110 protein-coding genes, 9 tRNA genes, 7 rRNA genes, 8 pseudogenes and 2 other annotated features (2 of these 136 running past the window's edge) are annotated in these 115343 nt (G+C 47.4%); of the genes and pseudogenes, 14 read left to right on the top strand and 120 right to left on the bottom strand.

The window, feature by feature from the left end:
• The 3 genes from HUG20_RS01185 to HUG20_RS01180 form a co-directional block, all read right to left on the bottom strand.
• Positions 1-3184, bottom strand: partial view of an efflux RND transporter permease subunit gene (locus HUG20_RS01185; RefSeq protein ID WP_200087094.1) — the 5' portion only. The gene continues 95 nt to the left of window position 1, outside the view; only the first 3184 of its 3279 coding nucleotides appear in the window; the start codon lies at positions 3182-3184; its stop codon lies beyond the left edge, outside the window.
• A 65-nt stretch (positions 3185-3249) separates the two neighbouring features.
• A complete protein-coding gene (locus HUG20_RS19305; RefSeq protein ID WP_281392436.1) occupies positions 3250-3381 on the bottom strand; it encodes a hypothetical protein in 132 nt (43 codons plus the stop codon).
• Positions 3382-3528: 147 nt separating this feature from the next.
• Positions 3529-3978: a MarR family winged helix-turn-helix transcriptional regulator gene (locus tag HUG20_RS01180; RefSeq protein WP_200087092.1), complete on the bottom strand. Its 450-nt coding sequence runs from the start codon at positions 3976-3978 to the stop codon at positions 3529-3531.
• A 262-nt stretch (positions 3979-4240) separates the two neighbouring features.
• Here HUG20_RS01180 and HUG20_RS01175 point away from each other — a divergent pair, with 262 nt between their 5' ends.
• From HUG20_RS01175 to HUG20_RS01150, 6 genes are read left to right on the top strand one after another with little or no spacing between them, the layout of a single operon-like run.
• Positions 4241-4702, top strand: a complete 462-nt coding sequence (locus HUG20_RS01175) for a MarR family winged helix-turn-helix transcriptional regulator (protein ID WP_200087084.1) — start codon at positions 4241-4243, stop codon at positions 4700-4702.
• Between the two features lie 3 nt (positions 4703-4705).
• Positions 4706-4939 carry a hypothetical protein gene (locus HUG20_RS01170; protein ID WP_200090600.1) on the top strand — a complete coding sequence of 78 codons (234 nt, stop codon included), beginning with the start codon at positions 4706-4708 and terminating at the stop codon, positions 4937-4939.
• Positions 4902-5015, top strand: coding sequence for a hypothetical protein (locus HUG20_RS19860; RefSeq protein ID WP_200087078.1), 114 nt, complete (start codon positions 4902-4904; stop codon positions 5013-5015). The genes HUG20_RS01170 and HUG20_RS19860 overlap by 38 nt, the downstream gene beginning before the upstream one ends.
• A 37-nt stretch (positions 5016-5052) precedes the next feature.
• The gene (locus tag HUG20_RS01160; RefSeq protein ID WP_200087076.1) at positions 5053-5208 is read left to right on the top strand and encodes a hypothetical protein; all 156 of its coding nucleotides are present in this window, start codon (positions 5053-5055) and stop codon (positions 5206-5208) included.
• A gap of 32 nt (positions 5209-5240) precedes the next feature.
• Positions 5241-5648: a transcriptional regulator Spx gene (gene spx / locus HUG20_RS01155; protein WP_200087074.1), complete on the top strand. Its 408-nt coding sequence runs from the start codon at positions 5241-5243 to the stop codon at positions 5646-5648.
• 44 nt (positions 5649-5692) lie between these two features.
• Complete coding sequence (locus HUG20_RS01150; RefSeq protein WP_200087072.1) at positions 5693-6403, top strand: MOSC domain-containing protein; 711 nt, start codon at positions 5693-5695, stop codon at positions 6401-6403.
• Between the two features lie 147 nt (positions 6404-6550).
• Here the strand turns inward: HUG20_RS01150 and HUG20_RS01145 are convergent, their stop codons facing one another.
• The 5 genes from HUG20_RS01145 to kynU all read right to left on the bottom strand — a co-directional run bounded on the left by HUG20_RS01145 (position 6551) and on the right by kynU (position 11729).
• A complete protein-coding gene (locus HUG20_RS01145; RefSeq protein ID WP_200087069.1) occupies positions 6551-7468 on the bottom strand; it encodes a hypothetical protein in 918 nt (305 codons plus the stop codon).
• The gene (locus HUG20_RS01140; RefSeq protein WP_200087067.1) at positions 7425-8873 is read right to left on the bottom strand and encodes an MDR family MFS transporter; all 1449 of its coding nucleotides are present in this window, start codon (positions 8871-8873) and stop codon (positions 7425-7427) included. Before HUG20_RS01140 ends, HUG20_RS01145 begins: the two co-directional genes overlap by 44 nt.
• A gap of 97 nt (positions 8874-8970) precedes the next feature.
• Complete coding sequence (gene kynA, locus HUG20_RS01135) at positions 8971-9801, bottom strand: tryptophan 2,3-dioxygenase (protein WP_200090334.1); 831 nt, start codon at positions 9799-9801, stop codon at positions 8971-8973.
• Complete coding sequence (gene kynB / locus HUG20_RS01130; RefSeq protein ID WP_246476484.1) at positions 9782-10456, bottom strand: arylformamidase; 675 nt, start codon at positions 10454-10456, stop codon at positions 9782-9784. Before kynB ends, kynA begins: the two co-directional genes overlap by 20 nt.
• A 1-nt stretch (position 10457) precedes the next feature.
• Positions 10458-11729 carry a kynureninase gene (gene kynU, locus HUG20_RS01125; RefSeq protein WP_200087057.1) on the bottom strand — a complete coding sequence of 424 codons (1272 nt, stop codon included), beginning with the start codon at positions 11727-11729 and terminating at the stop codon, positions 10458-10460.
• Between the two features lie 110 nt (positions 11730-11839).
• Here kynU and HUG20_RS01120 point away from each other — a divergent pair, with 110 nt between their 5' ends.
• Together HUG20_RS01120 and HUG20_RS01115 are read left to right on the top strand one after the other, a co-directional pair.
• Entirely contained in the window at positions 11840-11989 is a 150-nt protein-coding gene (locus HUG20_RS01120; RefSeq protein ID WP_200087055.1) for a hypothetical protein, read from the top strand.
• 376 nt (positions 11990-12365) lie between these two features.
• Positions 12366-12887, top strand: coding sequence for a hypothetical protein (locus tag HUG20_RS01115; protein WP_200087053.1), 522 nt, complete (start codon positions 12366-12368; stop codon positions 12885-12887).
• 211 nt (positions 12888-13098) lie between these two features.
• Here the strand turns inward: HUG20_RS01115 and HUG20_RS01110 are convergent, their stop codons facing one another.
• Together HUG20_RS01110 and eutB are read right to left on the bottom strand one after the other, a co-directional pair.
• Positions 13099-13938 (bottom strand): YihY/virulence factor BrkB family protein, encoded by an 840-nt coding sequence (locus HUG20_RS01110; RefSeq protein WP_246476483.1) that lies wholly within the window; start codon positions 13936-13938, stop codon positions 13099-13101.
• A 379-nt stretch (positions 13939-14317) separates the two neighbouring features.
• A pseudogene (gene eutB, locus HUG20_RS01105) lies at positions 14318-15276 on the bottom strand (hydroxyectoine utilization dehydratase EutB).
• A gap of 104 nt (positions 15277-15380) precedes the next feature.
• On the opposite strand from eutB, the gene HUG20_RS01100 reads away from it, so the two are divergent.
• Entirely contained in the window at positions 15381-16331 is a 951-nt protein-coding gene (locus HUG20_RS01100) for a cyclodeaminase (protein ID WP_200087051.1), read from the top strand.
• Here HUG20_RS01100 and HUG20_RS01095 read toward each other — a convergent pair.
• Entirely contained in the window at positions 16328-16717 is a 390-nt protein-coding gene (locus HUG20_RS01095) for a hypothetical protein (RefSeq protein WP_200087049.1), read from the bottom strand. The two genes, HUG20_RS01100 and HUG20_RS01095, sit on opposite strands and share 4 nt — an antisense overlap.
• 151 nt (positions 16718-16868) lie before the next feature.
• Between HUG20_RS01095 and HUG20_RS01090 the strand changes: the two genes are divergently transcribed.
• Positions 16869-17795 carry a sugar kinase gene (locus HUG20_RS01090; protein WP_246476482.1) on the top strand — a complete coding sequence of 309 codons (927 nt, stop codon included), beginning with the start codon at positions 16869-16871 and terminating at the stop codon, positions 17793-17795.
• A gap of 60 nt (positions 17796-17855) precedes the next feature.
• A pseudogene (locus HUG20_RS19855) lies at positions 17856-18487 on the top strand (bifunctional 4-hydroxy-2-oxoglutarate aldolase/2-dehydro-3-deoxy-phosphogluconate aldolase).
• 484 nt (positions 18488-18971) lie between these two features.
• Here HUG20_RS19855 and HUG20_RS01080 read toward each other — a convergent pair.
• From HUG20_RS01080 to HUG20_RS01070, 3 genes and pseudogenes are all read right to left on the bottom strand, one after another.
• A complete protein-coding gene (locus tag HUG20_RS01080) occupies positions 18972-19874 on the bottom strand; it encodes a nuclease-related domain-containing protein (RefSeq protein WP_200087047.1) in 903 nt (300 codons plus the stop codon).
• A 75-nt stretch (positions 19875-19949) separates the two neighbouring features.
• A pseudogene (locus HUG20_RS01075) lies at positions 19950-21028 on the bottom strand (NADH:flavin oxidoreductase/NADH oxidase).
• A 67-nt stretch (positions 21029-21095) separates the two neighbouring features.
• Positions 21096-21914 carry an SPL family radical SAM protein gene (locus HUG20_RS01070; RefSeq protein WP_200087045.1) on the bottom strand — a complete coding sequence of 273 codons (819 nt, stop codon included), beginning with the start codon at positions 21912-21914 and terminating at the stop codon, positions 21096-21098.
• Positions 21915-22102: 188 nt separating this feature from the next.
• Here HUG20_RS01070 and HUG20_RS01065 point away from each other — a divergent pair, with 188 nt between their 5' ends.
• Positions 22103-23002 carry a DNA-3-methyladenine glycosylase family protein gene (locus tag HUG20_RS01065; protein ID WP_200087037.1) on the top strand — a complete coding sequence of 300 codons (900 nt, stop codon included), beginning with the start codon at positions 22103-22105 and terminating at the stop codon, positions 23000-23002.
• Between the two features lie 51 nt (positions 23003-23053).
• Here HUG20_RS01065 and HUG20_RS01060 read toward each other — a convergent pair.
• The 7 genes and pseudogenes from HUG20_RS01060 to HUG20_RS01030 form a co-directional block, all read right to left on the bottom strand.
• Positions 23054-23997, bottom strand: a pseudogene (locus HUG20_RS01060) (manganese-dependent inorganic pyrophosphatase).
• Positions 23998-24152: 155 nt separating this feature from the next.
• Positions 24153-25445: a methyl-accepting chemotaxis protein gene (locus HUG20_RS01055; protein WP_200087035.1), complete on the bottom strand. Its 1293-nt coding sequence runs from the start codon at positions 25443-25445 to the stop codon at positions 24153-24155.
• Positions 25446-25583: 138 nt separating this feature from the next.
• Complete coding sequence (locus HUG20_RS01050) at positions 25584-27374, bottom strand: alpha/beta hydrolase family protein (RefSeq protein ID WP_200087033.1); 1791 nt, start codon at positions 27372-27374, stop codon at positions 25584-25586.
• 619 nt (positions 27375-27993) lie between these two features.
• A 5S ribosomal RNA gene (gene rrf, locus HUG20_RS01045) occupies positions 27994-28110 on the bottom strand.
• 68 nt (positions 28111-28178) lie between these two features.
• Positions 28179-31099 (bottom strand): 23S ribosomal RNA (locus HUG20_RS01040).
• Between the two features lie 187 nt (positions 31100-31286).
• Positions 31287-32846: ribosomal RNA gene (locus HUG20_RS01035) — 16S ribosomal RNA — on the bottom strand.
• The 16S, 23S and 5S rRNA genes sit together here, the layout of an rRNA operon.
• A gap of 269 nt (positions 32847-33115) precedes the next feature.
• Positions 33116-33328 carry a hypothetical protein gene (locus tag HUG20_RS01030; RefSeq protein WP_200087031.1) on the bottom strand — a complete coding sequence of 71 codons (213 nt, stop codon included), beginning with the start codon at positions 33326-33328 and terminating at the stop codon, positions 33116-33118.
• A 105-nt stretch (positions 33329-33433) separates the two neighbouring features.
• Between HUG20_RS01030 and HUG20_RS01025 the strand changes: the two genes are divergently transcribed.
• Complete coding sequence (locus HUG20_RS01025) at positions 33434-34189, top strand: polysaccharide deacetylase family protein (protein ID WP_200087029.1); 756 nt, start codon at positions 33434-33436, stop codon at positions 34187-34189.
• A gap of 87 nt (positions 34190-34276) precedes the next feature.
• Here HUG20_RS01025 and HUG20_RS01020 read toward each other — a convergent pair whose 3' ends face one another.
• The gene (locus tag HUG20_RS01020; protein ID WP_200087021.1) at positions 34277-34870 is read right to left on the bottom strand and encodes a KinB-signaling pathway activation protein; all 594 of its coding nucleotides are present in this window, start codon (positions 34868-34870) and stop codon (positions 34277-34279) included.
• 258 nt (positions 34871-35128) lie between these two features.
• On the opposite strand from HUG20_RS01020, the gene gerD reads away from it, so the two are divergent.
• Complete coding sequence (gerD, locus tag HUG20_RS01015; protein ID WP_200087019.1) at positions 35129-35761, top strand: spore germination lipoprotein GerD; 633 nt, start codon at positions 35129-35131, stop codon at positions 35759-35761.
• Positions 35762-37007: 1246 nt separating this feature from the next.
• Here the strand turns inward: gerD and HUG20_RS01010 are convergent.
• The 98 genes and pseudogenes from HUG20_RS01010 to ftsH all read right to left on the bottom strand — a co-directional run.
• Complete coding sequence (locus tag HUG20_RS01010; RefSeq protein WP_200087017.1) at positions 37008-38087, bottom strand: Mrp/NBP35 family ATP-binding protein; 1080 nt, start codon at positions 38085-38087, stop codon at positions 37008-37010.
• A gap of 89 nt (positions 38088-38176) precedes the next feature.
• Entirely contained in the window at positions 38177-38878 is a 702-nt protein-coding gene (gene cwlD, locus HUG20_RS01005) for an N-acetylmuramoyl-L-alanine amidase CwlD (RefSeq protein WP_200087015.1), read from the bottom strand.
• A 64-nt stretch (positions 38879-38942) separates the two neighbouring features.
• Positions 38943-39374: a DUF2521 family protein gene (locus HUG20_RS01000; protein WP_200087013.1), complete on the bottom strand. Its 432-nt coding sequence runs from the start codon at positions 39372-39374 to the stop codon at positions 38943-38945.
• 67 nt (positions 39375-39441) lie between these two features.
• Positions 39442-39588, bottom strand: coding sequence for a hypothetical protein (locus tag HUG20_RS00995; protein WP_200087011.1), 147 nt, complete (start codon positions 39586-39588; stop codon positions 39442-39444).
• 237 nt (positions 39589-39825) lie between these two features.
• Positions 39826-40218 carry a 30S ribosomal protein S9 gene (rpsI, locus tag HUG20_RS00990; RefSeq protein WP_200087010.1) on the bottom strand — a complete coding sequence of 131 codons (393 nt, stop codon included), beginning with the start codon at positions 40216-40218 and terminating at the stop codon, positions 39826-39828.
• A gap of 18 nt (positions 40219-40236) precedes the next feature.
• Complete coding sequence (rplM, locus tag HUG20_RS00985; protein WP_200087008.1) at positions 40237-40674, bottom strand: 50S ribosomal protein L13; 438 nt, start codon at positions 40672-40674, stop codon at positions 40237-40239.
• A gap of 162 nt (positions 40675-40836) precedes the next feature.
• Entirely contained in the window at positions 40837-41586 is a 750-nt protein-coding gene (truA, locus tag HUG20_RS00980) for a tRNA pseudouridine(38-40) synthase TruA (RefSeq protein WP_200087006.1), read from the bottom strand.
• A 15-nt stretch (positions 41587-41601) separates the two neighbouring features.
• Positions 41602-42402, bottom strand: a complete 801-nt coding sequence (locus HUG20_RS00975; protein WP_200087004.1) for an energy-coupling factor transporter transmembrane component T family protein — start codon at positions 42400-42402, stop codon at positions 41602-41604.
• Between the two features lie 2 nt (positions 42403-42404).
• Positions 42405-43277: an energy-coupling factor transporter ATPase gene (locus tag HUG20_RS00970; RefSeq protein ID WP_200087002.1), complete on the bottom strand. Its 873-nt coding sequence runs from the start codon at positions 43275-43277 to the stop codon at positions 42405-42407.
• Positions 43253-44089 carry an energy-coupling factor transporter ATPase gene (locus HUG20_RS00965; RefSeq protein ID WP_200087000.1) on the bottom strand — a complete coding sequence of 279 codons (837 nt, stop codon included), beginning with the start codon at positions 44087-44089 and terminating at the stop codon, positions 43253-43255. Before HUG20_RS00965 ends, HUG20_RS00970 begins: the two co-directional genes overlap by 25 nt.
• A gap of 301 nt (positions 44090-44390) precedes the next feature.
• The gene (gene rplQ / locus HUG20_RS00960) at positions 44391-44747 is read right to left on the bottom strand and encodes a 50S ribosomal protein L17 (RefSeq protein WP_200086998.1); all 357 of its coding nucleotides are present in this window, start codon (positions 44745-44747) and stop codon (positions 44391-44393) included.
• Between the two features lie 38 nt (positions 44748-44785).
• The gene (locus HUG20_RS00955) at positions 44786-45730 is read right to left on the bottom strand and encodes a DNA-directed RNA polymerase subunit alpha (protein ID WP_200086996.1); all 945 of its coding nucleotides are present in this window, start codon (positions 45728-45730) and stop codon (positions 44786-44788) included.
• A 152-nt stretch (positions 45731-45882) separates the two neighbouring features.
• Positions 45883-46275 carry a 30S ribosomal protein S11 gene (gene rpsK / locus HUG20_RS00950; protein WP_200086994.1) on the bottom strand — a complete coding sequence of 131 codons (393 nt, stop codon included), beginning with the start codon at positions 46273-46275 and terminating at the stop codon, positions 45883-45885.
• Positions 46276-46288: 13 nt separating this feature from the next.
• Entirely contained in the window at positions 46289-46654 is a 366-nt protein-coding gene (gene rpsM / locus HUG20_RS00945; protein ID WP_200086985.1) for a 30S ribosomal protein S13, read from the bottom strand.
• A gap of 21 nt (positions 46655-46675) precedes the next feature.
• On the bottom strand, positions 46676-46789 hold the full coding sequence (gene rpmJ, locus HUG20_RS00940) for a 50S ribosomal protein L36 (protein WP_200086976.1): 114 nt from the start codon (positions 46787-46789) through the stop codon (positions 46676-46678).
• Positions 46790-46857: 68 nt separating this feature from the next.
• Complete coding sequence (gene infA, locus HUG20_RS00935) at positions 46858-47076, bottom strand: translation initiation factor IF-1 (RefSeq protein ID WP_114373692.1); 219 nt, start codon at positions 47074-47076, stop codon at positions 46858-46860.
• Between the two features lie 90 nt (positions 47077-47166).
• Positions 47167-47913, bottom strand: a complete 747-nt coding sequence (gene map / locus HUG20_RS00930; RefSeq protein ID WP_200086974.1) for a type I methionyl aminopeptidase — start codon at positions 47911-47913, stop codon at positions 47167-47169.
• On the bottom strand, positions 47910-48566 hold the full coding sequence (locus tag HUG20_RS00925; RefSeq protein WP_200086972.1) for an adenylate kinase: 657 nt from the start codon (positions 48564-48566) through the stop codon (positions 47910-47912). Before HUG20_RS00925 ends, map begins: the two co-directional genes overlap by 4 nt.
• A gap of 43 nt (positions 48567-48609) precedes the next feature.
• Positions 48610-49904, bottom strand: a pseudogene (gene secY, locus HUG20_RS00920) (preprotein translocase subunit SecY).
• A complete protein-coding gene (gene rplO / locus HUG20_RS00915; RefSeq protein WP_200086970.1) occupies positions 49904-50344 on the bottom strand; it encodes a 50S ribosomal protein L15 in 441 nt (146 codons plus the stop codon). Before rplO ends, secY begins: the two are co-directional and overlap by 1 nt.
• Positions 50345-50375: 31 nt before the next feature.
• A complete protein-coding gene (gene rpmD, locus HUG20_RS00910; RefSeq protein WP_200086968.1) occupies positions 50376-50564 on the bottom strand; it encodes a 50S ribosomal protein L30 in 189 nt (62 codons plus the stop codon).
• 12 nt (positions 50565-50576) lie between these two features.
• Positions 50577-51073: pseudogene (gene rpsE / locus HUG20_RS00905) on the bottom strand (30S ribosomal protein S5).
• A 21-nt stretch (positions 51074-51094) separates the two neighbouring features.
• The gene (gene rplR / locus HUG20_RS00900; RefSeq protein ID WP_200086966.1) at positions 51095-51457 is read right to left on the bottom strand and encodes a 50S ribosomal protein L18; all 363 of its coding nucleotides are present in this window, start codon (positions 51455-51457) and stop codon (positions 51095-51097) included.
• A 50-nt stretch (positions 51458-51507) separates the two neighbouring features.
• Entirely contained in the window at positions 51508-52044 is a 537-nt protein-coding gene (rplF, locus tag HUG20_RS00895; protein WP_200086964.1) for a 50S ribosomal protein L6, read from the bottom strand.
• Positions 52045-52071: 27 nt separating this feature from the next.
• Entirely contained in the window at positions 52072-52470 is a 399-nt protein-coding gene (rpsH, locus tag HUG20_RS00890; RefSeq protein ID WP_200086962.1) for a 30S ribosomal protein S8, read from the bottom strand.
• A gap of 30 nt (positions 52471-52500) precedes the next feature.
• Positions 52501-52686 (bottom strand): type Z 30S ribosomal protein S14, encoded by a 186-nt coding sequence (locus HUG20_RS00885; RefSeq protein ID WP_200086959.1) that lies wholly within the window; start codon positions 52684-52686, stop codon positions 52501-52503.
• 27 nt (positions 52687-52713) lie between these two features.
• Entirely contained in the window at positions 52714-53253 is a 540-nt protein-coding gene (gene rplE, locus HUG20_RS00880; RefSeq protein ID WP_200086952.1) for a 50S ribosomal protein L5, read from the bottom strand.
• Positions 53254-53283: 30 nt separating this feature from the next.
• Entirely contained in the window at positions 53284-53592 is a 309-nt protein-coding gene (gene rplX, locus HUG20_RS00875; protein WP_200090332.1) for a 50S ribosomal protein L24, read from the bottom strand.
• Between the two features lie 56 nt (positions 53593-53648).
• Positions 53649-54017, bottom strand: a complete 369-nt coding sequence (gene rplN, locus HUG20_RS00870) for a 50S ribosomal protein L14 (protein WP_200086943.1) — start codon at positions 54015-54017, stop codon at positions 53649-53651.
• A 30-nt stretch (positions 54018-54047) separates the two neighbouring features.
• Positions 54048-54311: a 30S ribosomal protein S17 gene (gene rpsQ / locus HUG20_RS00865; RefSeq protein WP_200086941.1), complete on the bottom strand. Its 264-nt coding sequence runs from the start codon at positions 54309-54311 to the stop codon at positions 54048-54050.
• 18 nt (positions 54312-54329) lie between these two features.
• Positions 54330-54533 carry a 50S ribosomal protein L29 gene (gene rpmC, locus HUG20_RS00860; protein WP_200086940.1) on the bottom strand — a complete coding sequence of 68 codons (204 nt, stop codon included), beginning with the start codon at positions 54531-54533 and terminating at the stop codon, positions 54330-54332.
• On the bottom strand, positions 54523-54957 hold the full coding sequence (rplP, locus tag HUG20_RS00855) for a 50S ribosomal protein L16 (protein ID WP_200086938.1): 435 nt from the start codon (positions 54955-54957) through the stop codon (positions 54523-54525). The genes rpmC and rplP overlap by 11 nt, the downstream gene beginning before the upstream one ends.
• Before the next feature lie 2 nt (positions 54958-54959).
• Complete coding sequence (gene rpsC, locus HUG20_RS00850) at positions 54960-55619, bottom strand: 30S ribosomal protein S3 (RefSeq protein ID WP_200086936.1); 660 nt, start codon at positions 55617-55619, stop codon at positions 54960-54962.
• 3 nt (positions 55620-55622) lie between these two features.
• Positions 55623-55964, bottom strand: a complete 342-nt coding sequence (gene rplV, locus HUG20_RS00845; RefSeq protein ID WP_200086934.1) for a 50S ribosomal protein L22 — start codon at positions 55962-55964, stop codon at positions 55623-55625.
• A 21-nt stretch (positions 55965-55985) separates the two neighbouring features.
• Positions 55986-56264: a 30S ribosomal protein S19 gene (gene rpsS, locus HUG20_RS00840; protein WP_200086927.1), complete on the bottom strand. Its 279-nt coding sequence runs from the start codon at positions 56262-56264 to the stop codon at positions 55986-55988.
• A gap of 90 nt (positions 56265-56354) precedes the next feature.
• Positions 56355-57197 (bottom strand): 50S ribosomal protein L2, encoded by an 843-nt coding sequence (gene rplB / locus HUG20_RS00835; protein ID WP_200086925.1) that lies wholly within the window; start codon positions 57195-57197, stop codon positions 56355-56357.
• Positions 57198-57223: 26 nt separating this feature from the next.
• Positions 57224-57511, bottom strand: a complete 288-nt coding sequence (rplW, locus tag HUG20_RS00830) for a 50S ribosomal protein L23 (RefSeq protein WP_200086923.1) — start codon at positions 57509-57511, stop codon at positions 57224-57226.
• Positions 57511-58134, bottom strand: a complete 624-nt coding sequence (rplD, locus tag HUG20_RS00825) for a 50S ribosomal protein L4 (protein ID WP_200086921.1) — start codon at positions 58132-58134, stop codon at positions 57511-57513. The genes rplW and rplD overlap by 1 nt, the downstream gene beginning before the upstream one ends.
• Positions 58135-58158: 24 nt before the next feature.
• Positions 58159-58782, bottom strand: a complete 624-nt coding sequence (rplC, locus tag HUG20_RS00820) for a 50S ribosomal protein L3 (protein ID WP_200086919.1) — start codon at positions 58780-58782, stop codon at positions 58159-58161.
• A gap of 30 nt (positions 58783-58812) precedes the next feature.
• Positions 58813-59121: a 30S ribosomal protein S10 gene (gene rpsJ / locus HUG20_RS00815; RefSeq protein WP_200086917.1), complete on the bottom strand. Its 309-nt coding sequence runs from the start codon at positions 59119-59121 to the stop codon at positions 58813-58815.
• 312 nt (positions 59122-59433) lie between these two features.
• Positions 59434-59775, bottom strand: coding sequence for a PTS lactose/cellobiose transporter subunit IIA (locus HUG20_RS00810; protein WP_200090331.1), 342 nt, complete (start codon positions 59773-59775; stop codon positions 59434-59436).
• Positions 59776-59791: 16 nt separating this feature from the next.
• The gene (locus HUG20_RS00805; protein WP_200086915.1) at positions 59792-61096 is read right to left on the bottom strand and encodes a PTS sugar transporter subunit IIC; all 1305 of its coding nucleotides are present in this window, start codon (positions 61094-61096) and stop codon (positions 59792-59794) included.
• 15 nt (positions 61097-61111) lie between these two features.
• On the bottom strand, positions 61112-61432 hold the full coding sequence (locus tag HUG20_RS00800; protein ID WP_200086913.1) for a PTS sugar transporter subunit IIB: 321 nt from the start codon (positions 61430-61432) through the stop codon (positions 61112-61114).
• Positions 61413-61679, bottom strand: coding sequence for a hypothetical protein (locus HUG20_RS00795; protein ID WP_200086911.1), 267 nt, complete (start codon positions 61677-61679; stop codon positions 61413-61415). The genes HUG20_RS00800 and HUG20_RS00795 overlap by 20 nt, the downstream gene beginning before the upstream one ends.
• 389 nt (positions 61680-62068) lie before the next feature.
• On the bottom strand, positions 62069-64723 hold the full coding sequence (locus HUG20_RS00790; protein ID WP_200086909.1) for a sigma 54-interacting transcriptional regulator: 2655 nt from the start codon (positions 64721-64723) through the stop codon (positions 62069-62071).
• Between the two features lie 240 nt (positions 64724-64963).
• Positions 64964-66154: an elongation factor Tu gene (tuf, locus tag HUG20_RS00785; protein ID WP_200086907.1), complete on the bottom strand. Its 1191-nt coding sequence runs from the start codon at positions 66152-66154 to the stop codon at positions 64964-64966.
• Positions 66155-66245: 91 nt separating this feature from the next.
• Positions 66246-68323: pseudogene (gene fusA / locus HUG20_RS00780) on the bottom strand (elongation factor G).
• A gap of 57 nt (positions 68324-68380) precedes the next feature.
• Positions 68381-68851 carry a 30S ribosomal protein S7 gene (rpsG, locus tag HUG20_RS00775; protein ID WP_200086905.1) on the bottom strand — a complete coding sequence of 157 codons (471 nt, stop codon included), beginning with the start codon at positions 68849-68851 and terminating at the stop codon, positions 68381-68383.
• Between the two features lie 30 nt (positions 68852-68881).
• A complete protein-coding gene (gene rpsL, locus HUG20_RS00770; RefSeq protein ID WP_200086897.1) occupies positions 68882-69295 on the bottom strand; it encodes a 30S ribosomal protein S12 in 414 nt (137 codons plus the stop codon).
• 417 nt (positions 69296-69712) lie between these two features.
• Positions 69713-73330 carry a DNA-directed RNA polymerase subunit beta' gene (gene rpoC, locus HUG20_RS00765; protein WP_200086895.1) on the bottom strand — a complete coding sequence of 1206 codons (3618 nt, stop codon included), beginning with the start codon at positions 73328-73330 and terminating at the stop codon, positions 69713-69715.
• A gap of 256 nt (positions 73331-73586) precedes the next feature.
• Entirely contained in the window at positions 73587-77129 is a 3543-nt protein-coding gene (rpoB, locus tag HUG20_RS00760; RefSeq protein ID WP_200086893.1) for a DNA-directed RNA polymerase subunit beta, read from the bottom strand.
• Positions 77130-77511: 382 nt separating this feature from the next.
• Positions 77512-78110 (bottom strand): annotated as a pseudogene (locus HUG20_RS00755) (class I SAM-dependent methyltransferase).
• Positions 78111-78183: 73 nt separating this feature from the next.
• Positions 78184-78552: a 50S ribosomal protein L7/L12 gene (rplL, locus tag HUG20_RS00750; protein ID WP_200086891.1), complete on the bottom strand. Its 369-nt coding sequence runs from the start codon at positions 78550-78552 to the stop codon at positions 78184-78186.
• A 27-nt stretch (positions 78553-78579) separates the two neighbouring features.
• A complete protein-coding gene (gene rplJ, locus HUG20_RS00745) occupies positions 78580-79086 on the bottom strand; it encodes a 50S ribosomal protein L10 (protein ID WP_200086889.1) in 507 nt (168 codons plus the stop codon).
• A 143-nt stretch (positions 79087-79229) separates the two neighbouring features.
• Positions 79230-79398, bottom strand: a sequence feature (ribosomal protein L10 leader region).
• Between the two features lie 35 nt (positions 79399-79433).
• Positions 79434-80132 (bottom strand): 50S ribosomal protein L1, encoded by a 699-nt coding sequence (gene rplA, locus HUG20_RS00740; protein ID WP_200086887.1) that lies wholly within the window; start codon positions 80130-80132, stop codon positions 79434-79436.
• Between the two features lie 87 nt (positions 80133-80219).
• Complete coding sequence (gene rplK, locus HUG20_RS00735) at positions 80220-80645, bottom strand: 50S ribosomal protein L11 (RefSeq protein ID WP_200086885.1); 426 nt, start codon at positions 80643-80645, stop codon at positions 80220-80222.
• A 154-nt stretch (positions 80646-80799) separates the two neighbouring features.
• On the bottom strand, positions 80800-81333 hold the full coding sequence (nusG, locus tag HUG20_RS00730; RefSeq protein ID WP_200090330.1) for a transcription termination/antitermination protein NusG: 534 nt from the start codon (positions 81331-81333) through the stop codon (positions 80800-80802).
• A gap of 66 nt (positions 81334-81399) precedes the next feature.
• Positions 81400-81678, bottom strand: coding sequence for a preprotein translocase subunit SecE (gene secE, locus HUG20_RS00725; RefSeq protein WP_425504083.1), 279 nt, complete (start codon positions 81676-81678; stop codon positions 81400-81402).
• A gap of 295 nt (positions 81679-81973) precedes the next feature.
• Positions 81974-82630, bottom strand: a complete 657-nt coding sequence (sigH, locus tag HUG20_RS00720; protein WP_200086881.1) for an RNA polymerase sporulation sigma factor SigH — start codon at positions 82628-82630, stop codon at positions 81974-81976.
• A gap of 148 nt (positions 82631-82778) precedes the next feature.
• Positions 82779-83294 (bottom strand): NYN domain-containing protein, encoded by a 516-nt coding sequence (locus tag HUG20_RS00715; protein ID WP_200086879.1) that lies wholly within the window; start codon positions 83292-83294, stop codon positions 82779-82781.
• Positions 83291-84046, bottom strand: coding sequence for a 23S rRNA (guanosine(2251)-2'-O)-methyltransferase RlmB (gene rlmB / locus HUG20_RS00710; RefSeq protein ID WP_200086877.1), 756 nt, complete (start codon positions 84044-84046; stop codon positions 83291-83293). Before rlmB ends, HUG20_RS00715 begins: the two co-directional genes overlap by 4 nt.
• On the bottom strand, positions 84033-84446 hold the full coding sequence (locus HUG20_RS00705) for a Mini-ribonuclease 3 (RefSeq protein ID WP_200086875.1): 414 nt from the start codon (positions 84444-84446) through the stop codon (positions 84033-84035). The genes rlmB and HUG20_RS00705 overlap by 14 nt, the downstream gene beginning before the upstream one ends.
• Entirely contained in the window at positions 84443-85849 is a 1407-nt protein-coding gene (gene cysS / locus HUG20_RS00700; protein WP_200086874.1) for a cysteine--tRNA ligase, read from the bottom strand. The genes HUG20_RS00705 and cysS overlap by 4 nt, the downstream gene beginning before the upstream one ends.
• 7 nt (positions 85850-85856) lie before the next feature.
• Positions 85857-86507, bottom strand: a complete 651-nt coding sequence (gene cysE / locus HUG20_RS00695; protein ID WP_200086871.1) for a serine O-acetyltransferase — start codon at positions 86505-86507, stop codon at positions 85857-85859.
• A 61-nt stretch (positions 86508-86568) separates the two neighbouring features.
• Positions 86569-86779 (bottom strand) — a binding site (T-box leader).
• Positions 86780-86885: 106 nt separating this feature from the next.
• Positions 86886-88361, bottom strand: a complete 1476-nt coding sequence (gene gltX / locus HUG20_RS00690) for a glutamate--tRNA ligase (RefSeq protein WP_200086869.1) — start codon at positions 88359-88361, stop codon at positions 86886-86888.
• 73 nt (positions 88362-88434) lie between these two features.
• Positions 88435-88908: a 2-C-methyl-D-erythritol 2,4-cyclodiphosphate synthase gene (ispF, locus tag HUG20_RS00685; RefSeq protein WP_200086867.1), complete on the bottom strand. Its 474-nt coding sequence runs from the start codon at positions 88906-88908 to the stop codon at positions 88435-88437.
• Positions 88886-89602 carry a 2-C-methyl-D-erythritol 4-phosphate cytidylyltransferase gene (ispD, locus tag HUG20_RS00680; RefSeq protein WP_200086865.1) on the bottom strand — a complete coding sequence of 239 codons (717 nt, stop codon included), beginning with the start codon at positions 89600-89602 and terminating at the stop codon, positions 88886-88888. The genes ispF and ispD overlap by 23 nt, the downstream gene beginning before the upstream one ends.
• Before the next feature lie 390 nt (positions 89603-89992).
• Positions 89993-91111 (bottom strand): PIN/TRAM domain-containing protein, encoded by a 1119-nt coding sequence (locus tag HUG20_RS00675; protein WP_200090329.1) that lies wholly within the window; start codon positions 91109-91111, stop codon positions 89993-89995.
• A gap of 151 nt (positions 91112-91262) precedes the next feature.
• The gene (disA, locus tag HUG20_RS00670; RefSeq protein ID WP_200086863.1) at positions 91263-92336 is read right to left on the bottom strand and encodes a DNA integrity scanning diadenylate cyclase DisA; all 1074 of its coding nucleotides are present in this window, start codon (positions 92334-92336) and stop codon (positions 91263-91265) included.
• Positions 92337-92354: 18 nt separating this feature from the next.
• On the bottom strand, positions 92355-93740 hold the full coding sequence (gene radA / locus HUG20_RS00665) for a DNA repair protein RadA (protein WP_200086860.1): 1386 nt from the start codon (positions 93738-93740) through the stop codon (positions 92355-92357).
• 90 nt (positions 93741-93830) lie between these two features.
• A complete protein-coding gene (locus HUG20_RS00660) occupies positions 93831-96287 on the bottom strand; it encodes an ATP-dependent Clp protease ATP-binding subunit (protein WP_211199997.1) in 2457 nt (818 codons plus the stop codon).
• A complete protein-coding gene (mcsB, locus tag HUG20_RS00655) occupies positions 96284-97372 on the bottom strand; it encodes a protein-arginine kinase McsB (protein WP_200086858.1) in 1089 nt (362 codons plus the stop codon). Before mcsB ends, HUG20_RS00660 begins: the two co-directional genes overlap by 4 nt.
• Complete coding sequence (gene mcsA, locus HUG20_RS00650) at positions 97372-97914, bottom strand: protein-arginine kinase activator protein McsA (protein WP_200086856.1); 543 nt, start codon at positions 97912-97914, stop codon at positions 97372-97374. The genes mcsB and mcsA overlap by 1 nt, the downstream gene beginning before the upstream one ends.
• Positions 97915-97934: 20 nt before the next feature.
• Positions 97935-98405: a CtsR family transcriptional regulator gene (locus HUG20_RS00645; protein WP_200086854.1), complete on the bottom strand. Its 471-nt coding sequence runs from the start codon at positions 98403-98405 to the stop codon at positions 97935-97937.
• A gap of 276 nt (positions 98406-98681) precedes the next feature.
• Positions 98682-98757: transfer RNA gene (locus HUG20_RS00640), tRNA-Ala, on the bottom strand.
• 16 nt (positions 98758-98773) lie between these two features.
• A tRNA-Ile gene (locus tag HUG20_RS00635) sits at positions 98774-98850 on the bottom strand.
• 111 nt (positions 98851-98961) lie between these two features.
• Positions 98962-100521: ribosomal RNA gene (locus HUG20_RS00630) — 16S ribosomal RNA — on the bottom strand.
• A gap of 96 nt (positions 100522-100617) precedes the next feature.
• Positions 100618-100693: transfer RNA gene (locus tag HUG20_RS00625), tRNA-Ala, on the bottom strand.
• A 14-nt stretch (positions 100694-100707) separates the two neighbouring features.
• A tRNA-Pro gene (locus tag HUG20_RS00620) sits at positions 100708-100784 on the bottom strand.
• A 10-nt stretch (positions 100785-100794) separates the two neighbouring features.
• Positions 100795-100871: transfer RNA gene (locus HUG20_RS00615), tRNA-Arg, on the bottom strand.
• A gap of 3 nt (positions 100872-100874) precedes the next feature.
• A tRNA-Gly gene (locus HUG20_RS00610) sits at positions 100875-100949 on the bottom strand.
• A 5-nt stretch (positions 100950-100954) separates the two neighbouring features.
• Positions 100955-101030, bottom strand: a tRNA-Lys gene (locus tag HUG20_RS00605).
• Between the two features lie 16 nt (positions 101031-101046).
• Positions 101047-101122 (bottom strand) — tRNA-Thr (locus HUG20_RS00600).
• A gap of 4 nt (positions 101123-101126) precedes the next feature.
• Positions 101127-101202: transfer RNA gene (locus HUG20_RS00595), tRNA-Val, on the bottom strand.
• 9 nt (positions 101203-101211) lie between these two features.
• Positions 101212-101328: ribosomal RNA gene (gene rrf, locus HUG20_RS00590) — 5S ribosomal RNA — on the bottom strand.
• Between the two features lie 68 nt (positions 101329-101396).
• A 23S ribosomal RNA gene (locus HUG20_RS00585) occupies positions 101397-104317 on the bottom strand.
• A gap of 187 nt (positions 104318-104504) precedes the next feature.
• Positions 104505-106064 (bottom strand): 16S ribosomal RNA (locus tag HUG20_RS00580).
• Between the two features lie 360 nt (positions 106065-106424).
• Complete coding sequence (lysS, locus tag HUG20_RS00575; RefSeq protein WP_200086852.1) at positions 106425-107921, bottom strand: lysine--tRNA ligase; 1497 nt, start codon at positions 107919-107921, stop codon at positions 106425-106427.
• Positions 107922-108226: 305 nt separating this feature from the next.
• On the bottom strand, positions 108227-109216 hold the full coding sequence (gene dusB, locus HUG20_RS00570) for a tRNA dihydrouridine synthase DusB (RefSeq protein WP_200086850.1): 990 nt from the start codon (positions 109214-109216) through the stop codon (positions 108227-108229).
• Positions 109217-109221: 5 nt separating this feature from the next.
• The gene (locus tag HUG20_RS00565) at positions 109222-109449 is read right to left on the bottom strand and encodes a helix-turn-helix domain-containing protein (protein WP_200086848.1); all 228 of its coding nucleotides are present in this window, start codon (positions 109447-109449) and stop codon (positions 109222-109224) included.
• Complete coding sequence (gene folK / locus HUG20_RS00560; RefSeq protein ID WP_200086846.1) at positions 109401-109934, bottom strand: 2-amino-4-hydroxy-6-hydroxymethyldihydropteridine diphosphokinase; 534 nt, start codon at positions 109932-109934, stop codon at positions 109401-109403. The genes HUG20_RS00565 and folK overlap by 49 nt, the downstream gene beginning before the upstream one ends.
• On the bottom strand, positions 109931-110293 hold the full coding sequence (gene folB / locus HUG20_RS00555; RefSeq protein WP_200086844.1) for a dihydroneopterin aldolase: 363 nt from the start codon (positions 110291-110293) through the stop codon (positions 109931-109933). Before folB ends, folK begins: the two co-directional genes overlap by 4 nt.
• On the bottom strand, positions 110286-111134 hold the full coding sequence (folP, locus tag HUG20_RS00550; protein ID WP_200090327.1) for a dihydropteroate synthase: 849 nt from the start codon (positions 111132-111134) through the stop codon (positions 110286-110288). Before folP ends, folB begins: the two co-directional genes overlap by 8 nt.
• Positions 111135-111455: 321 nt before the next feature.
• Positions 111456-112046, bottom strand: coding sequence for an anthranilate synthase component II (locus tag HUG20_RS00545; protein WP_200086842.1), 591 nt, complete (start codon positions 112044-112046; stop codon positions 111456-111458).
• A gap of 230 nt (positions 112047-112276) precedes the next feature.
• Positions 112277-113206: a cysteine synthase A gene (gene cysK / locus HUG20_RS00540; RefSeq protein ID WP_200086840.1), complete on the bottom strand. Its 930-nt coding sequence runs from the start codon at positions 113204-113206 to the stop codon at positions 112277-112279.
• A 115-nt stretch (positions 113207-113321) separates the two neighbouring features.
• Positions 113322-114221, bottom strand: coding sequence for an Hsp33 family molecular chaperone HslO (gene hslO / locus HUG20_RS00535; protein ID WP_200086838.1), 900 nt, complete (start codon positions 114219-114221; stop codon positions 113322-113324).
• Between the two features lie 76 nt (positions 114222-114297).
• Positions 114298-115062 (bottom strand): type III pantothenate kinase, encoded by a 765-nt coding sequence (locus HUG20_RS00530; RefSeq protein WP_200086836.1) that lies wholly within the window; start codon positions 115060-115062, stop codon positions 114298-114300.
• Positions 115063-115228: 166 nt separating this feature from the next.
• Positions 115229-115343: the final stretch of an ATP-dependent zinc metalloprotease FtsH gene (ftsH, locus tag HUG20_RS00525; protein ID WP_200086834.1), read on the bottom strand. Its footprint extends 1958 nt past the window's final position; the window shows 115 of its 2073 coding nt (coding positions 1959-2073); the start codon falls outside the window, past its right edge; it ends in the stop codon at positions 115229-115231.

Raw genomic sequence — 115343 nt, 5'->3', positions numbered from 1 at the left:
CTTTCGATGATTCGGTAACGTCTTCTCCTTGTTCTTTTCCGTCTTCGCCTGTTTCTTCTATCTCGTTCCCATCCCCCTTTGGAGGTAAATCTCTTGCGTAGACAACGTCTCCTTCAGGTGTCATATACTTCTTGTTCATGCTTCGAATATCAGGATCCACAAAGCTGTAGATAACCGGGATGACAAAGAGCGTTAAGAAGGTACTGCTGATTAAACCGCCGATCACAACAATCGCCATGGGTTGTTGAATTTCCGCACCTTCACCGATACCGAGAGAAAGCGGTACAACCCCTAAAATCGTCGTAATGGCCGTGATTAATATCGGACGGACCCGATCTTGAACGGCCGTCACTATTGCATCATATGCCCTCATGCCCTGCGCTTTTTTCTGATTGGCATAATCGACGAGCACGATGGCATTGTTAATGACAATTCCGGTAAGGACAAGAATCCCTATCATGGCGACGATGCTGACGGGGGTTTGTGTAACCGTCAATGCCAGCATAACGCCAATGACAAAGAACGGAACCGTAAACATGATCACAAATGGGTACTTAAAGGACTCGAATTGGGCCACCATGACAAGGTATATAAAGATGATCCCGAGTACAAAGGCAAGTACCATGCTGCCTATCGCATCATCCAGCATTTCCTGATCTCCGCCAACAACGTACTCGGCTTCGTCATCCAGCTCATAATCTGCCACAACGTCCTCGACAAGCGGGGTTATATCCCCTAGATTATATCCACTTCCATAGACAACATCAAATTCAACCGAAGGAATCATATCGGCACGTTCGATGGTCGCAGGCTCTTCATCTTCTTCAATATCAGCCACATCTGATAAGGAGATGTTGTCGCCATCTTCATTTTGAATCGTGAGCGATTCAAAATTCTCCACGCTTTCCGTTAGTTCGTCCTCGGCTCGAACATTGACTTCGTACAGGTCGTTCCCATTCGATTGGATGGTCGTTGCTGTTACGCCCGTGGTTTGCTCATTGACGCTCTCGGCAATTTGAGCCGGAACAAGGCCTTCTTCTCTGGCATCATCTTCATCAATGAGCACCTGCAGTTCCGGGGCTGTCTCTTCCAAACTGGTATCTACCTGATTAATCCCGGATTCATCTTCCAATTCATCTACCAAGTCATCTGCTGTTTCCTCCAGGCGTTCACGATCAGGATCGTTGACTGAGAAGACAAAAGTATTTGGATCTCCCATCGCTGCCTGAGACATCACACTAACGTCTATTTCGGCATCTGTATCAATATTATCAAGATCACTTTCAACCATTTCCGAGAATTCCATTGTATCCATATTTCGATCGTTCACCGGCACCAAATTAATCATGACCTCGGCAATATGGCTTTCTTCACTTAAGCCTTCATCCATGGCACTGGATCCGATCGTGCTCAAGTAATTATCAATCTCGGGATGATCGTCAATTTCTTCTTCGATTTCGGCAACAGTTTCTTCCGTTTGTTCCAGTTGTGTCCCAAAGTCATGTTCAACTTCAACCATAAATGAGCCTTCATCGGCATCAGGCATAAATTCCATCCCGGCGGTTGTAAGCCCCAATATTCCAATGGCAAACAGAATCAATGTGATCGTAACGACAACGAATCGTCGTCTAAGCGCCCATTTCGTCCCCTTCTCCACAAAGTTGACGAGACGGGATGTTCTTTGTCGCTCTTCTTCTGTGTTTTCCGATGGCATGCTTAATACTCGACTGGCAATCATCGGTACGACGGTAAGCGCAACACCCAATGAAGCCAATAGGCTAAACGAAACAGCTATAGCCAAAGGTGCAAATAAGTCTCCGACCATTCCCGTTATAAACACAACGGGGAGGAAGACAGCGATCGTCGTCAGCGTTGAAGCTGTGATGGCTGTTCCTACTTCTCTTGTTCCTTCATAAGCTGCTTGTTTCGGCGATTTTCGCATTGATAGGTGCCGATATATGTTTTCGATCACAACAATGGAATTATCGACCAACATTCCGATACCGAGCGCAAGCCCCCCGAGCGTCAACATATTCAAACTGATATCGGTAAAGAAAAAGAGGGCAAAGGTGACAATAATGGAAAATGGCATGGAGAGCCCTATAATAAATGGTGTTTTTAAATTACGTAAGAAGGCAAAAAGAACCAACATCGCAAGGATACCGCCAGTCACTAACATGACAACGACATTGTCCACGGCCTCTTGAATAAATTCCCCTTCACTGTAAAGCGTAACGACCGATAAATCTTCATAAGCGTCCTCTTGCAGCAACGCCGCCAGTTCATCGTTGAATTCTTGCTCTAATTGAGTCGCATTCGCATCAGACTCTTGCATGACACTGAACTGCATGGCGGCTTCCTGGTTCGCCCGGGTAATGGCATCCTCATCTTCCGTTGAGAAAGAAATGCTGGCAACGTCATCAAGCGTGATGTCGTCTCCGGTTTCCGGGTCCTGGGAAATCACGAGCTCTTCCAGATCTTCCTGATCCGTCAGCTCACTTAATACACGCGTAGTGATATTACGATCTTCATCCTCAACAATGCCACCGGGAACGGCAATGTCATTTCCCTGGATCATGTCAACAACATCACTTTGCTGCATATTGGCGTCATTTAAATCATCTTGATTGAGCTCTACTTCATAGAGTTCAGTGATGGATCCGGCTTCATCTACGTCCGCAACACCATCTACTCGAGATAACTCTTGTTGCATGTCTAAAGCATCATCTTGGAAGTCACTGACCTCATCCCCGTTTGCCGAGACGGCGAGCTGCATGCTCGGGAGCATGGAAGGGTCAAATTCTATGAACGACGGTTGCCCGGCATCATCCGGAAGCTCCGCCTGTGTAATCGTCGAGACAATATCCGTTTCAACATCATCAATCGATGTGTCCTGGCTAAATTCCAGAATAATGATGGAAGACCCTTCAGCCGATTGGGACGTCATATCCTGCAAACCGGACGTTGCCGCCAGCTCCCCTTCCAGCTCTTCGGTCACATCATTAAGGACCTCTTCCGGGCCCGCCCCTTCATAACTTGTAGCTACTGCGGCCACCGGAGCCTCTACATCCGGAAAAAGCTGAAGCGGCAGCCGTGTCAAGGAAACAGCGCCCACAATTAAAAATAAGAGCATAATGACAATCGTAAATTTTGGTCTCTTGATAGAAAAATTGGATATCTTCACGTTTTATGCCTCCGGTTTTAAGTTATTCTCCCTGTATGTAGGGATTGCTGAACAACTTGCAGCTATCAGCTGAAGCCGGGATGCCGCTTCCATGGCTTCGCTTTCCGCGGACGAACGGTCAAGCCTCCTCGCGCAAAACCGGCGCTGCGGGGGCTTGACGCGTCCGTTTTTCCGCTGGAGTCTCGCCATTGCAGCACCGTCCCTCCGTACGTTGTCAGAAGTGCAAGGGTTTTTTTGTTTATAGGATAGATTTCCTTGCATCCAGTTTCGACAACACCAACGGAAAATGCTTATGTGCCAGTCTTTTTCCGTTATTCAGCAGTCCCTATGTAGAGGGGAATGATTTATGGCGTTTCTTCTTTAACAATAATGCCTTGAAGCTTGCGAATAATATCTCGAACTTGTCGCAGATCTTCCGTCTTTATTTTTGAGAAGTAATCCTGAACAAACATTTCTTCGATTCTTTTATATTCCTGATGAAGCTTTTCTCCGTTTTTTCCCAACGAAAGGTTTAATTCCCTGCGATTTTCTTTATTGATCGAACGAACGATAATATCTTGTTCTTCCAGTTTATTTAACGTTTGACTGACGGCACTTCGAGAAATGTCAAAATAAGAAGCGATGTCGGACATCGTTACGTTTTCAGTAGAAAAAATGTACATCAAAATCGATTCTTGCCTTTTCGTCAAACTGATGGCATCGAAGGTCGGAAGTTGCTGTTGCCGAATCAGACTTCGCTCAATGCTTTTCATCATTTCTACGATATCCTGAAAGATAATCTGATGCTCATGCAAGACATGCCCCCTCCAATCTTAAATTTATATACTGTTTAGTTAATTAACAAATAAGCAATTAAAAAAACATTAACAGGTTTATCCGCAAACATCAATGCTTAACATGTGAAAGGTTTATGAACGTGATTAATTCACTATTTTTTACGGGTTTGTGACATTATGTTTGTGTTGTTGACACGCACTTTGGGCTGTATATATAATTTAGATACAAACATTTCGTGTACGAATGATTAGGGCTGAAAATAATGAAGGGGGCGCTAAAATGGATCAAGATGAATATGAGAGCATTCGCCAAATGTTGGATTCTTTTCGTAAAATTGACCAAAGGCTCTATCAAATCATGAAGGAAGAAGCGGACAAGCTCGACGTCACCATTATGCAAACGTTAGTCCTTACAGGATTGTCCAAGAATCCGAATAGTACTCTTGGTGACATCGCCGAAGGGATGTATTCCAGCAATAGTACAATGAGTGGGATCGTTGATCGTCTTGTAAAGGCGAACTATGTGATCAGAGAACATGCACAATCGGATCGTCGTTCACTGACGTTGCGTCTGACACAAGAAGGGGGACGCAAACAAAAAGAAGCTTACAGGCAAATCATGCATCGGTTATCGACCCAATTAAATGATTATACCTCCGAGGATTTGGATCATCTCTTGAACGCTCATGATGACCTTTTGAAACAATTACAATCTGAAGAGCTACCTGAACATGAACGATGACGGATGTCTATCCAGTGTTATTTACAGGAATGGAAAAACTTTTTACTGGTGTACAAGTTTGCGATTGAAGAAATCAATTCCAAATTAACGTTTTTAAGTGAGGAATTTCATCACACGCACGAGCATAACCCGATTGAACATTTGAAAACGCGGGTGAAAGATCCCAAAAGCATTGCTGCTAAATTGGAGCGAAAAGGCTATGAAAGCTCGACGGCGCATGCTCAAGAATATTCATGATATCGCCGGCATTCGGATTACATGCCCGTTTGTCTCTGATATCTATACACTATATGAATTGCTGAAGCCCTATTGAGCATACGGACCCGAAAGTGAACAAGGAGGATAAGCAGATGGAGATCGCCCTAACGATATTGTTCATCTTTGTAGGTTTTGCTATTTATTTTTTCAATAAACGTGAATGGCCCAAAATGCTTTACTGCATCATCATCTCCGCAATGGTATTTACGATGAGCCTGCCCATGGTTGGAACATTTGAAGTGATTTGAGAATGAAACAAATGAGAAGGGAGAAGATTTCATTGGTTATTTTACTGACATCAACGGGATCCACTTCATGCCGATTAGCGAGAAGATGGTTGGAAGAACATCACATCCCTTTTACAGAGCGAGATATCTTTGCGGAACCCCTTTCCGTTGAAGAGGTGAAGGCTATTATGTGTATGACGGAAAATGGGACGGATGAGCTTATATCCAAACGTTCCAAGGCGTTTCAGAAATTAAACGTTGACGTTGATGAATTGTCTTTGCAGCATTTGTTTAAACTGGTCAGCCAACATCCGGGGCTACTGCGAAAACCGATCATTTTTGATCATAAACGTCTTCAAGTCGGGTATCAGGAAGAGGACATGCGCCGATTCTTATCAAGACAAATTCGGTCCTATCGCTTACAGGAAGCGCGAAAAAAGGAATTCTTCATCAATGAATGATCGAATACCAGCCGGTAAAATTTTCAAAAAATGTGGGTGAGACAATGACAACAGCCTATGTACGGCAATTATTTACCGGAAAAGTAAAGCAAGCGGGAGATCCAAATGCCACATCGCCAATGGATAAGCCGTGGGAAAGCGGTATTTTCAAAACGGTAACAAAGGAGCAGACTTGGGCGAGCGAAACCGGGCTTATCGGGGATGAAGTCGCCGATAAAAAAACTCATGGCGGACCGGAAAAAGCCATTTTTTCCTATCCAATCAAGCATTACGATTATTGGAAAAAAGATCTGGGGACGGACGCCATTGATGTCGGCGGCATGGGAGAGAATTTGGCTGTCCTTGATATAGATGAATCATCCGTCTGTATCGGGGATACGTACAGATTTGGCGATGCATTGCTTCAAGTGTCCCAACCAAGGCGCCCTTGCTGGAAGCCGGCAAGAAGATTTCAAACGATGGATCTTGCGTTAAGAATTCAAAATAGCGGCAGAACCGGATGGTATTTCCGAGTTTTACAGGAGGGCTACGTACGAGCAGGCGTCCATTTGGAATTGATCGAACGGCCATATCCGGAATGGACAATACAGGCATGCAATAACGTGATGTATATTGATAAAGATAATCTGCAACTGGTCGAGAAACTGGCATCATGCGAACTTTTGGCGACAAATTGGAAGCGTACGTTAAATAAGCGTATCCTCGGTCAATCTTCTTCCTCAGAAAAACGGGTATATGGACCGAATAAACACTAACTTTTGCTTTTGAAAAAACACCAATGGTTCTTCACTACAAGCATGCCCCGAACACACACCCTTTTAACGTAAAAAGAGAGGCTCCTCGGCGCCACTATGTCTAGGCATTAGAAAAGAACGCGAAGGTTATAGGCAAAGCGTATAACCTCAACGCTCTTCAGCGGGGTTGTCGATTTGATCGACATTATCAACGAAATAAACAAGGGATTTTAGCATGTCGAAATAAGATGCAAAGTCATTCCTTGGATCTCTGTAGTCGCTATGAATTTCCAATTGCATCGCTTCGGTCTGGTAGTGATGCCAACTCTGATAAGTGACTGTTCCTTCCCCGCTTGCAGGATAATTCTCATTGCGATAGACATCTTGGATCCCATTGTTTTCAAGGATGTATTTGAGAAGATCCGCCCGTTCATCACTGATGGTCTCTCCATGATCCGTTCCTATTTCCAAGTCAAAATCCCAACTTCCTCCTGCCCCATGTAAATCGATGACGAGATCTACCTCGTATTCCTCAATGATTTCTCCGATTTTTTCTTTATAAAAACCACCCAAAACATGATTCGCATCCTCCCCCTCATGGACATTGTATATGACATGGGCTCCCGTGAATGCTTGAATCAATAGCGCGATGGATCCGGTATAAATTTCTGCGTCAAGAACTGCATCTTCACGTATATGTGTTGTTGTGTGCGGAGCAGATACTAACACATTGCTGTCACCTGAACCTTGCACAAATTCCGTCTGACTGTCTGCATGAATATCACCGGCATAATCATTTTGCGAAAAGCGTTCTTCATAATCGAAAACTTTTTCCTCAAGGTCCCCGTTTTCGTATGCTTCTTGTATTTCATTCTTCCCGGAAACGTCAAACGTTTCTTCGTCAAACGATTCATTCCCACATCCAACCATCAGACATATAACCACCAATGTAAGTAAATATTTGATATGGATCCGTCCTTTTAAAGGCATCGCTCCTCTGGTGAACGTTTTTCCGATGCCCGGAGTGCACTCAGCTATCCCTTTAAGCCGTTTCCCGGCGCCTTTTATCCCCCATGTACTCCTCATCCCATTCTTCATCTGTCGGAGGGTACGTTTTTTTCAATTGAAAAGCGAGCAGTAACGCGATGGCGGTTAAAAGACCCATCAAACCAAAGGAAACGATCGCGCCGAAGATTTCCGGATGAGCAATATTTGGGCTTCCGTCACTCACCTGCGCGGATGTTGTCATTGTCGTCACTAGCACAGCCGTTCCAATGGAGGCGGCCATTTGTCGCACCGTATTGGTTACCGCCGCTCCATGCGGGATCAATTTTGGCGGCATTGTATTCAGCCCGGCAGTATTTACCGGCATCATTACCATAGAAAAACCGAACATTCGAATCGCAAACATCACTGCTATAAACATAAGTGAGGTGGTTGTATCAACGAAAAGAAACGCAAATGTCGAGATTGTCATCAATATAAGGCCTGGTATCGCGAGTGCCTTCGCACCGATCCGATCGAAAATGCGGCCTGTGATCGGAGCCAACAATCCGGCAAGCAAAGCACCGGGCAATAATACGAGCCCCGCTTCCATGGCTGTAAACCCACGCATGTTTTGCAAGTATAAAGGGATGATGGTCTCCAAACCAATCAGTCCCAAAAAACCAATCGCGCATATGATCGTCGAAAGGGTGAAGATGCGCTGCTTAAAAACACGCATTTCCAGCATCGGATGCCCCATACGAAGCTGTCGAAGTATAAAAATTACGATGGTCACGGTTCCAACCGCCAAAACAGTAAGTGTAATCGGGCTGCCCCATCCGTAGTTCCCGGCACTCGTAAAACCGTACAACAATCCGCCGAAACCGAAGGTCGACAAAATGATGGATCGTGGATCAACGCTCGGATTTTTACGATCGGTCACATTCCTCATGATAAAATAGGCCACAATCATCATAATAACAGCTAGTGGTAAAATACCCCAAAATAAAAAACGCCACTCAAAATTAGACGTGACCCAACCGGAGATTGTTGGGCCGATTGCAGGCGCAAACGAAATGACGAGGCCGATATAGCCCATGGCCGTTCCGCGCCGTTCCACCGGAAATATGAGGAGGAAAACCGTTTGCATGAGCGGGAGCATAACACCTGCCCCGGCGGATTGAATAATGCGCGCCGTCAGCAAAGAAGGAAAATTGGTCGCCACCCCGCCGAGCAATGTCCCAAGCGTGAAAACAGCCATTGCCGTCAAAAAAAGTTGCCGTGTCGTAAATTTTTCAATCAAAAACGCGGAAACCGGGATCATAATTCCATTGACGAGCATAAACACGGTAGTTAACCATTGGGCCGTATTCGCGGTAATATTCATTTCTTCCATGATCGGAGGGATAGCCGTAATCATTAACGTCTGGTTCAATACAGCGATAAAAGAACCGGCAATTAAGAGCCCTGCGATCAATACTCTATTATAATTTTCATGTTCATTCATATGGGCCACCACAATTTTTCAGAGACTAAAAGGCAATTATACGCATCTATTGGAAAATCGGCAATTAAGATGAATCAGCATCCTTAAGCCCCATGTTTCAAATCTTTGTTCGCACGTTCCATAGTTCGGGAAAAAATTGATGGTTGAGCACGTGTTTAAGATAACCGACCCCGGAAGATCCGCCTGTGCCGGTTTTATTTCCAATAATACGCTCCACCGTTTTCATATGCCGAAAGCGCCATTGCTGCAATTGGTCTTCCACATCGACTAACTTTTCTGCCAATTCATACAGACGCCAATAATTCTCTACGTCACGATAAACGTCAAGCCAAGCTTTTTCCACGGATGGATCAGCCTCATACGTTTCAGACATATCCCGGTTTAATATGGCCGGATTGATGTCAAATCCTGCTTTTGCCAATGCTTGAATCGATACATCATACAATCCCGGTTTGTGCAGTGCTTCGTTTAATTGCTGATGTAAAGCGGGGTCTTTTTCATAAATCTCCAGCACATGGCGGGTCTTGTATCCGAGGGCAAACTCGATCATTCGGTACTGGTACGACTGAAAACCGGAAGCCTTTCCGAGATGCTCACGGAATTCCATATATTCCGAAGGGGTTAATGTGGAAAGAACATCCCAAGCCCGTACCATTTGGGATTCGATGGATGATACACGAGCCAACATTTTAAAGCTTGCCGATAGTTCTTCATTTTTAATTGCCTCTATGGAAGCATGAAGCTCATGCAAGATTAATTTCATCCAAAGTTCTTGGACTTGGTGAATCAAAATAAACAACATTTCATCATGATGTCCCGATAATCGATGTTGGCTCGATAAGAGCCGTTCGAGATCTAAATAATCGCCGTAAGTCATCCGCTCCCGAAAATCAAGGTGAATATCGCCATTACGATTCTTTTCCGACATCATGCTCTTCCTTCCCATATAATGGTCTTATTGCCGCCCGCACCGGGCTCCCATCTGCATCTGCCAAAGGCAATGGCAAAGCGACGAATTCATAGTCTCCGGGGGCTAACCCATCGAGCATCACATTTTCCAAAATGTGAATCCCATGATCAGAAAACGCGTGATGAGCCGGCAATGCTTTGCTGTCCAACGGATCGACCGAGGGGACGTCTACGCCGATTAAACGAACACCTTTTTCTTTTAAAAAAGGGACAATGGTTGCATCGATAGCTGGAATACGCTCCGGAAACCGTTCCCGATCATTCGGGAGCGACGTTCGCAATAGTACACGCGGAGGGAGCGCATCTGTATCCGCCGCTGCAAATGCTTGTGCGTCAATACGTTTTGTGCAATGCGTGACATCAATTAAGCGAGCCTTGCCTATGAACACATTGATATCCAAGTCAAGGATGCCGCTGCCTTCGTTATCAAAATGAAACGGAGCATCGACATGCGTGCCGGTATGTAAACTCATCGCTATTTTCCCGATATTCACCGATCCACTCATCTCTTTCGTTACCGCTCGTTCATAAGAAAACGGAGTGTCGTTCGGCCAAGTGGCAATTTTCTGATCCAATGGTTGGGAGATATCAATCCACGTTGCTTCATTACCCAATTTATGCCACCACCCCTCGTTTATTTTCATACTTCTTGAACGTTTCCTTTTCCATGATCATTTGTAAGCGATCGATCACGCGCCAAACCTCCGTAAACGTATTATAAAACGGAACGGGGGCCAAGCGGATGCCTTTGGGAGCACGAAAATCCGGAATAATCCCTTCTGCCTTTAATGCTTTGCAAATCCGTGCCGCCTCACGATGTTCAAGATACACATGCCCGCCGCGCTGTTCATCTGCCCGAGGATTGGCAATCGAAAACCCCATTCCTTCCAGTTTGCTTTCCGTCAATTCCATCATGTAGCGAGTGAGCGCAAGGGATTTTTTTCGCAGTTGTTCCAGTCCCGCTTCCTTAAACAATTCCAATGAACCGATTAATGGGGCGGCACTCAATATATGCGGCGTTCCCAATTGGTATGCTCCGGCATCATCCGCTGGTGTCATGGCATGTTCCATATCAAATTGTTTGTCTTTTCGCGAACCGAACCAACCGGTCAAACCGGGCGTTTGAGCCATGTGCTTCTGATGGACAAACAATCCTCCTACTGCGCCCGGACCGGCATTCAAATATTTATAATTGCACCATACAGCGAAATCGACGCCCCAATCATGTAAATGATGGGGGAATACACCGATCGAGTGGCACAAGTCAAATCCAATCGCGATGTTTCGATCGTGGGCTGCTTCGGTCAGACGTTGCATCGATAGAATCTGCCCGCTTCGGTATAAAACCGATGGCAAAACAATCAACGCAACGTCCTCGGTCATCTTTTCAATCATATCTTCCTCGTGTAACGTTGTCCCGTTCCGGCTATTCACGAAGACAAGGTGTTCCTCCGGATCGTACCCTTTGAGCTTTAACTGGCTTTGCAACGCATAAATATCAGTGGGAAACGCTAATTCGTCCGCTAAAATTTTCGTTTTCGACCCTTTCGGCTGATAAAACGTGGAAACGAGTTGGTGAAGATTCACCGTCGTAGAACCAGTGGCAACCACTTCGTCCGCCCGGGCTCCAATGAGCGGAGCTGTTTTCGCTCCCAACCTTTCCGATAAATAAAACCAAGGCTCTTCCCCTTCGGTCCATCCGTCAATTCCATATTGTTTCCAACTTTCCAATGCATCCAGCGCTGTTTTCTCCGCTCGCTTGGATAATATACCCAATGAATTTCCGTCAAAATAAATTTTTTCATTATCAATATAAAATTCATCACGGAATCCGCTCAACGCATCGCATTGATCGTATTCCTGCGCTTTTGCATAGGATTTATCCATCAAGGCATCTCCTCCTTGTATCCATCATAACATGAAGGGTGCATTTTTATGTTTACAACAATCAATCCCGGACATAATAAGGGCATGTATGGAAGAAAGGAGTGACACGATTGATCGTCTTTACAGCCGCTAAAGAACTGTTGGAAAAAGACCTTATCGAACAGGAAAAAATCGATCAGGAGCAGGAACAACGACAACAAGAACAAGAGAATGCTCAACAAACGAACCAGTCAACCTCGGAGCCAAAAGGCGAAGGTTAAAAGATGTTCGAAAAGGTGGGAAGCTTCGAGGATTCGGAGCTTCTTTTCGGCAGGTAAGATTTATTGCCTGCATAGCGTCCCGTCCCCGAAAATGTGAGAAAGACGAAAAAGAAGGACGCTAGATGCCTCCTGCGTCCCTGTAAATAAGAGAAAGTGAAAAATGAAGGACGCTAGGCGACTCCTGCGTCCCTGTAAATGAGTAAAAGCGAAAATAAAGGGACGCAAGACATCTCCTGCGTCCCTGTATAAGTGCAACTAAGGTTTTTGCCATAAAAGCTCGGCGAAAAACCAAGTTTCCCAAAAAAGGAAGCGTTCGAATTAAACTTGGACAATGCGCATAACAATGGGTATACTTATGTCTATAGGGGGGCTTGCCATGGGAGTGTTTTCCTTTTTTAAAACAAAATCGGCCGATAACAAGCTTTCTTCTCCCGAAGATCCGGAAAAAACATCAACATGGGCCGAGGCAATACATATCGAAGACCCTTTTGAAAAAGAAAAAATGTTATCCCACGCCGAAACAAATGCGGAAAACGTTATCGAGATGCATTTTATTTACAATCAGTTCATCCATTTGTATTACAGACAAAGGAATAAATGGGCGCACGCTCCGCGGCTTTGCAAAGAATATTGTGGCAGGGATATTGAAATCTTCCCTGAATTTATCGAAAAGTACATCGAAGAAAACCTTAATGGGGATCGTGATCCTGAAAAACTTCCACTCATGCCATCCTTTAAAAGGTTAATCATTATCCATGAAACAAATGGCGATCTTCAAAAAGCGATCAATACATGCAAATTGGCCGTCAGTCATCAATTACGAGACGGCTCGGAAGAAGGATTCGAAGGCAAGTTACAAAGGTTGGAGGACCAAGCCGAACCGGAGAGCGCTACGTAAGACAATTATTTCATTCGGCTGATGGCTCTGATCCGGTTGACCGGCCGCCTCTTGCACGCAATCGTCCCGGGTCACCCCTGTTGGTGGCAGGGACCCTGCTCATGCAGGTATATGCAACTCCGTTGTTAAAATGGAGTCGCAGAACTGCAGAATGAACTGGTGACACAGGAATGAGCAGTCTCTTTTATACCTTCCTCGCGCGCAACAAAACTTACGATTGTTTCCACTTATAGAGCACCGCATTGAGTTGGCCGCCGACAATGAGAATGATGCCCGTTAAATAAAACCAGATCATGAGCACGATGATGCCTCCGATCGCGCCATACGTCGCTTCATAATTCCCGAAGTTGGAAACGTAATAAGAAAAACCAACGGAAATTAACTGCCAGACGACGGTTGCAAACAATGCACCCCAAAATACTTCTCGCAGCTTAAAAGCGGCATTAGGTGCAGCAAGATACAACACCATAAGGACGAATACCATAATGCCGATAGCGACAACCCACCTTAAAACTTGGTAGAGCAATGCCATGTGATCGGCAAGAGGAATGAATGACTGAATGAAATCCATCATTGCCTGTCCAAATACGGGCAAAAACAAAGTAATAGCGACAACAAAAACCATGGAAAAGGTTAAGGTCATCGACAAAAGCCTCACGGTCAGAAAAGACCTCGTTTCTTCGACTTCATAGGCACGATTCGTCGCGCGAATAAAGGCATTAATGCCTCCGGATGCCGTCCAAAGCGTACCGATAAGACCGACGGAAAGCAACCCGCCTCTCGTATCGCTTAAAAGGGAGGAAACATTATTGGCAATGAGTTCCCCGGTTTCCCCGGGAGCATACGTCTGAATAAAATCAACCACCTGACTCACCGGCAATGAAAAGTAAGGAAGCAATGTCAGGATAAATAATAACAACGGAAACAACGACAATAAAAAATAATACGCCAATTGCGCGGCAAGCCCCGTCGTCTCATCGTTCATAAATTTTTTCACAAGCATCATTATGAATGCTTTCGGTTTTTGGATAGAAAATGTGCGAACCCTCATGTTTTTCATCCCTACTAACGTTGATTTTCAGATTTTTAGTAGCATAATTTCAGCGAATCATGTATAATACTGTATAGGGGAAGGGGATAGATCCCCTTCTAATGGATTGGCGATTGATTCAATCTTTGAACCAATCGGCGCATCGTAAGGCAAGCCGCCTCAAGGCTTGTCTTACTTTTTTTCTGTCCCATAATGCTTGTGCCAGCAAGTACAGAAGCAGAAAAACTAACGCCTCAACCAATATCCTCACCCCCTTTCTGTCGGGAGTGGCAGCCTGCCCTATACAGCGTTGGCTACGTCCTCATTATACTACATATAAATGGTTTGGATAGTGAGATTTTATATTTTCTTGGTTTCCTACGTTCGCGGCTAATAATCCTCATCCCCCTAAATAAGGCCCTACGATCTCTTGATGGCTTTTCACATCAATCCCCGCGCCGGTCACGACGATGGCCGTTGGCCCTTTCGGTCGGATAGTGCCATTCAATAAGGCACCGACGCCAACCGCTGCCGCGCCTTCGACGACGAGTTGATGGTGCTCGAACAGAAACGCCATCCCTTTCGCGATGTCGCTTTCCGCCAACCGCGTGCGCGTGTCTACGTATTTTTGGATCGCGGAGAACGTGTATTGATTATCGAGCCCGATACCTCCGAGCAAACTATCGGCATAGGTGGAATGTTCGGGAATCTCGATCGGATTTCCGGCTTTAATGCTTTCATCCATGGCTGCGCCCTTTTCAACGCTGATGCCTGCAATCTGTATCGCCGGATCGGTATGTTTTAGGGCCATGCCTATCCCTGCCAATAGCCCGCCCCCGATAAGCCTGCCACGACGGTTTCCAGTTCGGGGAGGTCTTCCAATAGTTCAAGCGCGATCGTCCCTTGCCCGGCAATGACCTCAGGATGATCGAAAGGCGGCACAATCGTCAATCCTTTCGCACGGCTTTGTTTTTGACAAGCCGCTCCCGCTTCATCCTGACTTTTTCCGATGACGACGAGTTCTGCGCCACTGCCTCGCAATGCTTCTTTTTTTGCTTCCGTGACCGATTCCGACACAAAAATCGTCGCGCGTATGTTCATCTGCTTCGCCGCATAAGCAACCGCCAGCCCGTGGTTACCGGTGGAAAACGCGCTTACGCCTCGTTTTTTTTCCTCCTCATTTAGAGCAGATAAAAAATTAAACGCTCCCCTAAGCTTAAACGAACGGGTCGGTTGCATCGTTTCCAGCTTTAAATAGACCGGAACGCCGCTTTTTTCCGAGAGTACGGGACTCGCGATCAACGGCGTTTTATCTACATGTTCGCGCAATCGCTTTCGCGCCTTCCAAACAGAACGCATCATGGACCCCCTTTTTTTCATATATATACATGACTCTACCCGTAAAATGCGGATTAATGAACCTCAAAAAAGGAAATAGAATTAAAAAAGGAGTGTGATGGGTTTTGGATATCCATAAAGAAGAAACAATCCGCCGGCATGTATCACTTTCCAAAGACGCGTTATCGAAAATTGAAAACGCTTTTCGGCGTCTTCACGAAGGAGGCGTCTCGCAACCGCCCGTTATCCATGTCAACATCCCGGAACACAACGGAGAAGCCGATATCAAAACCGCCTATATTCCCGGTTTTGATACATTCGCGATTAAAGTGTCCGCCGGTTTTTTTGAAAATCCGCAAAAAGGACTGCCCAGCCTCGGCGGCCTCATGCTAGCCATGGATTCGGAAACTGGGATCCCGAAGGCGTTGCTTCAAGATAACGGCTACTTGACTGATGTACGAACTGCACTCGCCGGAGCCATAGCCGCAGATCAACTTGCCGTACAGGATATTTCAAGCGTTGGCGTGATCGGCACGGGGCTGCAGGCACGGTTGCAAGTCGAAGCGTTGCAACTCGTTCGTTCTTTTCATGAAGTACACGTCTATGGACGCACAGCCGAAAATGTAAAAAAATACCAAAAGGAAATGGAAGAAAAGCACGGCCTTACGGTTCGATTGGCAGAAAACCCCGAAGAAGTCGTGCGCGGCAATGACCTTGTGGTCACGACGACGCCTGCCAAAGAACCGTTAATAAAACCGGAATGGCTTCACGATGGCTTGCATATCACCGCCATGGGATCCGACGCTGAACAAAAGCAAGAATTGGACCCGGCGATTTTTTCAAAAGCGGATCTCGTAGTCGGCGATCTTACCTCACAAGTGTTTGCAATCGGAGAGCTTCAACATGCGAAAACCATCATAAAAGAAGACGATGTGACGGAGCTCGGAAAAATCTTAAGCGGTGATGCGACCGGTCGCACGAAAGATCAACAAGTGACCGTGGCGGATTTAACCGGCACAGGCGTGCAAGACACAGCTATTGCCAACTATGCTTTGGCACAGCTGAAAGATGCTTAATTGACAACCTTCTGTTTAAGAACGATAAAGAAAAATAAAACGTAACTGGCGATTAAAACGGTTCCGCCACCAATATAAATAATCAATGTTACGACATACGGCAAAGCTTCCAGCGCTCCCGCAAGGTGAATCCACATGCCGATCACCAGAAAGACCGTTCCAATGATCGCTGTCCATGTCTGGGCGCTAGCCAACTTTCTCGATACAGAAAAAAGTTGGTAATAGATGCCCCAACTGAAAAGCGATAACCAGCCGACGACGAGGGCGTGGGCGTGCACGGGTCGTAATGCCGGCGACCCGGCACCTGCCATATGTCCGCCTAACCCCACTCCAATCAATCCGAAGATGGCAGCGAACACCAGCAAACGTTTCGTATATCGGTTCATGCGTATCTCTCCTCTCTCTGTCAAAATCCTATCATAGCGAAAGCCATTGGTCACGACCAACAGATGCATGACTTCGACAGTCTTACGAACACATGGGCATTATTTTATGATAAGATAAAGTGATAAAACCTACATAACACAGGAGGACAACATGGAGACGGAAGTCATTACGCTCGGAGAAACCATGGTTGTATTGGAAGCGACCGATACAGGGCCGATGAAATATGCGAATTATTTTCAAAAACGCTTCGGCGGAGCGGAGTCTAATTTCGCGATCGGGATGACGAAATTGGGACACGCTGTGACTTGGGTCAGTAAAATCGGCGAAGACGAACTTGGCGAATACTTACTGCACGCCATCCGCGGCGAAGGAGTAGACACTTCCTTTGTGACGACCGATGCGGAAGCGCCGACAGGGTTGTATTTTAAAGAAAAAAGACGGCCGAATCAAAACCACGTTCATTATTATCGCGCAGGTTCAGCGGCGAGCAAATTATCGCCGGACGATCTTCACGAAGCTGTGTTTTCGGAAGGAAAGATCCTACATATCACCGGTATTACGCCGTTCCTGAGTGAGACATGCGACGAAACGGTGGAGCGCGCCATTGATCGTGCACATGAACACGGACTGATGGTTTCTTTTGACCCGAATTTGCGTTTTAAAATCATGCAATGGTATGGAGAGGAGCAAGCAAAAGAACGAATCCGGTCACTCGCGGCCAAATCCGACCTCTTTTTACCCGGTCTAGATGAAGCGGAATGGATGTACGGCACCCGCGATGAGCAAACAATCGCAGCACGGGCGTGGAAAGACGGGGCTAAAGACATCGTTATCAAAAACGGCGCCAGCCACTCATACTATGCTGACCGATATCGAAAAGAAGGGAGCGTTTCCAGCTACAAGGTGGAGGAAGTGGTTGATCCGATCGGTGCCGGCGACGGTTTTGCCGCAGGGGTGATCGCCGGTTTGCTGGAAGGCGAATCCCTTGAAGAAGCGGTTCGATTGGGATCAGCCGTCGGCGCGCTCGTCGTCAGTTCCCCGGGGACATTGAAGGATTGCCGACGCGCGCGGAAGTAGAAGCATTTACAGGCAAAACAACGACCGATGTAAGTCGCTAAAAAAAGGAGCATTTTTTCGATGAAAACAAAGTTGCCGCAATTACTCGAGTCCGGCGTTGTTGCCGTTATGCGCCGATTGCCAAGTGAACATATTCATCACATTGCCGATGCACTCGTTGCCGGAGGTGTCACCGGACTGGAAATTACCGTTGACTCGGATGATGCATTCGATTCCATTCGCGAACTCCGCGAACGTTTGGGGGACAGAGCGGTTGTCGGGGCGGGCACGGTCTTGGATCAAGAAACCGCTGTCCAGGCGATTCAAGCGGGCGCTGAGTTTATTTTTGCCCCGACGCTTGACCAGGCGACCATTGAGGCAAGCAATCGGTACAATACGATCGTCATCCCGGGGATCTTCACGCCAACAGAAGCATTGCAAGCAAAAAATTGGGGGCTGACCTCGTAAAAGTATTTCCGGCTGATGCTGTAGGTCCCGCTTTTATAAAAGCATTGCAAGGCCCACTCGGCCATATTCCAATGATGCCCACGGGGGGCATTGACCTCGGTAATATTGCCGATTATATACGCGCCGGTGCCGTTGCCGTAGGTGCGGGCGGTTCATTGCTGGATAAAAACTTGATTTTGGCCCGGGATTGGGAAGGCTTAACCGCACACGCGAGGAAGTTCGTCGCTGAGGCGCGGCCGAGGTAACGGGGGAGGGGACGCGAGGGTGCCTTGCGTCCGTCTTTTTCGGCTTTCTTCCTTTCTCGCGGACGCTGGCTGCCTCTTCCGTTCGTCTTTTTCGGCCTTCTCTCATTTTCGGGGACGCTGGATGGCTCTTCCGTCCGTCTTTTTCGGCCTTCTCTCATTTTCGGGGACGCTGGATGGCTCTTCCGTTCGTCTTTTTCGGCCTTCTCTCATTTTCGGGGACGCTGGAGCTCTTCCGTCGTCTTTTTCGGCCTTCTCTCATTTTCGGGGACGCTGGATGGCTCTTCCGTTCGTCTTTTTCGGCCTTCTCTCATTTTCGGGGACGCTGGATGGCTCTTCCGTTCGTCTTTTTCGGCCTTCTCTCATTTTCGGGGATAGCTCTTCCGTTCTTTTCGGGGACGCTGGCCAGCTCTTCCGTCCGCATTTTTCCGCTTTCTCCCATTTCCAGGGACGATGGAGCTGTCCCTAAAAGATTGCCTTGGTGAACTCAATCCGTATAGTATGAATGCCGCCCATTTCTGACGAGTTTGAAACGCTCGCCGAGGGCTTTTATTACCATTTTCTTATCACCACGGAGGGCGCACCATTCACGGATGACAGGCGTGGTTATTTTGCTATCCGGAAAAAGGACTTTGTAATCTTCTGCACTCCGAATAATCCCGGATTTAACCTTTTCGACGTAGCCGCAACGTTCGCAACCAAAACTTTTCCCTCTATGAACCATCATCGCGCCACACTCAACACATACCACTCCTTTCGCCAATCGATCAAAGTCATAATCCGGAAGCTCGGTATGCGGGGACTCCTTTTCATGTAGGGACACTAACTTTTCAGCTAGATGCTCGTGTTTGCGGTTGATCTTTGATGGTTCGTTGTTCAATTTTTTCATATAGCGTTGAAGTTGGGGTGAAAAAACAGCCGGTAGATTGGAGGGGGCATTGTAGAGCATAAATGCAGGGTTGTTAAAAATAAGGAGGGGTTCAACCGGGAGAAAGTTCAGTTTGAGGCGTTGAAGCAATTGGCGGAGAAGATAGTCGCTTCGTTTTAACTGCAGCAACGGATCGTTGATTTCTTTGCCAGGCATTATATACCACGTGTCTTGGTCCGTATAATAATCACCTTCATAATATTTCCCATTAAAAAGATAGATCTTGTTAGAAAAAATAAGCAGTGTGTCGATTTGGAAAAGCTGTTGTTTATGCTTGAGTAATAAGTCATTGACGATTAGGCAATCATTCGTTAAGTCTTCCAGCCAAACATCCAGTTGCCGTTCGCCTTCAAATCCCTTTTCCAGATTTAAATAATACTGTTTATCCGGCAAAGTCATGCGTGGATTCAATAATCGCAAAATTTTTAATTCGTAAGACGGTTCACGTTCTCTTACTATCATGGCATCCGTCCTTTCATAGATTTCTATATAGTATACCAGGAAGACAACACCCGCGCACGTTTACGCGGGTTTCTCTTAAATCCATCCTCGTTCATATTGCGATGGTATATCCAATTTATCGGTTTGATGGACAGCTTGCGCCGCCCTGTATGGGAAATAGGGATCCCTTAACATTTCCCGCGCCATCAGTACGAGGTCAGCCCGGCCGTTACGGATATGATCATCCGCTTGCATCCCCTCGTTAATCAAGCCGACGGCGGCTGTTCGGATATCGGCAGCTTGCCGGATTTTTTCGGCAAAAGCAACTTGATACCCCGGACCGACATCAATGTTTGGATTGGGCGTGTTCCCGCCGGAACTACAATCGATAAGGTCTACGCCTTCTGCTTTTAAGCGTTTCGACAGTTCAATGGAATCATCTAGTGTCCAACCGCCATCGACCCAATCAGAACTGGAAATACGGACAGTGAACGGCAAATCGTCCGGCCATTCTTGTCGCATGATTCGCGCTGTTTCCAAGGTGAAACGAATGCGATCTTCAAAACTGCCGCCATATTCATCGGTGCGCTCATTCGCGAGCGGGGAATAAAAACTATGCGCTAAATAACCGTGAGCAGCGTGAAACTCTATCCATTGAAAACCAGCCTCCCTGGCTCTAACCGTTGCTTGGCGAAACGCGTCCTGAATCTCATGAATCGTTTCTACAGATAGCTCTCGCGGTGTCCGGTGTTTTTCGGAAAACCGAACGGCACTTGGGCCGACAACCTCCCAACCCCTTGATCATCGGGAAGATTCACGCCGTAATCTTTTTGCTTCCATGGTGCATACGTCGATGCTTTTCTCCCCGCATGCGCTAGCTGAATACCCGGAACTGCTCCCTGTTCTTTGATGAATCGGGTCAACCTTTGAAAAGCTTCAATATGTTGATCAGTATAAATGCCCAAATCCTCGGCAGAGATTCGTCCTCGCGCTTCTACTGCCGAAGCCTCGGCAATCACAAGTCCCGCACCGCCTATCGCACGGGAACCGAGATGAACGAGGTGCCAATCGTTAGGAAAACCATCCTCGGCACTATATTGGCACATCGGTGAAACGCCAATTCTGTTTCGCAACGTGATATTTTTAATGGATAATGGTGAAAAAAGATGTGGCATAAGGGGCTCCTTTCTTGTTGATGGCAAACGCGATAGGTGCGTACCGCACGTTTAGCGGCCAAATTCATTATGGCATAAACCCATCCCGGTTGACATAGATCTGCTCGTCAGGAAAAACACGCTGAAACCTTCTCATTAGTTTTTGATAGGCGACCGGGTCGTACCATTTTTCCAAGCCCAGTTCTTCATATTTTTCCCGAATGCCCAAGTTTTCGGTACGTCGTCCTCCGCTGCCGTCACCCATAAAAAAATCATCAATGCAAACGCGGGCCACATATTCCCGCAATAGATCCGGGAACGACCGACTGCTTGGCAAAAGCGGCGCAATGGTCGCCTGGGCCGGCACACCCGCTTCCTTCAGCAATTGCAATGTTTTTAAACGGCCGCGAATCGCCGGCGCATCGGGTGTAAAGTGCTTGCGAATCTCTTCGCGGTCTGTTTCAATCGTCATGCTGACGCGTATTTTATTTTTCAGCCGTAAAAATAAATCAATATCCCTGCGCGCCATTGGACTTCTCGTCTGGACAAACAGAAAATCCGGCGGATCTTCGGCCATTACCTCAAGAAGCGATCGTGTAATGCGTTCTTCATGCTCGACCGGTTGATAAGGATCGGTACTGGAGGACATAAAGATGGTAACTTTGCCCTTTTTCTTGGCACGCGTCAGTTCTTTTTGCAAAAGGTCCGCCGCCCCTTTTTTTACATCGACCCACCTGCCCCACTCCCCTTCACGGAATGTGGAAACAGGCATCTGCCGAACGTAGCAAAAAGAACAGCCGTAGGCACAGCCCGTATAAGGGTTTAACGAATGGGTGTACCCGGACAAAAATCCGGTCCCTTTATTGAGGATTGTCTTTGGGTATTTATAAAGCAGTTCGCTTTGCATTGCGCTTCATCTCCATTGAACTTCTCGTCACTAAAGAAACGGGCGTGCGGTCGTTAATCATCAACAATCGCAGTCCAATTCATATGTGAAATTTTCATCCCGTCCTCATGTCTTATTATAACCGCTAAACATTGATCAATGAACATTATACAGTCATAATAGCAACATATTGAAACGGGAGGATAGCCATGCACTGGGAAGATCACAACGAAACTTTGCGAATTCTTGCACCGAAAGCATTTAGTTTCAAAGAAAACCTCGGCTATCTGGCACGATCAGCCGATGAATGTATGTTTGACATCATCGATGGAAAGATTCACCGGGCATTGGCGTTGCAAAATAAAACCGTCCTCGTTGAGATCAGCGCGGAGAACGACCGGATACTCGAGATCCGCTTCTCGTCGGAGACCACTCCACAAAACAAAAAAGACCGAGAAGAAGCTGCCCATTATATATGGGAATGGTTCGATATGGACACAAACCTAGAGCCGTTTTATCAGCTCGCGAAAGACGATCCGTTATTGTATGCACCTACGGCCCAATTTTATGGGTTAAGAAACGTTGGACTTCCCGATTTATTCGAAGCCATCGCGTGGGGAATTTTAGGGCAGCAAATCAACCTTTCTTTCGCCTATACGCTAAAACGCCGTTTTGTAGAAGCATTCGGGGAGAAAGTGAATAATGATTGGCTTTTCCCTCGTCCGGAAAACATCGCACAACTTGAGGTCGAAGATTTGGCACGTTTAAAAATGACAAAGAAAAAAGCCGAATACCTTATCAACGTAGCCCAACTCATCACCAACAGTGAGTTATCAAAGGAAAAATTGCTTGAAGCAGACTTTAACACAGCTGAAAGGATGCTCGTGAGCATTCGCGGCATTGGCCCCTGGACAGCCAATTACGTGCTCATGCGCTGTTTACGTTACCCATCCGCTTTTCCCATCGACGATGTCGGGTTGCAAAACGCTATCAAACTTATGCTCGGATACGACGAGAAACCCACCAAAGCAGAAATCCGTCAATACGCCGAAAATTGGAAAGGCTGGGAAACGTACGCAACCTTTTACTTATGGCGAATCCTTTATTAAAAGCAAACCGCCCTGTTTCCTATACAGAGCGGTTTGCTTTGCTTCAACACATTAAGCATTTGTCTTGGCCGAGAATTCCTTCATCAATACGGGAGCAATCTGTTTTTTTCGGGAAACAACCCCTTTTAACACAGCAGTGTCATCATTAAGGCTTACATCAAAAGCACATTCCACTTTATCGCTATCATCACCTCTGGCGACGATAGTGGAATCACTATTAAGAATATCGGTAATCACGAACATGAAAACCGATAATTGTTTTTCCCGGATGATTTCATCCATTCTATCGGAAATTAGATCTTTATTTTCAAGCACATCTTCTACATCAACCGTGTTGACTTGTGCAATTTCCAGCTTGTTAGGTCCGACATCGAATGTTTTTGCATCCATAGCTAATAAGTCATCCGGCGTTTTATCGCTCATGTCGGCACCGGCTTTGAGCATTTCCAATCCATAGCTTTCCAAATCTGCATCTGCAATGCTCGCCAGTTCTTTGGCAGCTTGAACATCTTCATTCGTGCAAGTCGGTGATTTGAACAACAATGAATCGGAAATGATCGCAGACATCATAAGCCCTGCCAAATCTTTCGGGATATCCACATTGTTCTCCTTAAATAATTTCAACAAGATCGTGGCCGTACACCCACAGGTTCCGCGCGGTAGTAGAGAGGGGCCATCGTTTCAAAGTTAGCGATGCGGTGATGGTCAATCACCTCGATGACTCTAAAATTTTCCCTGTCGTCTATGCTTTGTTGAGCCTCATTATGATCAACGAGAATGATTTCCTCAACACCCTTTCGAACATCCTCGTCAGCAAAAACAGGCGGTTCAACTTGAAAATAATGAAGGGCATATGCCGTTTCTTTATTTACATTACCGATTCGAACCGGTTGTGCATGAACACCTAGTTGTTTTTTCAAATAGGCATAAGCAATGGCCGAAGAAATCGAGTCTGTATCCGGATTTTTATGGCCGGTCACAAGTACTTTAGACATCCAATAACCTCCTGATATTCCCTTGTCGCGTTTCGACGTTTTGCGAGTATTCCTCCTTAAGAAGAATAACATCTCTCTTCGTAATGGACAATATCCCGAGGTTATAAATTGAACTTCCATCTGGCTCCCGGCATCCGATATCTAACCCACGGAGGTTAAGCCGAGAATTTGGCAATGGTCTTTCGCAAATCATCTGCTTGCTTCGTTAACGTGGATGCCGCTTCTGCCCCTGCGGTAATCATCGTGCTTTGCGATTCACTTGTTGCCGTCACTTGTTGGGCACCTGCGGATGTTTCCTCTGCAATCGCCGCCACTTCCTGTGACTGATGGGACGTCTGTTGAATCGTTTCTCTTTGCTGTCCGACGAGTCGGGTGATCGTATCAACGGTTTTTGCGACATCGGTACAGGAAGATACGAGCTGATCAATCACATGTTTTGTGTTTTTTCCTTTAGAAGCTTCGCTCCCCGATACATCCACTTGTGTTTGAATCTCTTTCGCGACCCGGCTTACATCAGTTTGAATGTTTTTAATCAGCGATGTTATGTTTTGAACAGCGTCCGAACTTTCATCCGCGAGTTTTCTGACTTCATTAGCAACCACGGCGAACCCTCTGCCATGTTCTCCGGCCCTTGCCGCCTCAATGGAAGCATTCAAGGCAAGTAAATTCGTCTGGTCTGCAATGTCCCCGACCAGATTTATAATTTCCTCGACTTTCCGTGCCCCTTCTTCAAGTTTTCCCATCGCTTCCAATGATTGCTCGCTTCTGTTTTCAATTTCATTGATGCCATCCCAAAGAGAAAGTGTATTCTCACGGCTTTTCTTTAGTATTGTCACCATTTCCGTCGATGCTTCTTTTGAAGAAGTCGCTCGATCGTGAACATTATCCGCGATTTTCGTCATATCTTCCATCGATTCGGCGATGGACTGGATTGCTTGTGCCGTATTCTCAGCTCCACTTGCTATCTCACCCACGGTGTCAGTGATCTCTTCCGAACGACTCGCAGCTTCTTGCGACGACGATGATAGCTCATCTGCTTGTGTGTGGGTATGTGTTGAATGTTGATCGATCTCTTGAACGATCGTCCGAAGGTTTTGGTTCATTTTATTAAAAGCAAGGGCAAGTTCCCGCAGTTCATCGTCGGACTTAGTTACGGGAATTTCTGTTTGAATGTTTCCGTCAGCTGTCACCCTCGTAGCATGCGTCACTCGGGCGATCGGTTTTGTAATGACCGGCGCGAGCAGAAAAGCAAATACCGCACTCCAAATCAACCCAAGCAGAAGAACAGCTAATATCATTCCATCTTCGGAAATGCCAAATTGAGCCATGAAGAAATCAGATAGAAAAAAAATAAAAATCGCACTTACACCATATGTAATAAATGATATCCCGGTCACACCCAAAATTAATTTTCTGCGAATTCCAAAACGAAAATGTTTTCTGCCCATAATGTTCACCTTCATCCTTCTTTTTGCCCATATTTTACTTTATTTATGTATAAACGGCAAGTCTATCTGTTACTTTTGTTTTATTTAATTAAACGTTTGATGAAAAAAGAGAGGCGACCGCAGTTTGGCCACCTCTCTCTATTTCAAATGGGTATCTAAAAAATCAACCATTGCTGTATACGCCGTTATTTGATTTTTCATTTTCACGATCCCGTGGCCTTCATCCTCAAAACGGATATAATCGACAGGATGATTTCTTTTCTTGAGGTCAGCGATCATTTGCTCGGTTTCCGCGATCGGAACCCGTGGATCATTGGCACCATGAGAAACGAGTAACGGTGCGGTAATACGATCGGTATAATGAATGGGATCGATTTGATCAAAAAATGCATCGTTTTCTTCAATCGTCCCGTACTCGATTTCACGCAGTTTTCGACGCCAGGGTCCTGTGTTCTCAAGGAACGTGCGGAAACTGGAAATACCGACAAGTGCGATACCGGCATCGAATACATCCGGATGATGAGTGATCGAAGCAAGCACCATGAATCCGCCATAACTGCGTCCGATGACGGCCACCTGATTTTCATCGACCTCCGGTTCTTTTTTCAAAGTATTTGCGATCTCAACTAGATCTTGGACCGAATCCATTCGTTTACGAACGTCGTCCAAATGAATATACGTCCGTCCGTAGCCGCGGCTACCGCGAACATTGGGAGCGCAGACGATATAGCCGAGGTGAACCAAACATTGAATAACAGGGTGATATTCCGCTTTCGTCTGGCTTTCCGGACCGCCGTGCACCCAAAATGCCAACGGAGCTTGCTCATCAAGAATCTCCGGGTTATAAAGAAAAGAAGGAACCTCAAGACCATCAAATGAATGGATTTTATAAAGATCTGGCTTTCGGAGCTTTTCTTCAAAAGACGAAGTTGTTGATGTACAGTAAAGCCTGTTTATTTCTAAACGATTGGTTTCCAACGTCCAAAGGTCTGCGGTTGACGTCGGTCCATTGAAAACAAACGCAAGTTTCGATCCGTCAGCATTAAACGTTAAACCCTCGATCGTTCCCATTCCGACTTCCCAATCAACAATACGATCGTCTTCCAAGTCATACAGCCAACCTCGGTAACTGCCTGCTTCATTCGTCGTATACGCGAGTTTCGTTCCCTTTTGGTCCATCGTCAAATTCCCTGCATCCCAATCATGTTCGCTTAACCACGTAAACTCAAAGCTCTCCATGTCAATTTGGGCTAGTGACTTAAACTCCCGATCCTGATTACTTAAAACATAAAGCGTGTTTCCGTCCATACTAAACCTAGGGTTCGTGTAGGCGGCATGTATCTGTTGGGGCGTGATCCATTTAATGTTACCACCGGCTATATCCAATAAACCGATACAATTATAAAGATTTGTGAACTTTTTCTGCACAAGTAAATGTTTGCCGTCCGGATGCCAAGCCATAATATGATACGTCGCAGCATTGCTCTCGTAAACCTTGTGAATGTTTCCTGTTTCAATTTCGGCAATATAAAGATCATAACAGGCCGGGTGCCTTTCGTTACTCGCCCAAGCAATCCAACGGCCATCCGAAGATGCTCCGCCATACTGATAAATCGCGTCGTCATCAGGAGTCAGTCGATGAAGGGTATGCTGGTCATCCACCATATACAGTTGCTTACGCTCATTTCCATTTGCATCCATGCCGATAATGTGTATATCGGAACCCGGAAGATATTTGACAAACATCACGCGGTCATTCGTGTGGAGCACTTGCGTTTTGCGTCTTGTTGTGAAATCGTACGCCCATAATTGCGGAAGCCCCGTCTCCGCATCGGTGATATACGATAAATTGTTTCCACCCGGTCCAAACGCCGGGCTAGAAACCTTCGCCACTTGTAAAAATTCTTTGATTTTTTCACTATCGAACATTAACAACACCACACTCGACTGTTTCCTTCTATTGTACAACAGTCCCCGACCCGGAGTACATAACGAACGTCGGACTTTACGCTGTACACAGTCACTGTGCATAATGTAAGTTAAAATGAAGCCGCGATGTTAAAGTCGAAGCTTCACACCCCCTTGAAATTTATTGTCTAAAGGAGATCTCTTATGGTAAAAGGAATATAAGGGGATACCGTTATAATAATTAAAGTGTCGATGGGGCGCGATTGATGATCAAAGTAAAACAACACGATGTTTCGCACAAAATTCGTGTGTAACCCTATAAAAATCTGTAAAGTAAATTGCAAAGAAAGAGTGTATGATACAAAACCACCGATCTCGAATTTATCATTCTTTACTTAGGGATTGCTGAACAACTTGCAGCTATCAGCTAAAGCCGGGATGCCGCTTCCATGGCTTCGCTTTCCGCGGACGAACGGTCAAACTTCCTCGTGCAAAACCGGCGCTGAGGGGGCTTGACGCGTCCGTTTTGTTGTCTTCGCCATTGGCAACTCGGTCTATTCACAGCGATATTTTGGCACTTTAATAAAAAAACACCCGCCAATTCCTGAATGAGGAATCGACAGGTGTTTTTCCAACCAATGCCAGGCGACGTCCTACGCTCACGGGGCGTTACCGCCCGATTACCATCGGCGCTGAAGAGCTTAACTTCCGTGTTCGGCATGGGAACGGGTGGGGCCTCTTCGCTATCGCCACCTGACCGTGGGAGACATTCTCCCAAAACTGAATAACGCTTATGCATGAATGCCGGATGTGCATGACCCATTCGTGGATAAACCATTGGACCGATTAGTATCTGTCAGCTTCACGTGTCGCCACGCGTCCACCTCAGACCTATCTACCTTATCGTCTTTAAGGGGTCTCACGGGAAATCTCATCTTGAGGTCGGCTTCGTGCTTAGATGCTTTCAGCACTTATCCGATCCACACGTAGCTACCCAGCGATGCTCCTGGCGGAACAACTGGTACACCAGCGGTGTGTCCATCCCGGTCCTCTCGTACTAAGGACAGCTCCTCTCAAATTTCCTGCGCCCGCGACGGATAGGGACCGAACTGTCTCACGACGTTCTGAACCCAGCTCGCGTACCGCTTTAATGGGCGAACAGCCCAACCCTTGGGACCGACTTCAGCCCCAGGATGCGATGAGCCGACATCGAGGTGCCAAACCTCCCCGTCGATGTGGACTCTTGGGGGAGATTAGCCTGTTATCCCCAGGGTAGCTTTTATCCGTTGAGCGACGGCCCTTCCATGCGGTGCCGCCGGATCACTAAGCCCGACTTTCGTCCCTGCTCGACCAGTACGTCTCGCAGTCAAGCTCCCTTCTGCCTTTGCACACTTCGAATGATTTCCAACCATTCTGAGGGAACCTTGGGGCGCCTCCGTTACCATTTAGGAGGCGACCGCCCCAGTCAAACTGCCCACCAGACACTGTCCCTGAACCGGCTCACGGTTCGAGGTTAGGATTTTCATATCGCAAGGGCAGTATCCCACCGGCGCCTCCACCGAAGCTAGCGCTCCGGTTTCCCTGGCTCCTGCCTATCCTGTACAAGCCATATCAAAACCCAATATCAAGCTACAGTAAAGCTCCATGGGGTCTTTCCGTCCAGTCGCGGGGGACCTGCATCTTCACAGGTCATATAATTTCACCGGGTCTCTCGTTGAGACAGTGCCCAAGTCGTTGCACCTTTCGTGCGGGTCGGAACTTACCCGACAAGGAATTTCGCTACCTTAGGACCGTTATAGTTACGGCCGCCGTTTACTGGGGCTTCAATTCCGCGCTTCGCCCGCTAGGGCTAACGCGTCCTCTTAACCTTCCAGCACCGGGCAGGTGTCAGCCCCTATACTTCGTCTTTCGACTTCGCAGAGACCTGTGTTTTTGGTAAACAGTCGCTTGGGCCTTGTCACTGCGGCTCCCGCAGGCTTGCACCCGCAAGAGCACCCCTTCTCCCGAAGTTACGGGGTCATTTTGCCGAGTTCCTTAACGAGAGTTCTCCCGCGCGTCTTAGAATTCTCATCCCACCTACCTGTGTCGGTTTGCGGTACGGGCACCGTCGGCCTTCCTAGAGGCTTTTCTCGGCAGCGGAGGTGCGGGGACTTCGGTACTTCATTTCCCTCGCGGTCACGCCTCAGCCTTTGCGTTGGGCGGATTTGCCTGCCCAACAGCCTCGGTCGCTTCGACGCGCCTATCCATCGGCGCGCTCGCCCTTCCTTTCTGCGTCCCCCTTCGGTCAAACAGCCTTCGGTGGTACTGGAATTTCCACCAGTTATCCATCGCCTACGCCTTTCGGCCTCGGCTTAGGCCCCGACTAACCCTGAGCGGACGAACCTTCCTCAGGAAACCTTAGGTTTTCGACGGAAGGGATTCTCACCCTTCTTTTCGCTACTCATACCGGCATTCTCACTTCTGTGCGCTCCAGCTGTCCTCACGGTCAACCTTCCCGGCACACAGAACGCTCCCCTACCCAACTCTTCGAGTTGCCACGGCTTCGGTGATGGGTTTAGCCCCGTTACATTTTCGGCGCAGCGTCACTCGACCAGTGAGCTATTACGCACTCTTTCAATGATGGCTGCTTCTAAGCCAACATCCTGGTTGTCTAAGCAACGCCACATCCTTTCCCACTTAACCCATACTTGGGGACCTTAGCCGGTGGTCCGGGTTGTTTCCCTCTTGACGACGGATCTTAGCACTCGCCGTCTGACTCCCGGAGAACAAGTCGCTGGCATTCGGAGTTTGACTGAACTCGGTAATCCTGTGGGGACCCCTCATCCAATCCGTGCTCTACCTCCAGGACTCTTCCCTCCGAGGCTAGCCCTAAAGCTATTTCGGGGAGAACCAGCTATCTCCGTGTTCGATTGGCATTTCACCCCTACCCACCCCTCATCCCCGTCATTTTCAACTGACGTGGGTTCGGGCCTCCAGTCGGTGTTACCCGACCTTCACCCTGGACATGGGTAGATCACACGGTTTCGGGTCGACGTCGACATACTCATGCGCCCGTTTCAGACTCGCTTTCGCTGCGGCTCCGTCTCTTCAACTTAACCTCGCACGTCATCGTCACTCGCCGGTTCATTCTACAAAAGGCACGCCATCACCCATGAATGGGCTTTGACCACCTGTAGGCACACGGTTTCAGGTTCTCTTTCACTCCCCTCCCGGGGTGCTTTTCACCTTTCCCTCACGGTACTGGTTCACTATCGGTCACTAGGTCGTATTTAGCCTTGGGAGATGGGCCTCCCTGCTTCCGACGGGGTTGCTCGTGTCCCGCCGTACTCAGGATCCACGCCGGAGAGGGCGATGTTTCGCGTACAGGGCGCTTACCTTCTGTGGCGGACCGTTCCAAGTCGCTTCCGCTACATCGCCCCTTTGTCACTCCGTATGGCGTGTCCTTCAACCCCGGGCGGACTTGCCGCCCGGTTTGGGCTCGCTTCCGTTTCGCTCGCCGCTACTCAGGAAATCGCGTTTGCTTTCTCTTCCTCCGGTTACTAAGATGTTTCAGTTCGCCGGGTTTGCCTTCATCTGCTTATGGTTTCGGCAGATGATCTTCTCCCATGACGGAGAAGGGGTTCCCCCATTCGGACATCTTCGGATCCACGCATACTTACAGCTCCCCGAAGCATATCGGTGTTCGTCCCGTCCTTCATCGGCGCCTAGTGCCAAGGCATCCACCGTGTGCCCTTCCTCGTTTAACCACTTGAGGCATGGGCCTTTCCAAAAAACGCTCGTTTCTTTTCGACACCCGGTGTGTGTCCATTCAAGCTTTATCGCGTTATTCAGTTTTCAAAGAACGTCTCTTGAGCAGTTGCCCGCTCAAAACTGAATGAAAGCCCAAGCGTTTGCCTCCGGTCCCTTCACCGAGGGACCGGTATAGCTCCTTAGAAAGGAGGTGATCCATCCCCACCTTCCGGTAGGGATACCTTGTTACGACTTCACCCCAATCACCAGCCCCACCTTCGGCGGCTGCGTCCCTAAGGTTCGCTCACCGACTTCGGGTGTTGCCGGCTCTCGTGGTGTGACGGGCGGTGTGTACAAGGCCCGGGAACGTATTCACCGCGGCATGCTGATCCGCGATTACTAGCGATTCCAGCTTCATGCAGGCGGGTTGCAGCCTGCAATCCGAACTGAGAACGGCTTTTCCGGGGATTCGCTCCACCTCGCGGCTTCGCTGCCCGTTGTACCGTCCATTGTAGCACGTGTGTCGCCCAGGCCATAAGGGGCATGATGATTTGACGTCATCCCCGCCTTCCTCCGGTTTGTCACCGGCAGTCAATGTCGAGTGCCCAACTTAATGCTGGCAACGACATTCAAGGGTTGCGCTCGTTACGGGACTTAACCCAACATCTCACGACACGAGCTGACGACAACCATGCACCACCTGTCTCTCTGCCCAAAAGGGAAACCTTGTCTCCAAGGCGATCAGAGGATGTCAAGGCCTGGTAAGGTCCTTCGCGTTGCTTCGAATTAAACCACATGCTCCACCGCTTGTGCGGGCCCCCGTCAATTCCTTTGAGTTTCAACCTTGCGGTCGTACTCCCCAGGCGGAGTGCTTATTGCGTTTGCTTCGGCACTACGGGTATCGAAACCCCTAACACCTAGCACTCATCGTTTACGGCGTGGACTACCAGGGTATCTAATCCTGTTCGCTCCCCACGCTTTCGCACCTCAGCGTCAGGTACAGACCAGAGAGTCGCCTTCGCCACTGGTGTTCCTCCACATCTCTACGCATTTCACCGCTACACGTGGAATTCCACTCTCCTCTTCTGTCCTCAAGTCAGGCAGTTTCCAATGCCATTCCGGCGTTAAGCGCCGGCCTTTCACATCAGACTTGCCTCACCGCCTGCGTGCCCTTTACGCCCAATAATTCCGGACAACGCTTGCCACCTACGTATTACCGCGGCTGCTGGCACGTAGTTAGCCGTGGCTTTCTGGTGAGGTACCGGCATACTCTCGGCATTTCCTCCAAAAGCTGTTCTTCCCTCACAACAGAGCTTTACGATCCGAAAACCTTCCTCACTCACGCGGCGTTGCACCGTCAGGCTTGCGCCCATTGCGGATGATTCCCTACTGCTGCCTCCCGCAGGAGTCTGGGCCGTGTCTCAGTCCCAGTGTGGCCGATCACCCTCTCAGGTCGGCTACGCATCGTCGCCTTGGTAAGCCCTTATCCCACCAACTAGCTAATGCGCCGCGGGCCCCTCGTTGAGCGACGGCCTTCCTAAAGACCGCCTTTCTCCTCCTTCGCAGGTGCGAAAAAGGACTTATTCGGTATTAGCACCGGTTTCCCGGTGTTATCCCCAGCTCAATGGCAGGTTGCCCACGTGGTACTCACCCGTCCGCCACTGGCCTCCCGAAGGTGCAAGCACCTTCGGGGGCCCGTTCGACTTGCATGTATTAGGCACGCCGCCAGCGTTCGTCCTGAGCCAGGATCAAACTCTCCATAAAAGTAGTTCCGCTTCCCACACGGGGAGTGCCGGAAGCACTGGCTTCATTTCTTCATTCGTTCGCTTGGCTTTCATTCAGTTTTCAATGGGCAATTGATGTCGTCGCGTTTCAAAGCGACTCTATTATCATATCACCGCGCAACCTTGATGTCAATACCGATGATTGCTTTTTTTTTGCTTCCGAATCAAGGAATCAACCAGGCTGATTGCAACGGATTACTAATTTATCATGTACACAGAATTTGTGCAAGGGGGTTTATGTTTTTTTATCTATCTTTTCGTCAGATCATATTTCATGCTCTCTGAAAAGGGGACCATCCTCCGGTAGACACTAAATAAAAGTGCATACTTTTCTTCGATCGTACGCTTCACACATCCTTCTAAGGAGTGATCTTGAAGATCTTCATACACGTCCTCCATTTCTTTTTTTAACAAGTAAATGATTTCTTCCGCTTCCTTCTCCTTTAAAGCCATCCCGAACATTGCTATCCCCTCTTTGACAGAATCATTAGTTATATCTTGTCCTTCTTCGCATATATATATCCCAGGTATAACGAATAGATTTTGGTTGTGAGGGGGGATGTACAATTGGCACAATTTTGGGTTTTTAATAGAAGAAAAGGGTCGCAGTACGTTTTTATAGCAGCTATTGCTTTTTGTGCCGCTTGTTTAATTTTGCTGGAAAAACCTTTTATTGCAGTATTCACCGAAGAGGAAGGGCCATCAGCTTTTTCAAGTGCGGAGACCGACGAGCGGGAGGTCGCGCTCACCTTTAATGTTAGTTGGGGCGAGGAGCATGTGGAACCCATTTTGGATACCCTTCAAGAAAAAGACACGACAGCGGCTTTTTTCGTTTCAGGTGTGTGGGCAGAGCGCCATACGGAATTGCTGGAGCGAATGCTTGAAGAAGGGCATGACATTGGAAACTACGGGTTTCAATTTAAGCCATACCCCGACCAAGAAAATGAAGACATGCGCAGGGATATGCGGGAAGGCCATAATACGATCGAGGAAGTAATAGGCGAGTCCCCTGTATTTTTCCGTCCTCCGGCCGGAATATTCGATACGGAAGTGCTGGAAGCAGCCGATCAAATGGGCTATTCCGTCATTCATTGGGGAGCAGACGGTAAGGACTGGCAAAACCCCGGCGTTGACCGGATCGTAGCTAACTTAATGGAAAGCGTCGGTCCCGGTGATGTCATTATGCTTGACGCTTCCGATTCGGCAAAACAAACGGCTGAAGCTTTGCCGAATATTATTGAAGCACTGCAAAACGAAAATTACAATATAACCTCCGTTGAAGCGCTAATGAGCGGTGCGGAAACAGATTTTGAGGAGTTATGAAAGAGCGCGATCGAACCTACTAAGGGTTCGATCTTTCACTATCCATCAAATTCTATGAATTGCTGGAACAAATTGCCGCGATACCCACTAGTTACGTTGCAAACGATGATGCATCATCAATTGATAGGTGTTTGCAAACAACAACGGCGCAAGATAAATCCACAGCCAACTGCTGTCGTTCACTTCAGGAACAATCAGCGCAGGCACCCATTCAATCGTGGTAATGACATACATAAAGAAAAATGCGGAGATGAATGCGCCCCGGTGGGTTTCGCGTTGCTTGAAATATGCGACAACCGCTGCAAAAATGAGCAATAATGTAGGCGTGAGCAAATATCCCCAAATCGTTTCATCCTCGGTTGCATAAGCAAGATAACGAAAATAGAACAAATCAAAGAAAACAAAAGCGATTAAAAAAAGCTGTACCCGGTTCCAGAGCCTTTTCGTCTTAAACAGCGATAAAGCAAGCCGGTTTAACAGCAAGTACGCAAAATAACCCATTTGCGCTACAGCACTTACTGCCGCGCCAACGCCTAATAACCAAATAAATCCAAATATAAAATTCCAAAAGCCACCCTCTGCAAAAAGCGGGTCATATAGCACAGTACCAACGAGCGCGCCGCCAAAGGCACCTACAAGCATCGTCGAAAAAAATAAAAAAACGACTTTTCTGGAGTTCACAAAATCAATCCTCACTTTATCCCGGTGGTAAGCGCCCGATTTGTTTCGACGCCCAGGACGGGGCTAGTATCAGCGTTGTCACAGGACGTGACGGTTTTAGCCGATTTCGTTCCTCAAAGGGGAATCCCTCCTCTGATGGAAGTTCCACTTTAAAATTCCACCATCATTGATTGTATCAATCGATCGCGCAAAACACCAGTCGTTGCATAATTTGTCACGGAATGCTCCATAGTAGTATAGAGAAAGGGGGAAACGGCATTGGGCGTAAAGCGGGCTTTTTTTCTCATTTTGCTCTTATTACTCATGACCGGTTGTGCAGCCTTGCAAAGCCAGGACAGCTCATCCGGGAACGAATCCCGGGAATTTGAAGATACAAAGGAAATGGTCACCGATGTGCTAAAAACCGAGGATGGCAAAGCTGCTTTGGAGGAAGTTTTATCGGACGAAGATATGCAAGCTTCCATTCTCATGGAGCAAGATTTTGTGCAAGATACCGTGCAGACGACGTTAACATCGGAGGACGGACAACAATATTTTCAAGAAGTCATGCAGCAACCTGACTTTCAAGAAAATGTCGCTAACAGCATGCAACAAGAAAATGAAGAGATATTAAAACGCTTAATGAAAGACCCTGAATATCAACAGATGATGATGGAAGTTATGCAGGACCCGGAGATGCAACAAGAACACGTGAAGTTATTGAAAAGCAAAACGTTCCGGGAAGAGATGCAGACAGCCATCGAAGAAGCCTTTGATAATCCTAATTTCCAACAACAGCTTTCCGACTTAATCGAACAGCAACAACAGGGCGGCGATTCCCAGGAGGAAAGCAGCGATAGCGGCGGTAATCAAGAAGATAGCGGAAGTGGCAGTGGTGGCGACGGTGGCTAAGGTGAAACTTCCATCATTAGGGGAGGGGATTCTTTTTTTGCCCCCTCTGACTGGTTTTTAAATTTTGCCATCTAAGTCCGCCAACTCCTGTGGTAACGCCAGCACTAATGCAGCACGGTTGAATTAGGGAGCCACCCTCGTTAAAGACGCTTTTAATGGACAAATAGGATTAAGATTTTCGCACCTTTAAATGGGATTTCTCAAACAGGGGATGCGCTGGGGGGCTCCACTGCGTACTTGAAAACAGAATAAACTTCAATTTGAGGGACGATGGAAGCCTCTGCGTCCCTGAAAACAGAATAAACCTCAATTCGAGGGACGATGGAAGGCCTCTGCGTACTTGAAAACAGAATAAACTTCAATTTGAGGGACGATGGAAGGCCTCTGCGTCCCTGAAATTAGAATAAACTTCAATTTGAGGGACGATGGAAGGCCCTGCGTCCCTGAAAATAGAATAAACTTCAATTTGAGGGACGTTGGAAGGCCTCTGTGTCCCTGAAAATAGAATAAACCTCAATTTGAGGGACGTTGGAAGGCCTCTGCGTCCCTGAAAACAGAATAAACCTCAATTTGAGGGACGTTGGAAGGCCTCTGCGTCCCTGAAAATAAAATAAACCTCAATTTGAGGGACGATGGAAGCCTCTGCGTACTTGAAAACAGAATAAACCTCAATTTGAGGGACGATGGAAGGCTCTGCTGTCCCTGAAAATAGAATAAACTTCAATTTGGGGGACGATGGAAGGCCTCTGCATCCTTGAAAACAGAATAAACCTAATTTGGGGGACGTTGGAAGGCCTCTGCGTCCCTGAAAATAAAATAAACCTCAATTTGGGGGACGATGGAAGGCCTCTGCGTCCCTAAAAATAAAATAAACCTCAATTTGAGGGACGATGGAAGGCCCTGCGTCCCTGAAAACAGAATAAACTTCAATTTGAGGGACGATGGAAGGCTCTGCGTCCCTGAAAACAGAATAAACCTAATTTGAGGGACGATGGAAGGCTTCCAGCAGTGTCCATCATGTTCTTCCGCTCCAATTTGTCCGATGCTACGCTTGGTGCAAACCCGACGGTCAGGGTGTCAACCGCCCCATAGACCGAGATCAGATTTCTGGGAGCAGAGGTCGGAAAAAGCTTTTTTCAGGATCTTCCGGTTTCCGGCTTCCGAAGTCTGATCTCTGGAAAAGCGGCACTTTCTACCGGGATAACATAAGAAGGCGAGGCAACCGTCGGCCTCACCTTCCCATTATTTATTCAAACGGCGATTTTACCCGAGCCCCTTCTTTTCGTTCAATAACATGTGTCGCGATATTTTCATACATTTTTCCGATCGGATGCTCTCTTTCATAAACGGAAGGGGCAAAGTCATCATCGTCGATGGTTGGTTGTCCCAACGGGATCTGGCCGAGCAATTCGACTTTTAGCTCTTCGCTTAGACGTTCGCCGCCACCCTGGCCGAAGACATACTCTTTTTCCCCTGATTTGCTTTCGTAATAGGCCATGTTCTCAATAACCCCTAGCACGCGATGGTTGCTTTTAATCGCCATCGCTCCCGCACGCGCAGCTACAAACGCTGCTGTCGCGTGTGGAGTCGTGACAATAATCTCATCAGACTCGGGCAGCATGGAATGGACATCAAGCGCAATATCGCCCGTCCCCGGAGGCAAGTCCAAAATGAGGTAGTCCAAGTCTCCCCACGTCACTTCATTGAAAAAATTGGTTAACATTTTACCGAGCATAGGACCGCGCCAAATCACCGGGGCATTATCTTCAACGAAGAAACCCATGGAAATGACTTTCACACCATAGCGTTCAACAGGATGTATTTTATCTCCTTCAACGGTTGGGCGGTTTTCAATGCCCATCATATCCGGAATACTGAAACCGTAAATATCCGCGTCAATAATGCCCACTTTCTTCCCTTCGCGAGCAAGTGCCACTGCGAGATTAGCGGTAACCGTCGATTTACCGACGCCGCCTTTCCCGCTGGCAACCGCGATAAAGTTAACCGGATTGTTTTCACTCAAAAGACTACCGTCGTCGTCTTCTTGCGCCTCCGGCTCCCCATGCTGCTGCGTTTCTTCTTTTGAAAGTTCCTCAAATCGCAGCCCTACCTGCGATGCGCCGGCTTCTTTTACAACAGAAACAATGTTTTGCTGCACTTGCATTTGCGCGCCGGTCCCCGTTTTTGCCAGCGCAATTTTCAAGCTCACATTGTCACCGTCTTTTATACGAATATCCCGAACACCATCAGTTTCTACGATGCTTTTTTTCAGGTCGGGATCTTTGATTTGTTTTAAGACATCCATAATGTCTTGCTCTTGTAACACAATAAACACCTTCCTTTGAGGTTGATATCGAGGGATGCCCCCAGTATATCACACCTTGGGAATGGGATTTAATCGAAACGCCTGAATCTTCATTGATCAGCATCAAAATGGCGTGCTAATCCTTGATAAATGGAGGCAGCCATTTGGTCGAGATATTCCTCGTCTTCAAAACGTCCGGCCTCCTCCGGGTTAGACAGAAATCCTGCTTCAATAAGCAAACCGGGGATTTCCGCCGAATCAAGCATATAGATGTTATTCACGCCCGCGGCTTTTCGATTTGTATTTTCCAACTGCCGTGTCAATTCCCCTTGGACAGTTTCTGCCATCATTTGACTTTCCGTAAAGGCCGGATTATAAAACGTCTGTGCACCGCGCCAATTAGAAGAACCCGCGTTCAGATGCAAACTAATGAACAAATCGCTTCCCGATTCGTTAATTAATTGCACTCTTTTTTGCAAATCTTCTACTTTTCGATTGCGTAATCCTTCTGTGGAAGGAGCAGCTAAATCAACATCCTCTTCCCTCGTCATCAGTACGAGAGCACCTGCTGATTGTAAATAATCCCTAAGCCTAAAAGAAATTTCTAATGCCACTTCATCTTCCATGAGTCCTTCCCGGGAACTCGAACCCCCATCGACTCCCCCATGGCCGGGATCGATCACAATTACCTGGCCGCTAAGCGGTAATAAACCACTTGTATTTTCTGACCAATAAGCGGAAAAAATATTATACACACCGACAATCAAAGCAATTGCCAAAAGGGGAAAGGCAAGCCAGATCATTTTCTTCATAAAAAGAACATCCTTTTCGAAGGGATAGTTCATCCTATGAAAAAAGGGACGGGCGTATGCCCGCCTAAAGACGCAATTGCGATTGATTTTTGCCTGTTTTAAAACCGACTTGCCACCAATGTTGCACATAAGCTTCAGCACCACTCGCGATCTGGCCACGGTTGATATGCTCATCTTGAATCCAGTCAACCATAAATGCTTTCAGTTCAGCCGCACGCTGGTTCACCTGTTCTTCATCTTCGGTATTGGCTTGTTGCTTGCCGGTTCTGGCCTCGGTCATTCCTCGTTTGGCCGAGGAGATAAACGTTTCGATCGCCACATCCATGCAAATTTCCTCTAAAAAAGAGTGGCGGAATTGAAAATCAGCACACACGGGGATAAGGTATTTTTCAGTAGCATAGACCATATCTTCCATGCTCAGCGTGTGCAATAACTTTTTCTCCACTTCCCAGTCCTTTAAACGCTTATGCTCTTGAAAAGATACGACTGATCCCATGCTTGCCCCCCTCAATATTAGTGTGAGATTCAACCGAGCGAAACATGTCTGGGAATGGGAGGGCGGTTTATTTAGGGATTGCTGAACAACTTGCAGTTATCAGCTGAAGCCGGGATGCCGCTTCCATGGCTTTGCTTTCCGCGGACGAACCGGTCAAGCCTCCTCGCGCAAAACCGGCGCTGACGCGTCCGGTTTTCCGCTGGAGGCTCGCCATTGCAGCACCGCCCCTCCGTACGTTGCCAGAAGTGCAAGGGTTTTTTTGTTTATAGGATGGATTTCCTTGCATCCAGCTTCGACAACACCAACGGAAAATGCTTATGTGCCAGTCTTTTTCCATTATTCAGCAGTCCCTACTTAAGAAACATTTGGTCAAATCCTTACACTAAAAAAATACAGCCAACACAGGGCATTTTTCCTGAGGGCTGTATCCATCCATAATAACGCTTCGCTCTTAACGCTTTGAGAATTGCGGCGCACGGCGTGCGGACTTGAGTCCGTATTTCTTCCGTTCCTTCATTCTGGAATCACGTGTGAGCAATCCATTTTCCTTAAGCACTTTCCGGTATTCCGGATCAACTTGCAACAAAGCACGTGCGACACCAAGCTGAATCGCTCCCGCTTGCCCGGTGAAGCCGCCGCCTTTCGTTGTGATTTTTAAATCATATTGACCATCGGTGCCAGTTTCCACAAGCGGCTGATGAATGACCGTTTTGAGCGTTTCGTGATCAAAGTAATCATCCATTTCCCGTTTGTTGATCGTTACCTTTCCGTTTCCCGGTGAAAGGAATACCCGCGCAACGGCGTTTTTGCGCCGGCCTGTTCCATAATATTGCAAAGATGCCAATTCAATCCCTCCTTTTTGTTATCCGTGGAGCTCCAAGCTCTCCGGTTTTTGTGCTTCATGTTTATGGTTTGGTCCTGCATATACGTGCAGTTTTTTAAATGTTTGTCGGCCGAGCGCATTTTTTGGAAGCATGCCTTGTACGGCAAGTTCCACCATTTTTACCGGCTTGTTTTTACGCATTTCCAACGCTCGCGTAGATTTTAAAGCACCGGGATGTCCGCTATGGCGATAATACATTTTATCCGTAATTTTGTTGCCGGTAAGTTCCACTTTTTCCGCGTTGATAACAATGACATTGTCACCTGTATCCACGTGCGGCGTGAATTCCGGTTTATTTTTCCCGCGCAAAATGGTTGCAACTTCGCTTGCCAGACGTCCGAGTCTTTTTCCTTCAGCATCGACGACATACCATTTGCGTTCGATTTCACTTGCTTTGGCCATATATGTCTGACGCATTGGGGGATTCCCTCCTTTTTCAATCGCTTTTCTTCTATTTTTTCGTTCATCATCTTCGTAACTCCGGGGCTAGTGGAGGACGAAATGCCAACTAACATCGTATAACAATCGTCCGGCAATGTCAATAATGAAAAATAACCGGATGCCGCGCAGTAATCGCCTTTAAGGGGCGTAATACACCTTCCATAGATACAACCCATGTCCTGGTGCCGTTTTTCCTGCTTCCCGGCGGTCACGGGATTGCAAAATTCGGCCCATATCCTCGACATTGAGGCGTCGCAGGCCGATATCAATGGCTGTTCCGACGATGATCCGTACCATATTGTAAAGAAAACCATTTCCTTGCAAACGAAAGCACCACGCATTTTCCGCTATGTGCATATACGTAGCGCAATCTAACGTCCTCACTTTATTTTGCACAGGCGTGTTACTCGCGCAAAAGGCCGAGAAATCGTGAGTGCCAACCAATAGCTGCAATGATCGTTGAACGGATGCGTGATCGAATGTGTTTTTATATGCGTGATAAACGTAATGACGTTGAAATAAATCATGCTCCGGCCCGACGCGGAGAAAATAACGATACTCCTTGGCCTTCGCATCATGGCGGGCGTGAAAATCGTCAGAAACGGGCACTGCGCTTAACACCTGCATATCCGGCGGCAATACCGAAGCGAATGCCCACGGCCAGCGATCACCCGCAATTTGTAACCCAGAATCAAAGTGAACAACTTGCCCGCGGGCATGCACATGGGCATCGGTGCGTCCGGAGGCGACCACTTTTTTATTTTTTCCTTTATGCAATTTTGTGAGTCCTTTTTCTAGCTCTCCTTGCACTGTCCGCTTCCCCGGTTGCACTTGCCACCCGGAAAAATGAGTGCCATCATAGGCAATCGTTGCCTTCCAACGTACCATAAAGCCGCATCCTTCCTAAAAATCACGTAACAAAGCTAGCACAGCGCCAACGCCTACGACCACAAGACAAGCAACCGTATCTTGCAAGCGCCACTTAAGGACACGCAATTTCGTTCGCCCTTCCCCGCCTCGATAACCACGTGCGTCCATCGCCGTAGCCATATCCTCTGCCCGTTTAAATGAACGGACGAATAGCGGGATGATAAAAGCCGTCATCGTCTCCAGCCTCGTTTTCAATGATCCTTTTGTAAAATCCGCTCCACGTGCTGCCTGGGCCTTCAATATCCGATCCGCTTCCAACAGTAAAGTTGGAATCAAGCGAATGCTAATCGACATCATTAAGGACATTTCATGGGCAGGAAGACCAAACCGCTTAAAGGGTCGCAAGAAAAATTCAAGTCCATCGGTTAAATCAATCGGCGTCGTCGTTAATGTCAACAATGAGGCAAAAACGACGAGCGCCCCAATCCGCACAGCGATGAACACCCCTTGCTCAATCCCGCCGCTATAGATGGAAAAACCGAGAATCGTAAAAAGAACCTGCCCTTCATTCGTAAAAAAAGCATGAAGAAAAAATGTAAAAATAACTAAAATAAAGACCGGTAATAATCCTTTAAGAAAAAATTTTAATGGCACCCGTGACAACAACACAAACGATCCGACAGCTGCCAGCAACGCACTGTAACTCCAAAATTCATTTGCCAAGAAGACGATACCGGCAAGGGCAAGCAAACATAAAAGTTTCGCTCTCGAATCCAATCGATGCATGGGCGATGAAACAGGAACATACTGTCCGATGACGATGTTTTGTAACATGGCTATCCCTCTTCTTTTTCACTTACCCACTGATCGGCAACGACCGATGCCAATGCTTCCGGTTCCAATAGGAGGTTGTCGATATCCCACCCTGCTTCTTGCAAGGCACGGACCATTCGAACCGAAGGCGGGGCAGCCAACCCGATATCGGCTAACAGATCTGCCTCCCGGAAAACCTGTGCCGGTGCACCGCTTATCACCGGCTTTCCTGCGGGTCCCATCACGATAACCTCATCGGCATAACGCGCGGCATCTTCCATGTCATGCGTGACAAGGATCGTCGTTAAGCCATGCCTATCATGCCAGTCTTTCAATAAATCCAATAGCGCCCGGTGGCCGGCGGGATCAAGGCCGGCAGCAGGTTCATCGAGGATCAGCACTTCAGGGTCGGCGGCAAGCACACCGGCAATGGCGACGCGCCTCATTTGCCCACCGCTAAGATTAAAAGGCGAAACAGGAAGCACCTTGTCGCTAATGCCTACAACATCCAAAAGCTCGGGAAGCCGTTTACGGATCCTCTCTACATCTAAGCCGAGATGCTTAGGGCCAAACAACATGTCTTCTTCAACCGTAGCGCCAAACAGCTGATGCTCGGGATACTGAAAAACCATGCCGATTTTTCGGCGCAACGGTTTCACTTCTTTCCGTTTTGATTTTCGATGCAAACGGAAACTGCCACATTGGACCTGTCCCGACGTGGGAAGCAACAGTCCATTGATCAATTGCACTAACGTCGATTTCCCCGAACCGGTGCTGCCCACAAGTGTCGTAAACGCCTTCGATTCGATCATGATATCCACATGATCAAGCGCTTGTTTTTCAAACGGAGAACCAATCATATAAGAATAACTTATATTTTGAAAGGAGATGTGCATAATCGCTCCACCCATTCATGTTCGCTTAGCGATAAATCGCCCAAATGGACGCCTTGCGCTTGTAAGGCTACCTGCATACGTAAAAAATACGGCAACGTAAACGATCGGGAAAGCAAAAAATCAGGGGCTTGGAAAAAGTCATAAGTCGGTTGGTCCCGCGACGTTTTCCCTTGCTCCATAAAAACAACCCGACTTGCTTTAAGCGCTTCTTCTAACTCATGTGTAATCATAATGATCGTAATCCCGGACTGGTTGAGCTCAGCCATCGTTTGCATGACTTCTCCCCGGCCCTTCGGATCCAGCATGGACGTCGCTTCATCAAAAATCATGATCTCCGGACGCAGGGCAAGAATGCCCGCGATTGCCGCCCGTTGCTTTTGCCCGCCCGAAAGACGATGAGGTTCGGCGAATAACATATCTTCGATCCCCGCCCGCTCACTTGCTTCTTCGATACGATCGAGCATTTCTTGGCGTGGGATACCGGCATTTTCAAGCCCGAAAGCAATGTCATCCCGTACGGTGGCAGCGACAAATTGATGGTCCGGGTTTTGAAACACCATCCCTACCGTTTGGCGGATTTGCCATATGTTTTCTTCCTTATCCGCCTGCAAACCCCTAACCATGACCGTACCGCTCTCCGGCTGCAATAGTGCATTCAACATTCTGGCAAACGTAGATTTGCCGGAACCGTTCGTCCCCAACAATGCCACCCATTCCCCTTGATTTATTTGCAAACAAAGGTCTTGTAAAATGAAATCCTGTTCTTCCCGATAGCGAAAATACAGATGTTCACAATGAATCAGGGGCGGCATCGTTCTTCCTCCTATTCTTGCTTCTGCTAAAAAGCTTTTACCGTGTCACGTTACAAGTCAAACCATTCGGAATTAGTCGCCTGCTTGTCCGGAAATCAGACAGCGGAATTCGGAAGATCATTTCTTGAAAATGGTCTCTCCGACCTCTGCCCTCTGAAATCTGATCTCCGGAATTGCTGGCGCTTACCACCGAGACAAATAAAATTGTATCATGCGTCGACTTATTTGTTAACCATAATGCCCATGTAGTTAACAAAAGAAAAAGGACAGCGACTTTGGAATCGTCCTGCCCTCACACCTATTAAACGAGTTCGATGACGGCCATTGGGGTGCCGTCCCCTTTTCTCGGGTCCATTTTAATAATGCGTGTATAGCCGCCTTGCCGCTCTTCGTAGCGTGGGCCGATGTCATCAAACAATTTTTGAATGGCATCCTGGTCTTCTTCTGCCGCTTCCTTACGGATAAATGCTGCCGCTTGTCTACGGTCATGCAAAGTGCCACCTTTGCCGAGCGTGATTGTTTTTTCCACAATCGGACGTAGCGCTTTAGCTTTTGCCTCCGTGGTCACAATCTTTTCGTTGATCAAAAGATCCGTTGCGAGATCACGAAATAACGCTTTTCGTGCTGAACTATCTCTTCCCAGCTTTCTGTATGCCACAGTTATTTCCCTCCTTTTGACCAATGGTTTGGATGCGTTTATTCCTCATCGCGAAGGCCGAGACCTAGATCTCCCAGTTTCTCTTGCACTTCTTCCAAGGATTTCCGTCCCAGGTTGCGCACTTTCATCATGTCTTCTTCTGATTTCTGTGTGAGCTCCTGAACGGTATTAATGCCTGCGCGTTTCAAACAATTGTAAGAACGTACCGATAAATCCAGCTCTTCAATTGTCATCTCCAATACTTTTTCTTTTTGGTCTTCCTCTTTTTCCACCATGATTTCCGCATTTTGTGCTTGGTCTGTCAAACCGATAAAGATGCTTAAATGTTCATTCATGATCTTGGCGCCTAGAGACACAGCTTCTTCAGGGCGAATGCTCCCATCCGTCCAAACATCAAGCGTTAGCTTATCATAGTTTGTAATCTGCCCGACGCGCGTATTTTCGACTTGGAAATTCACTCGGTCAACCGGTGTGAAAATCGAATCGATCGGAAGGACACCGATGGCTAAGTCCTCGTGATTGTTTCCATCGGCAGGAACATAGCCACGGCCGCGTTTGGCGGTCATTTTCATATGAAATTTCGCACCTTGATTAAGCGTAGCGATGTGAAGCTCAGGATTCAAAATATCAACATCACTATCGTGATTGATATCTTGTGCAGTTACTGCACCTTCGCCGCTTGCCTCAATTTCAAGCACTTTCTCATCATCGGAATGGATGTTGAGAGCCAAGTTTTTCAAATTCAGCACAATGGTGGTAACGTCTTCCACGACGCCCTCCACTGTTGAGAACTCGTGAAGGACTTGATCGATTTGAATATTCGTAATCGCTGATCCCGGTAGGGAGGATAACAGAATTCGACGTAAGGAGTTTCCTAAGGTTGTTCCATAGCCACGTTCAAGCGGTTCAACTACAAACTTCCCATATTTGCCGTCCTCACTGACTTCAATCGTTTCAATGCTCGGCTTTTCGATTTCGATCATCTTTTAAATGATACCCTCCTTTAAAACGTCAGCATCCGTATTACACACTTCACCATTCACCGTACATAAAGTCCGCTATTTTGATGCCCACTTTGTCTAACCATTATTGACAGAACGCAATGTTTTCAAACCTTATAATGGTCTATGACGTGTTATACTCTGCGACGTTTTGGAGGGCGGCAACCGTTATGGGGAACAGGTGTAACATCACGGATAACATTCACTTCAAGCCCGGTTGCTTGCAGTGAACGAATAGCTGCTTCACGGCCGGCACCCGGTCCTTTTACGGCAACTTCCACATTTTTCATACCATGATCCATCGCTCCCTTAGCAGCTGTTTCAGCTGCCATTTGAGCAGCGAAAGGGGTGGATTTACGTGATCCTTTAAAGCCAAGGTTGCCAGCACTTGCCCATGCCAATGCATTTCCTTGCGTATCCGTAATCGTCACGATGGTATTGTTAAATGTGGAACGAATATGGGCAACTCCTGAATCCACATGCTTACGTTGACGCTTTTTGCGGGATGTTGTTTTCGGTTTAGCCATTTTTTAAACCTCCTTACTTCTTCTTATTCGCGATCGTCTTCCGAGGACCTTTCGCGGTTCTGGAATTATTTTTCGTACTTTGTCCACGGGCAGGAAGGCCGCGACGATGACGGATACCACGATAGGAACCAATTTCGATTAAACGTTTAATGTTAAGAGACTTTTCCCTGCGAAGATCCCCTTCTACCGTGTAGTTTCCGACAGCGGTTCGGATGCGCCCCAGTTCTTCATCCGTAAGATCGCGAACCCGAGTATCCATCGGTACGTCCGCTTCCTGAAGAATACTTTGCGCACGGCTTTTTCCAACCCCGTAAACGTACGTGAGTGAAATAACGATCCGTTTGTCACGAGGAACGTCAACTCCTGAAATTCGTGCCATGAACATACACCTCCTTTATGGTTAACCTTGTTTTTGTTTATGCTTCGGGTTTGAACATATCACCATTACTGTACCTTCGCGGCGAACGATTTTACATCGTTCACACATCGGTTTTACGGAAGCTCTGACCTTCATTTTTCTTTCCCTCCTTCGTGATCGATAACTTTCCCAGAAGGAACTGTTGCAGTGTTCTCCTGCGATTGTTATTTGTATCGATACGTAATTCGACCACGGGAAAGGTCATATGGGGAAAGTTCCACAGTAACCTTATCGCCGGGTAAAATACGGATAAAGTGCATGCGGATCTTGCCGGAAACATGCGCGAGTATTCGATGACCATTCTCCAGTTCCACTCTGAACATGGCGTTTGGCAAAGGCTCGATAACAGTGCCTTCCACTTCAATCGCATCATCTTTGGCCATGGATTTACTCTCCTCCCTTCCTAATATCAGGTAGCCTCTACGAAATTGCATCATCACGTGGCGCAATTTGGCATTAGTCACACGTCGGTATCAAGTTTGTGTCAAAATTTCATATCCTGCATCCGTAATTGCAATCGTGTGTTCAAAATGTGCGCAGTTTTTCCCATCCGTTGTGACCACTGTCCAATTGTCATCCAAAGTATGGACATAACGTTCGCCCATATTTATCATCGGTTCAACGGCAAGCACCATCCCCGGTTTCAAACGGACTCCTTTTCCAGGGGGGCCGAAATGAGGGATTTGCGGGTCTTCATGCAAGTCTTGACCAACACCATGACCTACATACTCCCTGACAACCGAGAACCCATGTTTCTCCACGAATGTCTGTATCGCATGAGAGACATTAGAGAGTCTTTCTTTCGGTTTTGCTTCCGCAAGCCCCTTGTATAAAGCATTCCGGGTCACTTCCAAGAGTTGCTCCGTTTCGGCTGTTATTACACCAACAGGATACGTCCACGCAGAATCACCATGGTATCCGTGAATCTTCGCTCCAATATCAATGGAAATGATATCGCCGTTTTTTAACACTCTGTTTCCCGGTACACCGTGAACAAGTTCATCATTTACGGAAGTACAAATACTCCCGGTAAATCCATGATAACCTTTAAATGAAGGAACGGCATCATACGATTGTATAAAATGATCTGCGATTTGGTCAAGTTCAGCGGTTGTAATCCCCGGCTTAATATGACGTTGAAGTTCTTCATGGGTCAACGCCACTATTTTTCCGGCGTACCGCATAATTTTTAATTCCCGATCGGTTTTACGAATAATCATGCATGCTGCAAACCTTCCAATAATTGAGCAATATCCCCGTGCACCTCATCAATCTCTTGGTTCCCATCGATATTGCGGAGATAACCTTTTTGGCTATAAAAATCAATCAGCGGTTGCGTTTGTTCAATGTTCACTTCCAGGCGTTTTTTGACCATTTCCGGTTTGTCATCATCACGTTGGATGAGCTTGCTGCCGTCCACATCACAGATCCCTTCCACTTTTGGCGGATTGTAATCCACGTGGTACGTTTCACCGGAAGAAGGGGAGACACGACGACCTGCCAAACGTTTGATCAACGTTTCCTTAGGGACTTCAATGTTAATGACAAAATCGAGCGAACGGTTAAGATCAGTAAGAATGTCCTGTAGCGCCTCCGCTTGAGGGATTGTGCGCGGAAATCCGTCAAGCAAAAATCCTTTTGCGCAATCATCTTCACCCAATCGTTCCCGAACGATTCCAATTGTCACCTCATCAGGCACAAGTTCCCCCTCGTCAAGGTAGCGCTTTGCTTTTATGCCGAGTTCGGTTTCGTTTTTGATTGCCGCCCGGAACATATCCCCTGTTGATATATGGGGAATCCGGTACTCTTCACTGATCGTACCCGCTTGTGTTCCTTTCCCGACACCCGGAAGTCCCATTAAAATTAAATCCATGATACCTCTCCTTATATCCCGCGTTAGTCTTACTCGCTACTCCTTATTTTATGAACCCTTTGTAGCTACGTTTCAGCAATTGTCCTTCGATCTGTTTCATCGTGTCCAGTGCAACACCGACAACAATGAGCAAGCCCGTGCCCCCGATTTGAATCGCTTCAGGCAATCCGAGTTGAGTCGTAAAGAACACCGGCAAAATCGCAACCGTGGCCAAAAATAGAGAGCCGACAAGCGTAAGTCGATACAGGATATGGCGAATATACTGTTCCGTTGTTTTACCGGGACGAATACCGGGAACATAACCACCTTGCTTTTTCAGGTTCTCTGCCATCGTTTCCGGATTAACCTGCACAAACGTATAGAAATACGTAAAAGCAATGATTAATCCGATGTACACAATTGCCCCAACCGGTTGCGTGTAATCAAAATTATTGATTACCCATTGGGCAATCGCGTTGTCTTCTCCCAAAAAGCTTGCAACTGTCGGCGGAAAGATAAATAACGCCATCGCGAAAATGACCGGGATAACCCCTGCAGAGTTCACCTTCAGTGGAAGATGCGTGGATTGCGCACCTGCTGTTGACTGGCGGCCAACCACCCTTTTTGCATATTGGATTGACACTTTACGAATCGCTTGCTGTACAAAGACGACACCGACAATAATCAAGAGTACCGCAAGTGCCAATAATAGGATGGTAACAATGCCCATAAACAGTTGCTCGCCCGCACCTTCGATTTGCGTAGCGTAAATTTGATTTAGCCCATTTGGAATACCGGCAGCAATACCGGCAAAAATCATAATGGAAATCCCGTTCCCTACCCCTTTTGCAGTGATTTGCTCCCCTAACCACATGAGAAAGGTGGTCCCTGCGGTCATGATGAGCGCGATAAGTAGGTAAGTGGCAACTCCCGGGTCCGGAATAAGTCCCGGAAATTGGGCATTAAAACCGATGGACATTGCCAATCCCTGAATAAACGCCAATAAGACGGTGAAATAACGAGTGAACTGTGCCAGTTTTCTTCTTCCTGCTTCCCCTTGCTTTGACCATTCCGTAAACTTCGGGACAACATCCATCCGCAAGAGCTGAACGACAATGGAAGCAGTAATATAAGGGAAGACACCCATCGCAAAAATGGAGAAGTTGCCGAGTGCTCCCCCCCAAACGTGTCAAGAAAACCGAAAGCTGATGCTTCCCCCTGGAAATCCAAAACGTCGCTATCGGATCCGGGGATTGGGATGAATGTCCCAATACGGTAGACGATGAGCATTGCCAGGGTGAAGAATATTTTTCGACGCAGATCTGCTGCACGAAATATATTGGCTAAGCCCTTAAACATTAAACCACCTCGGTTCGACCGCCGGCTGCTTCAATTGCCTTAACTGCAGAGGCAGAAAATTTATTGGCTTTCACTGTCAGTTTTGTCTCCAATTGACCATTCCCAAGGATTTTAATGCCATCATTTTCTTTTTTGACGGTGCCGGTCTCGATGAGCAACTTCGGCGTAACTTCCGTTCCATCTTCAAAACGATTGAGGGTTTCAATATTAACAACGGTATACGCCTTCCGAGTTGGATTTGTAAATCCGCGTTTAGGCAACCGTTTGTAGATCGGGTTTTGCCCGCCTTCGAAACCCGGCCGTACATTCCCCCCTGAACGAGATTTTTGACCGTGTTCTCCTCGGCCGGCGGTGTTGCTGCGCTTTGACCCATACCCTCGTCCGGGACGGATCCCTTTTTTGCGAGCACCTTCTTTTGGTCTTAGATCGTGCAACTTCATGTTTTCACACCTCCTGTCTTGAAGCGTTCCCTTAACCGCTGATTTCTTTTACATTTACAAGGTGGGATACTTTGTTAACCATTCCGCGAATGGCAGGATCGTCCTTTTGGATCACCGAGTGGTTTACTTTGCGCAGTCCCAGTGTCCGTACCGTTACACGCTGGTCTTCCGGTCTGCCAATCAGACTGCGGATGAGGGTGATTTCCAGTTTATTTTCCACTTGTACTCCCTCCTATCCTTGCAATTCTTCGACGCTTTTGCCGCGTAGTCTGGCAATATTTTCAGCTGTTTTTAATTCGCTCAAACCTTGTAGCGTGGCACGAACCATATTGATCGGATTGCTTGAGCCGTGTGATTTTGAAAGAATATCATTTACCCCGGCATGTTCAAGAACCGCACGCACAGGACCTCCGGCGATAACCCCGTACCTTCAGCCGCGGGTTTCAGCAACACTTTGCCGGCTCCGTAACGCCCTACCAATTCGTGAGGGATCGTCGTACCTACACGAGGAACTTTAATGAGAGCTTTCTTTCCGCTTTCCACAGCTTTTCGAATAGCCTCGGGTACCTCATTGGCTTTCCCGATGCCAAAACCTACATGCCCGTTGCGGTCACCAACAACGACAATCGCTGCAAAGCGAAAGCTGCGACCGCCTTTTACTACTTTTGAAACACGGTTAATAGCAACGACTTGTTCTTCCAAGTCAAGTTTGTTCGGATCAATGGCCATATATTGTCCCTCCTTCATGCTTTAAAATTTCAGGCCTTCCGCACGAGCAGCATCAGCCAGTGCCGCTACACGTCCATGATAGATATAGCCTCCACGGTCAAAAATGACATCTTCATATCCCTTTTCACGCGCGCGCTTTGCAACAAGCGCCCCCACATCTTTAGCAGCATTCACGTTTCCGCCATTTTCCTGTTTGAATTCAGGATCCAACGTAGACGCGGCTGCCAACGTTTCACCCTTTATATCATCGATAAGTTGGGCATAGATATGACTTGAAGAACGAAAAACATTTAAGCGCGGGCGTTCCGAAGTTCCGCTTAACTTTTTTCGTATTCGGTTATGACGCTGTTTGCGCGCCGTCTGCTTATTAGTTTTTGCCACCATGAAAACTTTCCTCCTTTCCTGCCTGCTTCAGGCAGCATTTGGCATTGGTTTTATTTGCCTGTTTTTCCAACTTTGCTTCGCACCGTTTCATCCGTATAGCGAATCCCTTTTCCTTTATAGGGTTCCGGCTTGCGAACGGAACGAATATCCGAAGCGACGGCTCCAACCAATTGTTTATCGATTCCTTTAACAAGCACTCTTGTATTAGATGGCACTTCAAATTCAATGCCTTCCGGTTCTTCCATTTCAACCGGATGTGAATAGCCAACGTTTAGTACGAGCTTGTTGCCCGATTTTGATGCACGGTAACCAACACCGACAAGGTCAAGGCTTTTTTCGAAACCGTCCGTAACACCTTTCACCATGTTTGCAATGAGGCTTCTTGTCGTTCCGTGCATGGAACGGTGGTCTTTATGATCAGATGGACGTTTAGTCGTAACGACCCCTTCTTCATGAGTGATCACGATGCCAGAATTAAACTGACGGGACAATTCCCCCTTTGGCCCTTTCACCGTTACATGTCCGTCGTCGACCGTAAGCGTTACACTATCCGGTACTTCTAATGGTAGCACACCGATACGTGACATTTATATTACACCTCCATTCGCACACGCTTACCATACGTAGGCGAGTACTTCTCCACCAATGTTTTGTTTGCGGGCTTCTTTGTCTGTAACAATTCCTGATGAAGTCGAAATAACCGCGATGCCCAATCCGTTCAACACGCGGGGAACTTCATCGGAACCGGCATATACGCGCAATCCCGGTTTGCTGATCTTTTTTAGTCCGGAGATAACTCGTTCATTTCCTTGCCCATATTTAAGAAAAATACGGATAACCCCTTGCTTTTTATCGTCCACGAATTCAACATCGCGTACATACCCTTCACGTTTAAGGATTTGCGCAATCTCTTTTTTTAAGTTTGATGCCGGCAATTCCAGCTTATCATGACGAACGGTATTAGCGTTGCGAATTCTCGTAAGCATGTCGGCAATCGGATCTGTCATAACCATATCGATAAACCTCCTTCCATCTTTCAGGTTTTACCAGCTTGCTTTTTTCACACCGGGGATCTGTCCTTTATACGCAAGATCACGGAAACAAATCCGGCAAAGCTTAAACTTTTGATATACAGCGTTCGGCCGTCCACATCGTTCACAACGGGTGTATTCGCGAACCTTATATTTTTGAGGTTTTTTTTGCTTTTCGACCATCGCTTTTCGAGCCAAAATGCATTCCCTCCTTCGTTTTGATATTTATCGTTGAAAAGGCATGCCCACTTGAGTAAGCAATTCTTTCGCTTCCTCATCCGTTTCGGCGCTCGTTACAATCACAATGTCCATTCCGCGGACTTTGTCAATCTTGTCATATTCAATTTCCGGAAAAATCAACTGTTCCCTTACACCGAGCGTGTAATTTCCGCGGCCGTCGAATGCTTTTCCTGAAATCCCGCGAAAGTCGCGAACACGAGGCAAAGATACGTGAATCAACTTTTCCAGAAAGTCATACATGCGTGTTCCGCGAAGGGTCACTTTCGTACCGATCGGGTTCCCCTCTCGCAGTTTAAATCCCGCAATCGACCGTTTCGCTCTTGTTACGATCGGTTTTTGCCCTGTGATTAAAGCGAGTTCTTCCATGGCATTATCCAAGGTCTTCGGATTGGATACAGCTTCGCCCACGCCCATGTTGATCACAATTTTTTCGATCTTCGGAACTGCCATGATCGATGGATAATTGAATTGGTCGTGTAAGCGGGGCATAATTTCGTCTTTATAACGTTCTTTTAAAGCGTTCATTATTTTCGGGCCTCCTTTCAGCAAGCGTTACTAATCAATAACCTCTCCGGTTTTTTTTGCAATGCGTACCTTTTTGCCGTCTTCGGTTTTATAACCGACCCGGGTAGGTTCACCGCTTTTCGGATCAATGAGCATCACGTTTGATACATGGATAGGCGCTTCCATATCTTCGATGCCCCCTTGCGGGTTATCCTGTGAAGGTTTCATGTGTTTGGTCACCGTATTGACACCTTGAACAAGGACACGTTCACGGCTGGGATAAGCTCCGATGATCTCACCTTCCATCCCTTTGTCTTTCCCGGTAATCACTTTAACTTTATCGCCTGTTTTCACATGCAATTTCGGTTGTTGCGCCATTGGTTCGCACCTCCCTCATCAATGGTTCTTGCCAAGTATTAAAGCACTTCCGGTGCTAACGATATAATTTTCATGTACTGGCTATCGCGCAATTCACGCGCAACCGGTCCAAATATTCGCGTGCCTCTTGGGCTCTTGTCATCACGGATCACGACCGCTGCGTTTTCATCGAATCGGATATACGAGCCGTCCGTCCGTCTTACACCACTGCGGGAACGAACGATGACCGCGCGCACAACTTCGTTTTTCTTGACAACGCCTCCTGGCGTTGCATTTTTGACGGAACAGACAATCATGTCGCCGATGTTTGCGGTTTTTCGCCCAGTACCCCCGAGCACTTTAATGCATTGCACTTCCCGTGCACCTGAGTTATCGGCAACTTTTAGCCTCGACTCTTGCTGGATCATTTTCACGGCCTCCCTTCAATCAAAGATGTCTTAAATAATCACTGATTCTTCGACGATTTCAACGAGGCGGAAGTATTTATCTTTGGACAACGGACGTGTCTCCATTATTCTAACGGTGTCGCCTACTTTCGCTTCATTCTTTTCGTCATGTACTTTAAATTTCTTTGAAGAACGGACGCGTTTGCCGTATAGCTTATCTCGTTTATACGTTTCAACGACAACGGTGATCGTTTTATCCATCTTATCGGAAACAACGCGACCGATCCGTACTTTTCGATCATTACGTTCACTCATCTGTCGATTACCTCCTTTTTACCCTCGGTTTATGCCAAGTTCTCTTTCCCTCAAAACGGTATTGGCACGGGCGATTGCTTTACGAACATTGCGGATGCGGGCGGGGTTATCCAACTGACCGGTTGCCAGTTGAAAGCGAAGGTTGAACAGTTCTTCTTTTAATGATTTCGTTTCTTGCTCGATTTCCGTCGTGGTCATTTCCCGAATTTCTTTAGCCTTCATTTGCCTCACCACCCATTTCTTCACGTTTCACAAATTTGCATTTGATCGGAAGCTTGTGGGATGCAAGACGCAATGCTTCTCGTGCCACTTCTTCATTGACACCTGCAATTTCAAACATAATTCTGCCGGGTTTGACAACGGCTACCCAACCTTCCGGCGCACCTTTCCCGGAGCCCATGCGGACTTCCAACGGTTTTGCAGTATAAGGTTTATCGGGGAAAATTTTGATCCAAACTTTACCGCCACGTTTCATGTAACGAGTCATTGCGATACGAGCGGCTTCAATCTGTCGGTTTGAAACCCAGGATGCTTCCAGGGCCTGCAGGCCATACTCACCAAATGTGATTTCCGTGCCGCCTTTAGCACGACCTCTCATACGGCCACGCATTTGACGACGGTATTTCACGCGTTTAGGCATTAACATGTTTAGTCGCCTCCTTCGTCTGTACGGTCACCTTTCGTGGGAAGAACCTCTCCACGGTATATCCATATTTTTACACCAATCTTCCCGTATGTGGTGTCTGCTTCTGCTGTGCCAAAATCAATGTCCGCTCGCAACGTATGCAATGGTACAGTTCCTTCATTATAGCTCTCGGAACGTGCCATGTCCGCACCACCGAGACGTCCGTTTGCTTCTGTGCGAATCCCTTTTGCTCCGGCACGCATTGTACGCTGGATCGATTGTTTCATTGCACGGCGAAAAGATACGCGATTTTCCAACTGGCGAGCGATGTTTTCAGCGACGAGCTTCGCATCCAAATCTGCTTGCTTAATTTCAGAAATGTTGATGTGCACACGTTTACCGGTGAGAGCATTTAAGTTTTTTCGTAATGCCTCAACTTCGGAACCGCCTTTACCGATCACCATGCCGGGCTTAGCTGTGTGAATATTAATATTCACCCGATTTGCTGCCCGTTCAATTTCAATTGTCGATATGGAAGCATCTTTGAGACGCGTTTCAATATACTCGCGAATTTTTACGTCTTCGTGCAACAACGTCGCGTATTCTTTTTCTGCGTACCATTTTGATTCCCAGTCACGGATTACGCCAATCCGAAAACCTATGGGATTAACTTTTTGACCCACGCTTTATCCTTCCTCCTTTTCTGAAACAATGATTGTGATGTGACTTGTTCGTTTATTGATCCTGGATGCACGTCCCATTGCCCGCGGGCGAAAACGTTTCAAGGTGACACCTTCATCCACGTAAGCTTTGCTGATCACTAAATCTTCCGGTTCCATTTCATAGTTGTGCTCCGCATTGGCAATCGCGGATTTTAATACCTTCTCCACAGTTGGCGACACGCCTCTCGTTGTATGCCGTAGTATGGAAATGGCTTCTCCGACGTCTTTGCCGCGCACGAGATCAACGACCATCCGTGCTTTTCGAGGAGCGACACGAACTTGCTTCGCAACTGCTTTAGCCTCCATTGTAGTCTACCTCCTCTCTTGTTAACGTCGTCTCGTTCTTTTGTCGTCCTTGTCGTGTCCCCGATACGTTCGTGTTGGGGCAAATTCGCCAAGTTTATGACCGACCATGTCTTCCTGGATGAAAACAGGCACATGCTTGCGTCCGTCATGGACAGCAATGGTATGTCCAACAAAATTAGGGAATATCGTGGAGCGACGTGACCATGTTTTAATCACACGTTTGTTATTCTCATCCATAGCTTCGACCTTTTTCATTAGATGATTATCTACAAATGGTCCTTTTTTCAAACTGCGTCCCATTTAAAAGCCTCCTTTCTTGTACAGGCGCGACGTGTGAATAGCGCCTCCCCAATTCGATGACTTAGGGTGTTGGCGCTAAACCGATCGCGATTATCTTCTTTTCTTTTTGTTCCGGCCTTGAACAATATATTTGTTTGAAGGTTTATTTCTTTTTCTCGTTTTATAGCCAACGGACGGTTGACCCCAAGGAGATACGGGTGCATCGCGTCCGACCGGTGCCCGTCCTTCACCACCACCGTGCGGGTGGTCAGATGGGTTCATGGCTGAACCGCGAACCGTAGGGCGTTTATTGAGCCATCGGCTGCGCCCGGCTTTGCCGATATTGATCTGTTCGTTTTCAAGGTTGCCCACTTGTCCAATCGTTGCCCGACATGTGGATAGAATAAGACGAGTCTCACCGGACTTCAAACGAACAAGTGAGTACTTGCCTTCACGTCCGAGAATTTGTGCATGCGCACCTGCAGCGCGTGCCAATTGGCCGCCTTTCCCGGGTCTCATTTCAATGTTGTGAATGGTTGTGCCTATTGGAATGTCCTTTATTTCAAGGGCGTTCCCGATTTTGATATCCGCATCGGTTCCTGACGTTATATTGCTTCCGACTTTCAGGCTCTTTGGGGCGAGAATATAACGTTTTTCTCCATCTACGTAATGAACGAGCGCGATGTTTGCCGAGCGGTTCGGATCGTATTCAATTGTTGCTACTCGACCCGGAACCCCGTCCTTGTTGCGCTTGAAGTCAATGATCCGATACTTGCGTTTATGGCCGCCACCTTGGTGACGAGTGGTGATTCGACCATGATTGTTTCGGCCGGCATTTTTGGAATGCGGGGCAAGCAATGACCGCTCTGGGCTATCCGTTGTGATTTCGGAGAAATTCTTCCCGGTCATAAAACGTTGCCCGCCTGTATTCGGCTTATAGCGTTTAACTGCCATTGGTTTTCCCTCCTCTACTGTGAGACTTAAACTTCATCGAATATTTCGATCTCGTCACTGTTCTCGGTTAAAGTTACAATCGCTTTTTTTCTCGCGGGCTTATAGCCTTCGAAACGACCAAAACGACGAAACTTGCGTTTATAATTCATCGTGTTTACTTTATCAACGTCTACTTCAAAGATTTCTTCAATCGCTTGTTTGATCTGGGTTTTATTCGATTTAATGTCCACTTCAAACGTGTATTTCTTATCTTCCATAATCTCTGTAGAGCGTTCCGTAATGACCGGGCGCTTAATCACATCGCGAGCATCCATTAGCCAAGCACCTCCTCTACGTTCTCTACAGCCTTTTTCGTGATGATTAACTTATCGCTGTTAATCACATCCAGAACATTCACACCTTTAGCGTCGATGGTTTTTACGTTCTGCAGATTGTTCGCAGATTTCTTTACGTTTTCGTCATCGTCCGCTGTGACAATCAACGTTTTTTGCTCGGCGGAAAGACTGGAAAGAATAGTCATCATTTCTTTAGTTTTCGGCACGTCAAAATGTAGATCGTCGACAACAATGAGTTCATCATCCTGTACTTTTGCGGAAAGTACTGATCGAAGTGCGAGGCGACGAACCTTTTTCGGAAGTTTATACCCATAATTTCTTGGGGTCGGCGCAAAAATGACACCGCCGCCCGTCCATATTGGGGAACGGTTGGAGCCATGGCGTGCACGTCCCGTACCTTTTTGGCGCCAAGGTTTTGCACCGCCACCGCGAACTTCGGAACGGGTTTTTGCTTTTTGGGTTCCTTGCCGAAGGGAAGCCTGTTGCATGACAACCGCATCGTGCACAACACTTTCATTCGGTTTAATACCGAAAACGGAATCGGTAAGTTCCGCGTCCTCAACTTCCGAGCCGGCTTGATTGTATACCGTTACTTTAGGCATGATGGTTCCTCCTTTCTTTTAGCATTACTGGCTAACGGATTGCACCTTTACATAACCCTTCTTGGGTCCCGGCACATTCCCTTTTATAAGCAATAAGTTACGTTCTTCATCAATTTGTACGACTTCAAGGTTTTGCACGGTCACTTGATTGCCGCCCATCTGCCCGGGTAGCTTTGTTCCTTTGAACACTTTAGAAGTGTCAATAGGGGCCAATGCGCCTGAACCTCGATGATAGCGGGAACCATGTGATTTCGGACCGATTGCGTAGTTGTGTCGCTTAATCGAACCTTGAAACCCTTTCCCTTTCGAAACACCCGTAACGTCTATGACGTCGCCGGATGCAAATGTATTAACGTTGACCTCTTGACCAACTTCGTGATCTCCAATACTCATATTGCGAAATTCACGAACGTAGCGCTTGGGCGCCGTGCTTGCTTTTTCAGCATGGCCTTTTTCCGGTTTGGTGGCACGCTGTTCTTTTTTGTCATCCGCGCCTAGTTGAACCGCATCGTAACCATCATTTGCTTCTGTTTTTAACTGCATGACAATGTTCGGGTTTGCCTGAACGACAGTTACAGGAACAACATCGCCGTTCTCTTTAAATACCTGTGTCATGCCGATCTTTCTACCCAAGATTCCTTTGGCCATCAGTCACACCTCCTATTTTTCATGTTAAATTTAGAGCTTAATCTCAATATCGACACCTGAAGGCAGATCCAAACGCATCAAGGCGTCTACCGTTTGCGGCGTCGGACTGAGAATGTCGATAAGGCGTTTGTGCGTGCGCATTTCGAATTGCTCCCGAGAATCCTTGAACTTGTGCGTCGCGCGTATAACAGTGTACACTGATCGGTCTGTCGGAAGAGGCACCGGTCCGGACACTCTTGCATCGGAGCGCTTCGCGGTCTCCACAATTTTTGCGGATGATTGATCAAGGATTCGGTGATCGTACGCCTTTAATCGGATTCGGATTTTCTCATTTGCCATGTTTAACCCTCCTTTTCGTCTGATTTCCAGACTTGCTCCGTGAAAATTCCCCCCACCCGCCATGGCAAAGGGGCCGGGTGTGTCGGGCAACCTTCCACTTCTTCGCTTGACAATCAAAAAGGGGAGGTCCGTATGCATGGCCTCCTCCCACCTTCTTTGTCACACCTAATCATTATAAAGGCTACGAACAGCGATTGCAAGCAGAAATTTAGGTTTTGGCTTAATTCGTTCCTAGCGAAGCAAAAAGACCGCAAAGTAAGCCCCAAAAAACAGCAAGCGGCGGGAGTCCCCGGCACTTGCTACCTCGTTTCCTTATTGTTTTTCCAACACCGATATTCTTTGTCTTAGCTTCTCCATTTCACGATGCTGATTGATCAAACGTTTAATTAACACAAGCTCTGCTTGGGCTGTCATCAAATGATCTTGCGCGTGAATCATTAAGAAAGTGGGAGTGGCTTCATCATCCTGATTGGAAATTAGCTCCGTCTGCCATTTGTGGCCAGCCACAAATTCCTCATCTGCTTCTTCCAGTTTCAACTCCACTGTTTCAAAATCCTCTTCCTCAGCCGCATCCAATGCTTCGTAAGCAGCACCACGGGCATTGCCACCATGCAAGATTAATTGGGTCATCGTCTTTTCATAATCGATATTGATTCACCTCTTCATCTGCTTATTCCTTCGCTTCAATTGATTGCTCTTGCTTTACTAACTGTTTTTCATAACGTTTAAAGAATGGATAGTATATCATCGTGGCCACAAGAACATTTATGACCTGAATCAATACAGCCATCAATGATCCTCCTGTTGCCAAAAACCCACCGAAACCAAGCGGTACCGTAAATGGTGGTTGCACGACCACAGGCGGTAAGACACCCGTTGCGAACATAATGTAATTGATAGTGACAACAACGACCGGCGCTATCACGAATGGAATCATCAATATCGGATTGAGCACAATCGGTAAGCCAAAAATCAACGGTTCATTGACATTAAAGATCGATGGAATGATCGCTGTTTTTCCTACTTGTTTAATTTGAACTGATGCCGAAAACACCATAAATACAGCTAAACCTAAGGTGACACCCGAACCACCGATATGCGTGAACATATGGAAAAAGGGTTCCGTCACAATGCCCGTTGCTTCTTCACCGGCGGAGACCGCATCAGCATTCGCGGCAAGTTGGCTCATCCAGAACGGATAGACGACCGAAGACACAACATTCATGCCATGGATACCCATACTCCATAAAACGACCATCAATAAAATCATGATGAGCGCTGCCCAATAGGTATTCGACGCTGTTACCAGCGGTTGAAAAATCGCCATGACGGCTTGCGGCAATGTAAGGTCAAAATTCGCATACACGATCCACTGCAAGATCCATACCAATGGCAAAATAACCATAAATGGAATCAACACGCGAAAAGATCTCAACACATAAGGCGGAACACTCGACGGCATTTCAAAGGTGAATCCTTTTTTAATGAAAAAATTCATCAATTCCGTCACAAGAATACTCAAAATAATGGCTACAAATAAGCCCTCTCCACCAAGAAATTCGAGCACTTGCCCAAATTCGATTTGTTCAATATCCACGACCGGGAACGCTGACATGAAAAAGGCGAGCATAGACAAGATACCTGCCATCACAGCATCCATATCTTTTCGTTGGCCGAGACTGTAGCCAACCCCAAAAGCAACGACTAAAGCCATCAAACCAAAGGTTAAGTGAAAGGGGAACAACAATTGGGCCTGTATTGGCTCAACCGCGTTCACCCACATATCAACAAGCGGTCCCAACACCGGCATACCGCCAATTTCAGCAGGCGGATTGGCAATGATCAGGAAAATGGAACCGGTGATAATGACCGGCAATGCAAAAATAACGAAAGCATCCCGTATCGATTGCAAATATATATTTTGCGCAATCTTACCGAGCGGTTCCATTAAATGGTCTTCCAGCCATTGAATCATCTCGGAAGCACCTCCTTATTTTTCAGCTAATTTCAATGCTTGATCAAGGACCTTTTCTCCGTCCATAAGGGCAAACGCGGTCTGCTCAACCAATTCTACCGGGACATTGTGCGGCTCCGCGATGCGTGTTACTTCTTTTCGTAAATGCCGCACTTGCGGTTCGAGCAAAGCGACATCATAATCGGCCGCTCTATCTTTAAAGTCTCCGGTTCCTCCTGCATAAATATCGGCTGTGATTCCTCTTTTCGTGGCCGCTTCCTCCACTTTTTTAGCCAATTGACTTGATGTTGCGCCCCAACTACATAAAATAATCACTTTAATAGACTGTTCTGCCATTTCGCTCACTCCTCTTGTTTTTGAATTTCGCAGATAAAATTTCCTCAGCTTTCTCGTCCACGACTTTATAATGTTTCATCAGCCATCTCGAGAACCATGTCGTAGCTAGAAGAACCACTGTAAAACCAATGCCGAAAAGGAAAAGCTGTAAGGCGCCCGGTTGTCCGGTAAAATATTGCTGAGCGGCATAGCCATTCCAAAATAAAATAAACGTTAATGTGTACCAAAAGGATACCTTCCTTAGCACATCTACGCCTCCTTTCTTTATTATCATTAATTTTTAATGCAACTATCATGCCAAAAATAAAAAGCCCATCATAGCGGGCTTTTATAGCACATTCAAGAAGTGTGCAAAAACAGTGCACACTTCGGGTGTTTTTGGCCGAGGAGCAAAGCGATCAACATTATTAAAGGAGTTACTATGCTCAACTGAAAAAACGTATATATAGTGTCTAAGATAATCGCATCAAGTTCTGTCGTTACTTAGGATTTACCAGGTGATATAGTAGTCAGTGGAAACCAACGCCTCTTTGTTTTACAATGGAGTGTTCCAGATAGGTGATCTTCTTTCTGGTTAAAGGACCTCTAGGTGTATCATAGCCATGTCAATGCAAATCAAATAAGGTTTCTTGAATGTTATCTTGAGATTTTCATCGATACCCGGACAAAAGATTCCGGAAACGGAATTTGAAATGATTGTTCTAAGCTAGAAACAAGGGGCTCCCATATGCTTCGTTCGGCTTGATCGTACTGAAAATGATTGTCCATCGGTATCGTTTGCTTTAATTCTTCTATTTCACCATGTACATGAGCTTTTATCATTCGATCCAGCAAAACCCCTATGTGCATACTCATCCCTAGGGCGCGGTCATCATCCCAGTCATAGTATGCTTGTACTTGCGGAAAGTATTTATCCAGAATCGTACAAAAAAGACGGGGATTAAGATAAGTCACGATTTCTGCAAGTCCAGATTGAATCTCGCGATAACCCCTCCCATGAGATTGTTGCGTTGTTTCTCCCTGTCGAACCCCGTATTGGCGTGTTACTTCTACTAATTTGAGTAAACGAGACGTACCTTCTTGTTTTAGAAGTTCCCATGCAGGAATAAAAGGAATTTCATCCATCGAGATAAACACCGTACCGATAATAGCTACAATATCATAGTAATCTTTTAATTGACGCAAAATCGAAGTGTCCCTAGAGACAGGATCAACACGGACAGAGCGAATGACAACGTCTGCATCTGCATCTGTGAGTTGATCCGCTAACCATTCTTCAAGTAATTGAGCAGCCCCTTCCCCAGTGAAACAAACGGTTGCAATTAAACGTTTCTTCCGAGTATGAGGATCCGAATGATCTTCACTCATAAACGCCGTCATCGCTTTCTGAGTTGTTTCATAGACTTCTTTAACCGTAATATCCTGCACGAGTGATTTTCGTCCAGCTTCCATAACCATGGGCATATTCACATAAGGCACAGTAAATACTGGTACTCCCCATTCGCTATAGAATGTATCTCCCATCGTTACCAGTGAGCCCATATCAACGAGTAAGAGTACACCCTGGTACGTATTAGAGGCAAGCGCTCTATCAATGAAGACTCTTACCTCTTCATTGGTGTCTTCGGCTGATTTTTCCAGTGGCATATCGACGGATTGGATGACCTCGGCCCCAAGTAATGTATTGGTCACTTCAGCCATCGATGAAGCTGTGGTTCGTCCATGAGTGACAAGCAGCACAAAAATTGTTTGGGCATTGGGTAATGATTGTGATTGCTGCACAGGCGTCAAAAAATGGGCTAGTAATTCCACTTCATCATCCGGAAGCTTAAGATCGATTGTCTCTGTCAAGTATTCAGCCAGACGATGAGCAGCGTAACGATCTTCTTTCGAAGCTTTTGAAAAAGACGGAAGTGTCTGTTTATTTTCTCGACCATGATTTCGCAAATTTTGCAAGTGCAGCCCAATAACGTACATACTTTGTTCATTAAGTTCTCTGTTAATCTGAGGTGAAAGAACTGTTGGCGCTCGTTGCAATGCATAGAGCAAATCTCCATCAATAAGATCATGCCCAACATCATAAGAAAAAGTAACTTTAGGATAGCGAGCAGTTAAATCCGCAATATATTGATTAACAACGTGTTGTAGTGAGGATTCAACGGTCATATCTCCCGCGGAAGATAACTCTAATCGTTTTTTGTTTAACCGTTGATAGATGTTGGGAAACAGGGAATGAGATTCCCCTTTCGTTATTTGCGCGGCTTTTGCCTGCTCATTTTCCAAGGGAAATGAAGTTTGCCCTTCGTCCATTTTTATGAGAATATCCTCAACACCTACCAGCACTTCCGAGAATTCTTTATTTAAATACCTTAAATAAGCTCTTGCGCACGCAATTTGGATATCATTTTGCAACTGACCAATATTACCCGGACAAGCATAATGAAGAAGTTTATCTCTTCCCGCATCTTCCATAGATAGATCAGCATCCATTTTATCTGCTTCCTGCTGCAAAAACAGTTCCAATAACATTTCTCTCTCTGCATGGCTGCGTTCACGCAAAGGTGGAACGATTAACGTAACAGAAAATCTTCGTAGCAACGTGATTAAAAGAGCACGCTCTGGGCTTTGAGTCGTCGCTCCGATAAATGTTATGTTGGCCTGCCGTTCACGTGTAGCTTCACCAAACCGACGATAGACTCCTTTATCAATCAGGTAAAATAACATTTCCTGTGCGGAAGCCGGCAAACGATGAATTTCATCCAAAAAGAGAATACCCCCATCAGCTTGTTCGACAAGCCCAGGTTCATCCTGAACAGAACCTGTGAACGCTCCTTTTTTAATCCCAAAAATTTGTCCGACCAATAACTCTGGGTTCTGGGCATAATCTGCACAATTGAAGGTGATGAAAGGAGTGGAACGTTTAATATATCCTTCTCGTGTAGCTATTTCGTATAAACGTTCCGCTAGATATGTCTTCCCTGTCCCAGTTTCCCCGGTAAAAAGAATATGGAACGATTGAAAAGGATAGGAAAGGGCAGCGAGTCCTTGTTGGATCAACGGCTGCAAACTCTCTCCAATCTCTTTAGGCGTACGGGAGGTTTTTCGGCGATAACGCACAGGTTTTCCGGTGATCTTTTCTGCCTGTCCATTTTGGAAAAGATCATTTAAATAACGACTCGCGGTGGAACGGTTAATCTGCAAAGCAACGGCGATTTCCCTGGCACTCACCCCCTGGGGTTTTAGATCTGAAAATTCTTGCAGTTTTTTTGTTACCGTTTCCTCTTTACTCATGTTGTTTCACCTTATTCATTGTTCTTTGCACCAAGTTTACCAATTAATCACTATATTTTCATGTTCAACGACTTTTTCAGCCACACACAAATGTAAACAAACGCTTATTTAAAGACTTCTCTCACCAAAGATAGCGAACGTTAACGTCTTTTTCGTATCCTTTCGTCCTTTAACGAAGGTGAACAATCTTAGAGTGCAAAAAAAAAGCATCCCGCGGGATGCTTTTTTTTAATAACCTGTTTACTTCACGATCTCTGTGACAACGCCGGAGCCTACGGTACGTCCACCTTCGCGAATCGAGAATCTTGTGCCGTCCTCGAGCGCAATCGGTTGAATGAGCTCAACGTCCATTTCGATGTTGTCACCGGGCATAACCATTTCTACCCCTTCAGGAAGGTTGATTACACCGGTAACATCCGTTGTACGGAAGTAGAATTGCGGACGGTAATTTTGGAAGAATGGCGTATGACGGCCACCTTCATCTTTTGAAAGTACATAGACTTCTGCTTTAAATTGCGTGTGAGGTGTGATCGTACCCGGCTTCGCAAGCACCTGTCCACGTGTAATATCTTCACGGGCAACACCACGCAGCAATGCACCAATGTTGTCACCGGCTTCGGCATAGTCGAGAATTTTGTGGAACATCTCAACACCTGTAACGGTGGTTTTTCTCTTCTCTTCCGTAATACCGAGAATTTCTACTTCATCCCCACTGTTTAGCATGCCCCGCTCAACACGGCCGGTTGCAACCGTACCACGGCCGGTGATGGAGAAGACGTCCTCAACCGGCATCATGAATGGTTTATCTGTATCACGCTCAGGAGTCGGGATATAATTGTCGACTTCCTTCATCAAGTCAAGGATTTTTTGCTTATGCTCGTCATCTCCTTCAAGAGCTTTCAAAGCAGATCCGGATACAACAGGAATGTCATCTCCCGGGAAGTCATACTCGGAAAGGAGGTCGCGCACTTCCATTTCCACGAGTTCAAGTAGTTCTTCGTCATCGACCTGGTCCACTTTGTTAAGAAAAACAACGATGGACGGAACGCCGACGTTACGAGAAAGCAAAATGTGCTCACGTGTTTGCGGCATCGGACCGTCAGCTGCGGATACAACCAGGATGGATCCGTCCATTTGCGCAGCACCTGTGATCATGTTTTTCACATAGTCTGCGTGTCCCGGGCAATCCACGTGTGCGTAGTGGCGGGTATCCGTTTCATACTCCACGTGGGAAGTTGCGATTGTGATGCCGCGCTCTTTTTCTTCAGGTGCGTTGTCAATCGCATCAAATGCCATGACGTCACCTTCGCCGGATTGTTCATGAAGGACTTTTGTAATCGCTGCAGTCAGCGTTGTTTTTCCATGGTCTACGTGTCCGATTGTGCCAATATTGGCATGCGTTTTCGACCGGTCAAATTTTTCTTTTGCCATTGAAATGTTCCTCCCTTAAATTAAGGTTTTTTATAGCAAGAAAGCATGATCGTTGATCTACTTTCTAGGCTTTTGGTTTTAGAGAACCTAATTATTCTCCGGTGTTCTTTTTAATGATCTCTTCGGAAATGCTCTTTGGTACTTCCGCATAATGATCAAAGTGCATCGAGTATGTTCCGCGCCCTTGTGTGTTGGAACGAAGGGTTGTTGCATATCCAAACATCTCTGCCAACGGCACGAAAGCGCTGATGATTTGCGCGTTCCCCGGGCACCCATTCCTTCAACCCGGCCGCGTCGTGACGTAACGTCACCCATAACATCGCCCATGTATTCTTCCGGAACGATAATTTCCACTTTCATCAACGGTTCAAGCAGAGCTGGATCACACTTGGATTTTGCTTCTTTAAGCGCCATTGAAGCGGCAATTTTAAATGCCATTTCATTCGAGTCCACATCATGGTAAGACCCATCATATAAACGCGCTTTTACATCAATTAGGGGATAACCGGCAAGCAAACCGTTTTGCAGCGCTTCTCCCACGCCTTGCTCTACTGATCCAATGTACTCCCGCGGGACAACGCCACCAACGATCGCATTTTCAAATTCAAAGCCTGCCCCTTGTTCATTCGGACTAAACTCAATCCAAACATGGCCGTATTGACCACGGCCTCCGGATTGGCGAATGAACTTGCCTTCACATTGTGCCGATGCCTTGATCGTTTCACGATAAGAGACTTGCGGAGCGCCGACAATAGCCTCGACTTTGAACTCTCGCTTTAATCGATCCACAATGATATCCAGGTGCAATTCACCCATTCCGGAAATGACCGTTTGACCTGTTTCCTCATCTGTATACGTTTTAAACGTAGGATCTTCTTCCGAAAGCTTACCGAGCGCAACGCCCATTTTATCCTGATCCGCTTTTGACTTCGGTTCTACCGACAAGGAGATAACAGTTTCCGGGAAGTCCATGGATTCGAGGATCACCCGGTCCTTCTCATCACAAAGTGTATCACCTGTCGCTGTGTCTTTCAAACCAATGCCTGCGGCAATATCTCCGGAATAAACTTCAGAAATCTCTTCCCGTGAATTGGCGTGCATTTGCAAAATTCGACCGACGCGTTCGCGTTTATCCTTTGAAGAGTTCCGCACATAAGACCCGGATGAGAGTGTGCCTGAGTAAACGCGGAAGAATGTCAATTTGCCCACATAAGGATCTGTCATAATTTTAAAAGCCAGGGCAGAAAATGTCCCTGCGTCATCAGCTTCACGAGTCACTTCTTCTTCTGAATTCGGCTTTATGCCTTTAATGGCCGGAACATCCGTCGGCGCCGGCAAATAGTCAAGGACAGCGTCCAGCACCAATTGGACACCCTTGTTTTTAAAGGCAGATCCACAGAGGACGGGATAAAATTCAATATCCAGCGTTCCTTTGCGAATTGCCCTTTTAACATCCTCGTTGTTGAGTTCTTCGCCTTCCAGGTACATCATCATAAGGTCTTCATCGAAATCAGCAACCGCTTCAACCAGCTTCTCACGATAGGTATCCGCTTGTTCACGGTACTCCTCGGGGATATCATGCACTTCTGTTTCCTTGCCCAAATCATCCAAATAATAGTGGGCTTTCATTTCCACAAGATCGATGATTCCTTCGAATTCATCTTCAGCACCGATCGGGAGCTGTATGGCGTGAGCATTCGCTCCAAGCCGATCTCTTAATGTACTGACCGAATAGAGGAAGTCCGCACCAACCTTATCCATTTTGTTGACGAAAACAATCCTTGGCACATGATACGTCGTAGCCTGGCGCCAAACCGTTTCGGTTTGCGGTTCAACCCCTGATTGCGCATCAAGAACAGCTACCGAGCCATCAAGAACACGCAGGGAACGTTCCACTTCGACCGTGAAGTCGACGTGCCCGGGCGTATCAATGATGTTAATGCGATGGTCTTTCCATTGGGCTGTTGTCGCGGCAGATGTGATGGTAATCCCTCGGTCTTGCTCTTGCGACATCCAGTCCATTTGGGAAGCACCCTCATGTGTTTCTCCAATTTTATGCGTACGGCCCGTATAGAACAAAATACGTTCCGTGGCCGTCGTTTTACCGGCATCGATGTGTGCCATAATGCCGATATTACGTGTTTTTTCCAAGGAGAACTCTCTTGACATGGCCTACACTTTCTCCTTTCATCCATTTCTGACAGGTCCGCTAAAAGAGCGACAACATTACCAACGGTAATGGGCAAAGGCTTTATTTGCTTCTGCCATACGATGAGTGTCCTCACGTTTTCTGACAGCTGAGCCAGTATTATTGGCTGCATCCATTATTTCATTTGCCAATCGCTCTTCCATCGTTTTTTCTCCGCGTAAACGCGCGTAGCTTACCAACCAACGCAACCCTAAGGTCGTACGACGATCAGGCTTCACTTCGATCGGCACCTGATAGTTGGCACCGCCGACGCGTCGCGCCTTAACTTCAAGCACAGGCATAATATTTTTCAACGCCTGATCGAAGACTTCCATCGGTTCCTCATCGCTGCGTTCACGAACCAAATCAAATGATTTATACAAGATATTTTGTGCTTTTCCTTTTTTGCCGTCAATCATAATACGGTTAATGAGACGAGTCACCAACTTGGAATTATAAATCGGATCCGGCAATACTTCACGACGAGGTACAGGACCTTTACGAGGCATGTCCCACCCTCCTTTCATTATCACTGCAGTTTATTTTTTTGCACGTTTTGTTCCATATTTGGAACGACCTTGCTTACGACCCTGGACACCTGCAGTGTCTAGGCTTCCCCGGACAATATGGTAGCGCACACCCGGAAGGTCTTTCACACGACCTCCGCGAATAAGTACAACACTGTGCTCTTGTAAATTGTGACCGATTCCCGGGATATATGCCGTTACTTCAATCCCATTGGTCAAGCGAACACGTGCATATTTGCGCAGTGCCGAGTTTGGTTTTTTTGGCGTCATTGTGCCGACACGTGTGCAAACGCCTTGTTTTTGCGGAGAAGACTGATTGGTCGGCACTTTCTTAATGCTGTCAAAACCTCTGTTAAGTGCCGGCGCATCAGATGTCTTCGGTTTTGTTTGACGTCGCTTGCGAACAAGCTGATTAATCGTTGGCATCGATTTTCTCCTCCTTTCTTGAACACTTTTTCCGTGCGAGTAATTGAATGATGCTAATTGCCCGTGAACCCTTGCCCAACCAGGTTTTATAAGACCACTGTTCCAGGTGGTTCACATCAAAGCAAAAGGAATGTTCTTACCGGGCAGTCAAGACTGCCGAGTAAAAACCATTTACCGTTTTTCAGCATTTTTCCTTTTTTATTTAAGGCTTTGCCGAACTAAGATATCTTATTATGAATTCCCTTTTTTCGGGAAATCACGCGCACCTTTGATATTTTACCAAAGGGGCAATACGATGTCAATTCATTTTTGGTGACCCTACCATTTAACGACGGATGCCGGTAAGGGTGAAAAACATCTTCATTTTTCACCCCTCGTGGCTAATCCTCACATTAAACACAGGCTGGCTTTACAGATTTACCGACGTGAAAGCGCACCTTCGGGTTCTTCCGCGGTTTCTGTTTCACTTTTTTCGCCGTTGTCCGCTTTGAGCGAACGATAGCGTTGCATGCCTGTTCCTGCCGGAACGAGTTTTCCGAGAATCACGTTTTCTTTTAAGCCGAGCAACGCGTCTGACCTCCCTTTGATCGCCGCATCCGTAAGAACACGGGTTGTTTCCTGGAAGGATGCCGCCGATAAGAAAGAGTCCGTCTCTAGGGAAGCTTTTGTGATCCCCAGAATAACAGGCGTACCGACTGCCGGGCGCTGATTGTTACGAAGTACATCTTTGTTAACATCATTGAAGTGGTTCACTTCCACCAATGTGCCAGGCAGTACATCCGTATCCCCCGAGTCATTCACGCGGATTTTACGGAGCATCTGCCGAACCATGACTTCTACGTGTTTATCGCCAATTTCCACGCCCTGCATGCGATAGACCTTCTGAACTTCCTTGAGCAAGTATTCTTTTACTTCCTTGATGCCGGTCACTTTCAGCAATTCTTTCGGATCAATCGAACCTTCCGTGAGCGCTTGGCCGGCTTCAACACGATCTCCTTCAGCCACACGCAACCGTGCACCGTATGCTGTTGTATAAGATTTCGATTCAATTTCCCCGCTGATAATGATGTCTTTCTTATCACCCGCATCGTGAATCTCACTTACCGTACCCTCAAGTTCGGTAATAAGCGCCTGCCCTTTCGGATTACGGGCCTCAAAGAGTTCTTGAATACGCGGGAGACCTTGGGTAATATCATCGCCGGCCACCCCGCCGGTGTGGAACGTACGCATCGTTAACTGTGTCCCCGGCTCACCGATAGACTGCGCGGAGATAATACCAACCGCTTCTCCAACCTCAACATCGCTGCCGGTCGCCAAATTACGACCATAGCATTTTTTGCAAACGCCACGGGCAGTGTCACAGGCAAAGACAGAACGGATCGTTACCTTTTCAATACCGGCATCGACAATCGCCTTCGCGGTGTCTTCAGTGATCAGGTCATTTTTTTGCACAAGTGTATCTCCGCTGTCAGGGTGGGCGACCGTTTGAAACGCTACGCGCCCCACAAGCCGGTCGTGTAGATCTTCGATAATCTCCGTCCCTTCTCGCAATGTCTCAACCGAGAGACCGCGATCTGTTCCGCAGTCGTCTTCACGAACAATGACATCTTGAGCAACATCAACGAGGCGGCGGGTCAAGTAACCGGAATCAGCGGTTTTCAACGCTGTGTCTGCCAGACCTTTACGCGCACCATGGGTGGATATAAAATACTCCAATACCGTAAGCCCTTCCCGGAAACTAGACTTAATAGGGAGCTCGATGATTTGTCCGGACGGATTAGCCATCAACCCACGCATTCCGGCTAACTGTGTGAAGTTAGAAGCGTTCCCGCGAGAACCGGAGTCACTCATCATATAGATCGGATTCGCCGTGTCCAGTGTTTTCATCAGACGCTCTTGAATCGTCTCTTTTGCTTCGCTCCAAATGGAGATGACCTTGTCGTATCTTTCATCGTCTGTGATCAAACCGCGTCTAAACTGCTTCATCACACGATTGACCTTCTCCTCGGCGTCATCAAGTATCTTTTTCTTTTCGGGAAGAACAACCACATCGGAAATCCCAACTGTAATCCCGGCTTTTGTTGAGTAGTAGAAACCAAGATCTTTCATGCTATCCAACATTCGTGAGGTTTCCGTAACCTGGAATTTCTTAAATACTTCAGCGATGATATCGCCGAGAAAACCTTTTTTAAATGAGGAAACAAGTTCCATTTCCGCTAGTGTACTTTTTATATCCGTTCCTTTCGGAACAAAGTATTTTTCCGGTGTTTCGTTTTCCAAATTGCCGGCAGAGGGTTCATTAATATACGGAAAGCTGCTTGGTAAAATTTCATTGAATATCAATTTCCCGATCGACGTCAACAACAATTGATCTTTCACTTTTTCAGGGAACCTACTGCTTTTCATCGAAGAAACCGAAACAGCCACGCGTGTATGCAGATGCACAAAGCCATTTTGGTACGCCGTAACCGCTTCGTTGCTGTCTTTGAACACAGCACCCTCACCCGCGGCATTTTCACGCTCGGAGGTAAGGTAATAGTTACCGAGCACCATATCCTGTGAAGGTGTAACGACCGGGTTTCCGTCCTTTGGATTTAGGATGTTTTGCGCAGACATCATCAGAACCCGGGCTTCCGCTTGCGCTTCTGCCGATAGCGGCACGTGAACCGCCATTTGGTCTCCGTCAAAGTCCGCGTTGTAAGCCGTACAAACGAGCGGATGCAGACGGATGGCGCGACCTTCAACGAGTACCGGCTCAAACGCCTGGATCCCCAACCTGTGTAGCGTTGGTGCACGGTTTAGCAATACCGGATGTTCTTTGATCACATCCTCAAGGACATCCCATATTTCCGGTTGGACACGATCGACCTTCCGTTTAGCACTTTTGATGTTATGTGCCGATCCATTTGCCACCAACTCTTTCATGACAAATGGCTTAAACAATTCCAACGCCATTTCTTTCGGCAACCCACACTGATACATTTTCAAGCTCGGACCAACGACGATAACTGAACGACCGGAGTAGTCAACCCGCTTCCCGAGAAGGTTTTGCCGGAATCTTCCCTGTTTCCCTTTGAGCATGTGGGAAAGTGATTTTAACGGGCGATTTCCCGGACCGGTGATCGGCCGACCACGCCTTCCGTTATCAATAAGCGCGTCAACAGCTTCCTGGAGCATGCGTTTTTCGTTTTGAACAATGATGCTTGGCGCACCGAGATCCAATAAACGCTTTAAACGATTATTTCGGTTAATTACCCGACGGTACAAATCATTCAAGTCAGAAGTGGCGAACCGTCCACCATCCAGCTGAACCATCGGGCGTAATTCCGGTGGAATGATAGGGAGAACGTCCATGATCATCCATGCCGGGTGATTGCCTGAATGACGGAAAGCCTCCAGCACTTCCAAACGTTTGATGGCACGTGTGCGACGTTGTCCTTGTGCCGTTTCAAGTTCATCTCGCAACGCTTTTACTTCTTGCTCCAGATTTAAATCGGATAAAATCTTGCGAATCGCTTCCGCGCCCATTTGCGCAGTGAAAGAACGCCCATATTTATCATAATACGAGCGGTATTCTTTTTCGGAAAGCAACTGCTTATATTCAAGCGGTGTATCACCGGTTTCCGTAACAACATACGAAGCGAAATAGATAACTTCTTCGAGGGAGCGAGGAGACATATCGAGCACCAGCCCCATCCGACTCGGAATACCTTTAAAATACCAAATGTGTGATACCGGAGCTGCCAGTTCAATATGACCCATACGCTCACGGCGAACTTTCGCCCGTGTTACTTCAACCCCGCATCGGTCACAGACAACCCCTTTATAACGGACCCGTTTATATTTTCCGCAATGGCATTCCCAGTCCTTTTGCGGACCGAAAATACGCTCACAAAACAAGCCATCTTTCTCCGGTTTCAATGTCCGGTAGTTGATGGTTTCGGGTTTTTTCACTTCTCCTCTCGACCAATTACGAATCTTATCGGAAGAAGCAAGGCCTACTTTCATGTATTCAAAATTATTGACATCTATCAAAGGGTGGTCCCTCCCTTTCTTGGCGCACGAATTGTCATTAGAAAACTTGGCTTTTCGCCAAGCTTTTATGGCGAAAGCCTTAGTTGCACGAATCGGGGTGTTCGTCACCCGCTTTTCCGGAAATCAGACATCGGAAGACCTTGAAAAAGTCTTTTCCGCCCTCTGGCCTCTGACTCCCGTCTAAGAGGCACGGATGACAAGGGTGAAGAACACCATATTTTTAAGGCGGTGCCCTTCACCTGTCTCTTTTACATCTTTAAGCGTTCTCTGTAGACTCCAATTTCAGGTTCATTTTCTCACTCGACTGGTCTTCTTCATCATCCAGCTCTTTCATTTCAATCTCTTCTTCATTACTGGAGAGCATTTTTACGTCCATGCCAAGGCTCTGGAGTTCTTTAATCAGCACTTTGAACGATTCCGGAACGCCTGGTTCCGGTACATTCTCGCCTTTAACGATAGACTCATACGTTTTAACACGGCCAATCGTATCGTCAGACTTTACCGTTAGGATTTCTTGCAACGTATATGCAGCACCGTAGGCCTCAAGTGCCCAAACTTCCATCTCGCCAAATCGCTGGCCGCCAAATTGCGCTTTACCGCCCAACGGTTGTTGCGTAACCAATGAATAGGGACCAGTGGAACGGGCATGAAGTTTGTCATCCACCATATGCGCCAGCTTAATCATATACATGACACCGACAGACACACGATTATCATAAGCCTCACCACTGCGCCCGTCATATAAAACCGTTTTGCCGTCGCCGGCTATCCCTGCTTCTTCGAGCGATTCTTGGACATCTTCTTCGCGGGCACCATCAAAGACCGGCGTAGCAACATGAATGCCAAGTTCGCGCGCAGACATGCCCAAATGCATTTCCAGCACTTGTCCGATATTCATTCGCGAAGGCACCCCTAGAGGGTTTAACATCATGTCTACCGGTGTGCCGTCCGGCATGAAAGGCATATCTTCCTCTGGTAAAATCCGAGAAATAACGCCTTTGTTTCCGTGTCGCCCAGCCATTTTATCGCCTTCGTGAATCTTTCGCTTTTGCACGATATACACACGAACAAGCTGGTTAACACCCGGCGGAAGCTCATCGCCATCTTCACGGTTAAAAATCTTGACATCGAGCACAATGCCGTCCCCGCCGTGGGGTGCTTTTAACGAAGTATCGCGCACTTCACGCGCTTTTTCACCGAAGATGGCATGAAGCAAGCGTTCCTCGGCCGTGAGTTCGGTCATCCCTTTCGGTGTCACTTTGCCGACGAGGATATCTCCGTCTTTAATTTCGGCACCGACACGGATAATGCCCCGATCATCAAGGTTTCGCAAAGCATCCTCTCCGACGTTCGGGATATCGCGGGTGATCTCTTCCGGGCCGAGCTTCGTATCACGCGCTTCCGATTCATACTCTTCGATATGAATGGAGGTGAATACATCATCTTTTACAAGCCGCTCACTGAGAATGATGGCATCCTCATAGTTGTATCCTTCCCAAGTCATAAAGGCAAGAAGCACATTTCGGCCGATCGCCATTTCCCCTTTATCCATCGAAGGTCCGTCGGCCAACACTTCTCCTTTTTCTATAACATCGCCGCCTTCTACAATCGGACGTTGATTATAGCTCGTGCCTTGATTGGAACGGATGAACTTGGACATTCTATATACATCTTCATCGGTTTCAACTTCGTTTCCGTCTACTTCCTCAAGGCGACGCATCCGGATTTCCCTTGCTGTCACACGTTTAACAATCCCACGGTGGGCGGCAGTGATGGCCGCACCGGAATCCTTTGCGGAAACATATTCCATCCCTGTTCCAACGACAGGGGCCTCAGGCTCGAGCAACGGAACGGCTTGACGCTGCATATTCGCCCCCATCAACGCACGGTTGGAATCATCGTTTTCCAGAAATGGGATGGATGCTGTTGCAGCCGACACAACTTGTTTAGGGGAAACATCCATATAATCAATGCGATCTTTCGACACGATCGTATTTTCTTCGCGGAAACGAGCAATGATATGGTCATCGACGAACATGCCGTCATCATTTAGACTCGCGTTCGCCTGAGCCACAACGTAGTTCAATTCTTCATCGGCCGTCAAATAGTCCACGCGATCGGAGACAACCCCTGTTTCCGGGTCGACCCGTCGATAAGGCGTCTCCATAAACCCAAATTTGTTGACTTTTGCATACGAGGACAAGGAGTTGATCAAACCGATATTCGGACCCTCAGGCGTTTCAATCGGACACATGCGTCCATAGTGAGAATAGTGAACGTCTCGAACTTCCATACCGGCCCGTTCTCTCGTTAAACCTCCGGGACCGAGTGCAGATAAACGACGCTTATGGGTCAATTCGGCAAGCGGGTTCGTTTGATCCATAAATTGCGAGAGCTGAGAGCTTCCGAAAAACTCTTTGATAGAAGCAATGACCGGACGAATGTTAATGAGCCCTTGCGGCGTTATTTGGCTCGGGTCTTGAATAGACATACGTTCACGCACGACACGCTCCATTCGAGATAGACCAATGCGGAACTGATTTTGTAACAATTCACCGACCGAGCGCAAACGACGATTTCCGAGGTGATCAATATCATCCGTGCCGCCGACACCATGAAGCAAATTGAAAAAATAGCTGATGGAAGCGACGATGTCTTCAGGTGTAATGTTTTTGATTCCGGAATCCAAGGTCCCGTTGCTAATCACTTCAATCGTCTGCTCGCCATCCGGATCGTTGGGAGCATAAACTTTAATCGATTGAACGGTCACTTCGCTCTCCTCGTCAACAATGCCCCCGGCAATCCTGAAGGAGGTAAACCCGAGACCATCTTCCAGATAAGGCAGCAAACGGTCAAGCACACGCCTGTCAATAAGCGTTCCTTCTTCCGCAAGAATTTCTCCGGTTTCCGGATCCGCAAGGGTCTCTGCCAAAACTTGATTAAAAAGACGCTCTTTAATATGCAATTTCTTATTGATTTTATAGCGCCCTACATTCGCTAAATCATATCGTCTCGGATCAAAAAAGCGAGATTCAAGCAAGCTGCGGGCATTGTCTACCGTCGGCGGCTCGCCGGGACGGAGACGCTCATAGATTTCCAACAGCGCTTTTTCCGTGTCATCCGTATTGTCTTTTTCCAAAGCATTGCGCAGATACTCATTTTCTCCTATTAAATCAACGATCTCTTGGTCTGACCCGAAGCCAAGTGCCCTTAATAAGACGGTTATGGGAATTTTTCGGGTGCGATCGATCCGTACGTAGGTAATATCTTTCGCATCCGTTTCAAATTCAAGCCAGGCTCCGCGATTTGGGATGACGGTAGCAGTAAAACCTCTTTTCCCATTTTTATCGAATTTTTGATTGTAATAAACACTGGGAGAACGAACAAGCTGGGAAACGATCACGCGTTCAGCCCCGTTTATAATAAATGTTCCGGTATCGGTCATGAGCGGGAAGTCACCCATAAATACTTCCTGTTCCTTCACCTCACCGGTTTCCTGGTTCATGAGACGGACCTTCACACGTAATGGAGCAGAATACGTGACATCCCGCTCTTTAGAATCTTCGACGGAATACTTCGGCTCGCCAAGACTATAGTCGATAAATTCCAAGACGAGATTGCCAGTAAAATCTTCTATAGGGGAGATGTCCTGAAACATGACTCGCATCCCCTCATCGAGAAACCACTGATAGGAAGATGTTTGAATCTCAATGAGATTGGGTAGCTCAAGTACCTCGCTAATTCTTGCGTAGCTTCTTCGCTGGCGATGACGTCCATACTGAATAAGTTGACCTGTCAACGAATTCACCCCTCAAAATCCGTATATTGTTTAGCATCCTTCAGGCCCCCGGCACGGCCCATGCTATGGAAGAAAAAAGATCATTCTTTATAAATCCGACTTCCGCCAAAAATAGCGATCGGCTAATTTTTAAAAGAATGATGCCGTCAGTTATATACAAGGGGGGCAACACGTAGTACAATGAATATAACCCAAAATCGTTTCGGGTCGTTTTTTTCGGATTATACTAGTGTTCCCAAACCCAATAACCTTTATACGAGTAAATGAAAAGAAAAACGATACGATTCATATAGTTATACGCATTATATGATAGTACCATAAAGAAAGTAGAAGGTCAACCATTTTTTGTGATGCGTGAATTTATCCCCTCTAACTTCAAGAATTATCCCTCTGCCTTATAAACGACATACCCTTTTTCTTTCTTCACTTCAACGACTTCTTTGTATAATTCTTGAAGTTTTCGTTTTGTTGTTGGCGCCCCTTGTTTTTTTCGGATCACAACCCAGAGCGCACCCCCGGCAACAGATAATCCCGAGCCTCCGAATAAATAGCATGCACCGTCGCTTTCCCTGCCCGAATCGGTGGATTCGTCATAATTGCCGAAAATCGTTCTTCACTCCCCACACCCGAGAAACGGTCTCCCGAAACAACTTTCACTCCATTTGCATCATTATGCGTAATATTTTCCCGCGCGAGCATTACCGCCCGCTCATTCACATCACTCATCACTACGCGGCGTTCTGTAGATGCCGCGAGAATAATGCCGATCGGCCCATATCCACACCCCATATCCAGCAACGGACCGGGAATATCAGGTTCGATAAATGTCTCAATCAAGAAACGACTCCCAAAGTCCAGCCCTTCTTTTGAAAAAACGCCGTTATCAACAACGAAAGAAAACGAGCGACCCTCAATTTCAGTGGAAAAATATCGCCGTTCACTTGGCGTTTCCGGATGTTGGCTATAGTAATGTTGCGACAACAACTTCCACCTCCTAACGGGGGAGAAAAAGCTTCCCTGCACATGTGCAGGGAAGCTTTTCGCTTACAATGCTTTATTTTAATTCAACTTCTGCGCCCGCTTCTTCAAGCTGGCTCTTCATGTCTTCGGCGTCTTCCTTGCTCACGCTTTCTTTAATTGTTTCCGGAGCACCGTCCACAAGCGCTTTTGCTTCTTTAAGGCCAAGATCTGCTATGCCGCGCACAACTTTGATGACATTAATTTTGGAAGAACCTGCGCTATTTAACACGACATTAAATTCCGTTTGTTCTTCTTCGGCAGCTTCTCCGCCACCGTCGGCAGCGCCGACAGCGACCGGTGCTGCTGCAGTTACTCCGAATTCTTCTTCGATGGCTTTGACAAGATCGTTCAACTCAAGAACGGTCATGCCTTTAATTTCTTCAATGATTTGTTCTTTTGCCATTGTGATATCCTCCTTAAGGAATATAATTTAGGACGCGTCTTCGTTTTCCTCTTTTTGGTCAGCCACTGCTTTGGAAGCAAGGGCGAAGTTGCGAAGCGGCGCTTGCAAGACACTGAGCAACATGGACATAAGTCCGTCGTAAGAAGGGAGCTCGGCGAGTTGTTTAATGTCTTCAACAGCCGTTACCTCTCCCTGGATGATGCCTGTCTTGATCTCAAGTGCTTCATTTTCTTTCGAGAAGTTATGCAAAACTTTCGCGGCTGCCACCGCATCCGTACGGCTCGTAGCAATTGCCGTCGGCCCGACGAGATGCTCATCAACGTCGGTGTAGTTCGTTTCTTCTGTCGCGCGGCGTGTCATTGTATTTTTATATACCTTAAAATCTACGTCCGCTTCACGAAGCTTGCTGCGAAGTTCCGTTGCTTGAGCGACATTGAGCCCGCGGTAATCGACGAAAATAATCGATTCGCTGTTTGCAAGCTTTTCGGCAATTTCTTGTACGACCGCTTGTTTTTGTTCGAGCACAGTGCTCATCATTCCACCTCCTATTGTATTTGGATCAATCACGCGGAACGGGTTTAAGCGTCTCTGCAACTTTAGAAAACTTGACTTTCCGCCAAGCTTTTATGGCGAAATTAGTTGCACTTATGCAGATAAGAAAGTTGATGTATACTTTTTTATCAGCTAAAAAAGACCTCTTTACGCCGCGTTTTCGTAGACATAAAAAGGTCTTCTCATTTCGAACAGCCCGAACCGGCTTGCTCGCTATGATGTAGAACGAAACCTCGGCAGGAAATTAAGCACAAAACGTGCACCCGCTGTCTACGGTTGATGCTTTTTTCATTTACCAATGTTGATTATAGGCAGGTCCGACACGAATGTCAAACACTAATTCCGCTTGTCGTTACCTTTACCCCCGGTCCCATGGAAGAAGCGACCGAAATATTCCGCATATAGACGCCTTTGGCGGCGGATGGTTTTGCCTTTGCAAGCGTGTCGATAACCGTATTAAGATTCTCGTTCAACTGTTGCGCATCGAAAGATACTTTTCCGATCGGCACATGAACATTTCCCGCTTTCTCCACACGATACTCGACTTTACCTGCTTTAATTTCGTTCACCGCTTGAGCAACATCCATCGTTACTGTCCCTGTTTTCGGGTTCGGCATTAAGCCGCGAGGGCCGAGCACGCGCCCGAGTTTACCAACCTGAGCCATCATATCGGGTGTCGCTACGACGACATCAAAATCCAACCAACCTTGCTGGATACGGTTGACAAGCTCTTCCTCACCGACAATATCTGCGCCGGCTTCCTCTGCTTCTTTCGCTTTGTCGCCTTTCGCAAATACAAGTACACGTTTTGTTTTTCCTGTTCCGTGAGGGAGAACAACGGCACCGCGGATTTGCTGATCTGCTTTACGTGGATCAACACCGAGGCGAACCGCAACTTCTACCGTCTCGTCAAAATTCGCGGGAGCTACTTTTTGCACGAGCTCCAATGCCTCGACGGAGGCATAGTTGCGTGACGTATCTACTTGCTTTTGTGCATCTATAAATTTTTTCCCTTGTTTTTTAGGCATTTCATTTCAACTCCTCTATTGTGGTTTTAACGGTTTTACCTCCCACGTAGGACCATACTCCGGCTTTGGCAAATCCGAGAATATGGTCTAACCTTCAACCGTAATGCCCATGCTTCGCGCAGTTCCTTCTATCATTCGGATAGCTGCTTCTGTGCTCTCGGCATTGAGATCCTCCATTTTCGCTTCCGCAATTTCGCGAACTTTATCGGCGCTCACACTGCCAACTTTCGTCTTATGCGGTTCACCGGATCCGCCTTTTACACCTGCGGCTTCTTTTAGCAAAACCGGAGCGGGCGGCGTTTTGGTTATAAATGTAAAGGAGCGATCTTCATAAACGCTAATCTCGACAGGAATAACCGTCCCTGCCTGTTCTTGGGTACGAGCATTGAATTCTTTACAAAAACCCATGATGTTAATACCAGCCTGACCGAGTGCAGGACCGACTGGCGGTGCCGGGTTGGCTTTCCCTGCAGGAATTTGAAGCTTTACGACTTTCTCTACCTTTCTAGCCACGCGACACACCTCCTTCATTCGTATTGTGGTGTTTCGGGCACAATTGCCCTCCCACTTATCGCTTCTTCATGGAAGCAAACAAAATAAATCGTATCATCTAAGAAGATAAACCGCAAGCATTTTAAACATGACGTTCACAACTCTTCTCTTACGGTTACACTTTTTCCACTTGATTAAAGTCTAGCTCTACAGGTGTTTCACGCCCAAACATATTGACATGTACCTTAAGCTTTTGTTGTTCACCGTTGATTTCTTCCACAGTGCCTGTGAAATCGGTGAACGGACCATCTTTCACTTTAACCGACTCTTTCAATTGAAGGTCAATTTCCATTTTCGGTGTATCTTCGCCCATTTTCCGCAAAATGTCATCCACTTCGTCCGGCAAAAGTGCATTGGGTTTTGAACCTGCTCCGGGTGAGCCGACAAAACCGGTGACCCCCGGGGTATTTCGGACCACATACCAAGAATCATCGGTCATAATCATTTCCACGATGACATATCCCGGAAATGTTTTTTTGGTGACGGTCTTCGTCTTTCCATCTTTCGTTTCCTTCTCCTCGTCCATCGGAACAAGCACCCTGAAGATCTTGTCCAACATCTCCATGGACGCCACACGCTTTTCCAGGTTAATTTTCACCCTGTTTTCATATCCGGAATACGTGTGTACCACATACCAGTTTTTCTCCATAATTAACGGACCGGTTAATTGATCCCTTTCCTCCTTCCGTAAATACCCGATCATCAAAGATATCTCTTAAGCGAGGAATGTTTCCACGAGATAAGATATCCCCGAGTCTACAAGTGTAAAAAAGATCGTAACAAAGATGAGTGTAACCAGCACCGTTCGCGTATACTTGTAAAGCTCTCCCGGTGTTGGCCAAGTGACACGCTTCATTTCTATTCCTACTTCACGCAGGAACTTAACACTTTTCTTAAAAATTACGAGCCCCTCCCCTGTTATTGGCCTCGAAAAAATCTTTACTAGAAAACTTGGCTTTTCGCCAAGCTTTTGTGGCGAAAACCTAAGTTGCACTTATGCAGATAAGAAAGTCGGTTTATACTTTCTTACCTGCAAACATAAAAAAACAACCGCTCCCGGTGTGTTTTCAACTCAAGCCTCTCTATTTGTATAAGTATTGAATCCCGGTTAGCTGCAAATTATGCCATAAACTGTACCATAGCAGGCTCCCACTGTCAATCAGAGGACATTTCGTACAATAGCCGCAGACCGAAAAACTTGAGCACGAATCGACGGCTGGCCATCAAACCCGCGCTCACTCGGTGGTGTGTACAAATCCTCGAAAACAGTCGAAAATTCTGTCTTTTTGTCAAAATAGAATTTTCTTCCCGAGTGTGAATTTTTCAAGTTTCCTTTTTATCCGTTGCAATGCATTGTCAATCGATTTTTCATGTGCATTTGCAACAACAGAAATTTCCTGATAGGAATGGCCATTCAAATAAAGATGAAGCACTTTTTGTTCCAATTCACTTAGTAATTCGGTAATTTTGTGTTCAACATCTTTCCAGTCTTCTCGATTAATCAGCACTTCCTCAGGGTTTGTAACAATCGTGCCGCAAATCACATCCATCAACGTACGATCCGATTCTTCATCATAAATTGGCTTGTCCAACGATATATATGAGTTTAAAGGAAAGTGTTTTTGACGGGTAGCGGCTTTGACCGCAGTAATGATTTGGCGTGTAACACAAAGTTCCGCAAAAGCACGAAAAGAGGAAGTTTTGTTTCCCTTAAAATCACGAATGGCCTTAAAAAGACCAATCATCCCTTCCTGCACAATATCTTCGTGGTCAGCCCCTAAAAGAAAATAAGATCGGGATTTTATACGGACAAAGTTTTTGTACTTGTGAATCAATTGTTCCAACGCAGCGGAGTCTCCCTGATGTACATTTTTTATAAGCCGCTCGTCCTCTGTCTCCTCAACGATTCGCTGTTTCTTCTCTATGAAGTGTATATTCACAACCATCCCTCGCCCTCGCCTTCTATGCATCTTTAATCCCGGGGTATGAGCCACAGGTCATGGTGATCGACCGGCCGGAGTTGCGGGATTTTTTCCATTGATGGAAGTCTCTGTATCTAGTAGTATAAAGAGCACAATACGGCAAGTCAATCACTTATTGATTATTTCGACGCCACTTTTCAAAATATTCAGCGACCTCTTTAGATATGACACGATTCCCATAGTCGTTTACTTTTTTCACCCGCGAGACCCGTTCGGCGACATGTTGTTCAACATCATTCATTTGTATTCTTAACTCACGGGCAGACGTGCGAAGAGCGCCACTTCCAAATGTCACTGACTGCTCCACATAATCCGAAGTGGCGACATAGACTTGTGTTTCGACATTTTTCAGTTTACTTACGAGTTTTTCAATACGCTCATCCGCGGTTTCCCGCTCGCGGGTATAGACGACCTCTACACGGTGGTGTTTATTTTTGCTCCCCGTACCCGGCACCATATGGGCATCGAAAACAATAATCACGCTCCTCCCTGTCACGGCTTGATACTCTGCCATTTTTCCAATGAGCAAATCCCGCGCTTCTATGAGCGAATATTTCTTGATATGTTTTAATTCCGGCCAATCTCCGATGATGTTATAACCGTCGACGAGCACGATCTCTTTCTTCACGTTGCACCTCCCAATGGATGACGTTTCCGCTGCACTTCATACATCAGGAGACTGCACGACACGGCGGCATTCAAGGAAGAAACTGCACCCGACATCGGAATCCGATATAAAAAATCGCAGGATTCTCTCACGAGACGACTCATTCCTTTTCCTTCACTGCCAATGACCAAAACAACAGGCATGTCCCCATCCAGTTCACGGTAGTCGGCTTCCGCATCGGCATCCGTTCCGACCACCCAAAACCCTTCCTTTTTCAAATGTTCCATCGTCCGCACGAGATTTGTCACTTTTACGACCGGGACATGTTCAATAGCACCCGTAGACGCCTTTGCTACCGCACCGGTGAGGCCGCTTGCCCCATGCTTGGGGATGATGACTCCGTCAGCGCCTGCTGCATCCGCACTGCGCAATATCGTTCCTAAATTTTGCGGGTCCTCAATGCCATCCAATAGAATAAAAAAAGGCGCTTGTCCTTTTTGGTTCGCACGATCAAACAGCGCGTCCATATCCGCATAGGCATAAGCCGAAACCGAAGCTGCAATGCCTTGATGATTTTGAACGCCGGTCAACTGGTCTATTTTTTTTCGAGGCACATACTTGATGACAATGTTTCTTTCTCTTGCTTTGGAGACCAGCCCCTGTATAGCCCCTTTCTTAACTCCTTGTGCCACCCAAATTTTCTGAACGGATGCAGAAGAATGAAGCGCTTCGAGGACAGGGTTGCGGCCGGTTAACCACTCATTCTCGTTCATCGCCACTCTCCTCCTCCCAAGTGCTTTGCATTTCCGACAATAAACTCTTTAACCGTTCATGACGACCGCAAAGGTGCAGATAGCCAATCAGAGCTTCAAAGCCGGTACTGTATCGATACGTAAACGCATCGGTATTTTTCGGGATGCTTCCCGATTTTGCATTGCGGCCGCGGCGGACGATAATCTCCTCATCCGCGTTCAACCGTTGATTCTCCAACCAACGATGCAAGTGTTTGGCCTGTGCATTCGCGCTCACGTAAGACGTCGTTTTCTGATGGAGCTGTTGGGCACGCGTATACCCTGCCTGCAAAAAATGGGTGCGTGTATACAACTCGTAGACAGCATCCCCGATATACGCGAGTGCCAGACCATTTAACTGGGCAGGATCAATGGCGTTCATGATTTCGACACTCGCTTCCAACGCGTGCCTTGCGGGGTGTCTTCAAGCTCGATACCCCTTACTTTTAACAAATCTCGAATACGGTCGGCTTCCTGAAAATTTTTATGTGTCCGCGCTTCTCTTCGTTGTTCGATATAATTTTCGATATCGTCGGGCAACAGCTCTTCTTCGACGGAAAAAGAAATACCTAGCACGTCTCCCCACTCCGCAAATGCATCCAGCATCTTTTGCAATACGTCTTTTGACGTATGAGGTTCTTGCAAATAGCGATTCCCTTCTTTTACGAAGTCAAATAAAACCGTCATCGCATTTCCCGTGTGGAAATCGTCGTCCATCTCTCTAATAAACCGATCCTTAAACTCCGCAACCTTTTTTAGCCACTGCTCGCTTCCGGCAAAATCCGCACTCGCGCGATAACGATGCCGCACATTTTCCAAAAACGTGCGGATCCTTGCCAATCCGGCCCCTGCGGCTTCCACCAACTCAGCATTAAAATTAAGTGGGTGCCGATAATGCGATTGCAAAATAAAGAAACGGACCACTTCGGGATCGTGTTGTTGGACCAAATCGTTGACGAGTACGAAATTACCGAGCGACTTGGACATCTTTTCATTGTCAATCTGAAGATAGCCGTTATGAAGCCAATAGTTCGCCATCGGCTCCTCCAGCAAAGACTCCGATTGCGCGATTTCATTTTCATGGTGGGGAAACATGAGATCTTGCCCACCGGCATGGATATCAATCGTGCTTCCCAAATATTTTTTTACCATCGCCGAGCATTCGATGTGCCAACCGGGTCGCCCTTGGCCCCAAGGACTGTCCCAGGACACTTCCCCGGCTTTTGCCTTTTTCCACAATACAAAATCCAAAGGATCCTGCTTTTGCTCGCCAATTTCGATGCGGGCACCCGCTTGAAGGTCGTCGGTGGATTGCCCCGACAACTTTCCATAATCGGGAAAAGCCTTCGTTTTAAAATAAACGTCTCCTTCGGCTTCATACGCGTATCCTTTATCAATGATTGCTTCGATGAAAGTGATAATATCAGCCATTGTCTCCGTTACACGCGGATAAACATCTGCCCGTTTCACCCCCAATGCCGATGTATCTTCATGGAACTGACGGATAAACCGCTCGGCCAGTGCAAAAACATCATCATCGGATTCTTTAGCGGCATCAATTATTTTGTCATCAACATCGGTAAAATTCGTGACATACTGCACATCATAGCCGCGGTAGATCAAATAGCGCCGGATCATGTCAAAAACGATCGAAGATCTGGCGTTTCCGATATGAATATAATTATAAACCGTCGGGCCGCAGACATACATCTTTACCTTTCCTTCTTCGAGAGGTTGAAAGGTTTCTTTTTGCCTCGTTAACGTGTTGTACATTTGTACAGCCATCGTTTTTTCACTCCTGTTCTTCTTTCTTCCTGAGCTCCTTCAATTCCAAACGTAACCGCTCCACCTCTTTCTCCAAGGCCGTAAAGCGATCGTCCTCGGGATCGGGCAGTAGATGGTGTTGGAGATCCTGATTCACCTTCACGCCATCCTGCACAACGACACGCCCCGGGACACCGACGACAGTAGAATTGGGCGGCACTTCATTAAGAACGACAGCTCCGCCACCAATATTGGAATGATGCCCGATCTGCATCGAACCTAACACTTTGGCGCCCGTCGCCAACAACACATGATCTTCAATCGTCGGATGCCTTTTCCCTTTTTCCTTGCCGGTCCCCCCCAAAGTCACGCCTTGATAGATCGTAACATCGTTGCCGATTTCACACGTTTCCCCGATAACGACCCCCATGCCATGGTCAATAAACAAACGCTCTCCAATGACCGCTCCTGGATGGATTTCAATACCGGTAAAGAAACGGCTGATTTGCGAGACGATCCGGGCCAAGAGATATCGGCGTTTTTTCCAAAGCCAATGAGCAAAGCGATGGCTCCAAACCGCATGAACGCCAGCGTACGTCAATATGACTTCAAGACGGTTTCTTGCCGCCGGATCACGCAAAAAAACAACATCGATGTCACGCTTTAATGTTCGCCACATAGTTCCCCCTCACCCCTTATGAAAAAAATTCTTCCCAAATAAAAAAACTCTGTGCCTAACGCACAGAGACGCTTTTCACGCGGTTCCACCCTGTTAGAGCCAATAAGGCTCCCCTCATACGGATTAACGGCCGTGAGCCGCTTTCGCCTACTTAGATCTTCAACGAAAGACTCCAAGGGGCATTCATCGATGGCTCCTTCGGCTACTTCCACCACTGTAGCCGTCTCTGGAAAGAAACACAATCGATTACTCTTCCTTGTCAACGTTCGGTTTTTATCAGTGTAGCACCCCGATTAGTTCCGGTGCGCAGGGGGGTGCTGATGTTGGCGTCGCCACAGGATATGACGATTCAGCCGACTTCCTTTAGGAAGTTTCACATTATTGTTTTATATGCGACGCATCGGCTAATCTTGCCTGTACGGTTTCCTTCCCGAGTAATTCAATGGCTTTCGGCAATTCAGGTCCGTGAGTTCGGCCTGTAACTGCCGCTCGAATCGGCATAAATAATTTTTTCCCTTTATGGCCGGTTTCCTTTTGCGTCGCTTTGACCGCTTTTTTTATCTCCGACGCTTCAAAGGCTTCGACATCGTCCAACTGTGCAGACAGTGTTGTCATCACCTCGGGAACATGGGCTTCGTTTAGCACATGTAAAGCATCTGCCTCGTAATCAATCGATGGTTGGAAAAATAAGGAAGCTAACGAAACAAATTCTTCGGCGTAGTGCATTTGCTCTTGATAAATTTCTACAAGTTTCTTCAACCAGTCCCAGTCCTCTTCCGTATAGGAGAGACTCAGTAACCCCTCCTCTTGCAAATGGGGAATCACAAGCTCCGTCAATCGGTCGGGGTCCACTTCTTTCATATACTGGTTGTTCATCCAGGCAAGTTTGTCTTTATCAAACACCGCCGGGGCTTTTGACACACGCTCGAGGGAGAACCTCTCAATCAATTCATCGACAGTAAATTTTTCTTCCTCAGTGCCTGGTGACCATCCGAGCAATGCGAGGAAATTGACAAGGCCTTCCGGCAAATAACCATAATCCCGATACTGCTCGACAAATTGCATAATTGATTCTTCCCGCTTGCTCATTTTTTGCCGGTCTTCGTTAAGAATTAACGGCGCGTGGGCAAAATAAGGCTGTTCCCATCCAAATGCATCGTATATCAGGGCTTGCCTCGGGGTATTGGATAAATGTTCTTCTCCGCGAATCACGTGGGATATTTTCATCAAATAATCATCAACAACGACCGCAAAGTTATAGGTTGGCACCCTGTCGGAACGGGCGATGACAAAATCACCAATCCCATCCGTTTCAAAACTCACTTCCCCGCGAATAACATCACTGACGACAACAGTGGGAACTTCATTGGCGTCGGGAACGCGAAAACGCACCACCGGTTTGATGCCTTTTTCTTCGTACGCTTTTTGTTGTTCCCTCGTTAAATCACGGTCCCTGCCGCTATACTTCGGCATTTCTCCTCGTGCGATTTGTGCTTCCCGCTCTGCTTCAAGTTCCTCGCTTGTCATATAGCAACGATAGGCTTTATTTTCATCCAGCAATTGTTCGATATATTTGGCATAAATGTCGAATCGTTCACTGCTCCGATAAGGGGCATAGGGGCCACCGTTTTCGATGCTTTCATCCCAATCCAACCCGAGCCATTTCATGCTCTCCATTAATTTATCCGTCGCTTCATCGATGTTCCGCGCTTGATCCGTATCTTCAATCCGCACGATAAATTTACCGTTATGATGCCGGGCGAATAAATAATTAAAAAGCGCTTGCCGAGCGCCGCCGATATGCAAATGCCCCGTTGGACTTGGCGCAAACCGAACCCGGACTTCCTGTGTCATCGCTAACACCTTCCTATTCCCTTACGTCCATTTCTCTTGCAAAGATTGTACCATAGATGAAACATGAACGATATTATTTGCTTTCCAGTAAAATAACCGCCATTGCCGCAATGCCTTCTTCACGACCGGCAAATCCAAGCCGTTCGGAAGTTGTCGCCTTCACATTCACTTGAGAGAGATCCGCACGGAAAAGCTTGGCAATCCTTTCACGCATCGGTAATATGTAAGAAACCATTTTCGGTTTCTGGGCAATAATCGTTGCATCCAAGTTGACGAGCGTATACCCTTTATTCTCCGCCAACACAAACACTTCTTCCAATATGTTGGCTGAATCCGCACCGGCATGGACGGGATCCGTATCCGGAAAATGACGACCGATGTCCCCTTCGCCAATGGCACCCAGACATGCATCGGCAATGGCATGTAACAAAACATCAGCATCGGAATGTCCTTTTAACCCGTACTCATACGGAATAGACAAACCGCCAATAATCAACGGCCGGTCTTTCGCAAAGGCATGAACGTCAAAACCTTGCCCGATTCTCATGCTGATCTTCCTCTCTTTTTTTGAGTATCACTTCGGCAATACCGATATCATACGGCGTCGTTAACTTTATATTTTCTTCATTCCCGGGGACGATTCGAATCTTTCCCCCTATATGTTCAACAAGGCTAGCATCATCCGTCCCTGCAAAAGCTTTCTTTTTTGCGACATCATGCGCTTTTTTTAACAGCTTGTGAGGGAATGCCTGCGGGGTTTGGACGGACCAAAGTTCTTCGCGTGCCAATGTTTCTGTCACCATTTGCTCGCGAGACCCTTTCTTAATGGTATCCTTCACCTTCGTCGCTAATACAGCCCCCTGTGTTTCCCCAACCTCGGCCACAAGTCTTCGAATCTCTTCCGGACGGACGAACGGACGGGCACCGTCGTGAACCAGAACGACGCCTTCCGGTTGATTGAGCTCCAACAAGCCGGCATATACACTCTCTTGTCGTTCCTGGCCGCCGGGAACGAGTGCTGTCACTTTTCTTAATCCGTAATCCGTGAATAATCGTTTCATCTCTATCATTTCATCTTTGTTAGCAACAACAATCATTGCCTCACAGGCTTCGTCATTTTCAAATATTTGCAGCGTACGAACGATAAGCGGAACTGCTTGGAGATTTAAAAATTGCTTGTTCGCCCCTGCATTCATACGCTTTCCTTGCCCGGCTGCCGGTATGATTACCGTATATGCCATCCTTTTCCCGCTCCTTGTAATAACAATCTTCATCCCGGTGGTAAGCGTCCGCTATTCCAGAGATCAGATTTCAGAGGCTAGAGGTCGGAAAGACCTTTTTCAAGAAATAATCTTCCGAATTCCGGCTTCCGATGTCTGATTTCCGGAAAAACGGGCGACTAACACCCCGATTGTTCCGACGCACAGGATGTGCTAGTGTCGGCGTTGCCACAGGACGTGACGGATTTAGCCGACTTCCTCCCTCAGAGGAAAAGCCCCTCCGATAGAAGTTTCACTTTATGATACAACTGAAAGGGGCTGAAAAGCAACCGCCACAGAGGAGCAGGCATGACCATAAGAAAATGCCCTGATCACCAACCTTATCACGATCAGGGCATTAAACAATGAGAACTAAAGTGCTTTTTCAAGTAATTTTGGTTTTGCAAAAATCATCCTACCGGCGCTCGTTTGCAACACACTCGTCACAATGACATCCAATTGACGGCCGATATAGGAACGCCCGTCTTCGATGACAATCATCGTGCCATCGTCAAGATAGCCGACGCCCTGGCCTTCTTCTTTTCCATCCTTAATCACTTGCACGGACATTTCTTCCCCGGGTAAAACAACCGGTTTGACCGCGTTGGCAAGGTCGTTAATATTTAGTACACCGACACCCTGCAAATCACACACTTTATTCAAATTAAAATCATTCGTTACCACAACGCCATTGGTTTTTTGCGCCAATTTAACGAGCTTGCTATCAACAGCATCTACATCTTCGAAATCGATATCCTCAATTTTCACTTCAACAGAACTTTCCTTCTGAATTTGATTAAGAATATCAAGGCCCCTTCTGCCCCGATTCCGTTTCAAAGCATCGGAGGAATCCGCAATATGTTGCAGTTCATCAAGCACAAATTTGGGAATAACAATCGTCCCTTCCAGAAAACGTGTCCGACAAACATCAGAAATGCGTCCATCAATGATCACACTAGTATCAAAAATTTTTATGGGAACCGACGGCCGTTCGCTCTCATTTTCATTAAGGCCCGCACGGCCATCCCCTTTTTTACGCTCTTTATTACCGCTCCTGCCTAACCCGCCGGCAAGGGCAACAATTTCATCTCGCTTTTGGGAACCAATGCGGAAACCATAGTACCCTAAAATAATCGTCATAAAGATCGGTACGACTTGGCTGATCACCGGAATTTGAATTTCTCCCAACGGAAGCCCAATCAAAAAGGCAACGATCAATCCAAACATCAATCCTATGGTGCCAAATAACACATTTGTAATCGGTGCTTTTATAATCGCTTCCTCGACAACACTTAACACGCGAACAATCGGATCAGCCACCCACATGGATAAAATAAAGAATAACAGTGCACCAACGCTTCCACCTACATACTCATTCATCAACCAGGCAGGTAGTTGCATGTTCAATGATGAGATAATTTCGGACATAAATATAAAACCAAGGGCTCCACCAATAACGACAAAAAACACTTGCACCATTCGTTTTAAAATATCATTCACCTCCCTCTTTTCATTATTGCCAAAAAGCTTTCCGTCTAACCTTTGAATCTCAAATTTGCTTTCTTCGAAGAAGCATCACCCCCTTCCGGGGAATGTATCCCCATACTATCAGTTTACGCTTTACATTTTCATCACAAAAAGATTAAATATAACGATCGATAAACATTTGCTCTTGCACGCGTTCCAACCCCTCCTTTACTAATTTCGCTCTTGTTTCCCCAATTCCTTCCACTTTTCCATAATCGATTAAATTCGCATTGCTAATCGCATCCAAAGTGCTGAAATGTTCGACAATATTATCTATAATCATGGAGGGAAGCCTCGGAATTCGATGCAACAACCGGTATCCCCGCGGAGATAATATTCTTTCCTGATTTTCGAGAGGTCCTATATACCCGAGTAGCTGTAGAATCAACTCATCATTTAACGGTTTTTTCTCCGATAAGATTTGTAATTCGCGAAATGCTTCGGAGGCATCTGTTTCTTTATGATTCACATAGTCTTTCAAAAGCAAAAACGCTTCCCGTTCCACGTTCGTCAAAATTTCATTGAGTTGCATCGTGATGAGCCGACCTTCATTCCCCAATTCATGCACATAAGTAATCAGTTCTCGCTTCACTCGCAAGACCATCTCCACACGATGGAGAACTTGCGAAACATCCTGATAAGTGACGAGCCTTTCAAATTCAAGGGCACCGAGATTCGTAATGCTCTGATCCAATACAGTCTTATATTTTTCCAATGTTTGAATGGCTTGATTCGCTTTTGTTAAAATGACGCCCATATCCTTGAGCGCATATCGATGATCTCCTTGATACAAGGTAATGACGTGACGACGTTCAGAAATGGCAATCACAAGCTCCCCGGTAGATTTGGCCACACGTTCTGCCGTACGGTGGCGCATCCCGGTTTCATTTGAATGAATTTTGCTATCCGGCACAAGTTGAACATTTGCATAAAGAATGGTATCAACATTTTTACTGAGGATAATGGCCCCATCCATTTTTGCCAATTCATAGAGCTGGGCAGGGGAATACGCTGCTTCAATCTCAAAGCCGCCATCCACAATTTTTTCAACATTCTCGCTAAATCCGACAATAATCAGCCCTCCGGTCCTCGCACGCAATACATTATCCACCCCTTCCCTGAAGGGGGTTCCGGGTGCAAGAAACGGAAATACATGATTGATAAAATGATTACGATCGCGGTCACTCATCGTTTGTTTCACTTCCTATTACCAAGTTTTCGCCCGTTGTTCAAGCATCACATCCAATGCCTCTTCCAAGGAACCAACGCCTATACATGTCATCTGATCGGGAGCTTTCCAACCACCCATATTTTTTTCCGGAATGATGCATCGGTCAAACCCTAGTTTCGCGCTTTCTTTTACCCTTTCCTGAATACGGGAGACCCTGCGGATTTCCCCTGTTAAGCCTACTTCACCGATCGCAACATCAGTCGGACGTGTCACTTGATTGCGAAAACTCGAAGCGATACTCGTCGCCAATGCCAAATCTACGGCCGGTTCATCCAATTTTACGCCGCCTGCAACATTAATATAAGCATCTTGATTTTGAAGCAACATTCCCACGCGCCTTTCCAATACCGCCATCAGCAAGGAAACACGGTTATGGTCAACACCGGTTGCCGTACGCCGGGGATTGGCATAGCTAGTCGGGGCAACGAGGGCTTGCAGCTCCACCAAAACGGGGCGGGTTCCTTCAAGGGAGGCCACAACAGTTGCACCCGCCACCCCTTCCGAACGCTCTTCCAAGAAAATTTCCGACGGATTTAACACTTCCCGCAAACCTTCTTCATTCATTTCAAATATGCCAATTTCATTTGTAGAACCAAAGCGATTTTTCACTGCCCGCAAAATTCGAAACGTATGGTGCCGCTCCCCTTCAAAATATAGAACCGCATCCACCATATGTTCCAGCATTTTCGGTCCTGCAATCGACCCTTGTTTCGTCACATGTCCAACAACAAACACCGAAATGCCCCGGGATTTTGCCATGCTCATAAAAGCAGATGTCGACTCGCGCACTTGTGCAACGCTTCCGGGGGCAGAGGCAATGTCCGGCGTTTGCATCGTTTGAACGGAATCTATGATCAACACGTCCGGTTCAACCATATCCACTGCTCGATCAATCAATGAAGTATCGGTTTCGGTAAGCACGTACAAGGCATCCGCTCCTGCCTTCAAACGATCCGCACGCATTTTTGTTTGTTTTACCGATTCCTCTCCGGATATATATAACACTTTCCTTCCGTCTTCTGCCAACAGTGCGGAAAGTTGCAAAAGCAGCGTTGACTTGCCAATGCCGGGGTCGCCTCCGACAAGAACCAGGGAGCCGGGAACAATTCCCCCGCCTAAAACACGATTTAATTCTGATAATTTCGTTGTCATTCGCGGTTCGTCTTGGCTGTTTATCTGACTGATTTTTTGCGGGCGATTACTGCCGACGGAACGCACCGTACCACTGGTACGTTTTGGCTCATCCAATTCCATCTCCTCTACTAGCGTGTTCCAATTCTGGCATGAAGGGCAACGGCCCATCCACTTCCGGGATTCATACGTACATTCCTGGCAAACAAACTTGGTTTTTGTTTTCGCCATCATTCTCCCCCTTCTTAAGTCATATGGAACCATTGCCTGGCTAAAACCGTTCCATGAAAAGAAAAACCGGGGAAAAACCCGGCTTCATACTTACGTTGTTACTTTAGACTTTAGCTGAACTTCAAACTCACCGTCTCTGTAAGCAATAACCGCTGTTTGTCCTTTTTCGATGTTGCCTTTTAACAACTCTTCGGATAAGCGGTCTTCCACTTGCTTCTGCAAAGCACGGCGAAGCGGACGCGCCCCGTAATCGGGATCAAAACCTTCATCGGCGATTTTTTCCATCGCTGCATCGGTAAGTTCAAAGTTGACTTCTTGTTCATTTAGCCGTTTTTTCAGTTCATTGGCCATTAAACCAACGATTTCCCTAATGTGTTTCTTTTCAAGGCTATGAAACACAATCGTTTCATCAATTCGGTTTAGAAATTCAGGTCGGAACGTTTTCTTTAATTCGTCGATGACTTTCGTTTTCATATCCATGTGCTTTTGATCTGTCGTATTGGTCGTAAACCCAACGTATTTGTTATTCAGTGACGCGGCTCCTACGTTGGAGGTCATAATGATAGCTGTGTTTCTAAAGTCTACTTTTCGACCCTTGGAATCCGTAAGGTGACCGTCTTCCAATACTTGAAGCAAGATATTAAAGACGTCCGGATGCGCTTTTTCAATTTCATCCAATAAAATGACGGAATAGGGACGTTGGCGGACTTTTTCCGTAAGTTGACCGCCCTCATCATAACCGACATACCCCGGCGGCGAACCTACTAGCCTGCTCGTCGTATATTTTTCCATATACTCGGACATGTCGATCCTGAGAACCGCGTCTTCATCCCCAAAGAGCGTTTCCGCAACGGCACGGGCCAATTCGGTTTTCCCAACACCGGTAGGTCCCAAGAAAATAAAGGACCCAATGGGGCGTTTCGGATCTTTCAGGCCAGCACGGGCACGGCGTACCGCTTTTGAAACCGCATCAACGGCTTCATCTTGCCCGACAACCCGGTCGTGCAGGATATCTTCCATTCGCAAAAGACGTTCGGTTTCTTCTTCAGCCAATTTCGTAACAGGAATTCCCGTCCAGCTGGCAACGACTTCGGCAATGTCATTCATGGCCACCTCTGTATTTTCTTGGCCTTGCTTTTCTTTCCATTCGTTCTTGAGTTCGGTCAGTTCTTCGCGAAGGCGTTGTTCACTATCACGAAGGGAGGCTGCTTTTTCAAATTCTTGGCTCTGAACCGCCGCATCTTTTTCCTTGCGTGTCTCTTCAAGCTTTTGTTCCCTTTCTTTCAAGTCTGACGGAGCGGTATAAGAACGAAGCCTAACTTTGGAAGCTGCCTCATCGATCAAATCAATCGCTTTATCAGGGAGGAATCGGTCAGAAATATAGCGATCGGACATTCTTACTGCTTCTTCGATCGCTTCATCCGTAATCGTTACCCGATGGTGCGCTTCATAGCGATCACGCAAGCCGCTCAAGATTTGCGTGGATTCCTCCAATGTAGGTTCATCAACATGGATAGGTTGGAAACGACGTTCAAGAGCCGCATCTTTCTCGATATAACGGCGGTATTCATCAAGGGTTGTTGCGCCAATGCATTGCAAGTCTCCGCGTGCCAATGACGGTTTCAAAATATTGGAAGCATCAATTGCCCCTTCTGCACCACCTGCACCGATTAATGTATGCAACTCATCGATGAATAATATAACGTTCCCTGCTTGGCGAATTTCCTCCATCACCTTTTTCAATCGATCTTCAAATTCCCCGCGATATTTCGTGCCGGCAACGACGGTTCCCATATCCAAGGTCATTACCCGTTTGCCACGTAAGGTTTCCGGAACTTCATTAGAAATAATCGATTGTGCCAACCCTTCGGCTACGGACGTTTTACCTACACCGGGCTCTCCGATTAGCACCGGATTATTTTTTGTCCGTCTCGAAAGGATTTGAATCACACGTTGAATTTCTTTCTCCCTGCCAATGACCGGATCCAGGCTCTCTTCTTTTGCGACTGCCGTAAGGTCTCGAGCCAGACCATCAAGGGTAGGCGTGTTCACAGTTCCTCCTGCCGCACTTCCTCCCTGCTGGCCATTGTTGCCGGAAGATTCATTGCTGCCAAGTAATTGCAGCACTTGTTGACGGGCTTTGTTCAAGCTTACACCCAAGTTGTTCAATACACGTGCTGCCACGCCTTCGCCCTCCCGAATCAGGCCGAGGAGAATATGCTCGGTGCCTACGTAAGAGTGGCCTAATTTTCGCGCTTCGTCCATGGATAGTTCGATTACTTTTTTCGCACGGGGCGTGTAATGGGGCGTTTGCTTTTTCATTGTTCCGTTTGCTTCTTGTCCTATAAGGTTCTCAACTTCTTGTTGAACTTGGTCGGGTCCCAAATTTAAGGCCTGCAAGGCTTTAGCGGCAATGCCGTCACCTTCACGAAGCAAACCCAACAGGATATGCTCGGTCCCAATATTTGTATGGCCAAGCCGCACAGCTTCTTCCTGGGCGAGCGCGAGTACCTTTTGTGCTCTCTCTGTAAAACGGCCAAACATCATGTTTCGCCACCTCCGTCTTGTATATTTTCAAGCTTTAATCTTTCGCGAATTAACGTTGCCCGTCGTTCATCGCGGCCATCGGCTGTTAATTCCCGTTCTGCAAACTGTTGTAGGAACGCAGGCTGAATTAAAACCATCAACTCATTAAGGATATTACCCTCTATGCCACGGATTAAATCCAAATCGATCCCTAACCGAAGCGTGGACAGGTGATTGCCAGCTTCCTTCGATTCTATGATGCGACTGTTTGCCAAAATACCATAGGAGCGATGAACCTGGTCAGTAAGCTGTAATTGACTGTGTTTAAGCAACTCCTGTCGGGTGTTTCGCTCCCTTTCGATCAGTTGGAGCACAACGCCGCGTAATTCCTCAATAATATCCTCTTCTGATTTGCCTAACGTCATCTGGTTAGAGATTTGGAACAGGTTCCCTCTAGCTTCGCTGCCTTCCCCGTAAATTCCTCTAACAACAAGTCCCAACTGACTGACGGCAGGCAAAATTCGATTTAATTGTTGCGTGGTGACAAGCGCTGGCAAATGCATCATAACCGAAGCTCGCATACCTGTGCCCACATTTGTGGGACAGCTCGTTAAATATCCTTTTTTTTCATCAAACGCATAGGTTACATGGGATTCAATCCAATCATCAAGCTTATCTGCAGATTTATAGCCTTCGGATAATTGAAAGCCGGGAGATAAACATTGGATTCTTAAATGGTCTTCCTCATTTACCATCATACTAATCGTTTCATCGTTATTCAATACAACAGCACCTTGCTTAGATTCTTGTGCAAGCTGCGGACTCGTTAAATGCTTTTCGACAAGAACGGTTTTTTCAATTTTTGAAAGTCCATCCATCGGCAACCATATCAATTTCCCAACCATTTCCTCGCTTGTTTGGGACAATCGCTCATAAACATGTTTATAGAGTGCCCTCGCCGCATCTTGGGAAGTAGAAGAAGGGAAGGGGAAATCTTCAAGGTTTCTGGCTAGCCGAATGCGAGTGCTCATAACAATGTCATCATCAGGACCGGGATCTTTTATCCACGGGCTGATTGCATGAGAGATAAATTGCTCCAAAGACATTACTGCCCCTCCTCCTTCTCCTTAGTCTCTTGCAACTCCCGAATTTTATCGCGAACCTCAGCGGCGTGCTCAAATTCCTCACGATCGATATGCTCTTGCATTTTCGTTTTTAATGAGTATATTTCTCTTTGCAACTTTAGCCTGCCGCCTTGTCGTTTCGGAATTTTTCCGGTGTGTGTATGATTTCCCCCATGCACACGTTTAAGAATTGGGTCAAGCTTGCCACTAAACGCTTGATAGCAATAAGAACAACCAAAGCGGCTATTGTTTATAAAATCTTTGTAATTCATCCCGCACTTTGGACATTGCAAGGCAAATTCTTTTTGCACCTTCTGGGAATAGCCTGCGCCATTACTCGTGTTTGGGTCTACATTCAATAAACCAGACAGGAGGTCATGAATGGAGTAACTATTTGAACCCGGGAATTCATCGCCTTTTTCCTTGGCACACACTTCGCATAAATGCATCTCTGTTTTTTCCGCATTAACAATCTTCGTGAAATGCAGGGTTGCCTGGCGTTGATTACATTCCTGGCACTGCACGAACCCACTTCCCCTCTAAGTTAAATCTTATACTTCAAACTCGAAAGCATTGCTTTCAAAACATTCGCCCGGATCATATCGCGGTGAGCAGGAACCGGAAGAGAGATGACCTCCCGTTCGATCGCCGCAAGCATCATATTCCCTTCTCGCTTGCTAATAGCCCCCTCTTCCAATAATCGAAGAACAATGCTTTTTCCCATCCTTTGATCAATGGCCTTCCCAATGTGATCAATTAATTGGTCACACAATTCCTGATGATCTGCATGCCGTACTTTTGTAATCCGAATATAACCACCGCCGCCACGTTTACTTTCAACAACATAGCCCTTCTCTACTGTAAATCTGGTGCGAATCACATAGTTAATTTGCGAAGGTACACATTCAAAGTGCTTGGCAAGTTCACTTCTTTTTATTTCTATTAAATTCTGTTCTTCTTTGGTCAAAATCGATTTTATATAATGTTCAATGACATCAGAAATGTTATTCCCCATCATACCCACCCCCTGACCTTGACTATCTTTGACTTTAATATAATACAAATTCATTGCATTTTCAAGTCGGCACTTGCCCACTTGCCGATTAAAAAAAGCCATCCACGGTAACAGGATAGCCTGAAATAAAAGCATTCATGCCATAAAAAAGGATTATATTTCCGATAAGGATAAAAGAGGCGGAGAGAAGTGAGAGCAGACCAAGTTTCCAAAAACTACACATCCATTTAATCACATAAAAAAACAGACCGCAGTGCCGTCTGTGTTTATCGCTTATGGTGGAGCCTAGCGGGATCGAACCGCTGACCTCCTGCGTGCAAAGCAGGCGCTCTCCCGGCTGAGCTAAGGCCCCATTTATTAAAATCAGATGGTGGGCCTGAGTGGACTCGAACCACCGACCTCACGCTTATCAGGCGTGCGCTCTCACCAACTGAGCTACAGGCCCATCTGTGAAAATATGTAGGAATATCAGTTGCAAATTGCCCGCTCAAAACTGAATGAAAGCCCAAGCGTTTGCCTCCGATCCCTTCACCGAGGGACCGGTATAGCTCCTTAGAAAGGAGGTGATCCATCCCCACCTTCCGGTAGGGATACCTTGTTACGACTTCACCCCAATCACCAGCCCCACCTTCGGCGGCTGCGTCCCTAAGGTTCGCTCACCGACTTCGGGTGTTGCCGGCTCTCGTGGTGTGACGGGCGGTGTGTACAAGGCCCGGGAACGTATTCACCGCGGCATGCTGATCCGCGATTACTAGCGATTCCAGCTTCATGCAGGCGGGTTGCAGCCTGCAATCCGAACTGAGAACGGCTTTTCCGGGGATTCGCTCCACCTCGCGGCTTCGCTGCCCGTTGTACCGTCCATTGTAGCACGTGTGTCGCCCAGGCCATAAGGGGCATGATGATTTGACGTCATCCCCGCCTTCCTCCGGTTTGTCACCGGCAGTCAATGTCGAGTGCCCAACTTAATGCTGGCAACGACATTCAAGGGTTGCGCTCGTTACGGGACTTAACCCAACATCTCACGACACGAGCTGACGACAACCATGCACCACCTGTCTCTCTGCCCAAAAGGGAAACCTTGTCTCCAAGGCGATCAGAGGATGTCAAGGCCTGGTAAGGTCCTTCGCGTTGCTTCGAATTAAACCACATGCTCCACCGCTTGTGCGGGCCCCCGTCAATTCCTTTGAGTTTCAACCTTGCGGTCGTACTCCCCAGGCGGAGTGCTTATTGCGTTTGCTTCGGCACTACGGGTATCGAAACCCCTAACACCTAGCACTCATCGTTTACGGCGTGGACTACCAGGGTATCTAATCCTGTTCGCTCCCCACGCTTTCGCACCTCAGCGTCAGGTACAGACCAGAGAGTCGCCTTCGCCACTGGTGTTCCTCCACATCTCTACGCATTTCACCGCTACACGTGGAATTCCACTCTCCTCTTCTGTCCTCAAGTCAGGCAGTTTCCAATGCCATTCCGGCGTTAAGCGCCGGCCTTTCACATCAGACTTGCCTCACCGCCTGCGTGCCCTTTACGCCCAATAATTCCGGACAACGCTTGCCACCTACGTATTACCGCGGCTGCTGGCACGTAGTTAGCCGTGGCTTTCTGGTGAGGTACCGGCATACTCTCGGCATTTCCTCCAAAAGCTGTTCTTCCCTCACAACAGAGCTTTACGATCCGAAAACCTTCCTCACTCACGCGGCGTTGCACCGTCAGGCTTGCGCCCATTGCGGATGATTCCCTACTGCTGCCTCCCGCAGGAGTCTGGGCCGTGTCTCAGTCCCAGTGTGGCCGATCACCCTCTCAGGTCGGCTACGCATCGTCGCCTTGGTAAGCCCTTATCCCACCAACTAGCTAATGCGCCGCGGGCCCCTCGTTGAGCGACGGCCTTCCTAAAGACCGCCTTTCTCCTCCTTCGCAGGTGCGAAAAAGGACTTATTCGGTATTAGCACCGGTTTCCCGGTGTTATCCCCAGCTCAACGGCAGGTTGCCCACGTGGTACTCACCCGTCCGCCACTGGCCTCCCGAAGGTGCAAGCACCTTCGGGGGCCCGTTCGACTTGCATGTATTAGGCACGCCGCCAGCGTTCGTCCTGAGCCAGGATCAAACTCTCCATAAAAGTAGTTCCGCTTCCCACACGGGGGGTGCCGGAAGCGCTGGCTTCATTTCTTCATTCGTTCGCTTGGCTTTCATTCAGTTTTCAATGGGCAATTGATGGTGGAGCCTAGCGGGATCGAACCGCTGACCTCCTGCGTGCAAAGCAGGCGCTCTCCCGGCTGAGCTAAGGCCCCTAATCCTAAAATCATGGTCGGGAAGACAGGATTTGAACCTGCGACCCCTTGGTCCCAAACCAAGTGCTCTGCCAAGCTGAGCTACTTCCCGTTATGAATAATGGCGCGCCCGAGAGGAGTCGAACCCCTAACCTTCTGATCCGTAGTCAGACGCTCTGTCCAATTGAGCTACGGGCGCCTATGGAGCGGAAGACGAGATTCGAACTCGCGACCCCCACCTTGGCAAGGTGGTGTTCTACCGCTGAACTACTCCCGCTAAAATGGTGAGCCATGGAGGATTCGAACCTCCGACCCTCTGATTAAAAGTCAGATGCTCTGCCAGCTGAGCTAATGGCTCATTATGTTATGTAAAATGGTGCCGGCCAGAGGAATTGAACCCCCAACCTACTGATTACAAGTCAGTTGCTCTGCCAATTGAGCTAGACCGGCAAAATGGTGGAGGGTGACGGGCTCGAACCGCCGACCTCCTGCTTGTAAGGCAGATGCTCTCCCAACTGAGCTAACCCTCCACAAATTTCGCCAGGCGACGTCCTACGCTCACGGGGCGTTACCGCCCGATTACCATCGGCGCTGAAGAGCTTAACTTCCGTGTTCGGCATGGGAACGGGTGGGGCCTCTTCGCTATCGCCACCTGACCGTGGGAGACATTCTCCCAAAACTGAATAACGCTTATGCATGAATGCCGGATGTGCATGACCCATTCGTGGATAAACCATTGGACCGATTAGTATCTGTCAGCTTCACGTGTCGCCACGCGTCCACCTCAGACCTATCTACCTTATCGTCTTTAAGGGGTCTCACGGGAAATCTCATCTTGAGGTCGGCTTCGTGCTTAGATGCTTTCAGCACTTATCCGATCCACACGTAGCTACCCAGCGATGCTCCTGGCGGAACAACTGGTACACCAGCGGTGTGTCCATCCCGGTCCTCTCGTACTAAGGACAGCTCCTCTCAAATTTCCTGCGCCCGCGACGGATAGGGACCGAACTGTCTCACGACGTTCTGAACCCAGCTCGCGTACCGCTTTAATGGGCGAACAGCCCAACCCTTGGGACCGACTTCAGCCCCAGGATGCGATGAGCCGACATCGAGGTGCCAAACCTCCCCGTCGATGTGGACTCTTGGGGGAGATTAGCCTGTTATCCCCAGGGTAGCTTTTATCCGTTGAGCGACGGCCCTTCCATGCGGTGCCGCCGGATCACTAAGCCCGACTTTCGTCCCTGCTCGACCAGTACGTCTCGCAGTCAAGCTCCCTTCTGCCTTTGCACGCTTCGAATGATTTCCAACCATTCTGAGGGAACCTTGGGGCGCCTCCGTTACCATTTAGGAGGCGACCGCCCCAGTCAAACTGCCCACCAGACACTGTCCCTGAACCGGCTCACGGTTCGAGGTTAGGATTTTCATATCGCAAGGGCAGTATCCCACCGGCGCCTCCACCGAAGCTAGCGCTCCGGTTTCCTAGGCTCCTGCCTATCCTGTACAAGCCATATCAAAACCCAATATCAAGCTACAGTAAAGCTCCATGGGGTCTTTCCGTCCAGTCGCGGGGACCTGCATCTTCACAGGTCATATAATTTCACCGGGTCTCTCGTTGAGACAGTGCCCAAGTCGTTGCACCTTTCGTGCGGGTCGGAACTTACCCGACAAGGAATTTCGCTACCTTAGGACCGTTATAGTTACGGCCGCCGTTTACTGGGGCTTCAATTCCGCGCTTCGCCCGCTAGGGCTAACGCGTCCTCTTAACCTTCCAGCACCGGGCAGGTGTCAGCCCCTATACTTCGTCTTTCGACTTCGCAGAGACCTGTGTTTTTGGTAAACAGTCGCTTGGGCCTTGTCACTGCGGCTCCCGCAGGCTTGCACCCGCAAGAGCACCCCTTCTCCCGAAGTTACGGGGTCATTTTGCCGAGTTCCTTAACGAGAGTTCTCCCGCGCGTCTTAGAATTCTCATCCCACCTACCTGTGTCGGTTTGCGGTACGGGCACCGTCGGCCTTCCTAGAGGCTTTTCTCGGCAGCGGAGGTGCGGGGACTTCGGTACTTTAGTTCCCTCGCGGTCACGCCTCAGCCTTTGCGTTGGGCGGATTTGCCTGCCCAACAGCCTCGGTCGCTTCGACGCGCCTATCCATCGGCGCGCTCGCCCTTCCTTTCTGCGTCCCCCCTTCGGTCAAACAGCCTTCGGTGGTACTGGAATTTCCACCAGTTATCCATCGCCTACGCCTTTCGGCCTCGGCTTAGGCCCCGACTAACCCTGAGCGGACGAACCTTCCTCAGGAAACCTTAGGTTTTCGACGGAAGGGATTCTCACCCTTCTTTTCGCTACTCATACCGGCATTCTCACTTCTGTGCGCTCCAGCTGTCCTCACGGTCAACCTTCCCGGCACACAGAACGCTCCCCTACCCAACTCTTCGAGTTGCCACGGCTTCGGTGATGGGTTTAGCCCCGTTACATTTTCGGCGCAGCGTCACTCGACCAGTGAGCTATTACGCACTCTTTCAATGATGGCTGCTTCTAAGCCAACATCCTGGTTGTCTAAGCAACGCCACATCCTTTCCCACTTAACCCATACTTGGGGACCTTAGCCGGTGGTCCGGGTTGTTTCCCTCTTGACGACGGATCTTAGCACTCGCCGTCTGACTCCCGGAGAACAAGTCGCTGGCATTCGGAGTTTGACTGAACTCGGTAATCCTGTGGGGACCCCTCATCCAATCCGTGCTCTACCTCCAGGACTCTTCCCTCCGAGGCTAGCCCTAAAGCTATTTCGGGGAGAACCAGCTATCTCCGTGTTCGATTGGCATTTCACCCCTACCCACCCCTCATCCCCGTCATTTTCAACTGACGTGGGTTCGGGCCTCCAGTCGGTGTTACCCGACCTTCACCCTGGACATGGGTAGATCACACGGTTTCGGGTCGACGTCGACATACTCATGCGCCCGTTTCAGACTCGCTTTCGCTGCGGCTCCGTCTCTTCAACTTAACCTCGCACGTCATCGTCACTCGCCGGTTCATTCTACAAAAGGCACGCCATCACCCATGAATGGGCTTTGACCACCTGTAGGCACACGGTTTCAGGTTCTCTTTCACTCCCCTCCCGGGGTGCTTTTCACCTTTCCCTCACGGTACTGGTTCACTATCGGTCACTAGGTCGTATTTAGCCTTGGGAGATGGGCCTCCCTGCTTCCGACGGGGTTGCTCGTGTCCCGCCGTACTCAGGATCCACGCCGGAGAGGGCGATGTTTCGCGTACAGGGCGCTTACCTTCTGTGGCGGACCGTTCCAAGTCGCTTCCGCTACATCGCCCCTTTGTCACTCCGTATGGCGTGTCCTTCAACCCCGGGCGGACTTGCCGCCCGGTTTGGGCTCGCTTCCGTTTCGCTCGCCGCTACTCAGGAAATCGCGTTTGCTTTCTCTTCCTCCGGTTACTAAGATGTTTCAGTTCGCCGGGTTTGCCTTCATCTGCTTATGGTTTCGGCAGATGATCTTCTCCCATGACGGAGAAGGGGTTCCCCCATTCGGACATCTTCGGATCCACGCATACTTACAGCTCCCCGAAGCATATCGGTGTTCGTCCCGTCCTTCATCGGCGCCTAGTGCCAAGGCATCCACCGTGTGCCCTTCCTCGTTTAACCACTTGAGGCATGGGCCTTTCCAAAAAACGCTCGTTTCTTTTCGACACCCGGTGTGTGTCCATTCAAGCTTTATCGCGTTATTCAGTTTTCAAAGAACGTCTCTTGAGCAGTTGCCCGCTCAAAACTGAATGAAAGCCCAAGCGTTTGCCTCCGGTCCCTTCACCGAGGGACCGGTATAGCTCCTTAGAAAGGAGGTGATCCATCCCCACCTTCCGGTAGGGATACCTTGTTACGACTTCACCCCAATCACCAGCCCCACCTTCGGCGGCTGCGTCCCTAAGGTTCGCTCACCGACTTCGGGTGTTGCCGGCTCTCGTGGTGTGACGGGCGGTGTGTACAAGGCCCGGGAACGTATTCACCGCGGCATGCTGATCCGCGATTACTAGCGATTCCAGCTTCATGCAGGCGGGTTGCAGCCTGCAATCCGAACTGAGAACGGCTTTTCCGGGGATTCGCTCCACCTCGCGGCTTCGCTGCCCGTTGTACCGTCCATTGTAGCACGTGTGTCGCCCAGGCCATAAGGGGCATGATGATTTGACGTCATCCCCGCCTTCCTCCGGTTTGTCACCGGCAGTCAATGTCGAGTGCCCAACTTAATGCTGGCAACGACATTCAAGGGTTGCGCTCGTTACGGGACTTAACCCAACATCTCACGACACGAGCTGACGACAACCATGCACCACCTGTCTCTCTGCCCAAAAGGGAAACCTTGTCTCCAAGGCGATCAGAGGATGTCAAGGCCTGGTAAGGTCCTTCGCGTTGCTTCGAATTAAACCACATGCTCCACCGCTTGTGCGGGCCCCCGTCAATTCCTTTGAGTTTCAACCTTGCGGTCGTACTCCCCAGGCGGAGTGCTTATTGCGTTTGCTTCGGCACTACGGGTATCGAAACCCCTAACACCTAGCACTCATCGTTTACGGCGTGGACTACCAGGGTATCTAATCCTGTTCGCTCCCCACGCTTTCGCACCTCAGCGTCAGGTACAGACCAGAGAGTCGCCTTCGCCACTGGTGTTCCTCCACATCTCTACGCATTTCACCGCTACACGTGGAATTCCACTCTCCTCTTCTGTCCTCAAGTCAGGCAGTTTCCAATGCCATTCCGGCGTTAAGCGCCGGCCTTTCACATCAGACTTGCCTCACCGCCTGCGTGCCCTTTACGCCCAATAATTCCGGACAACGCTTGCCACCTACGTATTACCGCGGCTGCTGGCACGTAGTTAGCCGTGGCTTTCTGGTGAGGTACCGGCATACTCTCGGCATTTCCTCCAAAAGCTGTTCTTCCCTCACAACAGAGCTTTACGATCCGAAAACCTTCCTCACTCACGCGGCGTTGCACCGTCAGGCTTGCGCCCATTGCGGATGATTCCCTACTGCTGCCTCCCGCAGGAGTCTGGGCCGTGTCTCAGTCCCAGTGTGGCCGATCACCCTCTCAGGTCGGCTACGCATCGTCGCCTTGGTAAGCCCTTATCCCACCAACTAGCTAATGCGCCGCGGGCCCCTCGTTGAGCGACGGCCTTCCTAAAGACCGCCTTTCTCCTCCTTCGCAGGTGCGAAAAAGGACTTATTCGGTATTAGCACCGGTTTCCCGGTGTTATCCCCAGCTCAACGGCAGGTTGCCCACGTGGTACTCACCCGTCCGCCACTGGCCTCCCGAAGGTGCAAGCACCTTCGGGGGCCCGTTCGACTTGCATGTATTAGGCACGCCGCCAGCGTTCGTCCTGAGCCAGGATCAAACTCTCCATAAAAGTAGTTCCGCTTCCCACACGGGGGGTGCCGGAAGCGCTGGCTTCATTTCTTCATTCGTTCGCTTGGCTTTCATTCAGTTTTCAATGGGCAATTGATGTCGTCGCGTTTCCTTACGGCGACTTTTATAATGCTATCACTATCAAAAAGCCGTGTCAACAACTTTTTTAATTAATTTTTGTGGTGTCACGCGAGGCAACGACAAATAAGAATATACCATCTGATAACATTTATAGCAAGTGTTAAATTTTACACTGACAGCAGTCCTGGGACCAAACTTAAATTGCTCTCCTATACGAGCATGTACCAAGAAGCCAGGATATGGACACTGCATTAGCAATTATACCAATGCAGTGCCCATTTTAATCCTTTGCCTTCATTTGCGGGAATAAGAGTACATCGCGTATCGATGATGAATTTGTAAGCAACATAACTAGGCGATCAATGCCAATGCCTAATCCACCCGTGGGTGGCATCCCGTATTCCAATGCTTCCAAAAAGTCTTCGTCCATCATTTGCGCTTCTTCATCTCCGCGCTCTCGCGCTTTGACCTGTTCTTCAAATCTTGCTCGCTGATCAACGGGATCGTTTAATTCCGTAAAAGCATTTGCATGTTCCCGGCCAACGATAAACAATTCGAACCGATCCGTAAAACGGGAGTCTTCTGCATTCTGGCGTGCCAATGGAGATATGGCAACAGGATGTCCATAGACAAATGTAGGCTGCACGAGCTTATCTTCCACCAGTTGCTCAAAGAACTCATTCACGATATGGCCGAATGTCATATGATCATCCACTTGGACGCGATGGTTTTTAGCAAGCTGATGAGCTTCCTCATCGCTTATTTCCGCCCAAAAATTTACACCTGTTTCTTCTTTTATCAAATCTGCCATGTGGACGCGCCGCCATGAGGGAGAAAGATCAATCGTTTCATCGCCATATTGCACTTGCGTCTCCCCATGGATTTCTTTCGCGATATAAGCGATCAAATTTTCCGTTAAGGTCATGATATCTCGGAAATCAGCATACGCCTCATATAATTCAATCATCGTAAATTCAGGGTTATGCCTTGTAGAGACACCTTCATTTCGAAATACACGCCCAATTTCATACACTTTTTCAAGACCGCCGACAATGAGACGTTTCAAATGAAGTTCGATGGCGATTCGCATATAAAGATCTATGTCCAACGCGTTATGATGCGTAACAAATGGACGAGCAGAGGCTCCACCGGGGATTTGATGCATCATCGGCGTTTCTACTTCAAGAAAACCTTGAGCGTCTAAATAGCGACGCATCGATTGTAAAATTCGCCCCCGTTTGATAAACGTTTCCTGAACGTCAGGGTTGACGATAAGGTCAAGGTAACGTTGTCGATAACGATGTTCGATATCCTTTAGCCCATGGTGTTTATCCGGGAGCGGACGCAATGATTTTGTCAGTAGATGAAAATCATTGGCTTTAACCGATAATTCTCCAACCTTCGTTTTGAAAGCGACTCCTTCAACGGCGACAATGTCCCCGATATCACACGTCTGAAATCGCTCGTACTGCTCCTCACCGACGGCATCTTTTCGGATGTATAATTGAATTTGGCCGCTGAGGTCCTGAATATGGGCAAAACCGGCTTTTCCTTTTCCGCGCTTGGTCATCAAGCGACCGGCAACAGCTACCGCCTCTTCCCCTTCTTTTACTTCCAGTTCTTCTTTACTGTATTCATCATAGGTTTCATGCATCGCTGCAGCTGTATGGGTGCGGTCGAAACGCACGCCAAACGGATTATACCCTTGTTCTTGCAACTGTTGTAATTTTTCAAGGCGCACAAGCATTTGATCATTTTGTTGATTGTCTTTCGCCATACGATTATCTCCCCTTTCTGATAGAAAACTGCCGATTACTGAAATGGATCGAGGCAACCGGCGCTATCCCCCGATCCCATAAAAAGCTGCCAGCCTAAGCACTGGCAGCACACTTATGTTTTTCTGCTGTTCGCCCCATTGCTTTATCCCCGGTAGTAAGCACCCGCAATTCCGGAGATCAGACTTCGAAAGCGGGAAGCCAGACTGAAGTCCTTTTTTTCTTCGATATACCATTCATCTGACCTCTGTCTTCGGATTTCTGTTGTTTGGACACCGACCTTTGGCCTCTGAAATCTGACTTCCGTCTATTGCACAGCGGCCGCTTCTTCCAAGTCTTCAACAAATCGGTACAAGACATCCGCCACATCATCCCTATAGTCGAGTTCATTAATCTTGCCCCGCACTTTTCCATTGCCGCGCATCCCTTTCAAATACCACCCTGCATGTTTTCTCATTTCACGCACAGCGATTTTTTCGCCTTTTAAATCAATCAAACGATCCATATGAAGCATACAGACGTCCATTTTTTCTTTGGCGTTAGGTTCATCAGGTAACGAGCCGTCTTCCAAGTATCTTACAGTGCGGTATAACATCCACGGATTGCCTAATGCCGCACGCCCAATCATCACTCCGTCAACACCGGTTTCTTCAAGTAAACGTTTGGCATCTTGAGGGGTATTGACATCTCCATTCCCGATGACCGGAATGTTCACCGTCTCCTTCACTTTCCGAATAAGCTCCCAATCCGCTAAACCTTCATACATTTGATAACGTGTCCGGCCGTGCACCGAAACGGCTTGACCACCTGCCGATTCCACTGCTTGTGCATTGTCGAGCACATAAACATGATCATCATCCCATCCGGTTCTCATCTTCACGGTCACCGGTTTTTGAACATTGTGAGCGACTACGTCGACCATATCATAAATTTTATCGGGATCGAGCAACCAGCGCGCACCGGCATCGCATTTCGTCACTTTCGGAACCGGACACCCCATATTAATATCGATAATATCTGCATTCGTTTGCTGATCAACAACCTGGGCGGCAGCAACAAGCGATTCTTTGTCGCCCCCGAAAATTTGCAGACTAAGGGGTTTCTCCCGCTCATCAACATAGAGCATCTTCATGGATTTTTCATTCTCATGTAAAATAGCCTTGTCGCTAATCATTTCGGCACAAACAAGCCCGGAACCGAACTCCTTGGCAATCAAACGAAACGCGGGGTTGCTGACACCGGCCATAGGCGCCACAACCACTTGGTTTTCCATTTTTATATTTCCAATTTGTAACATTTATCTCACCGACTCTGATCCTCCATTTGATTTTCGCCCAACAATTCTTCAATCGTAATGTCCAAAAGATCGGATGCACGTTTAATAAAGTCTTCTTCCGCCAGTCTTGTCCCGCGTTCGATTTCCCCGACAACGGATACGGACATATGCATTTTCTTTGCAAAGCTTTGCTGGGTATAACCTTTCAATTTTCGAAAAGCCCGAACTCTTCCCCCTGCCCTTGTCGTTTCCATAAACGGACTTCCTTTCTAAGTCTTTTCGGCATTGAATGTAAAATATGTTCGATCGTTTGTTTGTAAGTCGGAATCACTTCTCGAGGAGCAATTTCTGCCATGGGAATGAGCACAAAAGCACGCTCGTGCATGCGCGGATGAGGGATGCACAACCCATTCTTCTCCATATTTTCATCGTTAAATAAAAGAATGTCAAGATCCATCGTCCTCGGACCGTTTTGTTCCATGTCCCGCACGCGATCCAACCGTAACTCGATCGATTGCAATTTTGCCAATAAATGATCAGCAGAGTCATTGGTTTCTATCGCGATAGCCATGTTAAGAAAATAAGGCTGTGATTCAACACCTACGGGTTCGGTTTCGTAGATTGATGAAATCAAGAATATCCGAATTGTCTGCGTTTGATTAATTTCTTTAAGCGCTTTTTGCAAATATCCGGCCCGGTCTCCGATATTTGATCCGAGTGCAACATAAGCGATATTCATCTACGACTCCTCACAATTTCAATCGCGACATGATCGTAATGGCCGGGGATAGGAGGATCAGGCTTTATTACTTTCACCGTTGTCCGTTCCACAATGGAAAAAGTGTTCAGCAGTTGTGCAGCTACTTCCTCGGCAATCGATTCCACCAATCTATACGTATATCCTTCCAAGACTTGCTTTGTTACTTCATAAACCTCTCCGTAATCAACGCTTTTCTCAATATCATCACGGTCAGCTGCTTCCTTTAAATCAGCTTCCAATACAACATCTACGATAAAACGTTGCCCTAGCTTATTTTCTTCCGGAAAAACACCGTGGTACGTGTAGAATTTCATTCCGGTCACAAATACCTTATCCAAACGGAACCCCAACCTTTCCTTTCCCTAACATGGCATCCATCATCCGTACAGTTCGGGCCATTTCTTTGACATCATGAACGCGCACGATATCGCAACCACGTTCGACACCGAGACTGACCGTCGCTCCGGTTCCTTCCAAGCGTTCATGAGCCGGGAGACCGAGGGTCTTGGCAATGATTGATTTCCTTGACGTTCCCAATAAAACCGGAAATCCATGTTCCACAATCTCATCCAAACGGCGCATTATTTCCAGATTATCCTCATGTGATTTCCCAAAACCAATCCCGGGATCAAGAATGATGTTGGAATGTTTCACCCCCGCTGATATGCAACTATCAATGCTCTCTTTCAAATCAGCAATAATCTCCGGAATAAGATCATCATAGGACGGATGTTCCCGGTTATGCGTCAGGATGATTGGCACTTGAGCTTCAGCTGCGACCGTAGCCATTTGCTCGTCATATTTAACGCCCCAAATGTCATTAATGATATCAGCGCCTGCTTCTACCGCTTGCCGAGCTGTTTCAGCTTTATACGTATCGATCGAAATAGGGATATCAACGGCTTTTGACACAGCACGTATCGCCGGTAAAACCCGGGAAAGTTCATCTTCCAAAGAAACCGGCTCAAAGCCCGGGCGTGTTGATTCCCCGCCGATATCTATGATATCTGCACCTTCTGCTACCATTTCTTTGGCCCTTGCCACCGCCTGATCAATATTGCTATAAAAACCCCCATCGGAAAATGAATCGGGGGTGACATTTAAAACGCCCATTACCATTGTTTTTTCGGAAAAATCGAGTGTCCATCCATCTCCATAAATGGAACGATCGCTAACCATTTTTTCCATCCCCTCCTTTGCAACTCCGAGCTTCATTGAATTAGGGCTGTCGGAGACTCGTGACTCCAGTCATGAGAGGAGACAGCCTGCACTTCCCATCTCTTTTTTGGATTTGCATTAATAATGTGCTTGCTCTTTCAACGACGCTCAACTAATCTCATATCAAAATAACCAGTTTTTCTACGAACAAACATAAAACGAAACTTCCATCAGAGGGGTTCATCCCCTCTGAATTATTGAAACATGAAGGGCATCCGTTTATACACTTTCGCCTTCCCTTGGTTGAACAATTTTCGTGCCTTTTGTGGTCTTGTAAGCAAGTTAAACGCCCAAAAGATCAGGGGTTGTATACGCAGTCAGCCATTGGGCGAGCATCTCCTTGCCATGTTTGGACATGATCGATTCCGGGTGGAATTGAACACCCTCCGTCGGGTGACTACGATGCCGGAAACCCATCAGTTCTCCTTCTTCCGTCCACGACGTAACCTCCAGGCAATCGGGGAGAGAAGCCGATTCTACCGTTAAAGAATGGTACCTCATGACTTCAGTTTCCTGAGAAATCCCTTTATACAAGGTTTGGTTATCATGAATCAAACGAGAGGTTTTGCCGTGCATCAATCGGGATGCCCGTACGACTTTGCCGCCGAATACTTGACCAATAGCCTGATGCCCCAAGCAAACACCGAGAACGGGAATCCGGCCGCTAAAATACTGAACTGCTTCAAGCGTGACCCCGGCTTGATTGGGAGCACAAGGTCCCGGAGATATCACTAACCGATCAGGTTGCATCTCCGCGATCTCCTTCACCGACGTTTCATCGTTACGCTTCACCACACATTCTTCACCTAACTCGCCCAAATATTGAACGAGATTATACGTAAATGAATCATAATTATCAATCACAAATAACATCTTTTCTCCTCCTCTGCTCACCTGTACTCATCTCAATAACTCCTTTATAGTTTATCATTGACAAAAGGGGCAATCAATGATCAAACAAGTTCCACGCTTTTATGACGAAAGCCTTCGTTGCACTTATGAAAGTAAGGAAGTTGATTTATGCTTTCTTTCCTGCTAAAAAAAAGCCGGAGAAAACAAGACTAAGCACTTGTTTTCTCCGGCAGAAAGAAAGATACGTCTAATTACTCATCATCAAACTGATAAAGCGGTGTACTTAAATAACGTTCACCGTTGGACGGGATCACAACGACGACTTTCTTTCCTTTTCCTTGCTTTCTGGCTTCTTCCACAGCGACATAAAGCGCAGCGCCTGAAGAAATGCCGCCTAGGATGCCTTCTTCACGAGCCGCACGGCGAGCGTATTCGAAAGCTTGGTCGGTTGTTGCGGTAACAACTTCATCATAGACTTCCGTATCCAAAATTCCCGGAACAAACCCGGCACCAATACCTTGGATTTTATGGGGTCCTTTTTCGCCACCGGACAATACTGGTGCGTCCGCCGGTTCAACAGCAATGTTCTTGAGGTTCGGATAGTGTTCTTTTAACAGTCGGCCGGCACCGGTAATCGTACCGCCTGTACCTATTCCGGCTACAAAGGCATCAATTTGTCCATCCACTTGCTCGAGCAATTCCCGGCCTGTCGTTTCCCGATGAATGTCCACATTGGCTTGATTTTCGAATTGCTCCGGAATAAAGTAACCCTTTTCTTCTGCCAATTCATTGGTTTTACGGATCGCGCCGCCCATTCCTTCTGCCCCGGGAGTCAGTTCGAGTTCTGCTCCGTATGCTCTCAACAAATTACGGCGTTCCTGGCTCATCGTATCCGGCATGACGAGAACGGAACGGTAGCCTTTCGCAGCGGCAACCATCGCGAGTCCGATTCCTGTATTCCCGCTCGTAGCTTCTATAAGCGTATCGCCGGGTTTTAACTTGCCTTCCTTTTCAGCCCGTTCAATCATCGCCAAGGCGATTCGGTCCTTCACCGAGCTGCCAGGATTATAAAATTCGAGCTTCAAATAAACATCGGCATCGTTTTCTCCCGTGAGTCGATTTAATTTAACGAGAGGCGTGTCCCCAATTAGTTCAGTAATGGAATTTACCACTTTGCTCATCGTTTTTTCCTCCTCTTAATTCCCAGTATGTTTATTGGTATTATATTCATCGTACTCGAATCGGTTACGTTTGTCAACGAACCAGTGATGCTAATGCTTTTCCTTTCGGACCAGGTTATCGTCCCTCGTGATTTTCCTGACTCAATGCTTCTTGTTTTAATTGCATCAAATCTTCAACGTTAAATGGATATTGGGCATGGCAAAAATGACATTCCGTCTCCGCACCGTGATCTTCCGTAATCATCGATTGGATTTCCTCGCTTCCCAACCCAACCATCGCGCGTCCAATCCGTTCCTTTGAGCATGAACATTTAAACTGCACGGGCATTTTTTCCAAAAATTGATAATCTCCGCCTGTGACCGTCTCGACGATGCGTTCCGGATTGTACCCCCGTTCAATTAATTTTGAGATTGGCGGAGCGGCTTCAATGTGTTTCTCTACGTGATCGATGACGGCTTCTTCTGTTCCCGGTAAAACTTGTACGATAAATCCTCCCGCGGCTAAAACAGAATGGTCCGTATCCACAAGGACGCCAAGCCCGACAGAGGAAGGAACTTGTTCGGATGTCGTAAAGTAATACGTGAAGTCTTCTCCCAATTCTCCCGATACAATAGGGGAATGGCTCGTAAACGTTTCTTTCATGCCGAGATCCTTGGCGACAGCAATATGACCGCTATGTCCAACGGCGCGGGCGACATCAAGTTTGCCGAAACGATTTAATTCAAAATGAACCCGGGGATTGTGCACATATCCTCTTGTATTTCCTTCTGCCGTACTGTCGACGATGACTGGACCGAGGGGGCCGTTCCCTTCCACTTTCACCGTAAGTTTATCGTCGCCGCTCATCATCGCACCCATCATCGTGGAAACGGTCATCGTCCGACCAAGCGCAGCCGACGCCGTGGGATACGCTTGATGACGTAGTACGGCTTCGTTCACCATATCGGTCGTAATCGTCGCGTATACGCGCACTTGTTGTTCAAAAGCTGTTGCTTTCAAAAGATAATCTTGCAAGCTAAAAAGCCCTCCTTTGATGGGAATTTCACTTTATCCATCCTTATATGCACCCATACAAATGAATCCTCAATCTTCATTTGTTTTTATCATAAATCAATTTCAACCCTTTTAGTGTCAAAAATGCATCAACAGTATCAATCGAAGCAGCAGATTGCCCGATTAATTCCGACGGTCCCCCTGTGGCAATCACCTTTGGTTCTTTAGCCGCTTGTGCCTTCATCCGATTGACAATTCCGTCAACCTGCCCAATATAGCCATAGAAAATTCCCGATTGCATCGCTTGAATGGTATTTTGACCGACAACGGATTGGGGCGTTGCAATTTCAATATGCGGAAGCTTTGACGCATGGGTATACAAAGCATCTGTGGATATTGTAATACCAGGGGCGATCGCCCCTCCTACATAGCTTCCCTTCTCATCGATATAACAAAATGTCGTTGCCGTCCCGAAGTCCACGATGACGAGAGGCGTTCCGTATTCTTCAATGGCCGCTACTGCATTCACAATACGATCGGCACCTACATCACGCGGGTTGTCATACAGAATGTTCAACCCTGTTTTGATGCCCGGACCAACGACCATGGGGGTTTGATTAAAATACTTCTCGGCCATATGTTCAAACGCGAACATGAGCGAGGGGGCTACCGACGAGATGATAACACCTTTAATCTTATCAACGGCAATCTGTTTGTTTTCAAGGAGTGTACACATTAATATGCCATATTCATCTTCGCTTCTATCATGAACCGTTGAAACTCTCCAATGGTTTAGGAGGTGCCGTTCCTTGTATACCCCAAAAACAATGTGCGTATTCCCAATATCTATAACAAGAATCATAGGCTCAACCCTTTCCGATTTCTTTAGAAAAACTTGACTTATCGCCAAGCTTTTATGGCGAAAACCTTAGTCGCACTTATGAGGTAAGAAGTTGATTTATACTTTCTTACCTGCCCAGAAAAAGGGATGCCCAGTGGACATCCCCAATGCAACACCACGAAGGTAGCTATGAGCGACGATTATCGTCTTCTTGTTTCTCTTCGTTGTCTTGTTCTTCGGTTTGATCTTGCTCTTCGGTTTCTTCATTCGCTTTTGATTGATCGTTTTTTGTTTCTGGTTGC

Source organism: Salicibibacter cibi, assembly GCF_016495865.1.
Lineage (GTDB): Bacteria > Bacillota > Bacilli > Bacillales > Marinococcaceae > Salicibibacter > Salicibibacter cibi.
The sequence above is the reverse complement of the archived record's forward strand: the minus strand, read 5'-3'. Positions and strand labels throughout refer to the sequence as shown.

What these genes read in the sequence shown, in the direction of transcription:
- HUG20_RS01175 (WP_200087084.1), top strand. Translation starts at nt 4,241, where the DNA reads ATGGATCAAGATGAATATGAGAGCATTCGCCAAATGTTGGATTCTTTT.
- HUG20_RS01170 (WP_200090600.1), top strand. Translation starts at nt 4,706, where the DNA reads ATGTCTATCCAGTGTTATTTACAGGAATGGAAAAACTTTTTACTGGTG.
- HUG20_RS19860 (WP_200087078.1), top strand. Translation starts at nt 4,902, where the DNA reads ATGAAAGCTCGACGGCGCATGCTCAAGAATATTCATGATATCGCCGGC.
- HUG20_RS01160 (WP_200087076.1), top strand. Translation starts at nt 5,053, where the DNA reads ATGGAGATCGCCCTAACGATATTGTTCATCTTTGTAGGTTTTGCTATT.
- HUG20_RS01150 (WP_200087072.1), top strand. Translation starts at nt 5,693, where the DNA reads ATGACAACAGCCTATGTACGGCAATTATTTACCGGAAAAGTAAAGCAA.
- HUG20_RS01145 (WP_200087069.1), bottom strand. Translation starts at nt 7,468, where the DNA reads ATGAGGAGTACATGGGGGATAAAAGGCGCCGGGAAACGGCTTAAAGGG.
- HUG20_RS01140 (WP_200087067.1), bottom strand. Translation starts at nt 8,873, where the DNA reads ATGAATGAACATGAAAATTATAATAGAGTATTGATCGCAGGGCTCTTA.
- kynA (WP_200090334.1), bottom strand. Translation starts at nt 9,801, where the DNA reads ATGTCGGAAAAGAATCGTAATGGCGATATTCACCTTGATTTTCGGGAG.
- kynU (WP_200087057.1), bottom strand. Translation starts at nt 11,729, where the DNA reads ATGGATAAATCCTATGCAAAAGCGCAGGAATACGATCAATGCGATGCG.
- HUG20_RS01115 (WP_200087053.1), top strand. Translation starts at nt 12,366, where the DNA reads ATGGGAGTGTTTTCCTTTTTTAAAACAAAATCGGCCGATAACAAGCTT.
- HUG20_RS01110 (WP_246476483.1), bottom strand. Translation starts at nt 13,938, where the DNA reads ATGAGGGTTCGCACATTTTCTATCCAAAAACCGAAAGCATTCATAATG.
- HUG20_RS01095 (WP_200087049.1), bottom strand. Translation starts at nt 16,717, where the DNA reads ATGAACCGATATACGAAACGTTTGCTGGTGTTCGCTGCCATCTTCGGA.
- HUG20_RS01090 (WP_246476482.1), top strand. Translation starts at nt 16,869, where the DNA reads ATGGAGACGGAAGTCATTACGCTCGGAGAAACCATGGTTGTATTGGAA.
- HUG20_RS01080 (WP_200087047.1), bottom strand. Translation starts at nt 19,874, where the DNA reads ATGATAGTAAGAGAACGTGAACCGTCTTACGAATTAAAAATTTTGCGA.
- HUG20_RS01070 (WP_200087045.1), bottom strand. Translation starts at nt 21,914, where the DNA reads ATGCAAAGCGAACTGCTTTATAAATACCCAAAGACAATCCTCAATAAA.
- HUG20_RS01065 (WP_200087037.1), top strand. Translation starts at nt 22,103, where the DNA reads ATGCACTGGGAAGATCACAACGAAACTTTGCGAATTCTTGCACCGAAA.
- HUG20_RS01055 (WP_200087035.1), bottom strand. Translation starts at nt 25,445, where the DNA reads ATGGGCAGAAAACATTTTCGTTTTGGAATTCGCAGAAAATTAATTTTG.
- HUG20_RS01050 (WP_200087033.1), bottom strand. Translation starts at nt 27,374, where the DNA reads ATGTTCGATAGTGAAAAAATCAAAGAATTTTTACAAGTGGCGAAGGTT.
- HUG20_RS01030 (WP_200087031.1), bottom strand. Translation starts at nt 33,328, where the DNA reads ATGTTCGGGATGGCTTTAAAGGAGAAGGAAGCGGAAGAAATCATTTAC.
- cwlD (WP_200087015.1), bottom strand. Translation starts at nt 38,878, where the DNA reads ATGAAGAAAATGATCTGGCTTGCCTTTCCCCTTTTGGCAATTGCTTTG.
- HUG20_RS01000 (WP_200087013.1), bottom strand. Translation starts at nt 39,374, where the DNA reads ATGGGATCAGTCGTATCTTTTCAAGAGCATAAGCGTTTAAAGGACTGG.
- HUG20_RS00995 (WP_200087011.1), bottom strand. Translation starts at nt 39,588, where the DNA reads ATGGCGAGCCTCCAGCGGAAAACCGGACGCGTCAGCGCCGGTTTTGCG.
- rplM (WP_200087008.1), bottom strand. Translation starts at nt 40,674, where the DNA reads ATGCGTCAGACATATATGGCCAAAGCAAGTGAAATCGAACGCAAATGG.
- truA (WP_200087006.1), bottom strand. Translation starts at nt 41,586, where the DNA reads ATGGTACGTTGGAAGGCAACGATTGCCTATGATGGCACTCATTTTTCC.
- HUG20_RS00975 (WP_200087004.1), bottom strand. Translation starts at nt 42,402, where the DNA reads ATGTTACAAAACATCGTCATCGGACAGTATGTTCCTGTTTCATCGCCC.
- HUG20_RS00970 (WP_200087002.1), bottom strand. Translation starts at nt 43,277, where the DNA reads ATGCACATCTCCTTTCAAAATATAAGTTATTCTTATATGATTGGTTCT.
- HUG20_RS00965 (WP_200087000.1), bottom strand. Translation starts at nt 44,089, where the DNA reads ATGCCGCCCCTGATTCATTGTGAACATCTGTATTTTCGCTATCGGGAA.
- HUG20_RS00955 (WP_200086996.1), bottom strand. Translation starts at nt 45,730, where the DNA reads ATGATCGAAATCGAAAAGCCGAGCATTGAAACGATTGAAGTCAGTGAG.
- rpsK (WP_200086994.1), bottom strand. Translation starts at nt 46,275, where the DNA reads ATGGCTAAACCGAAAACAACATCCCGCAAAAAGCGTCAACGTAAGCAT.
- rpsM (WP_200086985.1), bottom strand. Translation starts at nt 46,654, where the DNA reads ATGGCACGAATTTCAGGAGTTGACGTTCCTCGTGACAAACGGATCGTT.
- rpmJ (WP_200086976.1), bottom strand. Translation starts at nt 46,789, where the DNA reads ATGAAGGTCAGAGCTTCCGTAAAACCGATGTGTGAACGATGTAAAATC.
- infA (WP_114373692.1), bottom strand. Translation starts at nt 47,076, where the DNA reads ATGGCCAAAGATGATGCGATTGAAGTGGAAGGCACTGTTATCGAGCCT.
- map (WP_200086974.1), bottom strand. Translation starts at nt 47,913, where the DNA reads ATGATTATTCGTAAAACCGATCGGGAATTAAAAATTATGCGGTACGCC.
- HUG20_RS00925 (WP_200086972.1), bottom strand. Translation starts at nt 48,566, where the DNA reads ATGGATTTAATTTTAATGGGACTTCCGGGTGTCGGGAAAGGAACACAA.
- rplO (WP_200086970.1), bottom strand. Translation starts at nt 50,344, where the DNA reads ATGAAGTTGCACGATCTAAGACCAAAAGAAGGTGCTCGCAAAAAAGGG.
- rplR (WP_200086966.1), bottom strand. Translation starts at nt 51,457, where the DNA reads ATGGTGGCAAAAACTAATAAGCAGACGGCGCGCAAACAGCGTCATAAC.
- rplF (WP_200086964.1), bottom strand. Translation starts at nt 52,044, where the DNA reads ATGTCACGTATCGGTGTGCTACCATTAGAAGTACCGGATAGTGTAACG.
- rpsH (WP_200086962.1), bottom strand. Translation starts at nt 52,470, where the DNA reads ATGGTTATGACAGATCCGATTGCCGACATGCTTACGAGAATTCGCAAC.
- rplE (WP_200086952.1), bottom strand. Translation starts at nt 53,253, where the DNA reads ATGAACGCTTTAAAAGAACGTTATAAAGACGAAATTATGCCCCGCTTA.
- rplN (WP_200086943.1), bottom strand. Translation starts at nt 54,017, where the DNA reads ATGATCCAGCAAGAGTCGAGGCTAAAAGTTGCCGATAACTCAGGTGCA.
- rpsQ (WP_200086941.1), bottom strand. Translation starts at nt 54,311, where the DNA reads ATGAGTGAACGTAATGATCGAAAAGTACGGATCGGTCGCGTTGTTTCC.
- rpmC (WP_200086940.1), bottom strand. Translation starts at nt 54,533, where the DNA reads ATGAAGGCTAAAGAAATTCGGGAAATGACCACGACGGAAATCGAGCAA.
- rplP (WP_200086938.1), bottom strand. Translation starts at nt 54,957, where the DNA reads ATGTTAATGCCTAAACGCGTGAAATACCGTCGTCAAATGCGTGGCCGT.
- rplV (WP_200086934.1), bottom strand. Translation starts at nt 55,964, where the DNA reads ATGGAGGCTAAAGCAGTTGCGAAGCAAGTTCGTGTCGCTCCTCGAAAA.
- rpsS (WP_200086927.1), bottom strand. Translation starts at nt 56,264, where the DNA reads ATGGGACGCAGTTTGAAAAAAGGACCATTTGTAGATAATCATCTAATG.
- rplB (WP_200086925.1), bottom strand. Translation starts at nt 57,197, where the DNA reads ATGGCAGTTAAACGCTATAAGCCGAATACAGGCGGGCAACGTTTTATG.
- rplW (WP_200086923.1), bottom strand. Translation starts at nt 57,511, where the DNA reads ATGGATGCTCGCGATGTGATTAAGCGCCCGGTCATTACGGAACGCTCT.
- rplD (WP_200086921.1), bottom strand. Translation starts at nt 58,134, where the DNA reads ATGCCTAAAGTAACGGTATACAATCAAGCCGGCTCGGAAGTTGAGGAC.
- rplC (WP_200086919.1), bottom strand. Translation starts at nt 58,782, where the DNA reads ATGGCCAAAGGAATCTTGGGTAGAAAGATCGGCATGACACAGGTATTT.
- rpsJ (WP_200086917.1), bottom strand. Translation starts at nt 59,121, where the DNA reads ATGGCAAATGAGAAAATCCGAATCCGATTAAAGGCGTACGATCACCGA.
- HUG20_RS00805 (WP_200086915.1), bottom strand. Translation starts at nt 61,096, where the DNA reads ATGATTCAATGGCTGGAAGACCATTTAATGGAACCGCTCGGTAAGATT.
- HUG20_RS00800 (WP_200086913.1), bottom strand. Translation starts at nt 61,432, where the DNA reads ATGGCAGAACAGTCTATTAAAGTGATTATTTTATGTAGTTGGGGCGCA.
- HUG20_RS00790 (WP_200086909.1), bottom strand. Translation starts at nt 64,723, where the DNA reads ATGAGTAAAGAGGAAACGGTAACAAAAAAACTGCAAGAATTTTCAGAT.
- tuf (WP_200086907.1), bottom strand. Translation starts at nt 66,154, where the DNA reads ATGGCAAAAGAAAAATTTGACCGGTCGAAAACGCATGCCAATATTGGC.
- rpsG (WP_200086905.1), bottom strand. Translation starts at nt 68,851, where the DNA reads ATGCCTCGTAAAGGTCCTGTACCTCGTCGTGAAGTATTGCCGGATCCG.
- rpsL (WP_200086897.1), bottom strand. Translation starts at nt 69,295, where the DNA reads ATGCCAACGATTAATCAGCTTGTTCGCAAGCGACGTCAAACAAAACCG.
- rplL (WP_200086891.1), bottom strand. Translation starts at nt 78,552, where the DNA reads ATGGCAAAAGAACAAATCATTGAAGAAATTAAAGGCATGACCGTTCTT.
- rplJ (WP_200086889.1), bottom strand. Translation starts at nt 79,086, where the DNA reads ATGAGCACTGTGCTCGAACAAAAACAAGCGGTCGTACAAGAAATTGCC.
- rplA (WP_200086887.1), bottom strand. Translation starts at nt 80,132, where the DNA reads ATGCCTAAAAAACAAGGGAAAAAATTTATAGATGCACAAAAGCAAGTA.
- nusG (WP_200090330.1), bottom strand. Translation starts at nt 81,333, where the DNA reads ATGGAGAAAAACTGGTATGTGGTACACACGTATTCCGGATATGAAAAC.
- sigH (WP_200086881.1), bottom strand. Translation starts at nt 82,630, where the DNA reads ATGGTTGTGAATATACACTTCATAGAGAAGAAACAGCGAATCGTTGAG.
- rlmB (WP_200086877.1), bottom strand. Translation starts at nt 84,046, where the DNA reads ATGAACGAGAATGAGTGGTTAACCGGCCGCAACCCTGTCCTCGAAGCG.
- HUG20_RS00705 (WP_200086875.1), bottom strand. Translation starts at nt 84,446, where the DNA reads ATGAACGCCATTGATCCTGCCCAGTTAAATGGTCTGGCACTCGCGTAT.
- cysS (WP_200086874.1), bottom strand. Translation starts at nt 85,849, where the DNA reads ATGGCTGTACAAATGTACAACACGTTAACGAGGCAAAAAGAAACCTTT.
- cysE (WP_200086871.1), bottom strand. Translation starts at nt 86,507, where the DNA reads ATGTGGCGAACATTAAAGCGTGACATCGATGTTGTTTTTTTGCGTGAT.
- gltX (WP_200086869.1), bottom strand. Translation starts at nt 88,361, where the DNA reads ATGACACAGGAAGTCCGGGTTCGGTTTGCGCCAAGTCCAACGGGGCAT.
- ispF (WP_200086867.1), bottom strand. Translation starts at nt 88,908, where the DNA reads ATGAGAATCGGGCAAGGTTTTGACGTTCATGCCTTTGCGAAAGACCGG.
- ispD (WP_200086865.1), bottom strand. Translation starts at nt 89,602, where the DNA reads ATGGCATATACGGTAATCATACCGGCAGCCGGGCAAGGAAAGCGTATG.
- disA (WP_200086863.1), bottom strand. Translation starts at nt 92,336, where the DNA reads ATGAGTGACCGCGATCGTAATCATTTTATCAATCATGTATTTCCGTTT.
- radA (WP_200086860.1), bottom strand. Translation starts at nt 93,740, where the DNA reads ATGGCGAAAACAAAAACCAAGTTTGTTTGCCAGGAATGTACGTATGAA.
- HUG20_RS00660 (WP_211199997.1), bottom strand. Translation starts at nt 96,287, where the DNA reads ATGATGTTTGGCCGTTTTACAGAGAGAGCACAAAAGGTACTCGCGCTC.
- mcsB (WP_200086858.1), bottom strand. Translation starts at nt 97,372, where the DNA reads ATGTCTTTGGAGCAATTTATCTCTCATGCAATCAGCCCGTGGATAAAA.
- HUG20_RS00645 (WP_200086854.1), bottom strand. Translation starts at nt 98,405, where the DNA reads ATGGGGAATAACATTTCTGATGTCATTGAACATTATATAAAATCGATT.
- lysS (WP_200086852.1), bottom strand. Translation starts at nt 107,921, where the DNA reads ATGGCGAAAGACAATCAACAAAATGATCAAATGCTTGTGCGCCTTGAA.
- dusB (WP_200086850.1), bottom strand. Translation starts at nt 109,216, where the DNA reads ATGTTACAAATTGGAAATATAAAAATGGAAAACCAAGTGGTTGTGGCG.
- HUG20_RS00565 (WP_200086848.1), bottom strand. Translation starts at nt 109,449, where the DNA reads ATGGAAACGACAAGGGCAGGGGGAAGAGTTCGGGCTTTTCGAAAATTG.
- folK (WP_200086846.1), bottom strand. Translation starts at nt 109,934, where the DNA reads ATGAATATCGCTTATGTTGCACTCGGATCAAATATCGGAGACCGGGCC.
- folP (WP_200090327.1), bottom strand. Translation starts at nt 111,134, where the DNA reads ATGGTTAGCGATCGTTCCATTTATGGAGATGGATGGACACTCGATTTT.
- HUG20_RS00545 (WP_200086842.1), bottom strand. Translation starts at nt 112,046, where the DNA reads ATGTTATTTGTGATTGATAATTATGATTCATTTACGTATAATCTCGTT.
- cysK (WP_200086840.1), bottom strand. Translation starts at nt 113,206, where the DNA reads ATGAGCAAAGTGGTAAATTCCATTACTGAACTAATTGGGGACACGCCT.
- HUG20_RS00530 (WP_200086836.1), bottom strand. Translation starts at nt 115,062, where the DNA reads ATGATTCTTGTTATAGATATTGGGAATACGCACATTGTTTTTGGGGTA.